This window comes from Gemmata obscuriglobus, from assembly GCF_008065095.1.
In the GTDB taxonomy this organism is placed as follows: domain Bacteria; phylum Planctomycetota; class Planctomycetia; order Gemmatales; family Gemmataceae; genus Gemmata; species Gemmata obscuriglobus.
This window is the reverse complement of sequence record NZ_CP042911.1, coordinates 4421508-4536850: the sequence shown is the minus strand read 5'-3', so window position 1 is coordinate 4536850 and position 115343 is coordinate 4421508. Positions and strand designations below refer to the sequence as shown.

At 66.5% G+C, this 115343-nt stretch carries 95 protein-coding genes (2 of these 95 cut by a window edge); 41 read left to right on the top strand and 54 right to left on the bottom strand.

Annotated features, from left to right (window positions below):
- A protein-coding gene (gene ilvC, locus GobsT_RS18895) for a ketol-acid reductoisomerase (protein WP_010053333.1) crosses the window boundary here: on the bottom strand, nucleotides 1–307 show its 5' portion. It extends 743 nt beyond the left edge of the window; 307 of the gene's 1050 nt are visible here — the first part of the coding sequence; it begins with the start codon at nucleotides 305–307; its stop codon lies off the left edge, out of view.
- A gap of 82 nt (nucleotides 308–389) precedes the next feature.
- Between ilvC and GobsT_RS18890 the strand changes: the two genes are divergently transcribed.
- Nucleotides 390–935, top strand: a complete 546-nt coding sequence (locus GobsT_RS18890) for a MarR family winged helix-turn-helix transcriptional regulator (RefSeq protein WP_063744552.1) — start codon at nucleotides 390–392, stop codon at nucleotides 933–935.
- 137 nt (nucleotides 936–1072) lie between these two features.
- Here the strand turns inward: GobsT_RS18890 and GobsT_RS18885 are convergent, their stop codons facing one another.
- Entirely contained in the window at nucleotides 1073–1336 is a 264-nt protein-coding gene (locus GobsT_RS18885; RefSeq protein WP_010033803.1) for a hypothetical protein, read from the bottom strand.
- Between the two features lie 204 nt (nucleotides 1337–1540).
- On the opposite strand from GobsT_RS18885, the gene GobsT_RS18880 reads away from it, so the two are divergent.
- Nucleotides 1541–2848, top strand: a complete 1308-nt coding sequence (locus GobsT_RS18880; RefSeq protein WP_010033800.1) for a ribonuclease D — start codon at nucleotides 1541–1543, stop codon at nucleotides 2846–2848.
- Between the two features lie 20 nt (nucleotides 2849–2868).
- Complete coding sequence (locus GobsT_RS18875; RefSeq protein WP_148087799.1) at nucleotides 2869–4275, top strand: BRcat domain-containing protein; 1407 nt, start codon at nucleotides 2869–2871, stop codon at nucleotides 4273–4275.
- Nucleotides 4276–4326: 51 nt separating this feature from the next.
- Here the strand turns inward: GobsT_RS18875 and GobsT_RS18870 are convergent, their stop codons facing one another.
- Nucleotides 4327–4845, bottom strand: coding sequence for a PEGA domain-containing protein (locus GobsT_RS18870; RefSeq protein ID WP_010033795.1), 519 nt, complete (start codon nucleotides 4843–4845; stop codon nucleotides 4327–4329).
- A gap of 169 nt (nucleotides 4846–5014) precedes the next feature.
- Here GobsT_RS18870 and GobsT_RS18865 point away from each other — a divergent pair, with 169 nt between their 5' ends.
- The 4 genes from GobsT_RS18865 to GobsT_RS18850 all read left to right on the top strand — a co-directional run bounded on the left by GobsT_RS18865 (nucleotide 5015) and on the right by GobsT_RS18850 (nucleotide 13534).
- Complete coding sequence (locus GobsT_RS18865; protein WP_010033785.1) at nucleotides 5015–6349, top strand: PP2C family protein-serine/threonine phosphatase; 1335 nt, start codon at nucleotides 5015–5017, stop codon at nucleotides 6347–6349.
- A gap of 160 nt (nucleotides 6350–6509) precedes the next feature.
- Entirely contained in the window at nucleotides 6510–8852 is a 2343-nt protein-coding gene (locus GobsT_RS18860) for a PSD1 and planctomycete cytochrome C domain-containing protein (RefSeq protein WP_010033781.1), read from the top strand.
- A gap of 42 nt (nucleotides 8853–8894) precedes the next feature.
- On the top strand, nucleotides 8895–10343 hold the full coding sequence (locus GobsT_RS18855) for a DUF1501 domain-containing protein (RefSeq protein ID WP_010033780.1): 1449 nt from the start codon (nucleotides 8895–8897) through the stop codon (nucleotides 10341–10343).
- Nucleotides 10344–10429: 86 nt separating this feature from the next.
- The gene (locus GobsT_RS18850; RefSeq protein WP_010033778.1) at nucleotides 10430–13534 is read left to right on the top strand and encodes a c-type cytochrome; all 3105 of its coding nucleotides are present in this window, start codon (nucleotides 10430–10432) and stop codon (nucleotides 13532–13534) included.
- 19 nt (nucleotides 13535–13553) lie between these two features.
- Here the strand turns inward: GobsT_RS18850 and GobsT_RS18845 are convergent, their stop codons facing one another.
- Nucleotides 13554–14102 (bottom strand): DUF1415 domain-containing protein, encoded by a 549-nt coding sequence (locus GobsT_RS18845; RefSeq protein ID WP_010033774.1) that lies wholly within the window; start codon nucleotides 14100–14102, stop codon nucleotides 13554–13556.
- A 314-nt stretch (nucleotides 14103–14416) separates the two neighbouring features.
- On the opposite strand from GobsT_RS18845, the gene GobsT_RS18840 reads away from it, so the two are divergent.
- From GobsT_RS18840 to GobsT_RS18800, 10 genes are all read left to right on the top strand, one after another.
- Nucleotides 14417–16288 (top strand): TIGR03960 family B12-binding radical SAM protein, encoded by a 1872-nt coding sequence (locus GobsT_RS18840; protein ID WP_010033771.1) that lies wholly within the window; start codon nucleotides 14417–14419, stop codon nucleotides 16286–16288.
- Between the two features lie 123 nt (nucleotides 16289–16411).
- Nucleotides 16412–16774, top strand: a complete 363-nt coding sequence (locus tag GobsT_RS18835) for a hypothetical protein (RefSeq protein WP_010033768.1) — start codon at nucleotides 16412–16414, stop codon at nucleotides 16772–16774.
- 114 nt (nucleotides 16775–16888) lie between these two features.
- The gene (locus tag GobsT_RS18830; protein ID WP_010033760.1) at nucleotides 16889–17161 is read left to right on the top strand and encodes a hypothetical protein; all 273 of its coding nucleotides are present in this window, start codon (nucleotides 16889–16891) and stop codon (nucleotides 17159–17161) included.
- A gap of 210 nt (nucleotides 17162–17371) precedes the next feature.
- Nucleotides 17372–18400 carry a UDP-3-O-(3-hydroxymyristoyl)glucosamine N-acyltransferase gene (gene lpxD / locus GobsT_RS38850; protein ID WP_010033758.1) on the top strand — a complete coding sequence of 343 codons (1029 nt, stop codon included), beginning with the start codon at nucleotides 17372–17374 and terminating at the stop codon, nucleotides 18398–18400.
- 1 nt (nucleotide 18401) lies between these two features.
- A complete protein-coding gene (locus GobsT_RS38845) occupies nucleotides 18402–19298 on the top strand; it encodes an LpxI family protein (RefSeq protein WP_174263816.1) in 897 nt (298 codons plus the stop codon).
- 187 nt (nucleotides 19299–19485) lie between these two features.
- Complete coding sequence (locus GobsT_RS18820) at nucleotides 19486–20973, top strand: glycoside hydrolase family protein (RefSeq protein ID WP_010033755.1); 1488 nt, start codon at nucleotides 19486–19488, stop codon at nucleotides 20971–20973.
- A gap of 539 nt (nucleotides 20974–21512) precedes the next feature.
- Nucleotides 21513–22697, top strand: a complete 1185-nt coding sequence (locus GobsT_RS18815) for a serine/threonine-protein kinase (protein WP_010033754.1) — start codon at nucleotides 21513–21515, stop codon at nucleotides 22695–22697.
- Between the two features lie 51 nt (nucleotides 22698–22748).
- Nucleotides 22749–23717, top strand: a complete 969-nt coding sequence (locus tag GobsT_RS18810; protein ID WP_081471416.1) for a DMT family transporter — start codon at nucleotides 22749–22751, stop codon at nucleotides 23715–23717.
- Nucleotides 23718–23764: 47 nt separating this feature from the next.
- Nucleotides 23765–25072 (top strand): hypothetical protein, encoded by a 1308-nt coding sequence (locus GobsT_RS18805; RefSeq protein ID WP_010033749.1) that lies wholly within the window; start codon nucleotides 23765–23767, stop codon nucleotides 25070–25072.
- Nucleotides 25069–29316: a neutral/alkaline non-lysosomal ceramidase N-terminal domain-containing protein gene (locus GobsT_RS18800; RefSeq protein ID WP_010033747.1), complete on the top strand. Its 4248-nt coding sequence runs from the start codon at nucleotides 25069–25071 to the stop codon at nucleotides 29314–29316. The genes GobsT_RS18805 and GobsT_RS18800 overlap by 4 nt, the downstream gene beginning before the upstream one ends.
- Before the next feature lie 87 nt (nucleotides 29317–29403).
- On the opposite strand, the gene GobsT_RS18795 is transcribed toward GobsT_RS18800, so the two are convergent.
- From GobsT_RS18795 to GobsT_RS18735, 13 genes are all read right to left on the bottom strand, one after another.
- Complete coding sequence (locus GobsT_RS18795; protein ID WP_010033746.1) at nucleotides 29404–30429, bottom strand: hypothetical protein; 1026 nt, start codon at nucleotides 30427–30429, stop codon at nucleotides 29404–29406.
- A 22-nt stretch (nucleotides 30430–30451) separates the two neighbouring features.
- Nucleotides 30452–31420 (bottom strand): permease, encoded by a 969-nt coding sequence (locus GobsT_RS18790; protein WP_010033744.1) that lies wholly within the window; start codon nucleotides 31418–31420, stop codon nucleotides 30452–30454.
- Nucleotides 31421–31507: 87 nt separating this feature from the next.
- A complete protein-coding gene (locus GobsT_RS18785; protein WP_010033743.1) occupies nucleotides 31508–32515 on the bottom strand; it encodes a metal ABC transporter permease in 1008 nt (335 codons plus the stop codon).
- A gap of 17 nt (nucleotides 32516–32532) precedes the next feature.
- Nucleotides 32533–33618 (bottom strand): aminotransferase class III-fold pyridoxal phosphate-dependent enzyme, encoded by a 1086-nt coding sequence (locus GobsT_RS18780; RefSeq protein WP_232068384.1) that lies wholly within the window; start codon nucleotides 33616–33618, stop codon nucleotides 32533–32535.
- Nucleotides 33619–33954: 336 nt separating this feature from the next.
- Nucleotides 33955–34497, bottom strand: coding sequence for an RNA 2'-phosphotransferase (locus GobsT_RS18775; protein ID WP_010033741.1), 543 nt, complete (start codon nucleotides 34495–34497; stop codon nucleotides 33955–33957).
- Between the two features lie 2 nt (nucleotides 34498–34499).
- Nucleotides 34500–35750, bottom strand: coding sequence for a Gfo/Idh/MocA family protein (locus GobsT_RS18770; RefSeq protein WP_050790200.1), 1251 nt, complete (start codon nucleotides 35748–35750; stop codon nucleotides 34500–34502).
- 242 nt (nucleotides 35751–35992) lie between these two features.
- Nucleotides 35993–36943, bottom strand: a complete 951-nt coding sequence (locus GobsT_RS18765) for an acetyl-CoA carboxylase carboxyltransferase subunit alpha (protein WP_010033737.1) — start codon at nucleotides 36941–36943, stop codon at nucleotides 35993–35995.
- 43 nt (nucleotides 36944–36986) lie between these two features.
- Entirely contained in the window at nucleotides 36987–37856 is an 870-nt protein-coding gene (locus GobsT_RS18760) for a serine/threonine protein kinase (RefSeq protein WP_010033736.1), read from the bottom strand.
- Nucleotides 37857–37865: 9 nt separating this feature from the next.
- A complete protein-coding gene (locus GobsT_RS18755) occupies nucleotides 37866–38795 on the bottom strand; it encodes a ferredoxin--NADP reductase (protein WP_010033735.1) in 930 nt (309 codons plus the stop codon).
- Between the two features lie 117 nt (nucleotides 38796–38912).
- Complete coding sequence (locus GobsT_RS18750; protein WP_033197726.1) at nucleotides 38913–39770, bottom strand: sugar phosphate isomerase/epimerase family protein; 858 nt, start codon at nucleotides 39768–39770, stop codon at nucleotides 38913–38915.
- Nucleotides 39771–40058: 288 nt separating this feature from the next.
- The gene (locus tag GobsT_RS18745; RefSeq protein ID WP_010033733.1) at nucleotides 40059–42524 is read right to left on the bottom strand and encodes a VIT and vWA domain-containing protein; all 2466 of its coding nucleotides are present in this window, start codon (nucleotides 42522–42524) and stop codon (nucleotides 40059–40061) included.
- Nucleotides 42525–42699: 175 nt separating this feature from the next.
- Entirely contained in the window at nucleotides 42700–43512 is an 813-nt protein-coding gene (locus tag GobsT_RS18740) for a hypothetical protein (RefSeq protein ID WP_148087798.1), read from the bottom strand.
- A gap of 576 nt (nucleotides 43513–44088) precedes the next feature.
- Nucleotides 44089–44826, bottom strand: coding sequence for an RNA polymerase sigma factor (locus GobsT_RS18735; protein ID WP_010033726.1), 738 nt, complete (start codon nucleotides 44824–44826; stop codon nucleotides 44089–44091).
- Between the two features lie 283 nt (nucleotides 44827–45109).
- Between GobsT_RS18735 and uvrA the strand changes: the two genes are divergently transcribed.
- Nucleotides 45110–52261, top strand: coding sequence for an excinuclease ABC subunit UvrA (gene uvrA / locus GobsT_RS18730; RefSeq protein ID WP_010033720.1), 7152 nt, complete (start codon nucleotides 45110–45112; stop codon nucleotides 52259–52261).
- Nucleotides 52262–52338: 77 nt separating this feature from the next.
- Here the strand turns inward: uvrA and GobsT_RS18725 are convergent, their stop codons facing one another.
- A complete protein-coding gene (locus GobsT_RS18725; protein ID WP_029600623.1) occupies nucleotides 52339–54858 on the bottom strand; it encodes a carboxylesterase family protein in 2520 nt (839 codons plus the stop codon).
- Between the two features lie 173 nt (nucleotides 54859–55031).
- Between GobsT_RS18725 and GobsT_RS38840 the strand changes: the two genes are divergently transcribed.
- The 8 genes from GobsT_RS38840 to GobsT_RS18680 all read left to right on the top strand — a co-directional run bounded on the left by GobsT_RS38840 (nucleotide 55032) and on the right by GobsT_RS18680 (nucleotide 65020).
- Nucleotides 55032–55571 carry a hypothetical protein gene (locus tag GobsT_RS38840; protein ID WP_010033714.1) on the top strand — a complete coding sequence of 180 codons (540 nt, stop codon included), beginning with the start codon at nucleotides 55032–55034 and terminating at the stop codon, nucleotides 55569–55571.
- 897 nt (nucleotides 55572–56468) lie between these two features.
- Complete coding sequence (locus tag GobsT_RS18715; RefSeq protein ID WP_010033710.1) at nucleotides 56469–57497, top strand: AAA family ATPase; 1029 nt, start codon at nucleotides 56469–56471, stop codon at nucleotides 57495–57497.
- 32 nt (nucleotides 57498–57529) lie between these two features.
- Nucleotides 57530–58387, top strand: coding sequence for a DUF58 domain-containing protein (locus GobsT_RS18710; protein WP_010033708.1), 858 nt, complete (start codon nucleotides 57530–57532; stop codon nucleotides 58385–58387).
- Nucleotides 58384–59208, top strand: a complete 825-nt coding sequence (locus tag GobsT_RS18705) for a hypothetical protein (protein ID WP_148087797.1) — start codon at nucleotides 58384–58386, stop codon at nucleotides 59206–59208. The genes GobsT_RS18710 and GobsT_RS18705 overlap by 4 nt, the downstream gene beginning before the upstream one ends.
- Nucleotides 59205–60140 carry a vWA domain-containing protein gene (locus tag GobsT_RS18700; protein WP_010033703.1) on the top strand — a complete coding sequence of 312 codons (936 nt, stop codon included), beginning with the start codon at nucleotides 59205–59207 and terminating at the stop codon, nucleotides 60138–60140. The genes GobsT_RS18705 and GobsT_RS18700 overlap by 4 nt, the downstream gene beginning before the upstream one ends.
- The gene (locus tag GobsT_RS18695) at nucleotides 60134–61156 is read left to right on the top strand and encodes a vWA domain-containing protein (protein ID WP_010033702.1); all 1023 of its coding nucleotides are present in this window, start codon (nucleotides 60134–60136) and stop codon (nucleotides 61154–61156) included. The genes GobsT_RS18700 and GobsT_RS18695 overlap by 7 nt, the downstream gene beginning before the upstream one ends.
- A 35-nt stretch (nucleotides 61157–61191) precedes the next feature.
- Nucleotides 61192–61953, top strand: coding sequence for a hypothetical protein (locus GobsT_RS38835; RefSeq protein WP_010033700.1), 762 nt, complete (start codon nucleotides 61192–61194; stop codon nucleotides 61951–61953).
- 55 nt (nucleotides 61954–62008) lie between these two features.
- The gene (locus GobsT_RS18680; protein WP_010033698.1) at nucleotides 62009–65020 is read left to right on the top strand and encodes a hypothetical protein; all 3012 of its coding nucleotides are present in this window, start codon (nucleotides 62009–62011) and stop codon (nucleotides 65018–65020) included.
- Between the two features lie 70 nt (nucleotides 65021–65090).
- On the opposite strand, the gene GobsT_RS40530 is transcribed toward GobsT_RS18680, so the two are convergent.
- Nucleotides 65091–65486 carry an ISAs1 family transposase gene (locus GobsT_RS40530; protein ID WP_232068475.1) on the bottom strand — a complete coding sequence of 132 codons (396 nt, stop codon included), beginning with the start codon at nucleotides 65484–65486 and terminating at the stop codon, nucleotides 65091–65093.
- 28 nt (nucleotides 65487–65514) lie between these two features.
- Nucleotides 65515–66237: an ISAs1 family transposase gene (locus tag GobsT_RS40525; protein WP_010033685.1), complete on the bottom strand. Its 723-nt coding sequence runs from the start codon at nucleotides 66235–66237 to the stop codon at nucleotides 65515–65517.
- A 179-nt stretch (nucleotides 66238–66416) separates the two neighbouring features.
- Between GobsT_RS40525 and GobsT_RS18665 the strand changes: the two genes are divergently transcribed.
- A complete protein-coding gene (locus GobsT_RS18665; protein ID WP_010033682.1) occupies nucleotides 66417–67805 on the top strand; it encodes a BBP7 family outer membrane beta-barrel protein in 1389 nt (462 codons plus the stop codon).
- An 87-nt stretch (nucleotides 67806–67892) separates the two neighbouring features.
- Here the strand turns inward: GobsT_RS18665 and GobsT_RS18660 are convergent, their stop codons facing one another.
- The 6 genes from GobsT_RS18660 to GobsT_RS18635 all read right to left on the bottom strand — a co-directional run bounded on the left by GobsT_RS18660 (nucleotide 67893) and on the right by GobsT_RS18635 (nucleotide 75922).
- Nucleotides 67893–69071, bottom strand: coding sequence for a pyridoxal-phosphate-dependent aminotransferase family protein (locus GobsT_RS18660; protein WP_029600621.1), 1179 nt, complete (start codon nucleotides 69069–69071; stop codon nucleotides 67893–67895).
- 106 nt (nucleotides 69072–69177) lie between these two features.
- On the bottom strand, nucleotides 69178–69738 hold the full coding sequence (locus GobsT_RS18655; protein WP_010033676.1) for an isochorismatase family protein: 561 nt from the start codon (nucleotides 69736–69738) through the stop codon (nucleotides 69178–69180).
- Nucleotides 69735–72023: a transglutaminase TgpA family protein gene (locus GobsT_RS18650; RefSeq protein WP_010033673.1), complete on the bottom strand. Its 2289-nt coding sequence runs from the start codon at nucleotides 72021–72023 to the stop codon at nucleotides 69735–69737. The genes GobsT_RS18655 and GobsT_RS18650 overlap by 4 nt, the downstream gene beginning before the upstream one ends.
- Nucleotides 72024–72076: 53 nt before the next feature.
- Nucleotides 72077–73213: a DUF58 domain-containing protein gene (locus GobsT_RS18645; RefSeq protein WP_010033671.1), complete on the bottom strand. Its 1137-nt coding sequence runs from the start codon at nucleotides 73211–73213 to the stop codon at nucleotides 72077–72079.
- Entirely contained in the window at nucleotides 73210–74184 is a 975-nt protein-coding gene (locus GobsT_RS18640; protein ID WP_010033668.1) for an AAA family ATPase, read from the bottom strand. Before GobsT_RS18640 ends, GobsT_RS18645 begins: the two co-directional genes overlap by 4 nt.
- A 97-nt stretch (nucleotides 74185–74281) precedes the next feature.
- Nucleotides 74282–75922, bottom strand: coding sequence for a 30S ribosomal protein S1 (locus tag GobsT_RS18635; protein WP_010033665.1), 1641 nt, complete (start codon nucleotides 75920–75922; stop codon nucleotides 74282–74284).
- Nucleotides 75923–76020: 98 nt separating this feature from the next.
- Here GobsT_RS18635 and GobsT_RS18630 point away from each other — a divergent pair, with 98 nt between their 5' ends.
- From GobsT_RS18630 to GobsT_RS18610, 5 genes are all read left to right on the top strand, one after another.
- Nucleotides 76021–77019: a lysylphosphatidylglycerol synthase domain-containing protein gene (locus GobsT_RS18630; RefSeq protein ID WP_010033662.1), complete on the top strand. Its 999-nt coding sequence runs from the start codon at nucleotides 76021–76023 to the stop codon at nucleotides 77017–77019.
- Nucleotides 77016–78068, top strand: coding sequence for a glycosyltransferase family 2 protein (locus tag GobsT_RS18625; protein WP_010033659.1), 1053 nt, complete (start codon nucleotides 77016–77018; stop codon nucleotides 78066–78068). The genes GobsT_RS18630 and GobsT_RS18625 overlap by 4 nt, the downstream gene beginning before the upstream one ends.
- A 48-nt stretch (nucleotides 78069–78116) precedes the next feature.
- Complete coding sequence (locus GobsT_RS18620; protein ID WP_010033655.1) at nucleotides 78117–79622, top strand: hypothetical protein; 1506 nt, start codon at nucleotides 78117–78119, stop codon at nucleotides 79620–79622.
- A gap of 34 nt (nucleotides 79623–79656) precedes the next feature.
- Nucleotides 79657–80790 carry a CPBP family intramembrane glutamic endopeptidase gene (locus GobsT_RS18615; RefSeq protein WP_010033644.1) on the top strand — a complete coding sequence of 378 codons (1134 nt, stop codon included), beginning with the start codon at nucleotides 79657–79659 and terminating at the stop codon, nucleotides 80788–80790.
- 161 nt (nucleotides 80791–80951) lie between these two features.
- Nucleotides 80952–82826 carry a sigma 54-interacting transcriptional regulator gene (locus GobsT_RS18610; protein WP_238323530.1) on the top strand — a complete coding sequence of 625 codons (1875 nt, stop codon included), beginning with the start codon at nucleotides 80952–80954 and terminating at the stop codon, nucleotides 82824–82826.
- Nucleotides 82827–82865: 39 nt separating this feature from the next.
- Here GobsT_RS18610 and GobsT_RS18605 read toward each other — a convergent pair whose 3' ends face one another.
- The 3 genes from GobsT_RS18605 to GobsT_RS18595 all read right to left on the bottom strand — a co-directional run bounded on the left by GobsT_RS18605 (nucleotide 82866) and on the right by GobsT_RS18595 (nucleotide 85309).
- Nucleotides 82866–83840, bottom strand: coding sequence for an RluA family pseudouridine synthase (locus GobsT_RS18605; protein ID WP_010033639.1), 975 nt, complete (start codon nucleotides 83838–83840; stop codon nucleotides 82866–82868).
- Complete coding sequence (locus GobsT_RS18600) at nucleotides 83840–84313, bottom strand: hypothetical protein (RefSeq protein ID WP_010033638.1); 474 nt, start codon at nucleotides 84311–84313, stop codon at nucleotides 83840–83842. Before GobsT_RS18600 ends, GobsT_RS18605 begins: the two co-directional genes overlap by 1 nt.
- A 318-nt stretch (nucleotides 84314–84631) precedes the next feature.
- On the bottom strand, nucleotides 84632–85309 hold the full coding sequence (locus tag GobsT_RS18595) for a hypothetical protein (protein WP_010033635.1): 678 nt from the start codon (nucleotides 85307–85309) through the stop codon (nucleotides 84632–84634).
- Between the two features lie 141 nt (nucleotides 85310–85450).
- Here GobsT_RS18595 and aspS point away from each other — a divergent pair, with 141 nt between their 5' ends.
- Nucleotides 85451–87343 carry an aspartate--tRNA ligase gene (gene aspS / locus GobsT_RS18590; RefSeq protein ID WP_010033633.1) on the top strand — a complete coding sequence of 631 codons (1893 nt, stop codon included), beginning with the start codon at nucleotides 85451–85453 and terminating at the stop codon, nucleotides 87341–87343.
- Nucleotides 87344–87706: 363 nt separating this feature from the next.
- Here aspS and GobsT_RS18585 read toward each other — a convergent pair whose 3' ends face one another.
- The 9 genes from GobsT_RS18585 to GobsT_RS18550 form a co-directional block, all read right to left on the bottom strand.
- Nucleotides 87707–88225: a hypothetical protein gene (locus tag GobsT_RS18585; protein ID WP_148087795.1), complete on the bottom strand. Its 519-nt coding sequence runs from the start codon at nucleotides 88223–88225 to the stop codon at nucleotides 87707–87709.
- A gap of 827 nt (nucleotides 88226–89052) precedes the next feature.
- Nucleotides 89053–91395: a methyl-accepting chemotaxis protein gene (locus tag GobsT_RS18580; protein WP_010033625.1), complete on the bottom strand. Its 2343-nt coding sequence runs from the start codon at nucleotides 91393–91395 to the stop codon at nucleotides 89053–89055.
- A gap of 343 nt (nucleotides 91396–91738) precedes the next feature.
- On the bottom strand, nucleotides 91739–91945 hold the full coding sequence (locus GobsT_RS18575) for a hypothetical protein (protein WP_010033623.1): 207 nt from the start codon (nucleotides 91943–91945) through the stop codon (nucleotides 91739–91741).
- A 64-nt stretch (nucleotides 91946–92009) separates the two neighbouring features.
- On the bottom strand, nucleotides 92010–92483 hold the full coding sequence (locus tag GobsT_RS18570; RefSeq protein WP_010033621.1) for a hypothetical protein: 474 nt from the start codon (nucleotides 92481–92483) through the stop codon (nucleotides 92010–92012).
- 139 nt (nucleotides 92484–92622) lie between these two features.
- Nucleotides 92623–92892 (bottom strand): hypothetical protein, encoded by a 270-nt coding sequence (locus tag GobsT_RS18565; RefSeq protein ID WP_010033612.1) that lies wholly within the window; start codon nucleotides 92890–92892, stop codon nucleotides 92623–92625.
- A 14-nt stretch (nucleotides 92893–92906) separates the two neighbouring features.
- Entirely contained in the window at nucleotides 92907–94079 is a 1173-nt protein-coding gene (locus tag GobsT_RS18560) for a S8 family peptidase (RefSeq protein WP_109571017.1), read from the bottom strand.
- Entirely contained in the window at nucleotides 94052–94198 is a 147-nt protein-coding gene (locus GobsT_RS37915) for a hypothetical protein (protein WP_168217261.1), read from the bottom strand. The genes GobsT_RS18560 and GobsT_RS37915 overlap by 28 nt, the downstream gene beginning before the upstream one ends.
- 23 nt (nucleotides 94199–94221) lie before the next feature.
- Nucleotides 94222–94728 (bottom strand): AP2/ERF family transcription factor, encoded by a 507-nt coding sequence (locus GobsT_RS18555; RefSeq protein ID WP_109571018.1) that lies wholly within the window; start codon nucleotides 94726–94728, stop codon nucleotides 94222–94224.
- A 234-nt stretch (nucleotides 94729–94962) separates the two neighbouring features.
- Nucleotides 94963–95232, bottom strand: a complete 270-nt coding sequence (locus GobsT_RS18550) for a hypothetical protein (RefSeq protein ID WP_010033602.1) — start codon at nucleotides 95230–95232, stop codon at nucleotides 94963–94965.
- A gap of 198 nt (nucleotides 95233–95430) precedes the next feature.
- On the opposite strand from GobsT_RS18550, the gene GobsT_RS18545 reads away from it, so the two are divergent.
- From GobsT_RS18545 to GobsT_RS18520, 6 genes are all read left to right on the top strand, one after another.
- Nucleotides 95431–95637, top strand: a complete 207-nt coding sequence (locus tag GobsT_RS18545) for a hypothetical protein (RefSeq protein WP_010033601.1) — start codon at nucleotides 95431–95433, stop codon at nucleotides 95635–95637.
- A gap of 106 nt (nucleotides 95638–95743) precedes the next feature.
- A complete protein-coding gene (locus GobsT_RS18540; RefSeq protein ID WP_109571019.1) occupies nucleotides 95744–95992 on the top strand; it encodes a hypothetical protein in 249 nt (82 codons plus the stop codon).
- Nucleotides 95993–96095: 103 nt separating this feature from the next.
- Nucleotides 96096–96332 (top strand): hypothetical protein, encoded by a 237-nt coding sequence (locus tag GobsT_RS18535; RefSeq protein WP_109571020.1) that lies wholly within the window; start codon nucleotides 96096–96098, stop codon nucleotides 96330–96332.
- Nucleotides 96333–96454: 122 nt separating this feature from the next.
- Complete coding sequence (locus GobsT_RS18530) at nucleotides 96455–97327, top strand: hypothetical protein (protein ID WP_010045039.1); 873 nt, start codon at nucleotides 96455–96457, stop codon at nucleotides 97325–97327.
- Nucleotides 97328–97451: 124 nt separating this feature from the next.
- Entirely contained in the window at nucleotides 97452–97784 is a 333-nt protein-coding gene (locus tag GobsT_RS18525; RefSeq protein WP_010045037.1) for a hypothetical protein, read from the top strand.
- Nucleotides 97785–97881: 97 nt separating this feature from the next.
- Nucleotides 97882–98121: a hypothetical protein gene (locus GobsT_RS18520; protein WP_010045034.1), complete on the top strand. Its 240-nt coding sequence runs from the start codon at nucleotides 97882–97884 to the stop codon at nucleotides 98119–98121.
- 90 nt (nucleotides 98122–98211) lie between these two features.
- Here the strand turns inward: GobsT_RS18520 and GobsT_RS18515 are convergent, their stop codons facing one another.
- From GobsT_RS18515 to GobsT_RS18495, 5 genes are read right to left on the bottom strand one after another with little or no spacing between them, the layout of a single operon-like run.
- Nucleotides 98212–100710, bottom strand: coding sequence for a glycosyltransferase (locus GobsT_RS18515; RefSeq protein WP_109571021.1), 2499 nt, complete (start codon nucleotides 100708–100710; stop codon nucleotides 98212–98214).
- Nucleotides 100711–100739: 29 nt separating this feature from the next.
- The gene (locus GobsT_RS37910; RefSeq protein ID WP_029601109.1) at nucleotides 100740–102413 is read right to left on the bottom strand and encodes a hypothetical protein; all 1674 of its coding nucleotides are present in this window, start codon (nucleotides 102411–102413) and stop codon (nucleotides 100740–100742) included.
- A complete protein-coding gene (locus GobsT_RS18505) occupies nucleotides 102410–104620 on the bottom strand; it encodes a hypothetical protein (protein ID WP_010045023.1) in 2211 nt (736 codons plus the stop codon). Before GobsT_RS18505 ends, GobsT_RS37910 begins: the two co-directional genes overlap by 4 nt.
- Before the next feature lies 1 nt (nucleotide 104621).
- On the bottom strand, nucleotides 104622–105854 hold the full coding sequence (locus tag GobsT_RS18500; protein WP_010045021.1) for a hypothetical protein: 1233 nt from the start codon (nucleotides 105852–105854) through the stop codon (nucleotides 104622–104624).
- A 9-nt stretch (nucleotides 105855–105863) separates the two neighbouring features.
- Nucleotides 105864–106595 (bottom strand): hypothetical protein, encoded by a 732-nt coding sequence (locus GobsT_RS18495; RefSeq protein WP_010045020.1) that lies wholly within the window; start codon nucleotides 106593–106595, stop codon nucleotides 105864–105866.
- 164 nt (nucleotides 106596–106759) lie between these two features.
- Here GobsT_RS18495 and GobsT_RS18490 point away from each other — a divergent pair, with 164 nt between their 5' ends.
- Nucleotides 106760–107668, top strand: a complete 909-nt coding sequence (locus GobsT_RS18490) for a hypothetical protein (protein WP_148087794.1) — start codon at nucleotides 106760–106762, stop codon at nucleotides 107666–107668.
- Here GobsT_RS18490 and GobsT_RS18485 read toward each other — a convergent pair.
- From GobsT_RS18485 to GobsT_RS18470, 4 genes are all read right to left on the bottom strand, one after another.
- Nucleotides 107665–109452: a hypothetical protein gene (locus tag GobsT_RS18485; protein WP_010045018.1), complete on the bottom strand. Its 1788-nt coding sequence runs from the start codon at nucleotides 109450–109452 to the stop codon at nucleotides 107665–107667. The two genes, GobsT_RS18490 and GobsT_RS18485, sit on opposite strands and share 4 nt — an antisense overlap.
- A complete protein-coding gene (locus GobsT_RS18480; RefSeq protein WP_010045016.1) occupies nucleotides 109449–109751 on the bottom strand; it encodes a hypothetical protein in 303 nt (100 codons plus the stop codon). The genes GobsT_RS18485 and GobsT_RS18480 overlap by 4 nt, the downstream gene beginning before the upstream one ends.
- Nucleotides 109752–109822: 71 nt before the next feature.
- A complete protein-coding gene (locus GobsT_RS18475) occupies nucleotides 109823–110176 on the bottom strand; it encodes a hypothetical protein (RefSeq protein WP_010045014.1) in 354 nt (117 codons plus the stop codon).
- Entirely contained in the window at nucleotides 110173–111048 is an 876-nt protein-coding gene (locus GobsT_RS18470; RefSeq protein ID WP_010045013.1) for a phage tail tube protein, read from the bottom strand. The genes GobsT_RS18475 and GobsT_RS18470 overlap by 4 nt, the downstream gene beginning before the upstream one ends.
- A 71-nt stretch (nucleotides 111049–111119) precedes the next feature.
- Here GobsT_RS18470 and GobsT_RS18465 point away from each other — a divergent pair, with 71 nt between their 5' ends.
- Nucleotides 111120–112151 carry a hypothetical protein gene (locus tag GobsT_RS18465; RefSeq protein ID WP_148087793.1) on the top strand — a complete coding sequence of 344 codons (1032 nt, stop codon included), beginning with the start codon at nucleotides 111120–111122 and terminating at the stop codon, nucleotides 112149–112151.
- Between the two features lie 95 nt (nucleotides 112152–112246).
- On the opposite strand, the gene GobsT_RS18460 is transcribed toward GobsT_RS18465, so the two are convergent.
- The 7 genes in view from GobsT_RS18460 to GobsT_RS37905 are tightly spaced (at most 37 nt apart) and all read right to left on the bottom strand, a layout consistent with a single transcriptional unit that may run on beyond the window.
- The gene (locus GobsT_RS18460; protein ID WP_010045012.1) at nucleotides 112247–112726 is read right to left on the bottom strand and encodes a hypothetical protein; all 480 of its coding nucleotides are present in this window, start codon (nucleotides 112724–112726) and stop codon (nucleotides 112247–112249) included.
- 37 nt (nucleotides 112727–112763) lie between these two features.
- A complete protein-coding gene (locus GobsT_RS18455) occupies nucleotides 112764–113108 on the bottom strand; it encodes a hypothetical protein (RefSeq protein ID WP_148087792.1) in 345 nt (114 codons plus the stop codon).
- 2 nt (nucleotides 113109–113110) lie between these two features.
- Nucleotides 113111–113908, bottom strand: coding sequence for a hypothetical protein (locus GobsT_RS18450; RefSeq protein ID WP_010042889.1), 798 nt, complete (start codon nucleotides 113906–113908; stop codon nucleotides 113111–113113).
- Nucleotides 113909–113920: 12 nt separating this feature from the next.
- Entirely contained in the window at nucleotides 113921–114205 is a 285-nt protein-coding gene (locus tag GobsT_RS18445) for a spike base protein, RCAP_Rcc01079 family (protein WP_010042887.1), read from the bottom strand.
- Nucleotides 114206–114213: 8 nt separating this feature from the next.
- On the bottom strand, nucleotides 114214–114822 hold the full coding sequence (locus GobsT_RS18440; RefSeq protein ID WP_010046316.1) for a phage virion morphogenesis family protein: 609 nt from the start codon (nucleotides 114820–114822) through the stop codon (nucleotides 114214–114216).
- Between the two features lie 2 nt (nucleotides 114823–114824).
- Nucleotides 114825–115301 carry a hypothetical protein gene (locus GobsT_RS18435; protein ID WP_010046314.1) on the bottom strand — a complete coding sequence of 159 codons (477 nt, stop codon included), beginning with the start codon at nucleotides 115299–115301 and terminating at the stop codon, nucleotides 114825–114827.
- 33 nt (nucleotides 115302–115334) lie between these two features.
- Nucleotides 115335–115343, bottom strand: the end of a protein-coding gene (locus tag GobsT_RS37905; protein ID WP_010046311.1) for a Mu-like prophage major head subunit gpT family protein. The gene runs 951 nt beyond the window's last position; 9 of the gene's 960 nt are visible here — the last part of the coding sequence; its start codon lies beyond the right edge, outside the window — the gene reads right to left on this strand; its stop codon occupies nucleotides 115335–115337.

The window sequence follows — 115343 nt, the reverse complement described above, 5'->3', positions numbered from 1 at the left end:
GCCCCGCGTCGGACAGCAGGTACTGCACGACGGTGCCCTTCGCGGCGGCCTCTTCCGGGTCGAACAGCGTCTTGCCCGGCTCCCACCCGTCTTCGAGGCACAGGTCGTAAGCCTTGCCACCCTTGCGCTGGCCGACGATCACCTTGACGCCGTTGTCGCGCATGTTGAGCGACTGACCGCGGCCCTGTACGCCGTAACCGACCACGGCAACGGTTTCGTCCTTGAGGATCGCGCGGACCCGGTCGAGCGGGTAGTCGGACCGCTCGATGGCCTGCTCCACGGTGTCGCCAATGCGAATCTCTTTCATGGTGTCTACTCGGAAGAAGAGGTTGGCCCTATGCTCTGCGGGAGAGCTTACGAAATATTATCTCGACGGCAAGAATTCAAATATGGACACGACTGACGCGCAGCCGCCCGCTGGCCCCGCGGGAGTGGCCCCTGCCGCAGTGCCGGACGTAGTCGACCGGCTGGTCGAACAGTGGCGGCAGGCGCGCCCGGACCTGGACCCGTCGGCGCTGGATGTGGTGGGCCGCGTGATCGTTCTGGCGCAGCACCTAGAGCGGAGCGTGGAGGGCGCGCTGGAGCGGCACAAACTCACGCTGGGCCAGTTCGACATACTCGCGACGTTGCGGCGGCACGGGAAGAAGGGCGGGCTCTCCCCCACCCGGCTCTTGGAGAGCGTGCTGCTGTCCAGTGGCGGGATGACCGCCCGCCTGGACGCGCTCGCGGAGGCCGGCTACATCTCGCGCAAGCCGAACCCGGATGACCGGCGGATGGTGGTGATTGAGCTGACCTCCAAGGGCCGCCGGGTGATCGACCACGCGACGAAGACGCGATTCGCTGAGGCAGAGCACTCACTCCCGCCGCTCAGTGCGACGGAAATGGGAACCCTCACGGCGCTGCTTCGGCGGTGGCTCGTTCAGGTCGCTGGGTGACTCGCGACCTCAGAAGGGCGCCGGGAGGTGAACCGGAGCGCTTGCGTGCCCGCGGCAGTATCGCCTTAACACCGCCGTAACGAGCTGGGCCGTTCTTGGGCATGTCGCTTTCGCACAAGGCATGCACGGAGCGATTTTCATTCGTCCACAACGTCTTCGAGCTTCGAGATCGCCACCACCTCACTGCGGCGCAGGAACACTCGCTTACGGTTTCGTTTGATGCCGGTCGCCACCGAGTCCGCAACGTACAGCTCGCGGGTCGTTTCGGTGTCACGCAAGTCGTGCAGGTCGGCGTTCTTCAGTTCAATGAAGTGCTCGTCATACCGGACGAGGCGACCGAGGCACACGTACGGGCTCACCAGGTCGATAACAACCTTCTGTTCGAGCAACTCGTCGATCATCGGATTTGATCTCCGCGCGGGTTATCGCGATTGTACCGGTTGGGAAGCCCCAGTGCCCGGAATATGCATGCGTCGCCCGTTCGGGGGCCGGGAAAGCCGCGGCGGACGTGTTGACCGGCCGGGGGGCCGTTCGCACCCTGAACGATAACGTTAGTTTCAGGTTCCGGTTTCCGAGTTCCATACCACGCATTCAGGCCCACCGACATGGCTCGCCGTCCCGGTAAGCGCCCCGCACTCCCGGAACAACTGGTCACGCACCCGGCGCAACTGGCCGCGTGCCTTAGCCACCTTGCGAAGGCGCCGCTCGTGGGGTTCGACACCGAGTTCGTGGGCGAGGATGCGTACCGCCCCGAACTGTGCTTGGTTCAGGTATCGACCGCGGAGCAACTGTTCGTGATCGACCCGTTCGAGTGCGGCTCGCTCGACGGGTTCTGGGACCTGTTGCTCGACCGAAAGCGCACGGTCGTCGTCCACGCCGGCCGCGAGGACGTGCGGATGTGCTACTTTCAAGCGGGAAGCGCTCCGCCGAACGTGTTCGACGTGCAGATTGCCGCCGGTCTGGTCGGGCTGACGTACCCCATCGGCTACGCGGGGCTCGTCCACGACCTGCTCCGCCAGCGGATGCAGAAGGGGGAAACGCTCACCGACTGGCGGCAACGCCCGCTGACCCCCGCTCAGGTGCGGTACGCGTACGACGACGTGCGGTATCTGCTTCCCGCACACCGCAAACTGACCGAGAGGCTCAAAAAGTATCGCCGATTGCCGTGGGCGGAAGAGGAGTTCGCGGCGGCGGTGAAGCGGGCCGTGGCTGACGACGCCACGATCGAGCGCTGGCGGAAAATCAAGGGAATCGGGGCGCTGGACCGGCGCGGGCTGGCGGTCGCGCGCGAGGTTTACGGGTGGCGCGACAAGTTCGCAGAGCGGCTGAACAAGCCCCCGCGGTTCTTGATGCGAGACGACCTCCTCATCGAGATCGCTCGCCGCGCGCCGACGCGGCCCGAAGAGTTGCACACGGTTCGCGGGCTGCCCCGCGGCCAAGAGGAGCCGATTTTAGAGGCTATCCGGCGCGCGAAGGCGCTCGAGCTTGGTGAGTGCCCCGAGCCCGAAACCCGCGACAACGACAGCGCCAACGTCGTGCTGCTCGGGAACCTCTTGAACGTGGTGCTCGCGGACTTCGCCGGGCGAAACCGCCTTGCCGCGAATCTGATCTCCTCAGGTGCGGATCTGAAGGCCGTTGTCCGCTCTCGCGTTGAGGGGACCGATTTACCGGACGTGCCACTGTGCCGCGGGTGGCGGGCAAAGGCTGTGTTGCCCGAACTTTTGGACATCTTGTCGGGCGAAACGGCGATCCGGGTTGCCAACCCGAAAGCCCTCGACCCACTCGAACTGGTGGAACTGGAGCCAGAGGAGTCCGATGGGGGTGCCGAGTTCCAGCACGAGGCGGGGTTGACGGTTGACGAGTGGGAAGAACCTGCTCCGCCCGCAGACGGTACACTGGAAGAGCCCGAATAAATCCACCGGAACGCGCACCGATGAGCAACCTGCTGAAGTGCCCCAACCCGAGCTGTCCGTACACGTTCGACTCGTCGCAGGTGCCGGTGGGGGTGGTGCTGAGTTGCCCGCGCTGTTCCATGCGGTTCACGCTCAGTTCGCCTCCACCTCCGGCTTCCGAACCGCCTCCAATGTCGTCAGAGTCGGTGTCGGTTGGGGTGCCTCCTACCGGACCCGCGGAGCGCGAAGAGCGTCGGCGCAAGCCCCGGCGCGAGCGCGAGGAGCCGGCCGCCGGAATGCCGGCGTATCAGATCGCCATCTTTGCGCTGCTGATGGCGGCGCTGGTCGCTGGGGCGGTGTTGGTAATCGGCTTCAAGGTGATCTCACGTCGCACTTCACGCGGCGGTGAAGCGGTCGTGGTGAAGGACACCGATGGCAATCTCGGCGTCGAGGGGCTGCCAAAGGGGTGGGCCCAGGACGACGGAATCCGGCTGAAGGTGTCCGCCCCGTTTGTGTATGGTTTTAAGCGTGAGAGCCCGGAAGGGTACGTGGTCCTCGGCCGCACCGAGTACGCCAAAGGGCGTGCCCCGCGCGGCACCGAGATGCGCCGCGACCTGGAGGTCCCGTTTCGCAAACTGTTCACTCGGCACGAGGAGGAACCCTCGCTCGACAATACCTGGCTGGGGCTCCCGGTCGGCCCTCGTCATGCGTTCAAGTTCCGTGCCCCCTCGGGTGACGGACTGATCTGGCAGGGCGAGGCCTATACGGTGGCCCATCAGGGGATCGCGTACTTCTGGCTCGGGTGGTGCGGTGAAGGCGATTTCGACACGTTGCAGCCCGAGTTCACGGACTTTCGGAGCCGGTGCAAACTGCTGGGGCTTCGCGATGACTGGCGCGAGACGGTTGCCCGCGAGATCGACTACAAAGGGGCGACGGTGCCGTACACGTTCACAGATGCCGAAGACGCTTGGAAGGAAGTTCCCGTCGACGGGGAGAAAAAAGAGCAACCGGAACTGGACCGGGGGCTCAGGATTAACCACACACTGCGCCGCGAGCGGAACGCGCTCCCGGATGTCGCCGAGTTGCGCGTTTACCTTCTCGACGGCGCCGGCGATCCTCTGCAACGCGCGCGCGAGTACGTTCAAAACGTGTGGACCAACCACCTGAAGGGCGCGAACGACCAGTTGCCAGCGCCAACGTTCACCGAGCGCACCGGAGACCCCGAAGGCGATCCACTTACCAAAGGTGGGACCTCGATCGTCCGGCTTGAAAGTGCGGTCCTTGACCCCGGCACGAAGAAGGTGATCGCCTCATCCGAGTCGCGGCTGATTGTGTTTTCTGCCGTCCGCGTGGGCGATAAAGTCGTAGTGCTTCACTGCTGGTGTGAGGCCGCGAAGCGGAACGTTTTCGAGTGGCGGTTCGTTCAGATCGCGTCGTCGCTGCGGTAAGTAACTTTGCTCCTCGGGTTGGGCACGCGGTGCGACTTCCTGGCGCGCGAGTTAGGGTAGCACGCTGGGAACGAGGCCCGGCTGCGGCGCGGACGGAGGGAGCGGGGCTGGCTGTGGCTTTTTCTTTGGTGGGCGGGGATCGGCCGGCCGCTCCGGCGCAGGCAGGTTCATACCGCGGAGCCGTAACGCGTCGGCGGCGTTCAGGATGTCGTCGGTACGGGTCTGAGTCGCCTCGTACAACGGGAAGTAGTAGCGGCGAGTGTCGCGAATGCGGAACGGCCACACCACTTCCGCAAGGAAGTCGATGGGAGGGTACGCGTACCACGGCGCGGTCACATGGACCCGCTCTTCACGCGTTTCGTAGCCCGGGTGAACGATTTTCACGGTGTAATAGCCATAATACTCGAACGCACTGTGTGCGGGCGCGGGGCCGATTGGTCGGTTATCGATGTACACCTGCGCGTTCGGCACGTTCGATTCGATTACGAACCGACGGTCCACGCAGCCGGTTGCGAGCAGCGCCGCAGCGCAGGCTATGGCCGGCATCAGCCGCACGGTTCGCGCCGTCATCGAGTCCCCTTCGTTCGCCCGTACCCGTTCGTGAGCCGTGATGAGTCGCCCGGCATAACGCTTCGCCCGTGAGCGGTCAACTCCACCCGCAGCGCGGATTTCTGCTGCGGGGGCAGCATTGTTACCGCCGATGGCGTAGGATGGGTGAAGAACCTTCGTGAGGTGAGTCGTGGCGGCGTTTGAACCTGTCCGATACGCGGCACTGACCGACGTGGGCGTCAAGCGCAGCCACAACCAGGACGCGTGCGCTGCGCAACCGGCCGTAGACGTGGCCGGGTTCGCAGCCCAGGGTCATGTGTTCGTAGTCGCCGACGGCATGGGCGGGCACGCGGTGGGGGAGAAGGCCAGCGCGAAAGCCGCCCGAGACATCCCGTTCCTATACGCCAAGCACGCCCGCGACGGGGGGGCGCTTCCCGCCTTGCGCCGCGCGTTCCAAGAAGCGAACTCGGGGATTCACGAGATCGGCCAGCAGAACCCCGAGTTCCGCGGGCTGGGAACGACCAGTACCGCCTTGGTGCTCCGGCCCGAGGGGGCCTGGATCGGCCACGTCGGCGACAGTAGGGCTTACCGCATCCGCGGGGGGCGGGCGGAGCAATTGACGTTCGATCACTCCTGGGTGTGGGAGATCGCTAAACGACAGGGTGTTGACCCCGACGAACTCGGCGATTTCAAAAAGAACGTGATCATCCGCTCGCTCGGCCCTGATCGCGAGGTGGAAGTCGACATCGAAGGGCCGTATCCGGTTGAGCCCGGGGACACCTTCCTGCTGTGCAGTGACGGCCTCACGGGGGTGGTGACGCCGCAGGAGGTTGGGGCGGTCGTCTCTGCGCTCCCGCCGGACGAGGCGGTGCGCTTCCTGGTTCACCTCGCGAACCTGCGTGGCGGCCCAGACAACATCACTGTTTTGATCGTTCAGGTGCCCGGCGGGGGTGGGGGCGGGGGGCGGTCCGCGCGCCCGAGCCTCCCGGCGCGGCTGTGGTCGGCTTGGAGCCGGCGGGTCCACTGGTCGTTTACGGTCTTGGGTGGCGGGGTAGGCCTGGCACTTCTGTCGCTGGCTCTGCAATTGGGTGCTGTTCCCGGCGCGGCAGTTCTCTTCGTCCTTGCCGCACTGCTGATCGTGGTCGGTCTCGTCGGGTTGGCGGTGCACATGCAGAAAGAAGAGCCTCCCGGCACCGGGGATATTGCCGCCGACCTGGCGCCTCGTGAACTGCACGTCTACAGGTCGCACGACTGCGACGTGACCCCCGATGTGCTGGAAAAGTTCACGCAACTGGAAAGCCAGCTCCTTGACGGGATGCGTGCCCATAACACCCCTGCGGATTACGACGCGCACGCGCAGCTCGCCAAACTGGTCGGATCGCCCGGTGCGAAGGGTGAAGCGGTCCTGCCGGCGTTCCGCGCGCGGTGCCGATCGATACTGTTTCTTGCTGAAGCGTTCCACAAATCCCGACACAAACAGGAACTGTTCCGTCCGAGCTGGACCCCGCCTCCGTATCCGCAGTAACTGCTTTCCTGTGCGGCTGTGCCCTCAGACCGTTCCGGCCGGGGTATTTTTTGTTTCCGCGCGGCCCGCGCCGCCGGGTACACTTCTCTGATTACTCGGACCGAGCCCACCTCCTCGACCAACCTGCGGTCGTTCTGTGTTTTTCTGCTGAGGGCAAACCGTGCGTTTCCTCACCGGTCGCTTCGGACTCGCTCTCGTGGCGGTTGCGCTCGTCGCCCACTCGGCCCAGGCGCAACCCATACCTGCTAAGATCGACTACAATCGCGACGTGCGGCCGATCCTGTCGAACAACTGCTTGCAGTGCCACGGGCCGGACGAAAAGACCCGCAAGGGCCGGTTACGCCTCGACACCAAGGACGGCGCGCATGAGACCTCCATCGTCGTCGGCAAACCGGATTCCAGCGAACTGATCGTGCGCGTGCTGGCAAGCCCCGACGACGCGAGCGTGATGCCACCCGTTAAAACGGGTAAGAAACTGAGCGATCGTGAAATTGGTGTGCTGAAGCAGTGGGTCAGAGAGGGAGCCAGCTACGCGACGCACTGGGCGTATGTACCTCCGGTGCGGCCCGAGGTGCCCAAAACCAAGTTCCCCACGGTCAACCCCGTGGACGCGTTTCTGTTCGCCCGGCTTGAAGCCGAGAAGCTCGAACCCGCGTTGCGGGCCGACAAGTACTCGCTCGCTCGTCGCGTCGCACTTGACCTGACGGGCCTGCCGCCCACCCCCGATGAACTCGACGCGTTTCTGAAAGACGACACCGCGGGGGCGTATGAGAGGCTGGTGGAGAAGCTGCTGGCCAAACCCGCGTTTGGCGAGCACTGGGCGCGGATGTGGCTCGACCTGGCGCGATACGCCGACAGCGCCGGGTACGCCGACGACCCGCTGCGCACGATCTGGAAGTACCGCGACTACGTCATCCAGAGCTTCAACGCGAACAAGCCGCTGGACCAGTTCACGGTTGAGCAGCTTGCAGGGGACCTGCTGCCGAATCCCACTCCTGAGCAACTCATCGCGACGGCGTTCCACCGCAACACGATGACCAACAGCGAGGGCGGAACCAACGACGAGGAGTTCCGCAACGTCGCGGTGGTGGACCGTGTCAACACCACGTACATGGTGTGGATGGGCACCTCGATGGGGTGCGCTCAATGCCACACGCACAAGTACGACCCGCTCAGCCAGACCGAGTATTTCCGCTCGTTCGCGTTCTTCAACAACACCGCCGACGCCGACCGGGCGGACGAAAGTCCGGTGCTGCCGTTCTGGGCCGATGGGGTGCTCGCGAAGAGGACTGCGGTGGAAAAGCAGGTCGCAGAGCTCGAGGCGGCGCTAAAGGGCAAAAAGCCGGAGGAGCTCAAGTCACAACGCGACGCGCTCGCCGCACTCAAGAAGGAACTTGCGACCCTCAGACCCGAAAGCACGGTGCCGGTACTCAAGGAACTGTCCGGTACCCAGAGGCGGAAAACGCGGCTCCAGTTTCGCGGCAACTTCCTGGACCTCGGCGACGAGGTGACCGAGGGCACGCCCGCGGCCCTGCACCCTTACCCGACAGGCGCTCCGAAGAACCGCCTGGGGTTCGCATATTGGCTCATCGGCGCTGAGAACCCGCTGACCGCGCGGGTGATGGCCAACCGCTTCTGGGAGCAGATTTTCGGTACGGGCATCGTCCGCACCACGGAAGAATTTGGGGCTCAGGGCGAGCTCCCGAGCCACCCCGAGCTGCTCGACTGGCTCGCCACCGAGTTGGTGGCACAGAAGTGGGATCTGAAGGCGTTTTTGAAACTGCTGGTGACATCTGCCGCGTATCAGCAATCCTCGAAGGTCACTGGGTGGCTGTACGAGCGCGACCCCGACAACCGGTTGCTCGCGCGCGGACCACGGGTCCGGCTGACGGCCGAGATGGTACGCGACCAGGCGCTGTCTGCCGCCGGGCTGCTCAGCTCGAAAATGCTGGGGCCGTCGGTCCGGCCGCAGCAGCCGAACCTGGGCCTGAGCGCCGCGTTCGGCGGGTCCATTGACTGGCAAACTAGCGCAGGCGAGGACAAGTACCGCCGCGGCGTTTACACCCAGTGGCGGCGGTCCAACCCGTACCCGTCGCTCTCCACGTTCGATGCCCCGAATCGCGACACTTGCGTCGTGCGCCGCGCGCGAACCAACACGCCGCTCCAGGCGCTCGTGACCATGAACGACCCGGTTTACGTCGAAGCGGCTCAGGCGCTCGCCCGCCGGGTGATGGAGAAGGGCGGGAAGACGGACGCGGAGAGGGCATCGTTCGCGTTTCGAGCATGTCTCGTGCGGCCGCCGTCCGACCCCGAGATCGTTCGGCTAGTGAAGTTGTACGATGAAGCAAAATTCAGGTTCGCGAAAGAGCCGGCAAAGGCGGTGCAGTTCGCGACCAACCCGCTCGGCCCGCTTCCGAAGGGCAGTGACCCGTGTGACGCGGCCGCGTGGACGGTGGTCGCGAACGTGATTTTGAACCTTGACGAGATGCTGCTGAAACGCTGATCCGTGCCGGCCGCCGCCGCAACACATTCCGAGGGTCGACTCTTGCACCCCCGCACCGAACGCCTGCTGCACCAGACGCGCCGCAACTTCCTTCACACCTCGTCTTTGGGGTTGGGTGCGCTCGCACTCTCTTCGCTCCTGAACGACGGCCGCGCGGAGGGGCCGAAAGTCGAGAACCCACTCGCGCCGAAGGATCCTCACTTTGCAGCTTCGGCGAAGCGGGTGATCTACCTGCACATGTCGGGCGCGCCGCCGCACCTGGATCTGTTCGATTACAAGCCTGCGTTGCAGAAGCACGACGGCCAAGAGTGTCCCGACGAGTACCTCAAGGGCAAGCGGTTCGCGTTCACCAGCGGCGTGCCCAAACTGCTCGGCACACGGCAGCCGTTCAAACAACACGGCAAATCCGGGATCTGGATGTCGGACGCGATCAAGCCTTTGCACGCGGTCGCGGACGACGTGACCGTGATCCGGTCGATGAAGACCGACGAGTTCAACCACGCGCCCGCTGAGCTGCTTCTGTACACGGGGTTCGCGCGGCAGGGGCGCCCCAGCCTGGGCGCCTGGACCTGCTACGGTCTGGGGAGCGAGAGCGCGAACCTGCCGGGGTTCGTGGTGCTGATCTCCAGCGGGGTGCAGCCGAGCGGCGGGCAGGGGTGCTGGGGTAGCGGGTTCCTGCCGAGCGTGTTCCAGGGGGTGCAGTGCCGCAGCAAGGGCGAACCGGTGCTGTACCTCAGCGACCCGCCCGGCCTCGACCGCGACATGCGCCGGCTCGGCCTCGACGCGATGAAAGATCTTAACGAACTCCAGGAGGCGGAACTCGGCCATCCGGAGACGCGAACCCGCATCTCGCAATACGAACTCGCGTTTCGAATGCAGCTCTCGGCCAGCGAGGTGATGGACATCTCGAAAGAGTCGCAAAAGGTGCTCGACGCCTACGGCGCCAAGCCCGGGGCCGGCAGTTTCGCGAACAACTGTCTGCTCGCCCGCCGGCTCGTCGAACAGGGTGTGCGCTACGTGCAGCTCTTCGACTGGGGGTGGGACTTTCACGGCACCAACCCGAACGAGGACATCCGGGACGGTTTGACCAAGAAGGGCACCGTGACGGCACAAGCCGTTGCCGCACTCATTTCCGACCTGAAGAGTCGGGACCTGCTTAAAGACACACTGGTGGTGTGGGGCGGTGAGTTCGGCCGCACGCCGTTCCGCGAGGGCCGGACCGCCGGCGGGAAGGTGCTCGGCCGCGACCACTACCCTGACGCGTTTTCGCTAATGCTTGCTGGGGGTGGTATCAAGGCCGGCCACACCCACGGTGAGAGTGACGAACTCGGGTTCAAGGTCGTGCGGGACGAGGTCCACATTCACGACCTGCAAGCCACCCTCATGCACTGCCTCGGGTTCGATCACACCCGGTTGACTTACCGGTTCCAGGGCCGCGATTACCGTCTCACCGACGTTCACGGCAACGTTGTGAAGGGCGTTCTCGCGTGACTGCCGGCGGTGTGAGCCGCTGAGCAGAGTCGCGAGCCGTGGAACCGCAAGACCCGGCTGTATTTCTTTTTTCCGAGATTCTTGTCATGCGAACAGTAACGCTCATCCTCCTCGCGTTCGGTGCTGCGGCGCTCGCCCGCGCCGAGGAGCCGTTTGTGCAGAAGCCCGTTGTCGCACGAGTAATCGAACGGGGCGAGGTGCCGAAGCCGCCGCCGATCGATGTGACGGCGACTGATTGGACCAAGGTGTTCGACGGCGGTCCGTCGCCGCTCTGGATTTGGGGCGCGACACCGACCAAGAACTACACGCTCCGCACCGAGTTTGCGGCGCCGAACGTGAAGGCCGCACGTGTGAAGGCCTCGGCCGATAATCACGTCGTCCTGTTCCTGAACGGGACGCAGGTCGCCGCCTCGGACGAGTGGCAGGAACCCGCCGAGGCCGATCTAACGAAACTCTTGAAAGAGAAGAACGAACTCGTAGCAGAGGTGCGCAACGCCGGTGGAGTGGCCGGGTTCGTTCTTAAGCTGGCAGTCACCGACGACAAGGGCAACACCAAGTACGTCGTCAGCGACGAAAGCTGGCTTGTAGCCGAGAAGAAGGGGGCCACGGGCGCGAAGGCCAAGAAGATCGGCACCTACGGGGATCAGCCGTGGGGTAAGGTGTTCGACAACGCGGTTACGCAATCCGCATCGAAGGTGCCCGCCAACACGTTCGTCGCGTTGCCCGGCTTCAAAGTCGAGAAACTGTTTACAGTCCCCGCGAAGCAACTCGGCTCGTGGGTCTGCCTTACTGCCGACGACAAGGGCCGGCTCATCGCCAGCGACCAAGGCGGGCTTGGGCTGGTTCGGATCACGCCCGGCAAGATCGGCACCGACGAAGAGACGAAGGTCGAGAAGATCCCCGCCAAGGTCACCGGGGCGCAGGGGCTCCTGTGGCACAAGAACATCCTGTACGTGGTCTGCAACGGCGGGCCGGGAAGTGGCCTGTACCGTGTGTCGTCGTCCAAAGGCGACGACACCCTCGATAAGGTCGAAAAGCTTAAAGCGCTCTCGGGCGGCGGTGAGCACGGACCGCATGGCATTCGGCTCGCGCCGGATCGTAACTCACTCTACGTCATTTGCGGGAACCACACGCAGCCGCCCGAGAAGTTCGATCACAGCCGCTTGCCCAAGAACTGGAGCGAGGACCACATCCTGCCGCGGCAGTGGGATGCGAACGGCCACGCCCGCGGTATTTTGGCCCCTGGCGGGTACGTCGCCAAAACCGATCTCGACGGCAAAAGCTGGGAGATCTTTACCGCCGGTTACCGTAACCCGTACGACTTCGCGTTCAACGCTGATGGTGAGATGCTCGTGTACGACGCGGATATGGAGTGGGACTTGGGGATGCCGTGGTATCGCCCAACGCGGGTGAACCACGCCACCAGCGGCAGCGAACTTGGCTGGCGCTCTGGTACCGGGAAGTGGCCCGCCTATTACGTCGATTCGCTCCCGGCGATGACCGATATCGGGCCGGGGTCGCCGGTCGGTGTCGAGTTCGGGTACCGGGCGAAGTTCCCGGCCAAATACCAGAAGGCACTGTTCATTTGTGACTGGACGTTTGGCACCATGTACGCAATCCACACCGAGCCGAACGGGGCGACCTACAAGGGCGTCAAGGAAGAGTTCCTGAGCCGCACGCCGCTGCCGCTGACCGACGTGGTCATTAACCAAGCCGACGGGGCGATGTACTTCACGATCGGCGGGCGCGGGACGCAGAGTGAGTTGTTCCGGGTCACGTACACCGGTTCCGAGCCGACCGCACCGGTCGAGGCCAAGACGACTGAAACGCCAGAACGTAAGCTACTGAAGCAGGCTGAAGAATATCACAAGCCGGCTGCGGACCCGGCGAAGGCGGCCGAGTTCCTGATCCCGCTGCTCGGTCACAAGGACCGGTTCGTCCGGTACGCGGCGCGGGTCGGGCTCGAGCACCAACCGGTCAAGGAGTGGCAGGACCTGGCGCTCGCTCTCAGCCCGCCGGACGCCGTGACCGCGGCCGTCGTCGCTTTGGCCCACCAGGGTGACAAGTCGCTTCAGCCGAGGTTGCTGGCCGGTTTGGACGCGCTTTGGGCGCAGAAGTTGAACGAGCCGCAGGTGCTCGACGCGCTCCGGGCGTATCAACTCGTGTTCCTGCGCACCGGTGCGCCGAGCGACGCCGTCGCGAACGCGGTCGGGCAGAAGCTCGAAGGGCTGTTCCCCGGCCCAACGGACGCCGTCAACCGCGAACTGGCCCAACTGCTCGTGTACCTCAAGCACCCCAAGATTGTCGAGTGGCTGTGCGCGGAACTCAAGAAACCGTCGAAGCCGCTGACCCAGGAAGGGCTGGACGAACTGCTCCTTCGCAACCGCGGGTACGGCGGCACCGTGGCCAACCTGATAAAGAACTCAGCCGACCAGCAGAAGCTGTGGTACTTGTTCACCCTCCGTAACGCGACCGTTGGTTGGAGCATCGACCGCTGGAAGACGTACTACGGGTTCCTAGCCGAGGCGCGCACCAAGAACGGCGGGGCGAGCTACCAGGGGTTCTTAACCAACATCGAAAAGGATGCGTTCGCCAACGCCGGCGACGCCAACCGGCTGGCGATCGAAGCCGCGAACCTGCGTCCGGCGTACAAGGTGCCGGTTCTGCCCAAGCCCGTCGGCCCGGGCCGGGCATGGACCACTGCCGAACTCGTCGGGCTGGAACAGAAGCTCAAGAGTGGACGCAACTTCAAGAACGGCGAGCGCTCGTTCGCGGCGGCCCGGTGTGTGGTGTGTCACCGGTTCGGCGGCGACGGCGGGGCTACCGGGCCGGACCTGTCCCAGGCGGCGGGGCGGTTCGGGCTGAAGGACATGGCGGAGGCGATCGTCGAGCCGAGTAAGGTGATTTCGGACCAGTACAAGGCGTCGGTGATTCGCACCGGCGACGAGCAGACCATCACAGGTAAGATCGTCAGCGAGGTGGGCGGGAAACTCGTGATCGTCACCAATCCGGAGGATTCCAGCAAGGTCATCGAGCTGAAGCGCGAGGACGTCGCAGAGGTGCGGCCGTCTAACGTTTCGCTGATGCCCGAAAAGCTACTCAACGACCTGAACGAAAACGAGGTGCTGGACCTGCTCGCATACATGCTCAGTCGTGGCGACCCGGGCCACACGATGTTTAAGAAGAAGTAGCTCGTCTAGCGACCGCGCCTCAACCAGGGCCGCGGTTCACGAGCGCGAGCAACTTCGTGCGCCCCAGCTTGCGAAGCGTCTCGATGTTGCGCTTCGGAATGTCGAGTAGCTTTTCGGGGTCGTCGTTCACGCGGCTGATGCTCTCCTCGCGCAGCAAGTGCAGCATCGGGAACGGCGACCGGTTCGTATAGTTTTCCACGTCGTCGGGGCGGGTACCCGCGAACTGATAAAGTGGGTGGAAGCTGGCGATCTGGATGACCCCTTCGAGCCCCAACTCGGCGATCAGCTCGTCCGCTCCGGCGACGAAGTCGTTGTAATCGAAAAAGTCGGCGAGTGCGTTCGGGTGGATGAGGAACGCGGTCTCGACCTCTTCTGCGGGAGCGGCCGCGAGTGCTCGGAGCTGTTCCGTCAGCGCCACGGTCAGGGCGGCTGTATCCGTCGCGTCGGTGACCGCGTAGCGGATCAGTCCACCGTCGAACACCCGGCGCGCGAACGGGCACAAGTTCAGCTCGATCACGGCGTTCTGAATCCACCGCCGAGTGGCGGCAATCGCGGCTTCCGGATCCATCTCGTTCCTCGTTCGTTGCACCGGCGACTGTGTCCCGTTAGCGTAGCGGTGCCGAGCCAAGCCGGAGCGGGTTTAGTTTGGTGCCCTTCGCCCACGAACACGATGTTGCGTCGTCCGGGCTCACGCCGTTCGTCGCCGCGCGGGCCGATTGCTCTGCACCGCAGAGTGGTTCGGCCGCCGCAGACTGGAAGGACAGCACGTCGTTTGTTTAGGCACCCGACAACCGAAAGCCTCGTGCGTTGTCCAGGGCTTTCGTGCTCCTCGCTGCTATAATCGCAAGGCCCACTGCCGACGACCGTTCGAGAGACGTTGCCATGACGAACACCGCCCTCCGCGATGCCGTGATGCGGGTGCTGCCGCGCGTGAAGACGCCGGCCCAGTATACCGGCGGCGAACTCCACTCGGTGCCGAAGGACCACCGACAGGTACGCGGCAAACTGTGCCTGTGCTTCCCGGACGCGTATACGCTCGGGATGAGCCACCACGGTTTGCAGGTGCTCTACACGATCATGAACAATGATCCGCAGTGGGCGTGCGAGCGCGCGTTCGCCCCGTGGATGGACTTCGAGGCCGAACTGCGCCGCAACCGGCTCCCCCTTTACGGCCTGGAGACCTTCACCCCGCTGTCCGGGTTCGACGTGGTCGGTTTCAGCCTCCAGTACGAGGTGTGCTACTCCAACCTGCTAAACATGATCGACCTCGGCGGCATCCCGCACTTCGCGACCGAGCGGTTCGTGAGCGACCCGCTCGTGATCGCCGGCGGTCCCGGCGCGCAGAACCCGGAACTGCTCGCCCCGTTCGTAGACCTGTTCGTCATCGGCGACGGCGAGGAATCGTTGCCGTGGGTGATGGAAAAGTGGATGGCATTGAAAGAGGTCGCGGTCCGCGAGGGCGACCTCTCGCACAAGCGCCGGCTCGACATGCTGGCGGAACTCGTGGGCAGCACGAAGTGGGCCTACGCCCCGTGCTTCTACGAGTTCGATTACCACGCCGACGGCACCATCGCCGCCGTGAACCGCACCCGCTCGGATGTGCCGGTCCAGATCGAAAGTTGCACCATCGCGCAAGACCTGGACGACATTCCGCTGCCGACGAAGCCGGTCGTGTCGTTCGTTCAGACCCCGCACGACCGCATCGCGATCGAGATCATGCGCGGGTGCCCGTGGCAGTGCCGGTTCTGCCAGTCCACCGTCATCAAGCGGCCCCTCCGGGTGCGCTCGGTCGAGACCATCGTGCAGGCGGCGCTGGAGAGCTACCGCAACACGGGGATGAACGAGGTCAGCCTACTGTCGCTTTCGTCGAGCGACTACCCGCACTTCGAAGAGCTGGTGAAGCGGATGCACGAGGTGTTCGCGCCGCTGGGCGTGAACGTGTCGCTGCCGAGCCTGCGCGTGAACCACCAACTCCGGTCGGTCCCGAAACTCATGAAGGGCTGGCGGCGCGCGGGCATGACGCTGGCGCCCGAGGTGGCCCGTGACGACATGCGCACCCAGATCCGCAAGCCCATCAAGAACGACGACCTTATTGAAGGCTGCCGTGAGGCGTTCAAGGAGGGCATGTCGCACGTGAAGCTCTACTTCCTGTGCGGCCTGCCCGGTGAGCGCGCCGCGGACCTGGACGGGATCGTGGACCTGGCCGAGGCGATCAGCGAAGTCGGCAAGCAGGCGACCGGTCGGTACAAGGAGGTCACCGCGAGCGTTTCGAACTTCATCCCGAAGCCGCACACGCCGTACCAGTGGAACGGGATGCAGGCCCGCGATTACTTCATCCGGGCGGGCGATTACATGCACCGCCGCAAGCGGAACAAGTTCGTGCGCATCAAACAGCACGACATCGAAACGAGCTTGCTTGAGGGCATCCTCACCCGCGGCGACCGGCGCGTGTCGATGGGGCTGTACGAGGCGTGGAAGCGCGGCGCCCGATTCGACGGCTGGAAGGAGTGCTTCCAGCCGGAGCTATGGTGGAGTTCGTTCCGCGACCTCGGCATTGATGTGGACTTCTATCGCTCGCGGCAGCGGCAGGTTACCGAGAAGCTGCCGTGGGACCACGTTAACGTGAAAAAGGGGCGTGCGTACCTGGAAAAGGAGCAGGAGCGCAGCGTCATCCAGCTTCGGGTGATGGCCGAGGCCGTGAGCGGCACCGACGGGGCGGGCGAGGCGTGCGGTCCGACCGGGTGCGGGGGATGAGTGTGAAGTTGGTTTGAATTCCCAGTTGGCGTGCGCTTTTTACTTGCGTGCGGGGGTTCGACTTCTTCATATTGATGCTGCGTCGGCTGTATCACCTGTTCCGTGTTCCCGCCCGAGGTACACATGCTTCGCGCCCGTTTGTTCGCCCTATTCACTGTGCTCGTTGTTCTGTCCGGTAATGGACTCATTGGACAAGACGCCAAGAAGGACGAGAAGAAGACCGAGGCCCCGAAGAAGCTCGACAAAGCGGACGAGCCGGCCGCGAAGGCAAAAGGCGTCCTGCCGGCAAATTGGAAGCGGCTGGGACTGAGTGATTCTCAAGTGCAAGATGTTTACAAGGTTCAAGGTAAATACAACAGCGAGATCGATAAGCTGGAATCGAAGATTAAGGAAATTAAGGCGGCGCGCGACAAAGATCTTAAGGCCCTTTTGACCCCCGAGCAAAAGAAGCGGCTCGAAGACATCCAGACGGGTAAGGACAAATAAGCAGGTTGCACGATGGGTATGGATCGCACCGTTCGGTTCCACGCCGGTCAAGTTCCGGTGTGGGACGCTGTAAAATCTCAACTCCATCGAGTCGGTGAGCCGGGAACGATCCGCATGATCGACGGCCTGCCAGCGTTTCCCGATGAAACCCCCGAACCCGACTGGAAGGAGCTGCGCGTCGCCGCCGGTGGGGCAATGGTTACCCTCCGCCGTATGGGCGATTCGCTGACCTGCGTCGTTTGGGGGAACGCGGACGACGCCCTCGTTGCTTCGTGGGGCCGGTTCGTCTGGGCTTGCGCTGCCGCGGGAGAGGGCGTTGTCGTTGTGGAGACTGGTGCAGTTTCGGCCTCCGACTTTGCACAACTCTCAGATATCCGTCCCGCATAACCGGTACACCCGGGCGCGCCCCGCGCCGATTTCCCCCCCCGGAAATCGCTTCCGTCTGTCGCATGGCGGGTCAGGGCGTCGATAGTGAGTGGCAAGCTCAGTTCCGAGACGCGCAGACGGTTGGGCTTGTCCCGACCGTCCCGGTTCGCTAACTTCCGCGAACTCCGGGCGGCTGCACCCCTCGCCTAGCCGGAAGAAGGGATTCCCACCGTGAACGTCACCGTCAGACAGCTCGCCGAGTGGGTCCGAGGAGAAGTTCTCGGCGACCCCGAACTGGCCATTACGAACGCCCGGACATTGTCCGAGGCCGAGCCCGGGGATATTACGTTCGTCGAGAGCGAGAGGAACCTGCACGCCTGGCACAACAGTCGGGCGTCCGCCGCCGTCGTGCCCGCGTCCGTGCCGGTTAACGGGCGCCCGGTGATCCGGGTCGCCGACCCGCTGATGGCGTTCGCAGACATCGTCCGTCACCTCCGGGCGCGACCCGATGAAACGCCCCGCGACATCTCGCCTGGGGCGCACGTTCACCCGACGGCGAAACTCGCGCCCGGCGTCTCGGTCGGGCCGCTGGCCGTGATCGGAGAAGGGACCGAACTGGGCGAGAACTGCACGGTCCACGCTGGCGCCATAATCGGTCGGTTTTGCAAGATCGGGCGCGACGCCATCATCTATCCGCACGTTGTGCTCTACGACGACTGTGTGCTGGGCGACCGGGTCATTCTGCACGCCGGTGCGGTGATCGGGGCGGATGGGTTCGGGTATCGCACCGCGAACGGGAAGCACCACAAGGTCCCACAACTCGGCTGGGTCGAACTCGAAGACGACGTGGAGATCGGGGCGAACTCGACTGTCGACCGTGGTACATTCGCGCCGACGCGGATCGGGGCCGGCACCAAGATCGACAACCTCGTGATGGTCGGCCACAACTGCCAGATCGGAAAGCACAACCTGTATTGCAGCCAGTCTGGGGTCGCCGGGTCGTGCGTCACCGGCGATTATGTGGTCCTTGCGGGGCAGGCCGGTATTGCGGACCACGTGACCATCGGCGATCGGGCCATGGTGGGCGCGCAGGCGGGTGTACCGGCGGATCTGCCGGGCGACCTGCACTACCTCGGCACGCCAGCGATGCCCGTGAAAGAAATGGCGCGGGTGTTCGCGAGCCTGCGGCGGTTGCCCGAACTGCGTGAGGAGCTGAGGCAGCTCAAGAAGCGTCTCGACGCCGCAGAGGGGGCCGGTTGAGATGACCTCTGGGATCGTTCCGTTCGGTGCCGGATTGGCTGCTCCTTTCGACCCTCGTGAGCCGGTCGGTTTGCTCGCGTGTGCCGGAAGGTTCCCGGTGGTGTTCGCGGAAAAAGCTCGCGAATGCAACATCCCGGTGGTGTGTGTCGGCGCGGTCGGGCTTGCCGATCCCGTTCTACGGGACTTGTGTACCGAATTCGTGTGGCTCCACCGCATGTCCATCGGCAGCGTGTGTCGCGCTTTCCGGCGCGGCGGCGCGCGGCGCTGGACCATGGCCGGCAAGTTCGAGAAGAAAATCCTCTTTCGGCCGTGGCGCTGGCTCCACTATATCCCGGACTGGAAGATGCTCCGGTTCTGGTTCCTGCGCCGGCGCAAAGCGAACAACGACGACTCGCTCCTGCTCGGGTTGATCGACGAGTTCCGGGCCGAAGGGTTGGAGTGCGTCTCGGCTTTGGACCTGTGCCCGGAGTTGCTCGTGCCCGAAGGCGTTCTCACCAAGCGGCATCCGACCAAGAGCGAGCAGCGCGACATCGCGTTCGGCTGGGAGCTCGCACGCGAGATGGGCCGGCTCGATGTCGGACAGAGCGTGATGATCCGGGAACGTGCCGTACTGGCTGTCGAAGCGATCGAGGGCACGGACATGGCCATTCGCCGCGCCGGCGAACTGTGTTCGCGCGGCGGGTTTGTGGTCATCAAGCTCGCCAAACCCGAGCAGGACAAGCGGTTCGACGTGCCTACCGTCGGCACCCAGACCATCGAAACGATGCACCGGGCCGGTGCGACGGCACTCGCCATTGAAGCCGGCCGGACCATTGTCATTGATCAGGCGGCGACCGTCGCGCTGGCCGAAAAGTACGGTATCACGATCACAAGCCTCGTGGCGCCGGTGAACGAGTGAGTTCACATCGGGAGGGCGGGCACACGAATATTCCGGCTGCTCCCACGTGAACGCAGTTCCCTTTCGCCCGCCCTTGCGGCTATAAATGAAGTGCGCCCGTTGAGCCGCGGTACCGCGTTCGCGCGTCCGGCCCGAGGCGGGCGCTTGCCGCGGCATCTGGGGACGGGTCGGTACGCGCATGGGTTCCATGTCCTTTTTGCTGCCGGGTTCGCTATCGGCTGCCGCCGCGGCGGGTCTCGGGGAGGCGTGCGTCGCCGGTGCCGGCTTTCACGACCGGACACCCGGCCCCACAGTCGTTTCGATCGCCGACGGGGTCCTCACGCTCTCGCGGGACGAGGACGAAAGCGGATATCTCATCGTGCCCTGGCCGGTGGCCCCGTTCGGCTCCCTGGCGATCATCAGCAGCACCCTGCGGGAGCGGGCCGAGCCGTACCGGCTGCTCGTCGAACTGGCCCGCGGCAAAGTGAACCAGGTGCGGACGCAGGCCGCCGAGTGGCACGACATCGGGCTCCATACAACTCCCGAATTCGATCGTGGGGTCGTTGAGGTCGGCCGGCAGTTCGGCCGCGCCCTGCTCGCGCCGACACCCGAAGAGTCCGACTCACTTTCCACGCACGTGTTGGAGCACGCGCATTCGCTGGCGGATCGGCTGACGCGGGACTACACCCGCCAGATGCTCGCGACGCGCGAGAAGGCCGAAGGGCGTCTGGACACGCGCCTCGCCGCCCGGCACCTGTGCGCCCCGCAACGGGCGGCGGCGGCCGAGTACGGTCGCGCGTTCAACGCCGCTGCGGTCGGGCTCCGCTGGCGTGACATTGAGGCCGCTGAGGCGCAGTACGACTGGACCGAAACCGATTCCGCCATCGCCAGCGCGCAGGCCATGGGCCTACCGGTCACCCTCGGTCCGGTCATCGATCTCGCGCCGGGCATGATGCCGCCCTGGGCCGCAGGGTGGGCCGCGGACCTGCCCACGCTCGCGGCGTGTATGTGTGACTTTTTGGAAACCGCGCTCAACCGGTACAAAGGTGATGTTCGCCGTTGGGTCGTCTGTGCCGGTTTTAACCAGGGTGAAGGGCTCGGGCTCAGTGACGACGACCGGTTGCGGCTCGCGTACCGACTGTTTGAGGCCGCGGCTCAAGTCGACTCCGGGCTGGAACTCGTTCTCAGCGTAGCCCAGCCTTGGGGCGAGTATCGGGCGGGGGGGGCGCAAACCATTTCGCCGCTCGCGTTCCCCGACGACCTGCTCCGCGCTGGTGTGCGACTGTCCGGGGTGGAACTCGAGATTCGCCCCGGAGTGCGGCCACGTGGTGGTCAGCCCCGCGACCTGCTGGACACCGCGCGCTTGCTCGACGTGTTCGGGATGCTCGGGCTACCTCTGGAGGTGGTCCTCAGTGCCCCGGCGTGCGAGGGAACGGATCGGCGGGCGGCGGACCAGCATCAGACTGCGTGGGCCTCGACCGTACCAACCCCGGAAGGTCAGGCGGAGTGGGGCGCGTCGTTCGCGGCCCTGTCGCTCTGTTGGCCGCAGGTCCGAAGCGTCACGTGGGATCATTGGATCGACGCGGAACCGCACCTCGTCCCGCACGGCGGTCTGCTCGATGCGACCGGGCGCCCGCGCCCCTTGTTGGCCCGGCTCCGGGCGCTCCGGAACGCGCATCTCGCACCCGAGGTGTAACGGCGCCGTTGCTTGTATATATTCTGCCCCATAGGCACCGTCGCATTGCGCATTCACGGGGAACTCATCCCACTCAAGTGCCGAATTCGACTATAACGAGTGACACGGGAACACCGCCCGTCGCAACCAAATATCACTCGCTCGATCCGACTGCAGAAATTTGTTGTGCTGCCAAACCGAACGCCGCTCTGATGCGGTGTTGCCCTGGCTGAGCTAGGGGAACCCTTGCCGCCTTGTGGTCGTACAGGTTGCAGGGCCACAATTCGGTTCTCACGGAAGTAAAGTCGAGAAAGCGCGACGATTAGGGCCGGTTCGGGGCAAATAACTTGCGGACGACTCGCGAACCAACGCCGACGGTTCCAAATCCGTTAGCGGTGAAAGCGAAAGACATCGAAGACGTGTAAGTGACTGCGGACATTGACCGCTCGGCTGCTTCATGGGATGAGTGGTTCGCAGCGGGTTCGGTCGTGCGCAACAAATTCTACCAGGCGCCGTCCGGTCTCAAGGTACGGTCGCTTCGGGTACCAGGAGGTGCGCCGATGACGGAGGGCGACGCGAACGTGCCGGCGGCACTGCGGGCCGTAGCCGGATACCGGTTGCTCCGCCAGATCGGTCAGGGTGGCATGAGCGCCGTGTACCACAGTTACGACGTCGTCACCGACAGACCGGTGGCGGTCAAACTCTTGGCCGATCACCTGGCGGGGCAACCCGAGTTCGTCGGCCGGTTTTACCGTGAGGCTCGGTTGAGTCGCGTTCTCGAACACCCCGCCGTCGTGCAAGGGTACGCTTCGGGGTTCGACCCCGAGGTCAGCAAGCACTATCTGGTTCTGGAATACATCGACGGTCCCACCGCACACGGCGCTTTGGTCCGCCTCGGCCGGCTCCCGGTAGGTATGGTTGTGCGCATCGGCATCGACATCGCGCAGGCGCTGGCCTTCCTGCACGAGCGCCAGTACATCCACCGGGACGTAAAGCCGGACAACATCTTGCTCCATCCGAGCGGCGGGGCGAAACTCGCTGACTTGGGGCTGGCAAAGCGGCTCAACGACGATTCGCAACTCACGGCTGTCAATCAGGGCGTCGGTACTACGTATTACATGCCCTACGAGCAGGCGGTGAACGCGAACCTGGTGGACGGGCGGAGCGACATTTTTGCGCTCGGCGCCACGCTCTACCACCTGCTGACAGGTGAAGTGCCGTTTTCTGGCGCGACCCACGACGAGGTCATCCGCGAGAAAGCGCACGGCTCGTTTCGTCCGGTCCGAGCTCTGGTGCCGGGGGTGCCGGCCGCCGTTGCGAATCTGGTCGACTCGATGCTGGCGTGTGATCCGCGGGCGCGGGTGCAGCGCGCCGACGAACTCGTTCGCGCGCTCGATGCGACAGGTTTGGCCACGACGCTGCCATCGTTTACGCACGGGGATCTCCAACCGGTCGGTGACGCTCCGCCGTTAGAGATGCAAACGCGGGCAGATCACCCGCCGATGTCCCGCCGACCCTCGGGTGCTGACGAGGGCGATGCTCCTGATCCGCCCCTAACCGCTGTTCCGCGGCCGCAACTGAGTCTTTGGCCGTGGGTGATCGGAGGCGGGGCGGTGGTGCTCACGATGCTAACCGGCCACGCGCGGCTCGGGTTGGGGATGACGGTTGGCACGCCACCTCCGTACCGCGTTGTGCAGACCGATTCTGTGCCCGTGCATGGCCGTTCCGACGTGTCTGGCCAATAATCTCTTTCTCGACCGCGTCACTCTGTTGCGGCCGTTTTGGACGCGCCCGGAATGACAGCCGAATCTCACTCTCACGCACGCGGGTTGCTGATTATCGCTGCCGTGCTTTGGAGCACTGGGAGCGTGTTCATGCGCCTGTTGCGCGAGCCGCTCGGACTGGGACTGGACGCACCACTTCTCACGCCGCTCCAGGTCGCGTTCTACCGCGGGCTGTTCGGGGGCCTGCTTGTGTTGGCGCTGGTCGCCCGTTCTGAAATGACCTTCCGGCCGCGCATGGCCGTGATGATGGTTGTGTTCACGGTCATGAGTGGTCTGTACCTTTCGGCATTAGATCTGGGGCCGGCCGCGAACGCGATTCTCCTGCAAAACACCGCCCCATTGTGGGTGTACGTGTTTGCGGTCCTTTTCCTGCACGAATCCGCCAGCCGGCGTGGCTGGGAAACGGTGCTGTTCGGGGCCGCTGGTGCGGTGGTAATTGTGGCCGGGAACTGGCCCCGAGACCTTCCTCCAGCGGAACAGCAAACGCAAGCGGTCATTTTGATGATGGGGGTTGGCAGCGGGATCACTTACGCGGTTGTGGTACTGTTCCTGCGCACGCTGCGTGCGTACTCGTCCGCCTGGCTGGTCGCACTCAATTTGCTTGGCACCGCAGCCACCTTGGGAGCGTTCGTACTCCTGAGCGACGGGCCGGCGGCCTTCGGAACGTGGGTGACGGCTCCGACGGCTCGTCAGGTGGGGGTGCTTGTTGTGTTCGGCGCGGTCCAGATGGCGATTCCGTACTGGCTGTTCACACGCAGTTTGCGTGCGGTTCCTCCGCAAGAAGCGGCGATCATCACACTTCTCGAACCGTTACTGAACCCCGTGTGGGCGTACCTGATCACGCCCGAAAAAGACACCCCGAACGTGTGGATGTTCTGCGGCGGCGGTCTGATCCTGCTCGCACTGGTGTGGCAGTACTTGCCACGCCGAACGCCTGCAACTGAGAGCGCCAAGATGGTGGCAGACAAGCCGCTCGACTGATGGCATAATGCGGGTCCGTTTTCACCCGCCCCGCCACCCGGTGCTCCATGCCGGCACTCCACCTTGCGACGTTCTCCTGCGATGTCACCCCTTCGGAAGGCCACCCGCTGTGCGGCGGTTGGATCGAACCGGTCCGTGGCGTCGACGACCCTCTGAAAACGCTCGGCATTGTGTTGCTCGGCGCGGGTAAACCGGTGGTTCTGTGCGCGGTCGATTGGACCGGCCTTCGCAACGAAGCCTTCCGAACGTGGCGCAAGGCGCTCGCCGACGCCGCGCACACCACGCCGGAGTACGTTTCGCTCCACTGCGTTCACCCGCATAACGCTCCGTTCGCCGACACCGGGGCAGAAAAGCTGATCGCTGCGGCGAAGGCCCCCACATCACTTGACCTGAAGTTCTTCGACCGGTGCGTGACTGCGTCAGCAGAAGCGCTGAGCACGTCGCTCATGAAGGCCGTCCGGTTTACACACGTCGGGACCGGCCTCGCGGAGGTAAAAGAGGTCGCGTCGAATCGCCGCGTTCTGGGCGACGACGGCAAAGTCAGGTTTACCCGTACCAGCGCGACGAAGAGTAAGGAGGCGCGCGAGGCGGCGGAGGGGATGATCGATCCGAAACTGCGAACGCTCAGCTTTTGGGACGGGGAGAAGCCACTCGCGGGACTGCATTTTTACGCCTGTCACCCCATGAGTTACTACGGCGATGGGCGGGTGAGTGCGGACTTTTGTGGCCTCGCGCGGCAGAAGCTTCAGGACGAAACTAAGGTGTTCCAGATGTACTTTAACGGGTGCGGCGGAAACGTGACGGCCGGGAAGTACAACGACGGCTCCAAAGAAAACCGGGTCGTTCTTCGTGACCGCGTACACACCGCAATGGCGTCGGCCTGGAAGGCGACCCGTACCACGCCCGTAACGGATTGGCGCTGGCGGTTCGAGTCCGTGATACTGCCGCCGCGCAAAGAGGCTGCGTTCGGTGAAGCGGAGAGCACCAAGGTGCTGAACGACCCAAAGGCGACGGCCGCCAAGCGTAACAACGCAGCATTTCAACTCGCATGGCTCGCACGCCAGGATGTGCCTGTTGAAGTCAGTTGCCTGAGTTTTGGCGGGGCGATCCAGACGCTATTTCTGCCCGGCGAGGCATTCGTCGAGTATCAACTCGCCGCGCAGAAACTCCGCCCCGACGCGGTGGTGAATGTCGCGGCCTACGGGGACGACGGGCCGGGTTACATCCCCACTGCAAAAGCTTACCTCGAAGGCGGATACGAGCCGACCGTCGCTCTGTCCGGCCCAGGTTCTGAAGAACTGCTCCTGGCTGCCATCCGGAAGCTGTTGAAGCCCGAAGGAAAGGGGAAGGAATGAAGGCGCTGCTGACACTCATACTCACGTTCACCCTCGCGGTACCGCTGGCGGCGGACGACAAGTCGCAATTTAAGGCCGGCGTGGCGGCAACAGACATTACGCCGCGCGAGCCGATTTGGATGGCCGGCTACGCTGCCCGTACCAAGCCGGCTGAGGGCCAAGTACACGCCCTCCACGCGAAAGCACTGTGCCTTGAAGATGCTAGCGGTAAGCGGCTCGTGCTCGTTACCACGGATCTGATCGGCATCCCGCGCTTGTTGGGGGCCGCAGTAGCCGCAGAGGCCGAGAAACGGTTCGGGGTCAGGCGCGAGGAACTCGTCCTCAGCGCGTCGCACACCCACTGTGGGCCTGTGGTTCGTGAGAACCTAATCGACATGTACCCGCTCACGAAAGAAGAGAGCAGAAAGATCGAGGCATACACCGATGAGCTGAAACTCCGATTAGTCGATCTCATCGGTTCGGCGATCGAGAAGCGCCGGCCCGCGGTGCTCAAGTACGGCGCGGGCAAGGCGACTTTCGCGGCGAACCGACGTGAGCCGACGGAGAAGGGCGTCGTCAACGGGCGCAACCCTGCCGGGCCGGTCGACCACACGGTTCCGGTGCTGGTCGCCGAGGGGACGGACGGTGCGCCGCTAGCGGTGGTGTTCGGGTACGCCTGTCACAACACCACACTGAGCTTCAACAAGTGGTGCGGCGACTACGCCGGGTTCGCACAACTTGCGGTCGAGAAGGCGTTCCCCGGTGCCAACGGGATGTTCTGGGCCGGGTGCGGTGCCGACGCCAACCCGCTCCCGCGCGGGAAGATCGAGCAATGCGAGCAGTACGGCAAAGAGCTTGCCGACGCGGTCACCGCGGCCGTTAAGGGTGCGAAGCCCATCCAAGGGAAGTTTTCTGCGAAATACGAGCAGATCACGCTCAAGTTCGACTCCGTACCCACAAAAGCCCAGTTGGGAGCGGACGTTCTGAGCAAAACGCTCGCCGTTCAGAAACGCGCCGAGCGGTTAATCAAAGAGCTCGAAGCGAACGGGAAGATCGCCGACATCTACCCGCACTACCCGGTGCAGGCGTGGGCGCTCGGCGATCAGGTGCTCTGGGTGGCGCTCGGTGGCGAGGTCGTGGTGGACTACTTACTGCGACTCAAAAAGGATGTCCCCACGAGCCGCGCGCTGTGGGTCATGGGCTACGCGAACGACGTGATGTCGTACATCCCCAGCGCTCGTGTGCTCAAGGAAGGTGGATACGAGGCGGATTCGTCACAGATTTACTACGGGATGCCCGGAAAGTGGAGCCCGGCCATTGAAGACGCCATTGTCGGCAAGGTCAAGAGTCTGGCGGCCGCGGTCGGGGAACTTCCGAAGCCGCCCGGCCCTCTCGACCCCAAGGAAGAACTCGCGACTTTCAAACTGCCCGATGGGATCAAGGCCGAATTAGTTGCAGCGGAGCCCGCGATCGTGGACCCGGTCGCGATGGCGTTCGACGAGAAGGGACGGCTCTTCGTTTGCGAGATGCGCGGTTATCCGAACGGCGGCGTTGGAACGGGGAGCGAAACACGGGGCAAAATCAAATGCCTTGTCGATAAGGACGGGGACGGGATTTTCGAGACGGTCACGACGTTCGCGGAGGACTTGCGGTTCCCTATGGGCGTGCAGCCCTACAAGCGCGGCCTACTCGTGGCCGTCGCTCCGGACCTGTTGTACCTCGAAGACACCGACGGTGACGGCAAGGCCGACAAAACGACCGTGCTCTACACCGGCTTTTACCTTGCGAACATTCAGCAGATGTTGAACAGCCTTCAGTGGGGGCTCGACAACTGGGTGTACGGTATTTGTGGCAGCGACGGCGGCATCGTGAAGTCCGGGCAGATGCCGGACGCCCCGGCGGTCAATCTCCGCAACCGCGGCCTGCGGTTCAAGCCCGACTTGCCGGCGAGCCTCGAACCGACCAGTTCCGGCGGTCAGTACGGGCTGAGCGCGGACGACTACCAGCGCTGGTTCACCGCGACCAACAGCCAGCACTTGCGACAAATCGTGCTCCCCGATCATTACCTGAAGCGCAACCCGGCCCTGGCGGTCTCCGCGGTGACGCTCGACATCCCCGAGCACGGGGCCGCCGCGAAGGTGTTCCGCATCAGCCCGTTCGAACCGTGGCGGGTCGAACGTACCACCCGACGCGCGGGAGGCGCGGACGCGAAACGCTTCCCTTCGACGGAACTGGTCCCCGGGGGCTATATCACCTCCGGCTGTAGTCCCCTCATTTACACCGCCGACCTGCTGCCGAACGAGTATCGCGGCAACAACTTCGTCTGTGACCCGGCGAACAACCTTGTTCACCGTGAGTTGCTGAGGGAGAACGGCGCGGCGTTCAAGGCCGTGCGCGCCTACGAGGATCGCGAGTTCTTGGCGTCCACGGACAACTGGTTCCGCCCGGTGCAGTTGAGCGTCGGGCCGGACGGCGCGATGTACGTACTCGACTTCTACCGCGAGGCCATCGAAACGCCGCTCTCGCTGCCGGACGACATCAAGAAACAATTGAACCTGGAAAGTCGCGGCCGGGGCCGGATCTGGCGCATCGCACCGAAGGACTTTACGGCTGCGAAGTTACCCGATCTCGGTGCGATGGCCCCCAAGCAACTGGCCGAGGAACTGACCGCCACCAACCCGTGGCACCGGCTCACCGCGCAACGGCTTCTGGTGGAACGGCAGGACAAGCAGGCCGTCGCGCGCGTCCGCGAACTGCTGCCGAAGGCGGTCGGTACTCCCGGTCGTGCGAACCTGCTCTGGGTTCTCGACGGGCTGGGGGCGCTGGAAGCTACCGACCTGTACGATCCGCTCGCCGATCCGGAGCCCGGCGTTCGTGAGCAGGCGCTCCGTCTCGCGGAGCAATTCCTCCGGACTTCGCCGACCCTTTGCCTTCGCGTGACCCCCTTGCGTACCGATCCGTCTCCGCGGGTTCGGTTCCAACTCGCTCTGACGGCAGGCGCGTTGCCCACAACGGACGCGGTGCGAGTGCTCGAGGAGATTCTCAGCAAAGATGCTCGTGATCCGTGGACGGTAACGGCCGTGCTGAGTTCGGCTCGTGAGTACGGCTTCCACCTTCTGCAGGTGCTGACGCGGCCCGACCGCCAGCCCGACCTCGCGCTGACGACCCGAGTCGCCGCAATGATCGGCGCTCGGGGTGATGCGCAGGAGGTCGGGTTGGTGCTCGAATTGGTTGCCGAACGACCGCTCGCGCGCGGGTGCGAGGTTGCGGTCCTCGACGGGCTGGGGCAGGGGATGCGGGCCTCCGCCGCGCCGCTCCCCACGTGGTGGCAGAAGCCGCCTGCGGGAGCCGCAGACGCCCTCAAGAAGCTCCGCAAGCGGTTCGAGGCCGCTGCGAGTGCGTTGCGCGACGAGAACGCCACATCGGCCAACCGAATCGCCGGTGCCGCGCTGCTCGCGTATGGGCCGTTCGATGCGGCCGGAGATGCTCTGATCGCCGCGCTGGCGCCTGCAACGCCGGGCGACGTGCAAGCGGCGGCGGTTCGCGCGCTGGCGGCCCACACCGATCCTAAAGTCGCTGATTTGTTGCTCAAGAACTGGGCGAGCTACGGCCCGGCCCTGCGCCGCGAGGCGCTTGATGCGCTGCTCGGCCGTCCGGATCGGATTGCAAAACTACTGGACGCTGTTGAGGCTAAGACCGTTACCCATTCCGAGTTCGCACTGGAGCAAGTTCAGCAACTGAAGGCGCACCCCAATGCCGGCGTCCGCGCGCGGGCGTTAACAGTTTTCAAACTCGCCGCAAGTGCCGATCGGGCCAAGGTGATTAAGGAGTACGCGACCGCGCTCGAACTGAAGGGCGACGCGCTGAAGGGCAGGGGGGTGTTCAAGAAGTCGTGCGCCGCGTGCCACAAGCTCGATGGCGTCGGCTTCGACGTCGGGGCCAACTTGCTCGCCGCTCTGCCGAACAAGTCGGGCGAAGACCTGCTCGCCGCCGTTCTGGACCCGAACCGCGAGGTGGACCCGCGTTATGTGTCCTACAACGTCGTGACCGCCGATGACCGTGTGCTGAATGGTGTGGTCGCGTCGGAGTCGCCGACGAGCATCACGATACGACGAGCCGACGGAAAGGAAGATGTGATCCTCCGCTCCAACATCGCGACGTTGCGTTCGACCGGTCTCTCACTCATGCCGACGGGACTGGAGAAGGAGTTAATGCCTCAGGACATGGCCGATCTGTTCGCGTACCTCCGAAGCGTCGGGAAGTGAACACGCCGCGCTACTTTGTCTGTAACCAGAAGGGGCTGTGACGGAGGTGGTCATCGCAGCCCTTCTGATCACTGTGAATTGGTGAGGTCAGAACTCATACTCGTTCTTGATCTGGTCCTTCGGGATGAGCGTGACATCCGTTACGTCTTGCAGTCGAAGTACCGGAACGTAACGTTCTTCGGCGCCAGGCGCTTTAACGAAGTCGATCACTCCCTTGACGCGAACCCAGTCGAAGTAGTTACGGCTCACGACTTGCGGCGAGATGATCCGCACCTTCAGCATCACCGAGTCCTGACCGCAGCACGTCATCTTCTGTCGAAACAGCGTAAACTGCTTGTCGCTGAGGGGGTTGAAGCGCCCTTCGAGAATCGCGGTGCTGCCGGCGTAGGAGCGGCGCTTGTCCTCGCTGAACGCCGCCTCGGTCAAGTCGTTGAACCGCATCTCGATCCCGGCCTGAGCAACGACCGAATAGACCGGCGGCTTGTTCTTTTCCGTCACTTCGCGGATCTGGAACCCCTTGTCCGTCTGCAATACGCGCACGAGTGTCCCGTCCGGTTTTTCTTCGACGCTCTTAACCGTGGCCGTCGGCGCGAGCTGCGCGAGATCGGCGCTGCTTTGCAGTTCGACCTCGTTCCCGAGTGCGGCCCGCTGAGCGTCGGCGCTGAGCCCCGTGTTCGGAATCCCCAGGAAGTACAGGGTGATCGGGAACACGAGGATCAGCATCCGGGCGAACACCCAGGACATGTCGTGACTGTGCCCGTGGTCGTCCACGAGGTTCTCATCGGTGTTGGGCGCGCCGGGCAGGCCCGGGAGATGGTTGCACGACGCGGTGTGAACATGGTTCTCACGACACGTCGGGTCGTTCGAGTCGACCGGGACCAATTCGCCGGCCTCGCGCCACACGGTGATGGCACGAAGAAGCACCAGCACGAACACCACGATCCCGCCAATGAGTACCGGGAGGTGGAACTGCGGCGCGAGGATGTGTCGCAGCATGTCGCTGCGGTAGAGCTGAATCGCGACGAATCCGAGTCCCCCGCACACGAAGATCGTGAGCAACTGCTCGGTGAAGTAGTCGCGCGGCGACTGACACCCGGCGTGGCTGTGGGGCATGCTATTCCTCCTAAACCGGCTGCTAACCGGCGGCGCCGGGCGGGAGCCCGGTCCAGTTGTTCGCATCGTACACGAGGTGAACACCGACACACAGGATGAGTGTCAGCACGATAACGCTGATGGTGATTGTCACGATCAGCCGCGTGCGGAACACGCGGGTGAACATGAGCACCAGTTTCAGGTCGAGCATCGGCCCGAGCACCAGGAACGCGAGCTTTCCCGAGACGTGCAGTTTGGTGAAACTCGCCGCGACGAACGCGTCCGCCTCGCTGCACAGGCACATGAGCACGGCCAGGAACATCATCGCGGGGATCGCCAAAAACGGCTGGTCCGTTGAGATGCTCTGGATCTGGGTGTCTGTAATGTAGATACGGGCGATCGCCGCAAGCACGCACCCGAGGATCAGGAACACCATGATATCGACGAAGTCGTGCAGTGCTGTGGCCGAGATGTTCCCGAGCCGGCGCATGAGCGGCTCACGCGGCTTCGGTGCGGCCTGGGCTTCGGCCTCCGTGGGCTTGACCGGGGGGATCGCGCTCGTCGTCAGCAGCGCGTTGCCGTACTTCCGGAATTGTAGCTGGACGATCAGGCCCGTGACGCACGCCACAATGAACGCCAGTCCGACCCGCAGTCCGACCATCTCGGGACCGATCTTGTGGTCCTTGAAAGCCACCCAGGTGCTGAAGATCACGACCCCGTTAATGACTGGCCCGGCGAGCATGTAGGCGATGCAGCACGACAGCGGGAGCCCTTTTCGCAGCAACCGCCGCATGACGACGACGATACCGCACTCACACATCGGGAACAGCAGCCCGAGCACAGCGCCGATCATCACCGACGGGAGCACGGCCTTGGGTAAAAACTTCGTGAGTGCCTCTTGCGGGAGGAACTCTTCCAGGATGCCCGCAACGACCGCGCCCAAGACGACGAACGGCATCGCCTCCCATAGCACGGAACTGAACCGGAACAGGAAGTCGAGGATACCTGACACAGGCGGTTACTCGTCGCGTGGAAGGTGAACCCGATACGGGTAGTACGCCGACCCGTGCGCGGGTGTTCACGGGCCGTTGGCGGGTATTTAGGGGCATTGTCCGAACGGGTGATCGTCGCCGCAAGGGTCGTCCGGTCCGTGCCGGTGGAACTGCTGGAACTGCCGCCCCCCGAAGATCGGCGCGAACCGGTTCCACGCGGCGACCGCCGCCATCGACAGGAAGAAGCCGGCGACGCTTACGACCACGATTGTGCCGCTCGGGCTGAAATCCACTCTCTGATTGCCGACGGAAATCGTGAACTGCGAACTGAGCCAGTACCCGAGGCCGCCCGCCCCCAGACAGAAGGCGATCGTGAGCCAAAACATCTGGCGCAGGGTGCGGGACACGTTCGCGGCGGCGGCGGCGGGGACGATCAGGAGGGCGTTGATCAGGAGCGCCCCGACGGCTTTAATCGACAGGTTCACGACCAGCGCGAGCAAAATGATGAAGAGGTAGTTGTTGAGAGTAACGCTCATGCGCCGGGTTCGGGCGAGGCTCGGGTTGAAGCTCGCGAACATGAGCTGGTTGTACCGCCAGAGGAAGAGGGCGCACATGAGCGCCAGAACCACGCAGAGGTAAACCAGATCCAGCTCGTCGACGAGTACGAGGCTTCCGAACAGGAAGGTTTCGAGGTTCACGCTGCTGACGTTCTGAACCATTTTGGTCAGCATGGCGCCGAACCCCAGCGCGAGCGCGAAGAACACGCCGATGACCGTATCGTGCGCGAGCCCCGTGCGCTCGCGCACGAGTATCATCCCGACCCCGACCAAAACACCGAACGCAACCATTACCAACGGAACAAGCCACGCGGCCGTGGCCTTGTTGTCGGTGCCGAGGACCAGGACGCTCAAGAACCCCAGAGCGACGCCCGCGAACGCGCAGTGAGCCATCGCGTCGCTGAAAAACGCCATCCGGTTGCCGACCACCATTGCACCGACGGAACCGCACAGTGAGCAGACCACCAAAAGGGCGAGAATGCCTTTGACGACGAACAAGTGCGTTCCGGCCGCGTGGGCCACCCAGCCGAGGGCGTCGGCAATGCACGCTTCGGGCATGTCAGACTCCCAGGGAGCTATGCGGTCATGCGCCGCGCGGAGCGGAGCATGAGTGTGACGGCGGTGTGGGCCTCGTCGGGGGTAATCACCAGCGGAGGTGACACGCGAACCACCTTCTTTGCGAGGGGGCCGAGCAGGTGTATGCCGTCGGACTCGGAGCCGTCACCCTGGTAGCAGGCCAGAACGAGAGCATTCGCCCATTCGGCGGCCGTGCGCTCGGCAAAATCGCGCATCTCGACGCCCCAAACCATACCGCCGTCTTCGCCGCGAACGTTGGCAACGAAGGGCAGTTCTTTCAATGCGACGAGGCCGCGCTCGATGATCGCGGAACTCGGCTTCATTTGCCCGAGAACGTCCGCGCGCTCAAAAGCGTCCAACGTAGCCTGTACGGCGGCGCAACAGAGCGGGTTCGCGCTCCAAGTGTCCGAGGCTTCCCCGTAGCCGAGAGAATCAAAAATATCGGTTTTGCCGACCGCTGCCGCAACCGGAATACCGTTCCCGAGCCCTTTCCCTAACACCACAATGTCGGGCTCAAGCCCGTAAGTCTCGAACGCGAACATCGCCCCGGTGCGACCGAAGTTTGCCTGCACTTCGTCGATAATAAAAACTATGTCATGTTCCCGGCAGAACCGCTCCAACCCCTGGAGGTACTCCTTCGGCGGGTGATACGAACCGCCGCCCCCGAGGTAGGGTTCGGTGATGAGTGTGCCCAGCTTCATACCGTACTGATGGCGAAGAGCGTCCAGTTCCTTCTGATACGGCGTAAAGTCGAAGGGTTGGCCGCGGAGGCTGATGTCGCGGCACTCGGCCATCGGGAACGAGATGAACTTGACCCTCGGGTCGCGCTCGGCGTCGGTCTCACTCCCGGTAACGGCGTTGGAAAGTCCCTTCTTGCCGTGGAAGCCGTGCCGGGTGGCAATGATCATTGGGCGGCTTCGGTCGCGTGCGAGTGCGGCCCAGAGCGCCTTCTGAATCGCTTCCGACCCAGACGCCGCCCACAGCACCTGTTCCATTCGATTTCCGCCGGGGGCGGAACGCATGAGCTCGATCAGCCGCGCGCTCGCTTGCACCTCTACTGGGGTGACAGCGTTGTAAGCGGTCATTGGGACCGCGGGGAAGTAGCCAGCCGGGGCCGGGTGGGGCAGGGGGGTAGTTGAACCGTTGAGAGCGGGCCAGCCCATGTAGCGGAAGTACGCCCGCGTCCAGGCGCTGGGGTTGTGCCCCAAGTTCGAAACGAGCACGCCGGAGGTGAAGTCGTACAGGCGCCGCCCTTCCGGCGTCCAGTGGTAGATGCCGGCACTGGCGCTCAGCACCGCCTGTGTTGGCGTGAACGTTCGGAGCGAGTGCGGCTCAACGCGCGCCAGTTCAGTTCGTCCCGCGTTGGAATCCGGCTCGCGCGGGTGTTGAATGGGTGGGACCATCGTGTCTCTCCGGTGTGACTACAGCCGAAGGTACTGAGGCGGGACGTGATCCACAAGCCACACCCCGTTTGCGGAGCGGTAAAAGATGTAGCCGTCGGCACTCATCTGTGCCGCGTGAACAGTGATAACCACTGGCTTGCCGTGGCGTCCGCCCACCTTTCGCGCGGTGGTGCCATCTGCCGAGAGGTGAACGTGGTGCCGCGCCATTTTCAACAACCCATCACGAAGAACTGATGAGATGTTCGTTTCGGTGGTGCCGTCGTACAACTCCGTCGGCGGTTCGACGGGTTCAAATTGAAGCTCGACCTCGGCTGAGTGCCCCTGGTTTGCCCGGATCTTGGTGCCGGTATCGTCGATCGCGAAGCGCTGCTTCTCGCATTCCGAAACGACGACATCGAGATCCTCGCGCGAAATGCGCGTGCCTGATCGCGCGAGTCCAGAGAGTAGGTCGACAATCGGCACCCACCCCCCGCGTTCCAGGGTGAGTCCGGCCGATTCGGGTTCGTGTCGGAGCACTTTCGATAAAAACTTACTGATTCCGGTGCGTTGCTTCTCATCCACGGTTAGACTCGGTTGTGGTAAATGACGAGCGGCGTGGCGTTTCCCGGTTCGTACAGCACCAACCCGCCGAGGGGTTCATTCACCTTGACCACGCAACCCGGAGTGCCGCTGGCCGCGCGCCCGAGAACAGCTTCAAGGGCTTGGACGATCGCGACGCAGTTTCGGTCGGCAGAAAGGTCGTTGTAATCGAGGGCGCGCATCGCGCTTAAACGATGCGCCCGTTCGTTTGGAGAGCCGCCGAACTCGACGAACGCCACTTCTTGGAAAAACCGCTCGATGACCTCGATCCCGTAACCGCGCTGCGACCGTTCGCCCCACGGTTCAAGGAACGTTCCGTTATAGTGATAGTTCGGAGTGTACTTGAGTTCGCCAGGGGTGCGATTTTCGACGGTGAGTTCAACACCGCGCTTCCGCTGATGGGCATTCCAAACGCCGTTGTCGAACCGGAATTGCACCTCCTGATCAACGTAACCCGGAAAATTATCTGGCGCGACCCAACTCGTGTGGATGTCGAAGGCCGCTTCGCGCTGGTCTGGATGCCGGTACACGATTTGAAGTTGCACAGAGTCCCAGGTGGTGCCGGTTGCTGCCCCAACGAGTCCTCGCTGACCGGTAGCCGACACGCGGCAGAGCGACCACTCGGGACCGAAGGTGAAGTCAATGAGTTTCAGGTAGTGGACCGCGACGTAAGTTGCGGGGTTTCGGCCGGCGATCCACTCTGCGAACTGGCCGCCGCTGATGGACTTGGGCTCGAGGAGGGTGCAGTAGCCGTTGTTAACGTGCCGCAGAACGCCGTCCTGGTACAGGGTCCTGAGTTTCTTGTGGTCCGGGTCGGCGAGTTTGTGGTACACGACTTTGGCCAAGACACCATTTTTGGCTGCCAATTGCGTTAATTCGTCGAGCTCACGAAGGGACAGAACGGACGGCTTCTCGATCAATACGTGCTTTTTTGCGATCAGTGCGGCACGTGCCGCCTCGAAGTGCCTGTCGTCCGGAGTGGCAACGCACACTGTGTGGCAATCTGTGGCGAGTAAATCCGCGATCGCCGCGGCACCCGTGAAACTCTGAATCCCCTGAAAAGGCGCAATCGGAGTTGATGCAACGAATCGTGACACACGCTCGCCTGTGCGAGAGGCAACTGCACTGAGGCGAAGGTAAACCGGACCGCTTTCAACCGCGTAGAGCGGATCGTGACAACGTCTCTCGAAAACGGGGCGGTACGTTTCGTCGAAGATCATTCCGAACCCGACCATTGCGCAGCGCAACTCGGCCGGGAGCATCGTTGAATTGCTTTCCATTCTCGCGGTTGTAGCGAGCTCGAGAGATTCGGCGAGTATGCTATTCAAAGTTAAGAATACATAAGAATCATTATCGGACTCACTACCACACAGCTGGTTGCCGAGTCATCACGTCTGATAATTGATATTATGTAATGTCGATGTCGCTCGTTTCCAGCACGCGTCGAGACTCCGAAACTGGAAACGAGCTTTAAATGCTACGAGAAGAAGCCCATTCGCCGAAATTTGCCATAGCGTTCTTCCAGAAGCGCGCTATCCGATAACGTCGAAAGCCGCCGCAGTTCCCGTGACAGGTGTGATTTGAGGATGCCGCCCATGCCACGTGGGTCACGGTGTGCGCCGCCTAGCGGCTCCTCGACCACTGTGTCGATAACACCCACGCGGCTCAAGTCTTTCGCCGTTAGGCGCAGAGCTTCTGCTGCTTTCGGTTTGGTTTCGTCGGTCGCCACCTTCCACAAAATCCCGGCGCATCCCTCTGGGCTGATGACTGAATAGTAGGCGTGCTGGAGCATCCCGATCGAATCTCCAACGCCGATCCCAAGTGCCCCGCCTGAGCCCCCCTCACCGATCACAACACAAACGATCGGCGTTGCCAATTTGGTCATCTCGATAATACTTGTTGCGATCAACTGCGACTGCCCGCGCTCTTCCGCACCAATCCCAGGGAACGCTCCCGGAGTGTCGATCAGGCAGACGATTGGCAGACGATACTTTGACGCGAGGTGCATCTTTGCTAGCGCCTTGCGATAGCCCTCCGGGTGCGCGCAGCCGTAGTAACACTGCTGGCGCTCGGCCAAGGTTTTGCCTTTCTGATGACCGATGAGCATGACCTTATGGCCGTCCACACGCGCGAAGCCGGCCCGAATCGCACGGTCGTCCCCGATCGCGCGGTCGCCGTGCAACTCGGCGAACTCGTCGAAGATCATGTCAACGTAGTCGAGGAACTGTGGTCGGTTTCGGTGCCGTGACACGAGCACCGTTTCCCACGCCGACAAGTTCGAGTAGCGTGTCTTTTTTAAGGCTGCGAGGTCTCGCCTCAGTTTCCGTAGCGTTTCTCCGGAGTCGGCATCTGGTGCCGACTCCAGGCGCATCAGCTCGAGTTCCAGTTCGTGGATATCTTGTTCGAACGGTAACGGGTCAGCGATCATATGGGTCTCTTCTGGAAATCCTTGATCAGCGAGTACTCAGCGGCTACATGTCCTCGGTATCTTTTTCCACCACGGACTTGTATATCTGCTTAACCTTCCGAAGTTCCATCAGCACTTCGTGGAAGTGTTCCGGCCGGTCCGTCCGTTTCTTCGCAAGCATTTTCAACACGAACGCGGAAAACTCGTCGGTCAGATCCGGGTTGTACATCGACGGAGGCGCGGGCTTTTCTGTGAAGTGGCGGCCGAGAAGGTCGTTCATCGACGTGCCACGAAACGGCGGCCGACCAGTTGTCAACTCGTAGAGCGTACAACCGTAGCTGTAGATGTCGGCCCGGCCGTCTAATTTCTCGTCCTTGATCTGTTCAGGGCTCATGAAACTTGGCGTTCCCTGAGGTTTGCCGGGGCGGTAAAACCACTTCGCAAAGCCAGTGGGAATTTTCTTGGTAATAGCAAAGTCAATGATCTTTGTGTCGCCCAAAGCGTTCACGAGCATGTTGTCGGGCTTGACGTCCCGGTGAACGAATCCGGACGCGTTCATGTAGGCGAGTCCGGTTGCAGCGCCCTTGAAGATCTTGCGGGCGTGCTCCTTGACGAAACTGAAATCTTTGGCCTGAAGTTTGATCCGCAAGCTTCCCGACGGAAAAAACTCCATAATAAAGTGAGGGCTTTCCTTCGACCGGTTCACTTTGGTAATGCGGATGACGTTCGGGTGCGTGAGTTGAGTCCCGACCTCGGCCTCGTTGAAGAGGATGCGGCGCTGCTCGGGATTGTCTGCGGCTTCCGGCAGCAGGATCTTCATCGCGAAGTGTCGGTTGCTCTGCAGCTCGACTACTTCAAACACCTGCGACGTTTGTCCGGTTTGTAGCAGTGTCCGCAACCGGTAGCCGGCAAGCGTCGTGTTGATTTCCGCCATCCCGTATCCTCACCAGTATTCTTCAAAGTGGACGTTGCCTTTGAGTTTCCGGGCCGCGACATCGGCCGTGAAACCCCGCGCTTCCAGAATTTCGACGGTCCCGACCGGTGACGGATACCTCACCTCACCGCTGTCCCGGTCATGCACGGGAACCCCGATCATCCTCGGGTTACCGCACAAGAAGACGTGAGTTGTTGCCGGATCGAGTTCGGTTCCGAGGTGACGTTCGAGTTCTCCGCTCTGAACCAGATCCTGAATGTACAACTTTCGCGTGTTACCCAGTTCGCGCGTCGTCAAAGGTATGTACGAATAGTTCGGAAACTTCTGGGCCAGCAATTGGTGGGTATTGTGGTAGCCCAAATCCCGTGCGTATCGTACACAACAGACGTTAACAATCTTTCCAGTGTGTCTTCGGCTAAGTAGTTCCCACGTCATGTAGTTATGTGGCGCTTCACCGGTCCCTGTACCGAGAAACAGCACGGTGTCGCAGGGCCTCACTGGGTCGAGTGTGTAATGGCCGGTCACTCGATCACCGAGGTAAATGCGGTCCCCTTCGCTGAGCGCGAACAGCCGCGGCGTTAACGCCGGAACCCGCCCGTCCGGGTTTTCTCGAACAAGTACGATGTAGAACTCGAGCCAGTCGCTGTCCTCGAGTCGCAGGAGGTCGCCGTCGTCGTCCAGAATGCCGCAACTCAGGGAATACGCTCGACGCACAACTTTCGTGAAATCTCCTTCGCTGAGTGATTCCGCTTGGCACCCTTCGGTGCGCCGTTCCCAATATCCGAGCCCCAGAGTGCAGTACTGCCCGGGCCGGTGTTCGGGCCGCGGGGCGTCCGGTTTCACGCGAAGAATCATCAGATCCGGGTTGACCAGCCGGAGCGAAACGACAGTCGCGTTGTAGCGTCTCTGGCGTAAGCTCGCGATATCCTCGGCCGTCATACGCGCGTGCCCAAGGAGAGTGGAAGAGGTAAGCACGCGCACTCGCCAATAGGTCTGGCGGGGCGCAACGCTTACCCTTAATTGTACGGCGCAGCGGGTGACACGCGCAGTGGGCAGTCAACCCAGCTTCTCGGCAGCGTTTTTCAGGTGCGCGATGCACTTCTTGACATCCGGAGCCGGGTCGTCTGGGTTGGCCTCGTACTCGATCGCAATATGTCCAGTGAACTTTGCGGACTTGAGAGCCTTTAGAACTGCCTGAACGTCCAACTGCCCCGCGGGATCACCGAAGGGCACGTCTTCCCGTTTTTTGTTGTCGTAGTCCTTGAGGTGCAAGGCGAAGTTGCGTTCCCCCATCAGCTTGATCTGTTCCGCCGGGTCCAGTTTCTCGCCGAGCTGCTCCATCCGCAACAGGTGCCCGGTATCGAGGCAGGTTCCGATAAGCTTGTGGTGGTCCTTAACAGCTCTCAGGATCACTTCCGCCGAACACCACTGGTGGCGTCCCTTCCCCACCGGACCATGCGGATGAATCGCGATCGCGATTTTGTACTCCTCACAGAGCTTGTCGAGGCTGTCGAAGCTGTCCATTGAAGGATCGGCGCTGAGGTAATTTGCACCAATGGCCTTTCCGAACTCGAACAGCTTCCTGTTGGCGTCGTGGTTCTTGCTGAACCCTGATACGCCGAAACCAATCGGGGTGACTTCGTACTCTTTGCAGAGTTTGAGAATTGCGGTCAGTTTCTCGGGCGTGGAGTCGGTTGGGATGTGCTTCGAGAAAAACTCTGCGTGTTTGAGGCCGAGCTGTTTCGTGCGTTTTAGCATGCCTTCCAGGTCGAAGTTACGAAAGGTATAGCTCTGCACGCCGACAGTAAATCCACCAAAGTCCGGCGCCGCTTGAAGCGACCGTGAAGTCATCAAACAACTCGTGCTGGCGGCGGCAGCGAGAAACGAGCGGCGGGAGAGGTGCCCTGCTTGCATTTTCTTTGGCTCCAGGTACAGATGAACCGTTTAGGATTCTGCCACTTTGCAACGTGAAATGCCATGAGAAAGCGCGCCCTTTCCCCTTGTAAGGCCGTTCTGGGCTTTGGTCTGGGTCGTCGGAGCAAGCCTCCCTCCTCTAAGGGAAACGGAGGCTAAATGCAACTTCCCGTCTCGGTTAATTATTGGGCGAAAACATTACATAACTTTTATTATCGGTCTTGAATGCACTACAATCGGCACCCGCGGCAAAAAAGCGGCGGGCGCCGATTTTACCGATTGCACCAGTCAAGACTTCCCGACAAATAAAGCGTCAATCTCGTTGTCTTCGATCTTTTCCTGGCCTTCGCTCAGATCGACAACGAGTGCCGTCCCGCTCGGCGTCACCCACACGAGGTGATTCCCCAGCAGGAACACGTCTTTCATCTGCGGTTGCTTCTCCAGGACGCGGAAATACGCGTCGCTATGGGCCTTCACGGTTACAACCTTCGTGTTTGGCTGAAATCCGTCGTCGATCCACACGCCACCGATCTCGAGACAGTTGCGGCCCTGCACCTGTCGGTTCGCGGTCAAACTCACGCGATGCTGGTTGCGGAGGTTGTTGGCGGCGCACGACAAATCGACGCCGAGTTGTCCCGACTGGTAGGCCCCCCTTTCACGCCCCCTGAGGGCTGAGCTGGAGTCGTCCCAGGTCTTTTTCTGGACGGCCAATTTCTTGATCTCATCTGCCAACCGAGCCCGCTGAGCAGGATCTGCGTTCGCGTTCAGGCTCTTCAGCGCGTCCTTCACCTGGCGCTCGGTTTCCAGTCCGCGATTCGCTGCCAGCGCCTTCCCATCGCCCTTTTCGCCCTTCGCTTGCTCTTTTGCGAAATCCTCAACACGTCCTGGCTTGCCTATCGAACCGGTAGCAAGACCCGGAGCAAATCCGCCGGCCGCGGCGACCGGCGCTGCAAGCGGCGCCGGCTCGTTGGCGACACCGCCCCTCACCGGCACAGGGGAAACCACCGGCATCGCGCTGTCGGGCACCACCAAGTGCGATGTGTACGGTGTCGCGATCCCGTACCTCTTCGCAAGCATAACGACTTCGTCAACCAGCTCCTTCTTTTCCCCGTTCACGCGGATCTGATCGAGGATGTATCCCACCTTGCGCCGCGCCCACAGCGGCTCCACGAAGTCCTTTCCGACGTCGCTCTCGGTTTTCCCGGGGAAATTGAACTCGTAAACGAGTTCCTGTCGCTCCTTCCCGACGAGACCCGTCAGTCGAATGACCGACGGGCCCTCCCCCGTGTAACGCCCGATCACGACGAGCTGCGTTCCCTGGAACAGGTCCGGCAGTTTGGGCGGATAGATCTCGTGGAGCTGCACGTTCTCGCTAGTTGCCAGTTGCACGTCCGTGAGTACGGGGTTGCTGATCTTCGCGTACAGGCCCGACACCTTCACCTCAATGTCCTCGGCCTCGCGAACGTAAGTGCTGACGGCCCGGGTCGAATCGGCCAGTTGATCGAGCATTGCGGCGTTGACATCATCCCCCACGCCAAACGTGAAGATGCGAGTGTTACCGGTGTTTTTGGCGAGGACGTTTTTTACGATCTTGTCGGCGTTCGTTTCGTCCACGGTCGGTTGCCCGTCCGTGAAAAACACCATCGTGAACGGGCGGGACGGGTCGCTGGACCGCATTGCAAGGGCGTCGTTGAGCGCGGGCCAGATCGCGGTACCGCCGCTGGTCTTCAGTCCGTCTATCCACTTGGTTGCGAGATCGAGGTAATCCGTGTTGGCCGCCACCAGCTCGGACCGAAACTTGGTTACCGTGGTCGAGAACCGGACCACGCCGAACCGGTCCTCGGGCTGGAGTTGCGACAGGCAGAACTTCACCGCCTTCTTCGCCTGCTGCATCTTGATGTCCGACATGCTGCTCGAGGTGTCGAGCACGAGCACGAGATCGCGGGCCACGCGCTTCTTTTCCGCTTCTACTTGCGGCGAGATCAGGAACATGAAGTAGCCGTCCTCGGTCTGAATCGGCTTGTAAACGAGGGGACTGAGGCCGATGTCCTTGTCACCGTGGCCGTAGAAGAGCTGAAAATCCTTGTCGAGGAGCGCCTGCTTTCGCTCGAACGTGACGCTCACCTCTTTGTCGCTCTTTCGGACGGTGTTGACGGCGTGTGTCGGGCTGTACACGTTCTGCACGGCGTGTCTCGACTTGATGGTGAGGCTCACCGAAAACTCTTCCAAAGTGCGGGTGGCCTTCCCGTCCGTCTTCAGCGGGTACACGTACTCGACGACGCTGCCGTCTTTCGGAGCAACGAACTTGTACGCGAGCTTGATCTTCTGGTCGCCCTTCGGGGGAATCGGGAACACGCTCAGTTTCATCAGGCTGTTACCCAGGTATTCCAGCAGTCCTGGGTCCTGGGTGCGGCGCACCACATCGGTGTACACCTTGTGCGCGTGCTTGGCGTCGAGTAACTCGCCGCCGAGTTCCTTACCGTTCACCCACATCGTAAACCGGTCCACGCTGGCGCCCTTCGGCACCGGGAACAGGTAAGTGGCTTCTAGATTGCGGTCGGTGTGGTTACGGAACGTCTGCTCAACCGTGGTCAGTGCCACCTGCTCGTCGATGACGACAGTAACCTTGTGTTTCACCATCGCGAGCGGCGGCAACTTCTTGTCTTCAGGGATCAAGATGCCGGCCGCACCTGCGGGCGTCGCGCCGAGAAGCGCGATCGCGAGCACCGAGAGAGGGATTCGCAGGAACCGCATGTGAAACACCTCCGAACGAAAGACGGTCCGGCCGCAGCGGAACCGCTTTCGTTATGACGAGGTGGCGATGGAAGGCGTTTTGAGGAACGGCCAGACGTTACAAAGGGGTTACGGCACGAAAAGTAAGTCGGTGTGTGGGCAGTACCGTGCCGCCCACACACCGAGGACTTATTGGTCACCCGGCCGGACGGATGATAATGAGTGCCGGAACGGCTGCGGACTTGCGTATCCCGCGTTTCTGGAGGTACTGCTTGAGTTCCACAGACTGTAGCGGGTTCGTGCGCGGAATACCGGGGTGAGTCGTTTGCCACGTCAGCAGCACCATCGGCCTCTCCTGCGCTTTAGGGGCTGGCGGTGTGCTCCCTCCCGACACCGATTGAACCACCTGATCGAGCGTGTTGGCGCTGACTGCTTTACCTGGAGGAACGACACGATCGGCCCCGCCGCTGCCGTGTGAACTGTTGCCCGCCGGACGTTTGTAAAGCCCGACATCCACACCCAAAACCGTCTTCAGTTCGAGTTCGTCGGATCGCACGACGGCGGCAGCGTGCAGCGAATCACCGACACGTGGCGAGTATTTGGCATCCTCAACCGCGACCTTGGCAAACAGCGCGGCAAGCTCTTTTGCAGTAAGACATTCGGTGTACACCACCGCTGAGTGTACCTGTTTCTTCTTGAGCCGATCGAGCGTTGTGGCATCTGCGTGAACCGTCACGCCGCTCGCGCGGGCCGCGTGCTGCAACATCTCGACGCCGCGAGCGGGGTCACGCACGAACAGGTCGAACCGCACAGGTGAAGCGTCCGAGGTCTCTCGCCCGATTGCGTCGAGCAGTTCGTTGCTCACGTCCTCGCGACCAAGGTCCGCGACCGGACGGAGGAACGGTACTCTCACTTCGATCCGCTCGAACGGCGGAAGCTTCGGCAGGACCGGGAACCCGATCAGATCCGTTCTGACGGTCCGTGGAGGTGGCGCCGTGGCGAACGCCACGGGGGGAACTTCGTGCGGGGTCGGAGCCGGCGGCACAGGCGACTCACCTCCTCGAACAACCACGCCACGATCCGTGTGCCGGCCCGCATCAGGGGCCGGCGACGGCACGGCTGAGCGGACATCGTTCGGTGCGGGCAGTGTGTTCGACCACTGGGGCTGAGCGAACTGCTGCGAAGGGGTATTGTTTCGAAAGAAGGCGAACGATCCGAGTGCGACGCCGAGTAACAGCCCGGCCGCAACAGCCGCCGGCACCCAGGTGCGGCGACGTGCCGGGTACACCCGGCTGAGCGGAACGATCACCGATGCCGGGACTAACGCCGGCCGGGCACGCTTGACGTGTGGCGCCGGGGTGGCCGCGGCGATCTGCCCCATGATGCGTGTGTGCAGGTCGAAGGGCGGGGCAACCGGTGTCAGGGCGAGAACGCGAGCGCGATCGGCCTCCAACTTCGCGAACAAGCTCTGGGCCTCGGTGGAAGAGGCGAGCAAGGTGCGGAAGGCGCGGGCCTCGTCCGCGGACAGTTCCCCGTCCACGGCAGCGGTAATGAGTTGAAGTTGGGAAGCAGTCATAATCGGGCCTCAGTCCCTCCGACCGCCGTTCAGCCGGGGTTGGGCTTGTACGTCCTTCGCTCTCGGGGTCTCGGGTTTTCCAGCCGCTCCACTCGCACGCAGCGGTGCCACATCCTCACTTGTGTCCTGCTTACGGTCGCTACCGACCTCTTCTTGAGCCCCGGGGCCGGCACCGCCCCACAACTCGCGCTCGTCTGGGGCGGCCAGCAAGTCACGGAGTTCGAGACGAGCCCGGTGCAGCCGACTGCGGATCGTTCCGATCGGTACGCCGAGCGCCTCGGCGATGTCCTCGTACTTCAAGCCGTCGATGTCCTTCAGGAGCAGCACCTCACGGTGCTCGGACGACAGTCGCGCGATCGCGCCGTGCAACTGCCGCTCGTCTTCGGTACGCTCAAGAGCCGCGCTCGGCTTGACGTACTCCGAAGGGTCGTCAGGATCGAGACCGGTTTGCTGCGAGTAGTTCTCCAGGCTGACCGACGGCCGGCGCTTCCGTTTCAAACTCACCGCGATGTTGAACGCGATCCGATACAGCCAGGTAAAAAACTCCGCATCCCCCTTGAACGACGACAAAGCCTGATACGCGCTCAGGAACGCGTCCTGAACGACATCGGCGGCGTCTTCAGGGCTGTTAACCAGGCGCAACGCGGAGTTGTATAACCTTGTCTGGTAACGGGATACCAACGTACCGAAGGCATCCCGCTGGCCGCCCAGACACTCCGCAATGAGCCTGCGATCGTCGTCGCTCACGGCCTCACTTCTATGCCTTCGACGTTGTAGCCCGAGCCGAAGTTCCCGGAACAGCCGAAAACGGGTCGCGAGCCGGTGTGAAAAACTATATCACGCTGACGGTTACAGCGCTTGGGAATGAAACCTGCGGATTCCGCCGGGCGAGGCGCCACAAGCGGACGGATCTCAACCGGGTCCGCCTATTCTCGCCCAGTTGCCGCGCGTATACTAACCATCTGTACCCTTCTCCGCCGGCCGCGGTCGCCAAACGGTTACACACTCCCTCACGGAGGAGCCTCGACTCATGCAGGACAGCAAGAGCATTGTCGTGCGCGGCGCCCGGGAGCACAACCTGCGCGGGGTGGACCTCGAACTGCCGCGGAACAAGCTGATCGTGTTCACCGGCGTCAGCGGGTCGGGGAAGTCGTCGCTGGCGTTCGACACGATCTACGCCGAGGGCCAGCGCCGCTACGTCGAGTCGCTCTCCAGCTACGCCCGACAGTTCTTGGGCCAGCTCCCGAAGCCGGACGTGGACTACATCGGCGGGCTGTCGCCGTCGGTCAGCATCCAGCAAAAAACCGCGGGGCGGAACCCGCGCAGCACGGTCGGGACGATCACCGAGGTGAGCGACTTCCTCCGGGTGTTGTACGCCCGGCTGGGGCAAGGGCACTGCCCGAAGTGCCAGCGCCCCATCACCGCGCAGACCCGCGAACAGATCATCGGCCGCATCCTCGCGCTGCCGGAGGGCACACGGTTCCAGTTGCTCGCGCCGGTGGTGCGAGGGCAAAAGGGCGAGTTCAAGGACTTCTTCGCGGACATGGTGAAGCGCGGGTACGTTCGCGCCCGCGTGGACGGCCAGGTCGTCAAGCTGACCGACGACCTCAAACTCGACAAGCGCATCAAGCACACCATCGAAATCGTGGTGGACCGCCTCAAGGCGGACGCCCGGAACCGCGTCCGCGTCGCCGAGGCGGTCGAGCAGGCACTCGGGCTCGCCGAAGGGAACCTGATTATCGCCGTCGAGCCCGAGACGGCGCCGCGCGAGGGAGAAGACGCAGAGGAAGCAGCGGGGGACGTGCCGCCGCCCGCACGGGGTGCGGACATCCTGCTTTCGGCGCATTACGCCTGCACGCACTGCAACATCAGTTATGAGCCGCCGACGCCGCAGCTCTTCAGCTTCAACAACCCGCACGGGATGTGCCCCGCGTGCGACGGGCTCGGGACGCAGTACACGTTCGCACCCGAACTCCTCGTTCCGGACCCGTCCCTCAGCCTGTACCAGGGGGCGATCCCTCTCGTCGGCGCGCTCAAAGGCATGGGGCGCTGGCGCAAGCACATTTACGACGGGGTCGCGAAGTCACTCGGGGTGGACCTGAAGACCCCGTGGAACAAGCTGAGCGCCGAACACCAGGACCAGCTCCTCAACGGCAGCGGCGACGCGCACATCGTGTGGGAGTGGAAGCAGCGCGGCGGGAAGGTGTGGAAGCACGGCGGGAAGTGGGAGGGGATCGTACCGCAGCTCGTGGCGCAGTTCAAAAAGACGGCCGCCGGGCCGCGGCGCGCGCAGCTCGAAAAGTACATGAGCCGGGTCCACTGCCCCGCGTGCGACGGCCAGCGCCTGAACCCACAAGCCCGCGCGGTGCGCGTCGGCGGTAAGACACTGGTCGAAGTGGGGCGCACTCCCATCGGCGACCTCGTGCCGTGGTTCAACGAGTACGAAAAGAACATCCCGCCGGTCTCGAAAGTGGTCGCGGGAGAGTTACTCAAGGAGATCCGCGCCCGGCTCGGGTTCCTCCTCAACGTCGGCCTGCACTACCTCACCCTCGACCGTTCCGCCCCCACCCTCTCCGGCGGCGAGGCCCAGCGCATCCGGCTGGCGTCGCAGATCGGCAGCGGGCTGGTCGGCGTGCTGTACGTGCTCGACGAACCGAGCATCGGGCTGCACCCGCGCGACAACGCCCGCCTGCTGGCGAGCATCGAGCGGCTCCGGGATATGGGCAACACCGTGCTCGTTGTCGAACACGACGAGGACACGATGCGGGCCGCCGATTACCTCGTGGACTTCGGCCCCGGTCCTGGCGTCCGCGGGGGCGAAGTGGTCGCCGCCGGCACGCCCGCGGAGGTGTTCGCCGAGCCGCGCAGCCTCACGGCGCAATACCTGACGGGCAAGAAGCAAATCGCCATCCCGGAAAAGCGCCGGGAGCCGAGCGGGAAGGTGCTGCGCATCGTCGGCGCGACCCACAACAACCTCAAGGACGTGACGGCGGAGGTGCCGCTCGGGCTGTTCGTGTGCATCACCGGCGTGAGCGGGTCCGGGAAGTCGTCACTCATCAACGACGTTCTGCGCACCGGGCTGTCGAGCGCCCTGACCGGAAGCGGCGACGCCGAGGAAGAGACCGAAGAGGAAGCGGGCGAGGTCGTCGAGCGCGCGGCGCGGGGCCGGATCGAGGGCGCCGAGCAGCTCGATAAGGTGATCGACATCGACCAGACGCCGATCGGCCGCACCCCGCGCTCGAACCCCGCAACGTACATCAAGCTCTGGGACGAGATCCGCGCGCTCTACGCCGAGATGCCCGACGCCAAGGTGCGCGGCTACACGCCGTCGCGGTTCAGCTTCAACCGCCCCGGCGGGCGGTGCGAGGCGTGCGAGGGGAACGGCGCCAACAAGCTCGAGATGGACTTCCTCGCGGACGTGTGGGTGCAGTGCCCCGTCTGCGAGGGCCGCCGGTTCAACCGCGAAACGCTCCAAGTGAAGTACCGCGGGAAGACGATTCAGGACGTGCTCGAAATGGAGGTGGCCGAGGCGCTCGCGCACTTCGAGCACGTGCCGAAGGTCCACCAGATGGTGAAAACGCTCCACGACGTGGGGCTCGACTACATTAAGCTCGGCCAGCCCTCCCCGACCCTCTCCGGCGGCGAGGCGCAGCGGATCAAGCTGGCGAAAGAACTCGTCCGGCGAAGCACGGGCAAGACGCTCTACATCCTCGACGAGCCGACCACGGGGCTGCACTTCGAGGACGTGCGCAAGCTGCTGGAGGTGCTCCACGGCTTCGCGGACCAAGGCAACACGGTGCTCGTGATCGAACACGACCTCGACGTGGTGAAGACCGCCGACTGGGTCATCGACATGGGGCCGGAGGGCGGCAGCGGCGGCGGCCGGGTGGTCGTCGCGGGCACGCCCGAGCAGGTCGCCAAACACAAGGGCTCGTTCACCGGCCAGGCGCTCGCGCCGATCCTCACCCCCAACGCACGCCGCACCGCGACCGCCCGCTCCACGGCACGCGGACAACTGAAGAAGGCAAAGGCGGAACAACCGGAACCGGCGCAGTTCATCACGCACCTCTGCGTCGAAGGCGCGTGCCAGCACAACCTGAAAAACGTGTCGGCCAAGCTGCCGCGCGAGAAGATGTCGGTGTTCTGCGGGCCGAGCGGGTCCGGGAAGTCGTCGCTCGCGCTGGACACGATCTACGCCGAGGGCCAACGCCGCTACGTCGAGTCGCTCTCCAGCTACGCCCGGCAGTTCCTGGGGCAGGTGCAGAAGCCCCGAGTCGAACAGGTGACGGGGCTCTCCCCGGCCATCAGCATCGAACAGAAGACCACGAGCAAGAGCCCGCGCAGCACCGTCGGCACGGTCACCGAAATCTACGACTACCTCCGCATCCTGTACGCGCGCCTGGGTCAGCGGCACTGCCCGAGTTGCGCGCGGCCGGTCGGCACCCAGACCGCCGACGAGATCGTTGACAAGGTGCTGTCGCTGCCCGAGGGGACCAAGCTCTACATCATGGCGCCGCTTGAGCGCAAGGGGCAGGAGAAGTACGACGCCCTGTTCGAGGAGATCCGCCGGGCCGGCTTCACGCGGATGCGCGTGAACGGGAAGAGCTACACGATCGACGAGCCGCCGCAGATCGACCACCGCCGCAAGCACAACGTCGAAGTGGTCGTGGACCGGAACGTCGTGAAGCCCGGCACCCGCACCCGCATCGCGGAGGCCGTGGAGCAGTCGCTCGACCTGGGCCGCGGGGTGATGCACATCGCCTATGTCGAGGCCGACGCCGACGAAACGAAGTGGCGGGTGGAGAAGTACTCGCAGCACCTCGCGTGCGAGCATTGCAACCTGAGCTTCGAGCACCTGAACCCGCACAACTACTCGTTCAACAGCCCGCTCGGCTGGTGCCCGACGTGCGAGGGGCTCGGGTTCCAGCGCGGCGCCAACGCCAACCTGCTCCTCGGCGACACGCGACTCTCGCTGCGCGGGGGGGCGGTCACCGCGTGGCCGGAACTTGGGAAAGGCTCGGCGTGGCTGCCGTTCGCGGAGGCGCTGGCGAAGCACGTCGGGTTCTCGCTGGACACACCCTTCGCGAAACTCGACCCCGCGCACCAGCGCGCCGTGCTGCACGGTACCGGCGACGACTGGGTCAGTCTCAGCACAGAAACCGGGGCGAGGGGCGCGGAACCGAAAACCAAGAAGAAGAGCACCGCCGCGGCCGTTCCGAATTCCCCCCTTCCCGCCCCGCGGTTCCAGTACAAGGGCCTGTTCCCGGCGGTGGACGAGGCGTCGCGGGTGTCCTGGGTGTACCGACAGCGCCTCGATCACTTGGTGGATGAGGTGCCCTGCTCCGCCTGTCGCGGTGCGCGCATCCGGGCCGACGCCGCGGCGACCCGGTTCGCGAACCTCACCATCGGCGAGATGTGCGCGAAGCCGCTCGGCGACACGCTCGCGCTCTTCGACTCGCTCACGCTCTCGAAGACCGACCGCAAGGTCGCGGGCGAGGTGCTCCGCGAGGTCAGCTCGCGCCTCAAGTTCATGGTGGACGTGGGCCTGGACTACCTTACGCTCGGCCGGCAGGGGCCGACGCTCTCTGGCGGCGAGGCCCAGCGCATCCGGCTGGCGTCGCAGATCGGCAGCGGGCTGACGGGCGTTCTGTACGTCCTCGACGAGCCGACCATCGGGCTGCACCCGCGCGACAACGAGCGGCTCCTTCAGGCACTGCACCGGCTGCGCGACCTCGGGAACACCCTCGTCGTGGTCGAGCACGACCGCGAGGTGATCGCGGCGGCCGATCACTTGCTCGATTTCGGCCCCGGGGCCGGAGACCACGGCGGCGAGATCACCGCCAGTGGCGCACCGAAGCAGGTTGCAAAGGCCGCAGAATCGCTCACGGGGAAGTACCTGAGCGGAAAGCTCGCCATACCGGTTCCGACGAACCGGCGCACGGCGGGGGAAGGCAACCTACCCCCCAGCCCCCTCCCTGCAAGGAGGGGGAGCAAAGGCACGTCGGAATCGAATCGCGAATCCGGCGCGCAGGGTGCGGTTGTGGATCTGCTCCCCTCCCTGCAGCGAGGGGTTGGGAGTGGGTCGGAGACCGTCGCCGCGCGGTCGCCGCACGGGGTCACGCTTAGCATCCTGGGCGCCCGCCAGCACAACCTCCAGAACGTGGACGTACACATCCCGCTCGGGGCGCTCGTCGCGGTGACCGGGGTGAGCGGGTCCGGGAAGTCGTCGCTGGTGAACGAGGTGCTCTACAACACCCTCGCGCGCAAGCTGCACCGCGCCCGCACCGCCGGGGCCGCGCACGACGACATCGTTGGCCTCGAACACATCGACAAGATCATCAACGTCGACCAGGACCCCATCGGCAACTCGCCGTCGAGCAACCCGGCGACTTACACCGGCGTGTTCGACCTGATCCGCGAGCTGTTCGCCCGGCTCCCCGAGTCGAAGGTCCGCGGGTACCACCCGCGGCGGTTCTCCTTCAACCAGAAGGGAGGCCGGTGCGAGGCGTGCGAAGGGATGGGGCAGAAGGTGATCGAGATGCACTTCCTCCCCGACGTGTGGGTGGAGTGCGACACCTGTAACGGCACCCGTTACAACCCGGAAACGCTCGCGGTGCGGTACCACGGCAAGAGCATCGCCGACGTGCTCGCCATGCGCGTCAGCGAGGCCCTGGCCCTGTTCCACAACATCCCGAAGATCCGCGTCGTGCTGCAAACGCTCGAAGACGTCGGCCTCGGGTACATGTCACTCGGCCAGTCGGCGCCGACCATGTCCGGGGGCGAAGCGCAGCGCGTGAAACTCGCCGCGGAACTGGCCCGCCCCAGCACCGGCAAAACGCTGTACCTGCTCGACGAGCCGACCACCGGGCTGCACTTCGACGACGTGCGGAAGCTGCTCGAAGTGCTTCAGCGCCTGGTCGATCTGGGGAACACCGTCATCACGGTGGAACACAACGTCGATGTCATCAAGTCCGCGGACTGGGTCATCGACATGGGGCCGGAGGCCGGCGGCGGCGGCGGGCACGTCGTCGCCGCCGGCACCCCGGAAGAGGTGGTGGCCCAGTTCGCCGCCGGCGCCCCGACGCACACCGGGCGCATCCTCAAGGACGTGATCGCCGCAGGGCCGTTCGCGGCGCGCCCGAAGTTCGATCCGCACGCGGCCCTCGCGGAGCGTGCCGGCGATCTCGACATCTCGGACGTGGGCAAAGAGCAGAAGCTCCCCTGGGAGGCCGATGGCCCCGGGTGGCACACCCGCGACCGCGTCACCACCACCGGAAAGCCCGTCAAGTGGGAGGGCGCCGCGCTCGCCTGGGTCATCGACCTGATCCACGAGTCCGGCACGTTCCCCGAAACGAAGTGGAACCACCGCAGCGTCGTGGAGATCCCCGCGCCGCGGAAGGCCGACGGCTGGTTCCTCCACGCAATGACCGGGCACGAGGCGTACATGAAGCTCGTGTTCCCGCTACCGGGGCGCCCGTTCAAACAGGATCAGCTCGCGGCAAAACTCGCGATCCCGCCCCTGTCTGACACCCCGGGGCTCGAAGGGTACTCCCGCGACGCCAACCGCGTCGAGGTGCAGAACACGACCGGCTGGCAGACGGTCACGATCACCGTTCACAAGAAGGCGGAGATCGATACGCCCGCGTTCCGCGAGTTCCTGAAGAAGGCAGTGGAACTTGTTCAGGGTTTGAACGACTCCGGAGCCGGTGGCGTGGAAGCCAACATGCCCTGGAAGAAGGACGGGGAGAAGTGGCACCTTGGTGATAAAGGGTTCCCGCCCGGCCGGGGCGCGAAGTGGGACCGCGCCGTGCTACCGAAGCTCTTGGATCTGCTCCGGGAACTCGACCCGGCGCTGGAGTTCAAGTGGGACACCCGCGACGCCGTGACGGTGCGGCCGGCCGGCGCGTCTCGATTCTGGGCGCGGCTCAAGACAAAGGAAACCGACGCCCTGGAGGTGTGGTTCACCGGCCGTCGCGGGACGGCGAAACCGGCCCAGTTCGAGAACGTGGGCCGCGAGGCCCTTGTCGAGGGCGATCGCGCCGACGGGAGCGAGGTGCTGAAGGTGTGGTTCGCTACCGCGAACCAATTCGCTCCCGCAAAGCTCAAGCCGCTCCTCAAGCAGCACTTGAAGGCGTTTAAGTCCGCGTTCGGCGACACGGAAAACGAGAAGGAAGCCGGGTAGCCCGGAAGCGCCGAGACCACGCCCGCCGGCCGAAGCCGGCGGGTGGCACGTCAGCATCGGAACGGCCGGAACCCGGGCTACCGCGTTCCGGAGAGTTCGATCTTGTTCAGAAACAGCATCCGCCGGTCCCCGCGCTGGAAGTAGTCTTCGAGCAGCACCTCCACGTCCGGCTCGATCGCCTTCGGCTTGTTCCAGCCCTCCGGGGTCCGCCCGTTGAGCTGAACCCGCACCGGCTTCGCCCAGTCGATCATGTCCGCGCCGAGCCAGACCGACAGGCGCTGCACCCGGAACGTCTTGAGATCGAGCAGGTTGTTGCCGCGGATGTCCCCCTGAATCGTTGCCGCCACGACCGCGCCGCCGGAGTGCCCCGGGTTCGCCTTGTCCGCCTGGAGCCAGTAGAACCGGCTGTCGCTCTCGCGGAGCATCACCCACGGCTGCCGGTAGGTGCCGAGGGCGAGGGTGGCCGCACCGTTGATCCGCTTCTTGCGGCTCATCCAGTCGAACATGACCGGCGCTTCGGCCGAGTACCACTCCACCGCCCGCCCCTTGTACACGCTCATCACCGCCGGGAACCCGTGGCGCGTCCAGGGCTCGAAGATGTTCCGCATGGCGGTGACGGACTGGCCCGCCATCTCGCCGGTGACCACGTAGAACGGCAGCTTCTGGGCGTTGCGCCACGACTCGATGAACTGCCCCTGCCACTTCGGAATCGGGGCGATCGGGATCACACCGGCGAAGAGGTCCGGGTGCGACGTGCCGATGTCCATCGCCATGTTCCCCCCGTCCCCGACGCCGAGCATGAACACCCGGTCGTTATCGACGGTGAAGTGCCGGACCGCGTCGCGCAGGGTCGCGGTCACCAGGACGTGGTCCTCGCCGCGCCACTGCCAGCCGGTCTTCTCAAAGTGGCTCACCCACTCCGGGGCGATCACGATGTACCCGTTTTTGTCGGCCTCGGTCATGAGCGGCGCGAGCACCTGCTCCGCGTCGATGCCCGGCGCCGTCAGCGCGATGATGATCGGGTACGCGCGGCCGTGGTGGTACTCGGGCGGCAGCTTGACGAGGTAATCGATTCCGGTGGGGTACCCGCTCACCGGGGCCGACTTGCGGCGGTACACGCCGGCCGGCCCGCCCTTCCCGAGTTCGACCGCCTTACCGGACCGGTTCGCCAGATCCTCGGGATCGACCGGGGGGAGCAGCGAGATGATCTGTGCAAGCTGCTGCGGCTCCAGAACCATGTTCTTCTTGAACTGCTTCAACAGCTCGTTCCGGCCGGCGATGGTGTCGCTGCGCTGGTGCGCGAGGATCAGGTCACGCGCCGCCCAGATTTTCAGAGCGATTTCGGTGTTGGGGTTGGCGCCGTTGCGCCCGGTGACCCACCCGCTGATGGCGGTCGCGAGCAGTTCGTTCGGCTTCTTGGTCGGCTCCTTGTCGGCGGCCCGCTCGCGCTCGGCCTGCGCGGCGAGTGTCACGAACGTCTCGATCCGAAGGGCCGAATCGGGGTGCAGTTCCGCGAACACGTACCGGGCGGCCTCCACCAGCGCGAGCGACTCCGCCGACACCTCCTTGGGCGGTGCCCACGCCGCCATCGCCCCGCCCCCGCCCGCGGCAACGAATGGTAGCGCGCCGCGGGCACCGGAAACGGTCTCGATCAGCGCTCCAAGCAACCGGCGGGCGGCGTTGTACCGCTCCTGACCGATCTTGAGGTCCGCCCCCACCTTCGCCGCCCGCGCCACCTGTTTCGGGTCGGCGTTCTTCTCGGGAAAGACCGCGAGAACCTCGGCCGTGTACTTGTAACGGCCCGCCGCCAGTGCGAGTTCCGCCTCGCGCGCCACCAGTTCGGCGACCGCCTGATCGATCTCCTTGAGCAGTTTCTCGTGCGCGGCCTTCGCCTCCTTATTCATTTCGCCTTTGAAGTCCTTTCGGAGCCGGTCCATCTCATCTTTGGCGGACTGGAGCCAGCCCGCGTCCAGCATGAATTTCCCGATCGCGACGCGCTTGAGCGGGTCGCACTTCCCGTCCGGCTCGGCGAGTTCGGGGTGCATCCCGAGCAGCTTGCGAACGGTCTTCGGGTCCCATTCGGTGGTCCGGTATGTACCCCGCCAGGCGTGTGTGGCAGACACGATGTAGATGTAGTACGGGTCCATGTGCGTGATCTGGTGGTCGACCACGTTAGCCCCCCCCGTCGTCTCCTTCACGTTGATCGTGCGGACCCACTTGGCGTTAAACTCGCCGGTCTTGACGATCGAGGCAATGCTGCTGATCGGCTGGTCCGACTTACGGCCCGGGAACTGGGTGGTATACGCCTTGTAATCCGGCCGGATCTTGATGTCCGGGCTGATTTCGCCGAGTTGCTTGGTGTGCGAGCTGAAAATCGTGATCTTCGGCCCCTCGTCGATCATGTCCAGACCGTTCGCCTTGACGATCCGAACGGTTGTGCCGGAAGCCTTGTCAAAAACGGGTTCCGACTCCTTGCGGACGGTTCCCTGGATAATGAACCCGTCTTTGAGGATGACGACCTCTGCCGCGGACCCGAGCCCACAGGCCCCCACAAGCAGGACCGCCGAGAGAACGAAGCGTATGGTGCGTGCAATCATTAAATTCACCCAACAGGGGGCGTGGGGCGGGTGTTTCATTGTCGCCCGTGACGGGCCGCCGATCAAGTTTCCGCCTGTAACGGGACGACGGAAGTCAGGAGCAGCGGTTCGATCCTCCGGGTATACTGTGTTTCAACTCACCCACCCCGCCGCCGTTGGTCGGAGACGCACGAATGCCTATTCGGTTCCGCTGTGGCTACTGTAACTGCCTCCTCGGCATCGCAACCCGCAAAGCCGGAACCGAAACGACCTGCCCGCACTGCAGCGCCGTCGTCATGGTTCCCGAACCGATCCCGCGAGGCGGAAAAACCGAGCGACTCGACCTTGATGACGTAGACCAGTTGCTCGGTAACGTGACAGAGCGGCTAACGGAGCCGGCCGCGCAGGTTCAGGTACTGGAACCGCCCCGCGTCGAAGCGCCCCGTGCGGCCCCTGCCCTGCCCCGGGCGGCAAAACCTGCACCCGTCGCGCCTGCCGCGCCTGCGGCCGAGCAGCCGCTGTTTGAGAACGATTTTGAGCAACTGTTCGGGAACAGTTCGGCATCACAGGAAGATGACGAGAGCTTACCAGCGGTTTCGGACCGAACCGCCACAAGCCACAGAACAGGCCCGCGGGTGATCGTGCTGAGTCCGCAGCAAGCGACCCTGCTGACCTGCGCAGCAGTCGTACTGATGGCACTCGCGTTCGGCGCCGGATTCTTCGTGGCGCGATAGCACCCTTCACTTCGGACCAACCCTCATCAATGAAGTCCACGATACGTTCGTGGACTTCCCCTTCATCGCCGCACGCCTTCCGACCGCGGTCGCTGACCGACCGCTCACCTCAGGTCAAGCGACACCGGATTTGTCGCGCGCTGACATCAGTTCTGTAGGGCGTGCGCTGATGCGCACCGCACCGACATCGGGCGCACTGTTTTGGTTGCGCGCCGCTGGAGCGCCAGCACGGCCCGGAACCACCGCGTCCGTGCCGCCCAGCAGTAGTTTCTCGGCTGCGCGGAGCAGTCACGGGTTGCGATGAACGCGGCTCAAAATGGCATCGGACTGGCCGGCGACTGGTCAGCGACTGGACATTCGCTGCCGCCGAGCGGGTCGCTGGCTGGTACATCGCTACCCACGAGTCACACGGCGTAGCCAAGGTAAACGGCTTCCCGACAAGTAGAAAGGGCGGGCCGCGGCATACCGGTAACGTGACACAACCGCTTTCGGAGATGCCACTTGTACCCGAATCGTTCATTGACAACGAGCCACACCGCAAACGAAAGGCCGATCACGTGTCCGCAAATTTGGCGTGACGTTGTCCGTCGCAACTGACGCGTGGAATCTGCTGAGGAAAAAACCGCCGCCCCAGAACCCGCCATCCGGGTCCCCGAAAACGGCACCAGCCAGCCGATCAGCAAGCCCCGCATCCCGAGCGGAACCACAGCAGTAAAGGGCGGTGGCATCTGTTAGGGAGGCCCGTTTGGCTCGTCCCGTATGCGGGCGATCGTCGCAGATTGTTCGCAGCACAGAGTTTACGATCGACGAGTGGCTAAATTGTGTCCTCGATTGCGCACGAAGCGACCACCCCAACTTCGCCCCGTGTGATTCGTTCGAGGCTCCCCATTACGCTAGGTGTTTGACGTGACTGACAGCCAGAAGCCGCAATCGTCCGCGTTCCAGGATTCCGCACAGTTCGTGCACAAGGTGCGTGAGCGCATCGCCAACGTCGTCGTCGGACAGGACGTCGTGGTGGAGCGGATGCTGATCGCGCTGTTCACGGGCGGCCACCTGCTCTTACAGGGCGTACCCGGTCTGGCGAAAACGCTACTCGTTTCCGCGATGTCGCGCGCGATCGCGCTGGACTTCGCCCGCGTGCAGTTCACCATCGACTTGCTCCCGTCCGACATCCTCGGCTCGGAAATCCTGGACGCCCGCGCCGGCGAGTTCCGCACGGTTAAAGGGCCGATCTTCACCAACCTGCTGCTCGCGGACGAGATCAACCGCGCCGCCCCGAAGGTCCAGTCGGCACTGCTCGAGGCGATGCAAGAGCGCAAAGTGACCATCGGCAAGGAAACGCACCGGCTGCCCACGCCGTTCCTGGTGATCGCGACCCAGAACCCCGTCGAGCAGGCGGGCACGTTCGAGCTGCCCGAGGCGCAACTCGATCGGTTCATGCTGTGCCACCGGCTCGAGTACCCGACCCCGGATCAAGAGTTCGAGGTGCTACGCCGCAACCTCGCGCTCGGCGTCCAGCGCGAGGACCGCGGCGCCACCGCCCGCACCGAGTTCGATGCCATCGGGGGCGGCGCGGTCGGCACGGTCGAGGACCTCGTGCGGTGCATGGAGGCGGTTCCGACCGTCCACACCAGCGAGGCGGTCCTGCGGCACGTGGTGGAGGTCGTGAACCTGACCCGGCGGCACCCCGCCATCGAGTTCGGCGCCAGCCCGCGGGCCGGCATCGCGCTGGTCAAGTCGTCCCGCGCGCGGGCGCTGGTCCGCGGGCGCGGGTACGTGGTGCCTGAAGACCTGTTCGCCCTGGCCCAGGACGTTCTCTTGCACCGCATCCGCCTCAGCTACGAGGCGCTGGCCGACGGCCGAACTGCCGCCGGCGTGCTCAACGAGATCCTCACCGACCTCGGCGCACCGGCCGCCGCGGCGTGAGCACCTTCCTCTGAGCACGACAGGAGCCACCGATGACGGGAACGCTTGAACCCGCCACGCTCGACGCACGCCAGTTTCAGATCGCGGTTCGGAAACTGGCGGACAGCCTCGGCTACGGGACCGACCGGTCCCCGTACCTGGGGTCGGGAACCGAATACGTGCAGTCGCGCCTGTACCAGCCGGGCGATCCCGTGCGGTCCATCGACTGGCGCATCACCGCCCGCACCGGCCGGGCGTTCGTCAAGGAGTACGAGACCCCGAAGCGGATGCCGTGCTTCTTGGTGGTGGACACGTCGGCCTCAATGGCGGTGTCCTCGATCCGGCGCAGCAAGTACGAGGTCGCGGTCCACCTCGCCGGCGGGCTCGCACTTGCGTCCCTGGACCGGGCCTCGCCGGTCGGACTGGTCGGGGGCGGGGGGCGCGACCTCCAGATCGCACCGAGCCTTGCGCCAGATAAGGTGTGGGTGTGGCTGCATCAGTTGCGCAAGGTGCGGTACGACGAGCCGACGGCCGTCGGGCGCCGGCTCCGCGAGTTGGCACCGCGGCTGAACGAGCGCGCACTTTTGGTCGTACTGAGCGACTTTCACGACCCGGAAGCGATCCCGGCGCTGCGCCTGCTCGGGCAACGGCACGAGTGCGTGGCGCTGCACCTGACGGACCCGGCCGAAGTCGGCTTACGGGGCACCGGGCTGGTTCGGGCGCACGAGGCGGAAACGGGTCGCCGGCTGGTGAGCCACGGCCGGCGGGTCTGGTCCGACCCGGCTTCTGTCGCGACGCAGTTGCGCCGCGCCGGCGTTGACCACTTGTCCGTGCCGACAGATCAACCGTTTGTGGCCGAAGTTCGGCAGTTCTTTGCCACCCGCGGCCGGCTCGGGCGGGGGGCACGATGACCACACGACACACCGCTACTGCAACCGTGGCACTGGCACTCTGCTGGCTCGCAACTGGTACAGCCCACGCCTCCGATACGCCCACGGTGGGGCTGCCGCAAGCGCTCGACGTGTGGCTTCCAGGTGCGGAGCTGTTCGCCGCCAAGGTGGACGACCGCCGAACGCCGGTGATCGTCCGGATCGACCGCGCGACACCCGAGCGCGACGGCTTCCGCTACGCGCTCGTCTACACCGGCTTTGAGGCCGGTCGGTTCGACCTCCGGACCGCCCTCCGGCGGGCGGACGGCGCCCCCCTGCCGCAAACCGTTCCGCCGGTCCCGGTCGAGATCCGGGGCCTGCGCCCCCCGGGCGACATCCGGCTGAACGGCGTGGGCGACAGCCCGGAGCCGCGCCTCGGCGGCTACCGACTCGCGCTTGGGACCGTAGGAGCGCTGTGGCTGGTGGGGTTGATCGGACTCGTGACCGTCCGGCGGCGCGGGCCGCAGGTGCTCGCGCAACCGGCTCCAGACACGGAAGCGACCATCGAGGACCGGCTCAGAACCCTCCTGACTTCCGCAGCAAGGGGGACCGCAAACCCGGCCGACCACGCCGAACTCGAACGGACCGTACTCGTCTACTGGGTCCGGCGCTTGGGACTGCGCACGCAGGACCCGGCGGTGCTTTGCGCCACCCTGCGCGGTCACCCCGAGGCCGGGCCGATGGTCACCCGGCTGGAAGCGTGGCTCCACGCCCCTCCGTCCGACGCACCCGTCAACGTTTCGGAGCTGCTGACCGTGTTCCGGCCGCTGTTGAGTGCCCCCGAGCAGGAGGGCCAGTTGTGACTTTTGAGTACCCATACGCCTTATTTCTGTTGGCGGTCCCGGTACTGCTGCTCGCGTGGGTCTGGCTGCGCGAGGGGCGGCGCGTGGCGCTGCCGGTTGACCACGGGCCGCCCGGCCGCGGGACCGGCTGGTGGGTGGCGGTGTCGTGCGCGGAATCGCTACTCCCGCTGGCGCTGGCCGTGGCCGTACTCCTGTGTGCCGGCCCCCGGCGGCTCGGCGAGCCGATCGACAAGCGGAAGCTGACCAACATCGAGATCTGTGTCGATGTGTCCGGTAGCATGAACAACCCGTTCGGCCGGGCCACCCGGTACGACGGCGCGATGGAGGCCGTGACCGCGTTCACCAGCTACCGCCAGGGGGACGCGTTCGGACTGACGTTCTTCGGGAACGAAGTGCTTCACTGGTGCCCGCTCACCACGGACGTGTCCGCGATCAACTGCGCCACCCCGTTCATGCGCCCCGGCCAGCTCCCGCCGTGGTTCGGCGGGACGCTGATCGCCAAGGCGCTGCGGGCGTGCAAGGCCGAGCTGATCAAGCGCCCCGAAGGAGACCGGATGATCGTCCTGATCACCGACGGGGACAGCCAGGACTTTGCGAACGGGGCCGACGCCGAGGTCGCCGAGGAGCTGAAGGCGGAGGGGATCACGGTCTTCGCTGTCGTCATCGGCAACGACCGACAGTTCCAAAACCCGATTATTCGCAACGGGTCGGTTCAAACGGTCACCGCCCGAACTGGCGGGGAATCGTTCGAAGCCGGCGACCCGAACGCGCTGGCAACCGTCTTCAAGCGGATCGATGAGATGCGCCGGGCCGAAACGGACAAGCAGATCGCCAGCACGCTCGACGACTTCCGCCCGTTCTGCATCGCCGGCCTCGTACTGACCGGGCTGGCCGGTTTCGCGTCCTTCGGACTGAGGTACACGCCGTGGTAGCCGAAGCGGAAGCCGTCGCTAGTGCGTTGCTCGTGCTGGCACTGATCGCAGAACTGATCCACGCCCGGCGAGTGCGCCGGGTAGGCGTCCTCGCCTTCGGCCCGACCGGCCGCCCCGCGCTGTGGACCCGGGTCACCCCCGTTATCCGGGCGGTGAGTGCGGCCGTGTTCGTATGGGGGCTGACGACCCTGTTGTTGCTCCCGCCGAAGGTCCACGACCGGACCGAGCAAGTTCCCAAGACCGAGGCCCGTGACATCATTCTGGTGCTCGACGTCTCCCCGAGCATGCGGCTCCAGGACGCCGGCCCCGGGGGCTCGGTGAGCCGCAGCGCGCGAGCCGCGGAGCTGATGAAGTCATTTTATTCCCGCATCCAGTCGTCCCGGTTCCGGACCAGCGTCGTCGCCTGCTACACCGGCGCGCGACCGGTCGTCGAGCGCACGACCGACCCGGAGGTGGTGCGGAACATTTTAACGGACCTGCCAATGCACTTTGCGTTCCGGGCCGGGCCGACGGACCTGCTCTCCGGCATTGAAGAAGCGGCCCGGATGGCCACGCCGTGGCGCGCCGACACCGCGACCCTCGTCGTCGTAAGCGACGGCGACACCATCGCGGCGACCGGGATGCCGCCGCTGCCGCCATCGGTCTCGCGGGTGCTGGTGGTCGGGGTCGGCGACACCGCAAACGGGAAATTCATCGACGGACACAACTCGCGCCAGGACGTGTCGTCGCTGCGTCAGCTCGCGACCCGGCTCGGCGGCGAGTACCACGACGGGAACGTTCAGCACGTGTCCACGGAACTCCTGCAACAGTCGATGCGATCCGACGACAAGGGGCGATCGGAAACGGACGGCCCGAACCGGCGTGAGGCCGCGCTCGCGGCGGTCGCGATCGGAGCGTTGACACTCGCACTGCTGCCGATCCTGCTTCACATCGCTGGAACGCACTGGCGGCCCGGGGTGAAGGTGCGCCGGCGGATGGCGGTCGCCCGGCCTCAGCGAGAGCCGGCCGCCCGCTGACCGCTCTGTACCGAATCAAACCGTGGGAGGTATTCATGCGCAAATGGTTCATCTGCGCCTGGTTCTTGGTGCTCGCGGCGATTGTAACCTGGCACTTCGGACCGGGACAGAAGCGGCTGCGGGCCGATGACGCCGCGTCCGAACTCCGGACCGCCCGGCGCGCCGCGGCGGCGGGCGACTGGGAAACGGCCATCGCGGCCTATGACGCAGCCATCGCTCTACTGCCGGAAGACCGCGTGGACGAACTCCGCCGGGTGCGCGTAGCTCGGGCGGCGGCCAAGCTCCGGGGACAAACGCTCGCCCGCGGACGAGAAGAACTGGCCGAACTCGTAACGGAGCTGGAGCGCGAACCGGGGCGCGACCCGGAAGCCCTGTCGGCCGCGCAGGCCGCACTCGCCTACGGCCGGTACCACACCGCCTGGCTCATGCGGCTCGAAGGGCGCCCGACTACGGAGTGGGAGCCGGAGGTGGAAGAAGCGCGGCAGTGGTTCCGCGTTACCGCAGCGCAGGCGGTGGCTCGGGGCGACGCTACCACGGCCCAGCGCCTCCGCGAGGACCTCGAAGCGACGGTCCGCCTGGCACGAATGGACCTGAACGACCTGCAAGCCCTCAACCTACCGGAAGAGCTTCAGGGGAGCGGCTCCGGCGAGGGGGAGGGTGAAGGCAAGGGCAAAGGTAAGGGTAAGGGCAAAGGCAAAGGTGAAGGTGAGGGAGAAGGCGAGGGAGAGGGAAAGAAGCTCGCGAAGGACGCCCGAGGTGCCAGCGCCGGTCCGCCCCCCGACACCGGCGGCCATTGACCCGACCGCCCCATCCCGACGAATCAAACTTTCCAACACCGGGCGAGGAGAACGGATGAAGTTGCGAGCTACGAGTGTGCTATGCGCGGCAATTCTCGCCGCATGGGTGACGCCCGATCTGGTTGCGGGCGGCGCGGATCTGCCGGTGGCCCCGACGCCGCGTGCCAAGGGTACTGCTCCCGGGACACCGGGGGACTTACACGCGAAACAACTCGCGGCCGCCCGCGAGTTGCTGGCCCGGAACGCGAAGGACGGTCAGGCCGCGCATTTGGAAGCGGCGTGGAAGCCCGTTGCAGCAGTGCTGGAAGCATCCGACACCGGCAGCACCACCGACGCGCTGCGGCTCGCGACGGACCTCATCCCGCGGCTCCGGATCGACATCGTCAAACCCTGGCTCGTTTCGCTGATGGCCGCCAACCCGGACCGCGGCTGGGCGGTCGTCGAGGCCCTCGGCGAACACCTGACCCGGGCGGAATCGGCGCTGGCATCCAACCCGGACCGGCGCGGAAAGCTCCTGAAACTCCAGTCGGCGGCCATCAACGCACACCTGGCGACTAAATCTGCAAATCCCCCGCAGAAGCTCATCGTGCGTTTCGCAACGAAATGGATGGAGGAGGCGGAAGCGGCCCGACGGGCGGTACCGCCTCCCCCGCCCCCGTTCCAACCTGGCCGCCCGGTGCAGCCCACCCGCCCGCCGGCCCGCACCGATCACTCGGTTTCCATCTACGACCTGATCGACTCTGCCCCGAACGAGCGATTCGTCGAGTCCCTCGCGGATCAGGAGTTCCGGGCACGGACACTTGAAAGTCTCGTCCGGACCTACCTGGTCGAGGGTGAGGAGGCTGCGGCATTCACCAACATCGAGATTCTGGCTGCTGCCAGGCACGCTTCCACCGGGGACCTGCTCGCCGAGTTCCTGCGCACCTGGGCCAAGAACCACAACCCGAACCCGAACCCCGCCTTCGCGCAGCAGCCGATCGTCTACGGCCCCAACGGCCAGATGATCTCGCGCGGCCAGCCACTGGTGCCGGTCACCCGCTCGCTCCAGGAACGTAACCTCGACGAGCTCACCCAACTGGTCGCCCGCATCAAGAAGCTCCCGGGCACCCCGCCGGACGAGTCACTGCTGATCCAGGCGTTCATGAGTTGCTACACTGCGAACGCCATTTACACCCGCCAGGCGCTGCAGGGCGTGTTCGGCCCGCCCCAGAATCTGAAGCCCGACTCACTCGCCCGGTTGACGGAACAGATGCGAATGAGCGTCACCGCGCTCCGCATGCAGCTCACGCAGCAAGGGCAGCCGGGACAGGCGAAGTCGACCCGCAAGCCCGAGGATCTTCAGGGCGACGTACTCGCCGGGTACGCCATGACGCGGTCCCTGCTCGACGACGCGCTGGTCAAGCAGGCCACCAACTGGCGCCTCGCTCTGACCCGCGCGGTCGTGATGTTCGACGAATTGGACTTCCAGCACGATATCCAGCCGAAGCCCGACTTTACGAGCCGCCGAACCGAGATCATGGCGGAGTTCGCACGGATCGCCGGACTGTACGCCGCGCAGGTGGATGAGCGGGACAGCTCGCCGAACCTGACCGTGTACGAGCAATGGTTCTCCGCCGCACTGGGCGCCAGCGACCTGCAAGGGCTGACCGAGGCCAAACTCCCGGACCCGCGCCAGCCGGCCAAGATTCGGGCCGCCATGCAGTCGCTACCGGGTGAGGCGGGGGAGCGGCACGTCGCCGAGTTCGCGGCCGCGCTGTACCCCAAACTCGCGACCGTCAAGCCGGCCATGAAGCCGCGGTTCCTCAAGATGGGCGCCGAGGTGGTCGACAACCACCCCCGGCTCGGCCCGGCGAAGAAGCTCCTCAACTATTACAAGGACCTGTCGAAAGAGGTGAAACTCGAAGTCGTCCTTGACGGCCCACCGGGCGTGGGCTCGATGGAGCCGTTCGGCGCGTTCGTGCTGCTCCGCCACACGCGGGAGATCGAACAGGGCTCGGGCGGGTTCGGCCGGTTCCTCCAGAACCAGGTCGGGAACCCGATGGCGTACAACTACGGGCGCCCCGCAACGAACTACCGGGACCGGTTCGAGAACACGATGAGCGCCGCGCTCGGCGAGCACTTCGAGGTGGTCTCCTGCACGTTCGAGTCGGACAAGGTGGTGTCGCGTCCGACTCCCGAAGAGGGCTGGCGCATCACCCCGTACGCGTACGTCCTCCTCAAGGCGCGCGGCCCGCAGGTGGACCGGTTGCCGCCGCTCCAGCTCGACCTCGACTTCATGGACGGCGCGGGGTTCGTGGTTCTCGGTATCGAGTCGGCGGCGGTCTCACTCGATGCGTCGCGCCGCGAGCGCCGGCCCGCGACCGGAGTGGAGGTGACCCAGACAGTGGACGAGCGGCACGCCTCAGAAGGCACACTCAAGTTTGAGATCAAGGCGACCGCACGTGGGCTGGTGCCGGAACTCGCCCAGCTCCTAACCGCGATCCCTGACGGCTTCGAGACGGTCAAGACGGACGCACACGCCCTGTCGGTGGTGAAATTCGACCCCGAGGCCCCGCAACCGGCGGTGCGCTCGGAGCGCACCTGGCTGCTGACCCTCAAAGCCAAGCCCGACCGGACCGACCCGAACTTCCGATTCCCGGTCGCCGCCGGGTCGGAGACTGTCGTGAAGCTCCAACGGTACCGGGACGCCGACATCGTTCCCGCCAGCGAAGAAATCGTGATCGGGAACTTCGGTTCCGCACCCGCAACGTACCGCCGTTACGCGGCTCTGGCCGTTCTGATCGGGGTCGTGTGTGTCGTGGCGGTAGTCGCATGGCGCCTGCTCCGCCGCCCGCGCCCGGCGCAACGGTGGCATGGACCGCAGGTCCCCAACCGTCTGACCCCGGTCACGGTTCTGGGGTACTTGCGGAGCGTGGCAACACAGGGCGGGCTGAGCACCTCGCAAAATGCCGAGCTCCAGAAGACGATCCAGCGCATCGAGCAGCACTACTTCTCCGAACTGCCCGATGAGGCGACTCCGCCCGAGCTAACGGCCGTTGTGAACAGGTGGAACGGCACGGCGACTTGAAGCGCCGGACACCCGTTCCGAACACCCAATCGTGATGAGTGGGTGTTCCAGGGCCTTTCCTTGATTCACTCTACGTAACTCCGATAAGTCCCTTGGCCATTGCCGGGTCCATCTGGAGCCGCTCGATCGCCTCCGGGCAACTCACCGCCTTGACCTCACGCCACAGGTGCACCACGGCGTTCCGCAGCGCCGCCAGCACCTGTGGTGCGTGCCCCATGCGCACACGACACGCGTCCTCGCCCAGTGTCACGTCACGCACGTAATGCAGTTCGTTCTCGATGCGCCAGTGCGTCCGCACATGGTTCAGGAGTGTGGCCGCATCCGCCTTCTCGGCCGACAGGCTCGTGATGCCGAAATGCACTTCGACCGTCGTTTGGCCTCGGACCGTCCGCTCACGCGTCAACTGGAAGCCCTGCTTCACCCCCGCCCACGTCGGCGAGCACGTCAGAATCGAGGTCGTTTGCAGCGTCCGCTTCTCGATGCGGCCGTGACCCTTATCGACGGTCGTGGCGATGCGGCTCGGGGCGGGCGGAGGCCGATCCCCAGGGGGAAGTGGCCGCCGCGATCGATCGGGCGGCGGTCTCGAAGGCGAACCCGGCTCGGATGTCGATCCCCAATCCGGGTTGGTTGTCCTTCACCGTGAGCACGTAGTCGCCGCCGGCCCCGACCACCTCCTCGGCCAGGTCTCGCTGGCAGAACATGGCGTCGCCGACCACGACCTTCCCTCGCAGCGGCAGAATGCCGAGGAGCGTCAAGGCGGCCTTGTGCCCGTTGGTGCTCGCATCGACCTTGACCTGGGCGAGTACGGCACCGACGGTGGGGGCGTATGCGGCCAGCAGGTGCTGACCGGGGATCGCGCCGTTGCGAGAGCCTCGAAGGGTCTTGCCGTCGATGGAGATGTGTGTGAAGGCGGCCGGGTCGACGCGGCTGGCGATCCAGTACGAGAGGACGTGCTCCAGTTGGTCGGCGTCGAAGCGTCGCAGGGTGCGGGAGAGCGTGGAAACGGCCGGGGTCTTGCCGCGTCGGAAGCCGAGGGCATGGGCGAGGGCGGGTCCGTGCTGTCGCCCGAAGCGAGCGATGCCATTGAGGCTGGTGCGCCCCATGAGCATGGCGAGGGCGACGAGTCCGAGGAAGGGGGCGAGTGGGTGGATAAGGCCGTGCTTGCTGCGGGGATCGGGAACCGCCGCCAGGGCATCGACCAGGGTGCAAGGAGACATGGGTACCTTCCTGGCTGCGAGAAGGCGCCCCATATAGCCACGTTCCCTCGTGTAAGCAAGGTGAAATAAGGAAAGGCCCTGGTGGGTGTTCGGACACTCCGGTCTCCGGTTCGGCTAGACACGCCGTTACCGCATCGGCATAGGAAGCTACCGGATCATCCCGTTTCGGAGTTCAGCGCATGCGCACGGTGCTGACCGTGATCGTCTTCGCTCTCGCGCCGGTTGCGGCGGTCGCGCAGCCGATCGCGCCCCCCGTGCCCCCGCCACTCGCACCGCAATCGCCGCCGCCGGCACCACTGCCCCCGGCGCCACCGGCCCCGGCTGCCGCTGAGCAGCCGTTTCTGAAGACCGGTACGGAGGTTTCACAGCCGCTCACTGCGGTCGGGCCGGTACCCACGGAGCTACCGACGCTCACGCCCCGCATTGAGGAAGCGAAATTCGAGCCCGCGCCGAAACTCGAAACGAACCCGATCGAGGCCCCTGTTGCGCGGGGTCCGCTCGGGCCGCAGTGGAGTGTCTATGAACTCCTTTACTGGTGGCCGATGCGCCAGCCGGTGCCGGCGCTCGCGGCGGGCACTCGATCTGGCTTCCCGCCCGTAGTGGGCGACCCGGCAACGTCCGTGCTGATCGGCGGGAACTCGGTCGGCTCGCAACCGCACGCCGGCGGACGGTTCACGACCGGATCGTCGCTCAACAACGCGGAAACCTTCGGGTACGAAGTCACCTACATGTTCCTCGGTACGCGGACGTACCGTGAGACGGTCACGGATTTCCCCGGCAGCCGGGTCCGTGGGTTCGGCCTGCCATACGTCAACAGCGTGACCGGTAGCAACGAGTTTCTGACGCTCGCGCTTCCCGGCATCAGTTCTTCTGCCATGAGTGTTTCAACCTCGACGCGGGTGCAAGGGTGGGAGGTTAACACGGTTGCGAACCTCGTGAACGAGAAGAACTTCAAGCTGAACGGACTCGCCGGGTGGCGTTACTTCCAACTTCATGAAGGGCTGCGCATCGAGCAGACGCAACTGCGATTCGTGGACCTTCCGGGCACGTGGCGCACCGCCGACCAGTTCGACGCACACAACCGGTTCCACGGGGGACAGCTCGGCCTGCACGCGGACGCGCGACGCGGGATCGTGTTCTGCGAACTAACAGCAAAAGTGGCGTTCGGACAGAACTACGAGGTGGTGAAAACGGAAGGGATGAACGTCATCCAGACGCCGGTGTTCGGTGGGATAGCGACCCGGGCGTTCGGTGGGAGCGGGATCTACGTTCAGCCGTCCAACTTCGGGCGCACCTCCAACGGAGTGTTCGCGGTTGTCCCGGAGGGGACCGTGAAGCTGGGGTTTCGGGTCGGCGACTCGGCCCGCCTTTACCTCGGCTACAGCTTTATCTACCTGAGCGATGCGGTGCGACCAGGAGACCAGATCGACCGGACAATAAACCCGGCAAACATTCCATTGATGAACGGAATCGGCCCAGTATTCACGGCCGACCGCCCGACCCGAGTAATTAACCGTTCGGACGCATGGGTACAGGGGCTCACGATCGGGCTCGAAACGCGCTATTGAGCCGAACCCAAGCCCGGCCCTTGCTGTTCACGACGCTTACGCGGCGCTCAGGCTGCGGCAACACCGCGCTACTCTGCGGCGCTGACTTCACGCGGCGTAAATGGCTTCGGCGGCAGCTACGCCGCTGCCCGGGGTAACCTTCGCCCCGAACGCGCGGAGCACGTGCTCCATCGCCGCCAGCACGGACAGCACGCAGATCGGGCGGCTGTTGTAGCCCATGATCCCGATGCGCCACGCCTTCCCTTTGAAGTCGCCCAGGCCGCCGCCGATCTCGATTCCGAACTCGGTCAGCAGCTTCTTCCGACCCGCGACATCGTCGATGCCGGCCGGAATCTTGACGGCGTTCAACTGCGGCAACCGGTGCGCTTCCGCGGCGATGTACTCTAGGCCGAGCGCTTCCAGCCCCGCCTTCAGCGCCTTGTGGTTGCGGACGTGCCGCGCCCACCGCGCCTCCAAACCCTCTTCCAGCACCAGCCGCAGGCCCTCGCGCAGCGCGTAAATCATCGTGATCGGTGCGGTGTGGTGGTACGCCCGGTCGCCGCCCCAATAGCTCTGAATCGAGGTGAGATCCAGGTACCAGCTCTGCACCTTGGTCTTGCGGCTCTTGAGCTTGTCTACCGCCCGCGGGCTGAAGCTGATCGGCGACATCCCCGGCGGGCAACTCAGGCCCTTTTGCGAGCAACTAAACGCGGCGTCCACCTCCCACGCGTCAAGTTCCACGGGGGTACAGCCCAGCGAGGTCACGCAGTCGGTCACCAGCAGCGCGTCGTACTCGTGGCACAGTTTGCCGACTTCGGATATGTCCTGTAAGGCGCCGGTCGAGGTCTCGGCGTGAACCAGAGCGAGCACCTTCGGACGGGTTTCTTTCAAGATGTCACGCAGCTCGTCGAGCGTGAACACGTCGCCCCAGGGCTTGTGCTTCACCGTAAGGTTGCAACCGGTGCGGCCGGCGACATCAATCATCCGCGTACCGAAATACCCGATGCAGCACACCGTCACCGGATCCCCGGGCTCGATGAGGTTCACGAGGCACGTTTCCATGCCCGCCATGCCGGTCGCGGACACCGGAAAGGTGAGCTGGTTCTTGGTCCGAAACACCTCGCGCAGCATCGTCTGCGTTTCGGTCATGATCTCAAGAAACTGCGGGTCCAGGTGCCCCAGCAGCGGGGTGGACATCACCGACAGCACGCGCGGGTGGGCGTCACTCGGCCCAGGGCCGAGCAGCAGGCGCGGCGTGGGAGAGAGCTGGCCGGGGAGAGTTGCCATGGGAGTTGCTCACAACAGCGGAAAAGATTGCTCCCCGTCATGAAATGGGACGAGGGCACCACGGTGAAGGGGACAACCGCACCGATCAGGCGACTTTTGCTCGCACTCACCCGCGTGCCTTGACCAGTTCACTGACAGCCTTGAACTGGGCGTGCGCGGCGTCGCGGAGCCATTCGAACGCGACCGCCTCGACGGTGGTCGGCACCGCGCCGGCCAGTTCCAGTCGCCGCACCGCGGTGTCATGATCCACCGCGTTCCGGGCCGCCAAGGCGTCCGTCGCTAGGAAAACGTGCAGCCCCGCATGGAGGAAGTCGAGAGCGGTTTGCAGCACACAGACGTGCGTTTCCATGCCCACCAGCACCACCTGGGGCCGGCGGAGCATTTCGAGCTCTTCCAAGAACGTACCTGCCCCGCAACAACTGAACGAGGTTTTTGCGGGAGGGGGCGACGGCAGTCGGCGGGCGATTTCGGCAGTCGTGGGGCCGAGCCCTTTGGGATACTGTTCGGCGGCGCGCACCGGAACGGCGAGTTTCGCAGCCACATCCAGCACGAAGCCGGCGTTGCGCACGAGCGAATCGCGGCCCGGCACCTTCGCGAGCAACCGATCCTGGATATCGACTACCACAACGGCAGAGGTTTCGGCATTCAAGCGTTTCACGGTACTCATGTGCGGGACGACTCCAGAGCGCGGCGCAGCGATTCCAGATCGGCGGCCCGTTCGGTGCGGCGTGCGTCGGACGGCGGGACGTTGCCGAACCGCTCTTGATAGTACGACTCGGCCCACGTCACGGGAATGTGTGCGACCGCCACACATCCGGGTCGAGAGCCGACCCCCGCGGCGGCCCGGGTCGCGTATTCGAGCAGCGTTTCGCCACGCTCCGGTACGAACCCGTGTGCGGACAAGACGGCCACCAGTTCGCCGAACCACCGAACACGTCCGTCGAGTTCCCGGAGTGGTGCGGGCCGCCGCGCCCGCCGGTACGCCACCGTCGCGCCCACAACCAGCACCACAATGATGACTAAGGCGACCAGAAACTCGGGACGGGTGGCGGTTTCCGCCAGCGCGGCGAGGTCCTTTCGCCGCTGCTCGGCCGTGTAGTTCACGACGTGGTGCCGGAACCACGCGCCGATGTGGTTGTTCGTCGCCCGCCACCACGGACCGCCGGCGTCACTGCCCGCAGCGCTTCCGTCCGGCGTGGGATCCAAACTCAGCCAGTGGGACCGGCGGACCGGACCGTCCACAACTTCCACCAGCGCCTCGGCCCAAGCATGCGCCTGCTCCTGTTTTACCGCGTACCGGCCGTCCCCGAGGTGCTCGCACCCCTTGAACCCCCGGACGTACACCGCCGGAATACCCTGGGAGCGGAGCATCAGCACGAGTGCCGTGGCGAACCGCTGGCAGTGCCCGGACTTCGAATGGAGCAGGAACTCCTCGACCGGGTCTAACTTCGGCTGCTCTCGCTTCAACTCCAGCGTGTAACGGAACTCAGGACTGGTGGCGAGGTGCGTGCACAATGCGCGAGCCAGGCGCTCGTGGTGCTCCTCGCGGGGCAGCAGAGTGCGACGGTTAAGTAACACCTGCGCGTCGCGCCACCCGGCGGGCAAGGTACCGTCCGCGACCATCCGCGCGATCAGGGCATCGGTGTACTCCTTGACCCGCTCCAGGGGGTTGATGCGAAGCTGGTCGCGAGCGTCGTTGTACAGGTGCGATTCCAACTGAAAGCCCGGGCCGAGGTCCGGGTCGGAACGTGGAGCGTACGCCTGAACGTACCGCAAGGGCCGCCGGCGCAGAGACTGGATCGGCTCCCAAAAGAACGTGCCGTCGTACCCCGGGGTCCAGGGTTGCGGATGGTCTTCGTTGTATCCCGCGAGCGGAGGCGGCTCATCCGGTACCCACAGCACAGGATCGGCGACGAAGTGCGCCTCCGGTCGCGGCGGGAGCGCGAACTCGAGTCGGTACTGACCCTGACCGAGGGCGGGCGGATTCCATTCGCCCGCCTCGCGCAGCGGGACCTTTGCCCGCGGGGCGATGGTGGGGAGCACCGCGGCGTCCCGGTTCCAGGCCCCCCCGCTGTACTGATGGTGCGTGCGACCGCGCCACCGCTGATCCGGTCGGATGTCGTTTTTCGGGGTCCCGTCGGGGTACGTGGCGACCACCTCGAACGCCGTTTCGTTGCTCGGCTTGAGTGTCCCGGTGGTCTTGAGGTCTACCATCTGGTCGGCCGAATAGCCGATTTCGGCGGATGCGGTGCCGAACTCCGCTTTGGCCGCAGTGGACCGCGGCGTGAGAAGGTACAGGGGCAGCGCAACAGCGCCAGCAACCGCCGCCGACAACAGCGCCGAGCGAAAGCCGGTGCGCGAACCGTGCGGGTCCCCGCTCGCGGCGGCGGTGCGGGGGGCCGGCGCGTCCGGCGAGGGGACCGGGCGCACGTGCCCGGCGGACCGGGCGAGGTGGAACAGAGTGAGGCTCCAAACGGCAGCCACGAGGTACAGGCCGAGCAGCACGAAGCACAGCGCCTCGTCAGCGAACGCGGCGGCCAGCCCGATCCCCGCCAGCGCGGTCCCGTGCAGGGTCCAGTAGTCGCCGGCGTGCTTCTCACCCCGAGCCGCCTTAGCCGCCAGCAGCATCAGCACCAGCGGACCGCACATCGCGACGAACAGCATGGGCCAGCCGAGGTGCGCAAACTCCCCGGTGTCGATCTCGCGTTTCACTCGGTATCCGACCCACGCCAGAAACGCGGCCCCGACGATCCCGCCGAGCCGGTTCGCCGCGGGGATTGAAAGCAGCGCGTACCGCGATTCGACGAAATAGAGTGCGACGAGCGCTCCGACCGCCAGCCCCGCAAACACGGCCGCCTCCGGCAGCATCGGCGCCTGTGCATACCCGACCGCGGCACACGCGAGCGCGAGCGTCAGGTAGGTGCTGAACCGGAACGTGGCTTCGGTCGGCATAGCGTCGGTTCTCCGGTCTGCTCAGCGGCTCCCGAAAGCTCCTGACCGCAGTTTCAGCTCTGGGCGGCCGGCGGTTGGTACCACGGGAGCCGGTCCTGCGGGCACACCGTCGCAAACGGCTTGCCCGTTTCGCGTGCCAGTGCGGCGGAGAACGGGCTGTTAGGCCGGCTGCTTACGACCACTCGGGCGCCCCGCGCAAGTCGCCCGGCGAATGCGGCGGCCGGGAGCGGTTCGTGGGCCGGCCCGCCCGGCGCGTCGGCTAGCGGCGTCAGGGCCTCGCGCAGGTCTTCCTCAGCGCTGGCCGACGCGACCGCGTGACCGGGTACGGCGACCATGATCGGGCTGTCGAACGCGCGGCGCCAGGTCGCCGCGACTGTAACCGCTAAGCTCAGCGCGGCCTCCAGTCGCTCACAGTCCTGCGGGGTCGGTTCGGCGGGTAGCCACGGCTCGACCACCAAGACCAGTTCCGGCGACGGTGCGGTGTCGTACTCGCGCACCATCGGCTCCCCGCGACGCGCGGTCGTGAGCCAATGGATGTCCCGGATCGGGTCCCCGGCACGGTACGTGCGGACCCCGCGCACTTCAGCGCGGTCCGTGGTGACGCGGCGCAGCAGTTTGCGAGCACGGCCCTCGCCGCCGGCTTGGCGCGCCACCCAGCGACGCAACCCGTCCGGGTCGGCCTGCCCCGGGCGCGGGAGCACGACGATCTCCCCGCCGCTGTCAGTCTGGCGCTGGTAGGAGACGAACCCGAACGGGAAGCTCGACACCAGTGTCAGCGGCCCGGCGAACCGACCACGGGTGGGAAACTCGCCCGACGCCTTGCAGTCGAGAGCGCCGCCCGGCGGCACGCGGTATCCCAGGAACGTTACGCTCCCCGCGGGCGTGCGGTCCTCGACCGTCACCGTCACAGGCGCGCGCCCCTCGTTGGTGATACGAACCCCGTGCTCGGATCGCTCCCCGGCGAACAATGGGGGTGCGGCCAGGCGGCGTGCCCTCACGCCGACCACATTGCGCCGCGCCAGCGCCCCGTTCAACACGACCAGCGCGAGCATCACGTACACCACGATCAGCACGAGGTTGATGCTCTTGAACCACGCAACCGCGCCGACCCCCAGCGACACGGCCAGCCAGGTGATCCCGGAGGGCGTGAACTGGAGCGCGAGCCCGCCGGCTCCGTCGGTCCGCTTCATGCCGGCACCTTGAGCTTGGTGAGGATCTCGCGCACCACCGGCCCGGCGTCGGGGTGCCCGCCGGCCGCCCAACTACGGGTCACGATCCGGTGCGCCAGAACCGGTTCGGCGAGCGCCTTCACGTCATCCGGAACGGCGTAGTCCCGCCCCGACGTGACCGCAAGGGCCTGAACCGCCCGATACATGGCCAGCGCGCCGCGGGTGCTCGCCCCGAGCGCCAGTTCGGGGTGCGTGCGGGTCGCGCCGATCAGGTCGAGGATGTAATCGGCAATGGCCGCGTCCACGCGGACCGTCCGAACGTGCGTTTGAAGCGCGATCACGTCCGCGGGCGTGAGCACGGGTTTGAGCGACTCGACCGGCTCACCGGCCCGGTGCTGTGTGAGGATCGCGCGTTCGGCCTCGCGGTCCGGGTACCCCACCTTGACCCGCAGGGTGAACCGGTCGAGTTGACTCTCGGGGAGCGGGTAGGTGCCCTCAAACTCGTGTGGGTTCTGCGTAGCCACGACGAGGAACGGCGGCCCGAGCGGGCGCGTGTTACCGTCCACCGTCACCTGACGCTCCTGCATCGCCTCGAGCAGTGCCGACTGCGTCCGCGGGGTGGCGCGGTTGATCTCGTCGGCCAGCACAACCTCGGCGAACACCGGACCAGGTTGGAACAGGAACTCGCCCGTTTGCGACCGGTAAATGGTTACCCCTAACAGGTCGCCGGGCAGCAAATCTGGGGTGAACTGGATGCGGTTGAACTTGCACGCGAGGCTGCGAGCGAGGGCCTTCGCGAGCAGCGTTTTACCGACGCCGGGCACGTCGTCAAGGAGCAGGTGTCCCTCGGCCAGGAGCGCGACACAGGCGAGGCGCACCACCTCGGGCTTGCCGAGGAACACGCGCCCGATGTTGGTCTGAAGGGTTTGAAGGAGGGCCGCCAGCTCGCGCGGCTCTCGGGGGGCGGAAGAGCCGTTACCTTCGGGGGGCATGCGCACGGTCTCGCAGCGGAGTGGATAACGGCGTTAGTATACGCTCAGTGAGCGAAGGGGAGTCGCCCTCCGCTCACCAAACCGTGTGGCGCGGTCGTTACTGCCCGTCGAACCGGATCGGCCCGCCGAGCCCGCCGCGCAGGTTCGGGTTCACCGGACGGCTCGCCATCGCTTGCTCAGCGGCTTTGAGTGCGGCCAGGTGTTCGGCCTCCTCGGCCTCCTCAGCGGCGACCTCCTCTTCGGTCGCGATCTTCTTGAGACTCAGTGCGATCCGTTTCGTTACCGGGTCCGTGCTCAAGATCTCGACGATCACATTTTGTCCTGGCTCGATCACGTCGCTCACCCGGCGCACCCGCTGGGTGGAGAGTTCCGACACGTGAATGAGCCCTTCCAGCCCGGGCGCCAGTTCCACGAACGCCCCGAAATCGGCGAGCCGCGACACCTTGCCCGTGACCCGCGCGCCGGCCTGCGTAGTCTTCGTGAACTCCTCGAACGGGCTGGTAGTCAGCGCCCGCATGCTCAGGCCGATCTTCCGCGCTTCGAAGTCGATCTTGCTGATCTTGACCTCGACCTCCTGCCCGATCTTCACAACCTCGTTGAGGTCGTTGACCCGCTGCCAGGAAAACTCGGACACCGGGATCAGCCCGTCGGCACCGCCGAGATCCACGAACGCACCGAACGGCTTGACACTCCGCACAATGCCCTTGCGCACCTGGTCCTTCTCGACGGTGCGCCAAAACTCCTCGGCTTTAACCTGCTTCTCGCGCTCCAGAACCGCGCGACGGCTCACGATAAGGTTACGCTCCTCCGGATTCACCTCCGAGACCATCACCTTCAGGCGCTGGCCCACGAACTGGTCGACGTTTTCGACCCGGTACAGGTCGAGTTGGCTCGCCGGCAGAAAGCCTTTGATCCCAGCCACCTCAATGGTGAGGCCGGTCTTGTTCTTGTTGGTGCCGGTCACCTTCGCTTCGACGACCATGCCGTAGGTGACCTGCGTCCAGTCGTGAACGACCTGCGCGGCCCCCTCGCGGGTGAGGATCAGGAGCCCGTTAGCGGAATCATAGTGGTCGATATCGAAGTCGACCGACTCGCCGACCGCCGGCCGCCGGCCCTCAAACTGCTGTAAAGGCAGCAGGCCCTGGCTGCGCCCTCCGGGCACCTCGACGAACACGTCGTTACCGTGGACCCCGACTACCACTCCGACCTTGCGCCCGCTGGCGCCGGCCGCACGCGGCTTCTGCACCTGCTCCACCGCGGCGACCGTCTTCGACACATCGAAGTCGCCCATCGCGGCGGCCAGTTCGTCCTCAATGAGCTTGTCGAGTTCGCGATTGTTGGGCTTCTCGGCCCCGACGTAGAGTTGCGGCGGCGCGCCGCCAGGGTTGAACGGCTTATCGAACCGGTTCGGCCGGTCGCCGCGGTTGGTGGACGGCCGGTTCCCACCGAAGTTACCTCCACCAGGGCGCGGAGCTCCGGGTCGCGGCCCGCCCGGGGGCACCGGCCCCTTGCCAGGGCCGGCGTTCAGCGGCGCTTGCGGTGCGGCGCCGTAGGGGGTCGGTGCGGCACCGGCCTCCGACGGGCCGGGCTGCGGCCCCTTGACCGGTCCCGCGTTTAGCGGCGCCTGCGGCGCCGCACCATAGGCGGCCGGACCACTGGGCTGCGCGGGCACCACCGGGCTTGGTTGGGCGGGTTGCGGCGGTTGCTCGGGCTTCGGGGACTCGTTCTCGGTACTCATCGGCGAATTCCTCACTTCTAACAGTCGAATTTATCGAGCAAGTTGTGCGGTGACAACACAACCTCCCCGGCTCGGCGGCGTCTCGTAGAATCCGAAAGATGTCAAAAGGCAAGCGCCGGAAGCTGTGGCTCGCGGTCGAAACGGTCGTCGCACTGGTCATCGTGACCGCAGTGGCGTGGAACTTTCACAACACGCTGAAGGGCATCGAGCCGGGAAGTCTGCCCGTGCGAGTGCGCGCCGAGTACCTGGTGCTCGCCGGGGTGCTGTACCTGCTGGCGCACCTGTGCTGGTCGTCGTTCTGGGTGCGGTTGCTGCACTTCGAGGGTGTGCAGGTGTCGTGGTGGGTGGGCCTCCGCACCTACTTCATCAGCCAGTTCGGGAAGTATGTGCCCGGCAAGGTGCTGGTGCCTCTGATGCGCATGGCGATGCTGCGGCCACACGGCGCGCACCCGGTACCGGTGGGCGTGACGGCGGTGTACGAGACGCTGGTGAGCATGTCCGCGGGGGCGCTGCTCGCGGTACTGTTCCTGCCGGCATTGGGTGTGCTGCCGGCCGAGGTATCGGGCAAGCGGACGATCCTGTTCGCGGTCGTCTCGCTGCCGCTTGGGCTCGCCGTGTTGAACAAGTTCGCGGCTCGTGTTGCAAATAAGCGGCGCGGTCCGGACGCACGGCCGCTACCCGCGCCGTCGTTGTTCCTCCTCGCGCAAGGGCTTGTTCATGGCGCCGCCGGGTACTGTTTGCTCGCGCTCAGTTTGGGGCTGACAGTTCACGGGCTGTTACCGGTCGCGCCAGAGTGGGATACCGTGGCGTTCACCCGCGATCTGGCAGCAGTATCGCTCTGCTACGTCGCGGGCTTCGTGTTCGTGATCGCACCGGGCGGACTCGGGGCGCGCGAGCTGGTGCTGAAGTGGGCGCTCGCGCCGCAGTTCGTTGCCGCGCTGGGCGAGGCCACCGCGGCCCAGGTGGCGGTGCTGATTGCACTGGCCCTACGGCTCGCCTGGACCGTTGGCGAGGCGGTTGTGGGTTTGCTGTTTTACGTGCTCAAGCCGTCCGTCCCGCCGCAGGCGCTCCGCGGCCCCGCCGAGGTGAGTTCATGACCCCGAACACGAGCCAGCCGTCACCCGCAGGGACCGCGGGCGCATCCCGCACGCCGGCCGGGTTCGTGGCGGTCGAACTGCTCTCGCTCGTGATCCCCGTTTACAACGAGGACGAGAGCCTCGTGGCCCTCCACGCTGAGATCGCGGAGGTGGCGCGAGATCTGCCCGCCCGTGTCGAGATGATATTTGTCGACGACGGCAGCAAGGACCACTCCTGGGCGGCCGTTCAGCACCTGGCTACGAAGGACGAGCGGGTCCGCGGTATCCGGTTCCGGCGCAACTTTGGAAAGGCCGCCGCACTGGCGGCGGGGTTCGGCGCTGCGCGGGGCCAGATCGTTCTGACAATGGACGCAGACCTCCAAGACGACCCCCACGAGATCCCCCGGTTTCTCGACGCACTGCGGGGCGGGCTGGACGTGGTGAGCGGGTGGAAGAAGGTGCGCCACGACCCGTGGCACAAGGTGTTCCCCAGCCGGGTGTTCAACAAATTCTTGAGCGTACTCACCGGCGTACACCTGCACGACCACAACTGCGGGATGAAGGCCTACCGCGCCGAGGCGCTCCGCGAGGTGTACCTGTACGGCGAGCTGCACAGGTTCGTGCCTGTACTGGCTACGGCCCGCGGGTTTAAGGTCGGCGAGCTGGTGATACAGCACCGGGCGCGCAAGTTCGGCAGTTCGAAGTACGGCTGGAAGCGTTTCATCAAAGGCGCACTCGACGTCGCCACCGTGCGGCTACTGACGGGCTTCGGCCGGCGGCCGAACCACCTGCTTGGGACGTGGGGGCTCGTGTTCGGAGCGGCGGGGGCGTTTGGCTTCTTCTTGCTGTTGGCGAACTGGTTCCTGCGCCTCATCGACGGCAGTTACGGCGCCGGGCCGCTGACCCAGATGATGGTCGCGATCCTCGCGGTGGGGTCTGCCCTTTTTGGCGGGCAGTGCTTCCTCGCCGGTCTGGTGTCCGAAATGACTGTCGCGCGCCAGTGGTTGGACAACGCCCCGTACACTGTCGCGGAGCGGACCCCCGCCGAGCCCGAACCGGCCCGGGGATGAACTTCCCGGATCGGTTCCGCCCCCCTGCCCTTCCACCAGAGCGGATCGATGGCAGCCGAACCGTCTGACCTCCGTCGCTCGGCGTTCCTACTTCTGACCGCAGCAGCGGTAGCGATCGCCGCCGCCAAGACCGTCGGCGCCGAGAACGTCGTAGAGCCGAGCCGCTACAAGGCGCCCGAGCAAGGTGGGTACGGGGCCGAACCGGACCGCTCTTGGCCCGCCAGCCGGCCGGACCCGCACCCCACGTTCAGTTCCAACGACAAGTCCCGCTGGGCGACCGTGCGCGCGCTGGTCCACGACCGCACCTTCGTCATCGGCAAGCGGACCGCCCCCGATCCGGGTTCCCCAACGAAGTACAAGGACGTGGGCATCGTTGCGGAGCCAGCATACAAGTCGCTCGACATCGTGATGAACCCCGAGACGAAGGAGTTTTACTCGAGCAAACCGCCGCTCATGGCGGTCCTCGTCGCGTCCGAATATTGGGTCCTCAACCGGGCGGTTGGGTGGGACATCGGGCGCGACCGGTGGCTCGTGATTCCCACTATTGTGCTGACGTGGAACGTGCTGCCGATGGCGGTGTACCTTGTGCTGCTCGGGCGGCTGATCGACACGACCGGCAAGACCGACTTCGGTAAGCTGCTCACCTTCGCCGCGGCTGCTCTGGGGACGTTCCTGCTTACGTTCTCGCACACGCTGAACAACCACATCCCGGCCGCGTACTGTGTACTGTTCGCTTCGTACCCGCTGCTGCGCGCGGTCGCCGAGAACCGCGACATGCCTCCCGTCGGATACGGATCGTGCGGGTTCTTCGCGGCGCTTGCTGCGACCTTTGAGCTACCCGCGCTGGCGTTCCTCGTCGCGCTGATGGTGCCGCTGCTCCTCGCCCGACCGCGGAACACGCTTCTGTATTTCGTGCCCTGTGCGCTGGTCCCGCTCGCGGCGCTCTTCTTGGCGAACTACGCGGCGATGGGCCGACTTCTCCCGGCGTACAGCGAGTTCGGCGGCCCGTGGTACAATTTTGAGGGGAGTCATTGGGCCAAGCTCGGCACGCCGGCCGCAAAAGGGATCGACTTCAATAACGAACCGACCAGCGTGTACGCGTTGCACCTGACTCTCGGCCACCACGGGTGGTTCAGCCTGACGCCAGTGTGGCTGCTCGCGTTCGCGGGGCTGATTGCGGCGGGCATCCGCAGCGCGCCGGACGTGCGGAAGTTGTTCGCGAAACAAAAAGCGACGGGCTGGACGCGCGAAATGTTCGCGGCGATGACCGTCGTCGTCTCTCTGACGGTTTTTTGCTTCTATTTACTCCGGACCAACAGCTACAACTACGGCGGAAACACGAGCGGGCCGCGGTGGCTGTTCTGGCTGATCCCGCTGTGGGTGCTCGCACTCCCAACCGCGGCCGACTGGCTGGCCCGGAGCGCCCTAGGGCGACTTTTGGGCGCCGTGTTGCTGGGGTTCGGGGTCCTCAGCGTGTTCTACCCCGCCTGTAACCCGTGGCGCAACCCGTGGCTGTTGCAGTTGATGGAATATACCGGATTGCTGCGGTACTAACCCCGGTGCTCGCCCCGCGGGCGAAGAATTGCTTATGAGCGAACCCACGAACGAGCCGCCGCTGGTGACCCGCACCGACCTGCCGTTGGTAGCGCCCGCGCCACCTGCCCGGACGCGCCCCGGTCTCTTAGAAGCGGTCATATGGTGCGGGCTGTTTGTCGCCACTCAGTTATTCAGTGCAATCATCGGAACGGGCGTGGTGTTCGGAGCGCTGATGTACTCCGCAGCCGACCCGCAAGCGTTCGCGGACGAGCAGCTCGGCGGGTTCGGGAAGGCCGTCGATCTGAAGGCCGAGGGTGAGCGCCCACCGATCCCGGACGGAATCGGCCGCTCGCTCGCGTCGGGAATGCTCGCGGCGCAATTTGCCTCACTCGGGCTGATCCTTCTTGTGCTTCCCCGGCGGATCGGCCCGGGTTGGGCGCGGCAGATCGGGCTGCGCCGGCCGCACCCGCTGCATGTGTTCCTCGCCCTGCTCCTCGTGCCGGCTTTTATGATCTGTGCGGACCTCATTCAAACGCTCTTCCTCTGGGCGACCGGTATGAAGCCGCCGCCCGTGGTGAGAGCACTGAACGGCGTGTTCGGGTCGTTCCCCTGGCCGCTCACCGCGTTGGCCGTGGCCGTCGGGCCGGGGGTGGTCGAGGAGTTATGGTGTCGCGGGTTCCTCGGACGCGGGCTGTGCGCCCGGTACGGCATCCCGGCCGGGGTGTTGTTCACAGCGGCGCTGTTCGCCGCCATGCACCTCGACCCGTCGCAGCTCGTTGTCATCGCCCTGATGGGGGTGTATCTGCACTTCGTGTACTTGGCGGCGCGGTCGATCTGGGTGCCGATTCTGCTTCACGCGACCAACAACGGACTGGCTATTTTGCTTGCACTGGTGTTGAAGGTGGGCGACGCGCAGGGGAACGTCGAAGTGCCGGTCGCCGTACACCTGCTCGCGTTTTCGCTGCTGCTGTTCGGAAGTGTCGCGCTGTGGACCAGTCGGGCCGAGGTCATCTCCGTTCGCGGGGCCGAGGGCGCGCCCTGGCGTCCCGAGTCGCCCGGCGTATCGGCCCCGCCCGACGGGGTGAAGATGCGGCTGGTGTACGCCGCGTTCAGTCCCGCCGCGGTACTGTGTGCGGTCGCGTCGTTCGGCGGCCTGGCGGTTCTGCTATACCAGCTTTCGCGGTGACTGAGACACCGGCGCGGGGCCGGGGTCGCGTTCCGGCTTGAACCCGCAAGCAGCCCGCCACTATCGTGGAAGTGTCCCGTCGCCCCGCTCCCGGCTCGGACCCAATGGCCCAACCGCCTGACGCTTTCCTGGTTGCCCGCCGCGATGACGGGTTCGGCGACGTGTTTCCTCTGCACGAGGGCACGCGGTACAAGCTGGGCCGCGCGCCAACCAACCGGGTCGTACTCCGTGACGACCTGTGCAGCCGCGAACACGCCGAGGTGTTCGCGGCGGAGGGCGGGTGGTTCGTCCGCGACCTCGGCAGTTTGAACGGCACACATTTGAACGGCGAGTTGCTCCGCTCCGACCGACCACTGCGGCCGCAAGACGAGTTGCGCCTCGGCCGCACCCGGTTCGTCTTCGTTGACGAGATGAGCCAGTTGCCCGATCCGCCCCAGGTTGCGCCGGCCCCGGCGGAGCATGTGGACGGGCTGGAAATCCGGAAGCGACTCGGGCAAACACGATATCAGCAGCAACCCTCCACAACACCGGACGCGGAAGCGACGCTCCCTGCCGCCCGGGTACCGCCGCCGCAGGCCGTCGGTGTACTGTACCGGCTCGCACTGGACATGGCGGCGGCAGCGGACAAGCCGGCGCTGTGCGTGCTCGCCGCGGACGCGGTGTTCCGGGCCACCCCTGCCGAGGTGGTCGCCGTGCTCGCACTCAAGGAGGGCCGCGAACTCGAGTTGGTCACGCACCGTGTGCGCAACGGCGGGCCGGCGACGTACCACAAGGTGTCACAGTTCGTCAGCAGCGAGGTACTGTCCGACCGGCAGGCGATCCTGGCCGAGAACGTGGCCACCGACCGGATGCTGAAAGACCGCGACAGCATTGCGGAACTGAAAGTCGCCAGCCTCATCTGCGCGCCGATCATGGCCGACGATAAGGTGCTCGGGCTGTTGCACCTGTACCGCACGATCGGGCACGCGCCCCTGAACGCCGACGACCTGGAGTTCACCCTCGCGGTGGCGCGGCACCTGGGGACCGTGTGGCACCGGTTCTCGCGCCAGGCCAGCTTGTCGGCCGAGAACCGGAGCCTGCGGTCGCAGTTGAAGATCGAGAGTGAGATCGTCGGCGAGAGCGCGGTGCTGCAACAGATCGAGTCGCAGGTGGTCCGGGTCGCCGAGACGCGTGCCACGGTACTGGTTCGGGGCGAGAGCGGGTCCGGCAAGGAGCTGGTGGCGCGGGCGATCCACCTGCACAGCCCCCGGCGCGAAGGCGCGTTCATCTGCCTCAACTGCGCGGCGCTGACGGAGACGCTGCTGGAGAGCGAACTGTTCGGACACGAGAAGGGAGCGTTCACCGGGGCGACGGAGCGGATGGTCGGGAAGTTCGAGGCCGCGGACAACGGCACCATCTTCCTCGACGAGATCGGCGAAATGGCGCTCAGCACCCAGGCCAAGTTTTTGCGCGTGCTGGAAGGGCACCCGTTCGAGCGGGTGGGCGGCAACACGGCCATCAAAGTGGATGTCCGTGTGGTTGCCGCGACCAACCGTCCCCTGGAAGAGGCGGTTCGGGCGGGCACGTTCCGGCGCGACCTGTTCTACCGACTCCAAGTGGTCCAGCTTGACGTGCCGCCGCTACGCGACCGGCTCGACGACGTGCCGCTGCTCGCGGAGCACTTCCTGAAGAGGTTCGCCCGCGAAACCGCGCGCAAGTTCAAGGGGTTCACGCCCGAGGCCCTGGACAAATTGCGTGCCTACCGGTGGCCCGGAAACGTCCGCGAGTTGCGGAACGTGATCGAACGGGCCGTCGCGCTCGGCAACGGCCCGCAGCTCGATGCCGCCGACATCTGGCTCTCAGGGCTGGACGTGGGGGCGCCGGTGGTGAGCGCGGCCCTCGTATACAAGCCCGAAACGATCGAAGAAGTGGAGAAGCGTCACATTCTTGAAACCTTAAAGCATACCGACTGGAACAAGTCACGGGCCGCAACGATTTTGGGCATCGAGCGCTCGACACTCGATCGCAAGATCGACCGTTACGGGCTCACGAAGTAGCGGCGGGCGGCATGAGACAGGGATCACGTGTACCGCGCGTCATGAGCCAAGACCGCGTAGGCGGTCGGCAAATTTCGCGAGGTCCAGCGGGAGCGGCATTGTCCAGTGGAGGTGCCCGCTGGTCGCCGGGTGCTCGAACCCGAGTTCGGTCGCGTGCAGGGCCAGACGCGGCGCGCCGCTGCGGTCGTCGAACACTTCACCGTTTGCCTTCTTGCAGTACACTTTGTCGCCACACACCGGGTGCCCGGCTTCCGAGAGGTGAATGCGGATCTGGTGCGTGCGGCCCGTTTCGAGCCGGCACGAGAGCAGTGTGTAACCCGGCAACCGCTCCTCGGGCGTGACGTGCGTGACGGCCTCCTTCCCCACGCCGGGCAGTTTCGTACTCCCGCGCCGGCCGTCGCCGCGGTCCGGCACAAGGTTCGATTTGATGGTTTGCGTCCCGAGGATGCCCGGCACCACCGTCAGGTACCGCCGCACCACCGTGTGCTTGCGGAACTGCATCCCGAGTTCGCGCTCCGCGAGCGCCGACCGCGCGAACACCACCAGTCCGCTCGTTTCCTTGTCGAGCCGGTGAACGATCCGCAGCCGCGGGAGGTCGCGTGCGTCACGGTTCAACTGGCGTCCGACGGCCCACTGCGTCAGGTCTTGCAGTGTCGGGTCGAGTTCGCGGCGCTCCTCGGACCATTCCAGTTCCGCCGGGTGGCGAACGGTGTTGACGCCGGCGGGCTTCTCCACAACCACCACGTGCTCGTCGAGGTGCCGCACCACCAATCGCTCGGGGTGGGCCGCTCGCGGGAGCGGTTTCGGGTGCTCCAGCAGCACCACGACCTCGTCCTCCTTAAGTCGGCGGGCCTCGTCGGAGCAAACGGAATCACCGACCTTGACGCGCCGGGCGGCGATGAGCTTACGTACGTCGGTCCACGACGGCCCCCCTAGCCGCGCACGCAACACCTTCGCGAGCGTGAACCCGACCTCCTGCGGCGTGACGGTGAACGGTGCCAGCGTGAACGACATCACTCGGTCCCTTCTTCGGTTTCATCTTCAGGCTCGCCGAAATCGATTCCGGACCAGTCGTCGTCCGGATCGAGAATGTCCATGTAGCCGCCGCAGTGCGGGCACAGCTCCGTCGTGCCCTGGGCTTGTGCGGGCCAATCGGACGAGCGCCCGCAATCCTCGCACGTCGCGGAGACGGTTCCCGTGCGGTTCGCACGGCGGTCGCGGATCGCCTTGACCGCGTCCGCCGTTTGCTTGGTCGCCAACAGTTCGATGGCCTCTTTACGCTTCACCGGGTCGGTCACCACGACCGGATATTCGTAGGTTTCGGCCAGGCCGGTCGCGCCGGTTAGCGGGTCAGAGGTCGTTTTGGTGCCGCCCGCCGCGACCTCGGCCGAAATGTCGTTGGCCGCGAGCAACTTCACTACCGCTTCCGCAACGTACGAGCTTTCGGCGGTGAAAACGACAGACTCGTCGGCATCGGTTCCGGCCATGGCGTGATCTGTATTGTTGAAAGTTCGGACCACACGGGTCTGGCGAACGAGCCGCACCAATTCGGTGCGGGCTTGGCTCCCCCAATGATATCAGCCGACGAACCGAACGGGTGCCCGGTTCTGGTGCGGCACGTGACGTGTCTGCTGCTCTGCGGTGCGAAACCGTGTCTGGTCGTCGCGGGCCGTGCCCCTTAGCACGTCGGCAAGGTGGGCGTGGTGTTTTTGCCGGCCTCGTTTCACCCGTCCCAACAACGTCGCGACACAAAATCGTCGCGCCTTCAAGGCGCGACCTGAGCCGCACAAATCGGTCGGGGGCTACTAAACAAACTGGTCGTCGGGTTGTGCATGGCCTGCTTCCTTTGCCGCGGACCCAAACCGTGAGCTGGCGGCAAAGTCCAGCCCTTCACGGCCCAACCACTCAAGCACGAACTGTGACCATGTCTCGAACCCCTCAAGCTCGCGAAGCAGGTCGGCGAGTGGCGCGAAGCCGCTCTCGGCAAGCGCCTCTTCGCGCGCCCGGCTAACCGGCATGTCCAGCTCGAACACGTGAACGACGCCCAGGTGAACGCTCCCAACGGGCGTGCGGTCGTCGTTGATGAACCCGACGCACCGCTCACGGTATGAGCACCCCAACTCGACTTCTTCCGTTAGCTCGCGCAGCATTCCCGTTCGGTAAGAATCGATCCCACCGGCGGCGTCGGCTTCGCTGATGTGGCCACCGATCCCGATCGAGCGCAACGCCCCGAGTCGCTTTTCGGTTCCCGCGGCGCCGCGGCGGTAGTGGAACACGTGCTCCCCGCACTTGAGCACGATGTACGGGATCAACTGCTTGAACGAGGGGTCGGTTTCCACCTCGGCGCGAGCCCGGAAGCTGAACCGAGCGGGGTCGAGGATCGCAGACCGGTACGCGTCGTCCGCGGGGCGGAGCCCGTGGAAGTACCCGGCCTCCCGAAACCGCTCGGTCGGAATCACCAGCACCTTTTCGTCTAGCGGCATGACGCCCCGTTCCCACGCGCGGAAGGTTTGTAACGGCCGGATGATACCGCTATCTGGCCGGCCGGTGGAAGCCGAACCCCCGAGCCCGGACGGCGTCCGTATACTGACGCTCAACGTCGATACCATTGCCGGGAGAACGCCATGGCCGAGTGGCAGCGGACACACACCTGCGACCAGCTCCGCGAAGAACACGTCGGGAGCACCGCGACCCTTAACGGCTGGGTGCTGACCGCGCGCGACAACGGGCACCAAGTCTTCATCGACCTGCGTGACCGCTACGGCCTGACACAGGTGGTGTTCCGGAAGGCAGACGACGCCGAGCTGTTCGCGTGCGCGCAGCGGCTGAAAGCCGAATGGGTGCTGTCAGTAACCGGCACCGTGCAAAAGCGACTCGAAGGCGCCGCTCGCGCCGACATCGCCACCGGCGCCATCGAACTCGAAGCCAAGACGCTCCGCGTGCTCAACGAGTGCCCTCCCCTCCCGTTCCAGGTGGACGAGTTCGGCACCGAACTGGCTAACGAGGACCTGCGCCTCCAGTACCGCTACCTCGACCTGCGGCGCCGCACCCTCCAAAAGACGCTCGTTCTGCGGCACCGGCTGTGCAAAGTGATCCGCGACTACATGGACGCGAACCACTTCCTTGAAGTCGAAACCCCTCTGCTCGGGAAGAGTACGCCCGAAGGGGCGCGCGACTACCTGGTGCCCAGCCGCGTGTTCAACGGCGAGTTCTTCGCGCTGCCGCAATCGCCACAGTTGTACAAGCAACTGCTGATGATTTCGGGCTACGATCGCTACTTCCAGATCGCCCGCTGCCTCCGCGACGAGGACCTGCGCGCCGACCGGCAACCCGAGTTCACGCAACTCGACGTCGAAATGTCGTTCGTCGAGCGCGAGGACGTGCTTTCCGTCATGGAGAAGCTCGCCGCTGACATCTTCGATAAGTGTCTGGGCGTGAAACTCCCACTCCCCTTCCCTCGCCTGGGCTACGCGGAGGCGATGGCGAAGTACGGCTCCGACAAGCCCGACCTGCGGTTCGGTCTCGAGATCGTGGACATCACCGACATCGCCGGGGCCAGCGAGGCGCAGTTCCTTAAAGATGCCGTCGCCGGCGGCGGGGTGGTGCGGGCGATCAACGCCAAAGGCGGTGCCGCGGCGTTCAGCAACACCGCGCTGAAGCCCGGCGGCGAGTTGCCGAAGGTTGCGGAGACCTACAAGGCCAAGGGCCTCGCGTGGATGAAGGTCGAGGGCGGCAAGTTCACCGGCTCGACCGAGAAGTTCTTCTCCGACGAGCTGAAGGCCAAACTGAAGGAGCGCCTCAGCGCCGCCGACGGCGACCTGCTGCTATTCGTCGCGGACAAGGAAGCGGTCGTGTGCGACGCCCTCGGCGCGCTCCGGATTCACTTGGCGACCAAGCTCAAACTGTACAAGAACTGGTGGGACGAGAAGGCGGAGCACGAGAAGGCCGAGAAAGATAAGGCCGACGCGGCCAAGAAGAAGAAAGAGGTGTACGTCCCGGTTCCATTCCAGCCGCGGGCCGAGCATTTCAACTTCGCCTGGGTGCTCGACTTCCCGATGTTCACCTGGAACGAGGAAGAGAACCGCTGGGACGCGATGCACCACCCGTTCACCGCACCGATGGATGAGGACCTGCCGAACTTCTGGCAGAACGAGAGCCTTGGGAAGGTCCGCGCAAAAGCTTACGACATGGTGCTGAACGGGTACGAAGTGGGCGGCGGCTCGATCCGTATCCACCGCCAAGATGTCCAGAGCCGCGTGTTCGAGATTTTCGGCATGACGCCCGAAGACGCTCAAGGTCGCTTCGGGTTCTTGCTGGACGCGCTGAAGAGCGGTGCCCCGCCACACGGCGGCATCGCGCTCGGCCTCGACCGCTGGGCAATGGTGATCGCCGGCACGACGAACATCCGCGACGTGATCGCGTTCCCGAAGAACCAGAAAGCCCGCGACCTCATGACCGGAGCGCCGGCGGCGGTCGACGCCCGGCAGCTTAAAGAACTCGGCGTAAAGCTGTCGTAAGTTCAGAAGGTGAAGATGTTTGGCGGGATGAACGGATCAACCGGATCGAAGGTCGGCACATGCGTGTCTTCACCGCGGCCGATCCTGTGCATCCCGCCAAAAGCTCAGCCACCCTTCGCAAGTTCTATCTGTTCGCGCATTCCATCGTCTGAACGGAGCTCGGAGCGGATAACCGCTACGACTTCCGCTCACAGGCACCACTCTTCCCCAGAGTGAAATCCCGGCGGAAGGTCCGCCGGGATTTTTTTGTTTTCCCCAGTGATTTCGCGTCTTTCTACGCTGCAAAAGTGGACACGCGAATACATGAAACTTCGCGATTCTTCGCCATTCTTCGCGGCATAAGGTGGCGATAGAGTGGCCACCTTATGCCACCATTGAGAACAACGACTGGGTCTCCTTCCCCGCCTTCAACCGCTTCCGGCCCCTCTTCGGCTTCACCTCTTCCTTTGGCAACCGGGGCAGCTCTCGCCAGTGGTCCAGTTCGCGCGCCGAATTGATGAGCAGATCCGCGCGGGGGAGCCAAAGGTTCCACCGGCGGGCCGCCGGCGTCAGCACTTGGTACTGCTGATCTCCGGCCGTCAGAATGGTGTGAACGAGCGCCTTGATCGACCACAGGGTTTCTTCTGCGGTGAGTATCGCCCAGTCTTCGACCTGGTTGCTGAAACGTGTCGCCCACGACCGGCACTTGGGCATCTCGTCGAGCGGCATCGGGCGGGGTATTGTGCTGCGCAGCCAGCGGGCCGCAGAACTGATAATTGCGGCGGCGGCGTGGTAGCGGTCCGGAGCGGGCATTACTTCCATGTACCAGTCAATTGCGACGTAGGCGGGGGCACCGGAGCGTGCCAACATCACCCACGCGAGTGTTGCGCGGTGTCGAAACATACGGGCATGGTCTGGACTTACTGTTCATAAGAACACAGTGAACCATTGTGCGCATCATGAAAGTGTGAGGCAAGCCCTAAGCCGTGTTTAATCGACGGCGATAGCCGGCTGAAGAATCGCCCCCTTAAGGTTCGCTGCACAAACACCATCGCCACATCCACCCGTCTCCCCGGTCGCGACTCCCTGTTGAGATGTGCGGCCGCTGTCATGGGGGCAGGCGTGAGTACCCGGCGGGGGCCTCCCGCGACCGCGTCTGCCGGTGCGATGGCCCGCTACTTAGCGGGCGCGGTGCCGGCCTCTGCCCGACCGGCCGGGCACAAGGTGCGAACCAGCCGGCTTTCCTGACGCCTGTCTCCTTCATCCCCTCACAGCAGGTGCCGTCGGCGGCATTCGCGTGTTCTCCCGTCAGGCCCCGACACCCGCTCGGTACACGCATTGCGAGCTTAGATGGCCTCGCCCGTTCATGTAGAGAGGTCGGTTATGAATACGAGCAACCCTATCGGGAATCGATCCGAGCCGGAGGCAGCGGACGATGAGCCGGGGCAAGACGAGTCGGGTAGGACTGCCGCCCCGCTGAGTGAGCCGGGGCCGAAGACGAACCGGCGGGAGAGGCGCGCCAAGCGAGAGGATGACGCGAAGGCGCCCACGAAAAGTAACACCGCCGACGACGATGCCGACGAGGGCACATGAGCGCACGCGGTAGTCGCCTCTGTAACTGCGACTTGAGTCACCGGCTGCTGTCTTCAAGCCCCACAATAAGGCCCGCCCAGTTGCCCGGGAATCGCCACTGCCGGGCCGGAACTCGAGTCGCCGCCGAACACGCGCAACTAGAACTCGCTGAATCCGGCGCCGCCCATGGCGTCTAGCTCGTGTCCGCCTCCGTTCCCGTTGTTGCTCCGCTTGAGCGCCTTGGCCACCGCCGGCCGCGGCTTCGGCCCGGCCGCCCGCTTCGCCGGCCGGGCCGCCGGGGCGTGCCCGTCACTGCCCAGGTTGAACCGGCCGACCAGATCGCGGAGCTGTCTGGCCTGGTCCGTCAGGGCCTGCGCGGTGGCGTTCATCTCTTCGGTCTGGCCGGCGTTCCGCTGGGTGGCGCTGTCCATCTGGGCCACCGCCTTGTTCACCTGCTCGATGCCGATCGACTGCTCCTTGCTGGCGGCGGCGATTTCGGTGACCATGTCCGTCACCCGCTTGACGCTGGTCACGATCTCGGTCAGCGTGTCGCCGGACTTGTTCACCAGATCGGTGCCGGCGTCCACCTTCTTCACCGAGTCCTGGATCAGGCTCTTGATCTCCTTGGCGGCGGTGGCGGACCGCTGAGCCAGGTTGCGGACCTCGGTGGCCACCACCGCGAACCCGCGCCCCTGCTCGCCCGCACGGGCCGCCTCGACCGCCGCGTTCAGGGCCAAGAGGTTGGTCTGGAACGCGATCTCGTCGATCGTTGTGATGATCTCCGCGATCTTCTTCGACGACCCGTTGATCTCGCTCATCGCGCCGATGGCCCCGCTCACCACCTGGCCGCCCTTCTCGGCCACCTCCTTGGACCCGCCGGCCAGCTGACGCGCCTGCTGGGCACTGTCCGAACTCCGTCGGACGGTCGCGGTGATCTCCTCCAGCGCGGACGCCGTTTCCTCCAGGCTGCTGGCCTGCTCCTGGGCGCCCGACGAGATCTCCTCGCTCGCGGCGGACAGTTGACCGGACGCGTCGGCCAGCTGCTCGGAAACCGCCCGCACCCCCTCCATCGCGGTCCGCACGCTGAGCACCGCCTCGTTCAGGGACCGCGCCATCATCCCGACGTTGTCGGTGCCCAGGTCCGGCACCGTGGCGGTGAAGTCGCCCGCCGCCAGGGCCTGAATGGTCTTCTGGATGGCCTCCACCTTGTGCTGCAGTTCGGCCGCCGCGGCCCGCACGCGCTCCTCCATCGCCCGCTGCGCGGTGATGTCGGTTGCGAACTTGACGACCTTGTAAGGCTTGCCGGTGGCGGGGTCGAGGATCGGGTTGTACGAGGCCAGGAGCCACACCCTTTTGCCGCCCCTGCCGACCCGCTCGAAGTCGCTACAAACGGGCTCCCCGCGGTTCAGCTTCGCCCAGAACTCGCGGTACTCGCTGCCGCCCGCCTGGCCCGGGTCGACGAACATCCGGTGGTGCCGCCCTTGGATCTCGTCCAGCCGGTAGCCCGCGGTGGTCAGGAAGTTCTCGTTGGCCGTCCGGATCGTGCCGTCGAGGTTGAACTCGATCACCGCCTGCACCCGGCCGACCGCGACGAGTTGCCCCACGTAGTCATTGTTCTGCTCACGCTGCTTGCCCACCGCGGCCCAGTCCACGCGGTCCTGTCCGAGAGCGGTGCGGATGCCCCCGACGGTGGTGTTCAGGGCCGACGCCAGGCGCCCCACCTCGTCGCTCGAGTTCACCTCCACCCGCGTGTCCAACTCCCCGCGCGCGACGGACTCGAGCGCGGCGACCGTGCGCCCGAGCGGCCCGGTGATCATGCGCGCGAGCCCCAGCCCGATGAGCATGCTGAGTGCGGCGGCGCCCACGGTGCCCCCGACCAGTGTGCTCTGGGCCGCTTGGGCGCTCTCGTTGCCCGAGCTGTTGACGTCGCTGGCCACCTCGGTCACCGTCTTGACCAGCTCGTCGATGCTTGCCGCGGCCGGGTCGAACTTCAGCCCGGCTTGCTGCACCCTCCGGTCCACCTCGCGGCGGCACTCGGCCCGCTCGGCGTCGGTGCCCGCCCGGACCAGCGCCTGGGCCGCGCGGGTGGTCTCGTCGGCGGCCGCGAAGTACTCGCGTACCGCGGCGCGCACCTTCTCCAGGTCCTTCCGCTCGTCCCGCCCGCTCCGGGACACGCGTAGCACGGTCGCGGCGTACGCGTCGAGGCCGCCCGTAACTGACTCGCGGATCGCGGCCTGGGGCGCGAGCGCCTGGTCCAGCCGGGCCTCGTCCCTGGCGGCCGCAGCCGCGACCATGTTGTTTCGGTACCGGGCTAGGTTAACCGCCGCTTTGGCGAGGTCGGTGCCCGCGACCGTGTAGTCCGCGTACAGCACGCGCATCCCCTCCCGTGAACTCGCCAAGCCGCGGTAGGCGATCCCGCCGCTGGCCGCGACGGTCACACAGACGATAGCGAACCCCAAGAGCAACTTGGTTGTTAAGGCGCGGTCACGAAACCAGTTCATCGGAATCGAACCTCGATCGGCCGTTTGGGAGAGATGCACTCCCAGCAAATTCGTTGACGGGTGCGTGCGCACCCTCGCGGAACCCTCGTCGGGGAATTCCCCGACTCACATATCGAACGCCCGGCTCGCGTATTTGCCTCTGTGTCCTCAACCCCGGGCTCCTCCTGACACGGGCCAACTGTTTAGGGTTAGCTGCGGCACTCCGGCTGAAAGAGCCAGTGAGACGGGGCCCGAAAATGGAACCGCCACAGGAACAATTAAAGTGAACGGCCCCGGGGTAACCCCGGGGCCGTCTTCGTTTCGAGCGCACTCACCCGCCCGTTCGTCGCCATCTCCGCCGCGGTCACGGCGTCGGCGCGACGCCCTCGGCCGGGGCCGTCATCGGCAGCTTGATCAGGCCGAGCTGGATCAGCAGGGCGAGCAGCTTCGGGCCGACCTCGCCGATCAGCCGCAGCAGGGTGCCGTCGCCGATCGCCTGCGCGCCGATCAGCGCGTCCGCAGCCGGCGTTTGCGGGGCGGGCAGGTGAACGTGGATGTGGACCTGGGTCACGTCGAACTCCTCAAGGTTGGGCGAAGGGAACGGGGTGCGGGCGCCCGCACCTCCGGGGCGGGCGCTACTTGACCGGGATCACGAGCCGCTGCTGCGGGAGCGGGCACCGGCCGTTCGGGCAGCCCGGGGCGAGCGAGTAGCCCGGCAGCGCGATGGGCGGCGCAGCGCCTTGGTCGGCGTGCCGGTAGGTGCCGTCGCCGTTGGGCAACAGCACCCGCCCCGACACGGACACCAGCGCCCCGGCGGGGAGCGCGGCCGTGGGGTGCGGGGACGCGCTCACGTCCAGGCCGGGCGCCGGCGGCACCGGGCACACCCCACCGGGACACGAGCCGTCGGGGCACGAGCCACCGGGGCACGCGCCACACAGCGGGGCCGTCGCGGACAGCCGCGCCGGCGCGGCGGACGAACACGCGCCGCACCCGCCCTGGCGGGCCGCGCGGCGCTCGCGCAGGCGGTCGAGGATCGGGCCGGCGAGCACGTCGCCGGCGAACAGCCCCGCGACCACGGCGACCAGGGCGAAGCGAATCAGGTTGCGCATCTCAATCTCCTTGCGGAACAGGACAGAAAACGCCCGCCACGCCGGTGTGGCGGGCGGTGAACCGCGCCAACGCGGCGCACAGGTACCACGCCGCGGGAACGAGCACGGCGACGGTGAGCGGGAGCGCGACCACGGCGGTTCAGTCCTTCTTCGTGGGAACGGGCGGCGTGGAACTCGGGTCGAGCGGCGGCGCCGCGCCCGTCTCGCCGGCCAGCACCACCTCGACCTCGTGCTGGCTGTCGCGCACCGCCTTGGTGAGCTGCTCCTGCACCAGGTCCGCCTCGCGGTCCGCCAGCGCCGCGTTCGCGGTGTGCGCGGCGGCCCGGCACCGGTGGTAGGCGGCGCGGGTCGCCAGGTCCCGCAGCCGCTGCGACATCGCCCGGATCTCGGCGACCGTGTGGCCCGACATCGGCGCCCCTCCGCTCACGGCCGGGGGGCCAGTTCGAGGACGATCCGCTTCACCGGCCGGCCGTCGAGCGTGAGCCCGGGCAGGACCAGATCCACCTTGTCCCCGATCGGCACCGGGGTCGGGACCACCGGGTCCTTCGGATCGGGCACCGGGGCGTCGCCCGCGGGCAGCAGCTTGGCGGGCTGGATCAGCCCGAACCCGGTCGCCGTGTCGCGCCCGCTCGGCGGCAGGTCCTTCGCCGTCTCGCCGATCCGCTTGGCGAAGTCGTCCGGGGTGGGCTTCACCCCGAGCGCCTTGCACCGCGCGACGTACAGCGCCGCGCACCCGGCCACGTAGGGCGTCGCCATGCTGGTGCCCGACATCGTGGCGAACCGGTCGCCCGGGTAGCACGAGCGGATGTTCACCCCGGGCGCCGCGACGACCACCTGCCGCCCACGGCTGCTGAACGACGCGGTGGCGAGGGCCGAGTCGATCGCGGCGACGCAGATCACGCCCGGGGAGCCGCCCGGGTACCCGACGGTCCCCTCGCGCGGCCCCTCGTTGCCGGCCGCGGCGATCACCAGCACGCCCCGGGCGCGGGCCGCGGCGATCGCGGCCCGGATGCGCGCGTCCTCGGACGGGCTGCCGAGGCTCATGGAGATCACGTCCGCCCCCTGCTCGACCGCCCAGTCGATCCCGGCCGCGATGCCCGAGGACAGCCCGGACCCGGAGTCGCCGAGCACCTTGCCGACGAGCAGCTGGGCCTCGGGCGCGACCCCCACCATGCCGACCGCGTTCTCGGCGGCCAGCACGATGCCGGCGCAGTGGGACCCGTGCCCGTTCACGTCGGAGCTGCCCGAGCGCGAGCCGGTGAAGTCCCGGGCGGCGACGATCTGGGCCTTCAGGTCGCGGTGCCCGGAGTCGCACCCGGTGTCGAGCACGGCCACCCTCGCGCCCTTCCCCTTGGTCACCTTCCACGCGTCGGGCACCCCGATCGCGGCGTGCCCCCAGTCGGCCACGTCGCCGGCGTCGGTCAGCGCCTGCACCGCGCTCGGCGCGAGCTCGTTGGGCGGCAGCTTGTACTCGCGGTCCGGCTCGGCCGCGGCGGCCGGCGGGGGCGCGGGGAGCGGCCGCCCGGCCCGCGGGAACGCGAGGCCGGCGGCGCAGAACAGGGCCGCGGTCAGGACCGCGGCGGCGTAAAGTCGCATGGGTGCTCCGGGCGGGTCGGGATCGGGTCCCGCGACACGTCCGCCGGCGGCGTCGCCGGGGCGGTGTGCGGGAGCTCGGGGACGGCGGACAGGGCGGCGAACAGGACGAGCGCGAGCATGACGGCCTCCGGGGGAACGGGTGCTAGTACTTCCCGGCGCGCCGGGAGGTGTCCGCGCGGGACAGCATGGCCTTGGCCACCAGCCGCCCGTACGTGGCCTCCAGGAACGCGTCCCGGGCGGCCACCGCCTGGGCCTCGGTGGCGAACCAGTCGCCCACCCGCTGGTAGCTCCGCTTCCGGTCCCCGCCCGCGCCCGCGCCGGGCGCGGCGGTCGGGATCAGCACGAAGTACCGGACCGGGTCCCCGCGGCCGAAGCTGTACTGGTTGCGGCTCGCGCGCACGAACTTGGGCTTCGCCGCCAGCTCGCCCCACCAGTACTTCTGCACCGCGCCCCGGGCCTGCCCCGGGGTCCCGAACGTCCCCAGGTTCACGCGGGTGCGCGTCTCCGGGTCGTACGGCCGGGCCTGGTACCGCCCGCCCTTGACCCGGCGCACGTACCGGTCGGGGTCGGCACGCCAGGTGCGGATCACCCGGTCGTCCTGTGCGGGCGGGCCGGGCGGTGGTGCGGACGGTGCGGCTCCGACGGCCATTGACCTTCCCCGTGTGCGTGGGAGAATGACAACGGCCGGTCGGCTCGTCACGGGGCGCGACACCAGGGGCGGTGGGAGTTAGCGGCTCCCGCCGCCCGTCGCGTTTACGGGGTCATGGTGCCCGGGCGGGTTGCCCGGATGGAAGTGGGGCGCGCGCTCGCGCGCCCGCGGATGGGAAGTCGGCCACCTCACCCGGCTCTGAATTCCTCGGAACCAACTCGCGCCTCCACCGGCTCAATCGCTCTTCGGCTTCGGCGCGCGCCCGCGCGCCTTCGCCCCGCTCGCCGGGGGTGCGGGCGCCGGCACCGGCGGGAGCGGGGGCAGCACCGGCACCGGCGGCGGGTTGTCCATGTGCCGCCGCAGCGCCATCTCCAGGTGGCCGACGATCGTCTCCCCGCGGTCCCGGCAGAACTGCCGGAACCGGTCCGCGAGCGCCCCGTCGATCTCGTAGTTGAACTGCTTGGCCCCGGCCACGTTCTGCCGGGGCCGCGTCCGCTTCGCCATGTCCGCCCCTCGTCCGCGCCACCGCAGTGCCCCGCCCACTCTACGCGGCCCCGCCCCGGCGTCACTAGTGTCGGCCTAGAAATTCGCCAGCGATTTTTCTTCGCTCGTCACTAGTGATTCGCTAGTATTCGTCCCGTTGGGGCGTGCGACGGGCGGCCACTCGGGCCGCCCGCGTGCGTTCCCGGGGAGGGTCTGGCGATGTGCAAGGCCGAACTGCCGGGCGAGATCAAGGACCGGCTGGTGAACGCGGTGACCGCGTTCGACACCTGGGACGAGCTGAAGGCGGCGCTGGACGGCGGCTACGTGCCGACGCTCCGGGGGGAGACGGAGAACGAGCGCAAGCTCATCTGCCTGCTCCTGGCCGAGGGCTACCGGGCCTGGGGCAACAAGGGCCGGAACTGGTGACCCGCGGCGGGGGCCTCCGAGGCCCCCGCCCTCTTAATGCAGCCCGCGGCTAGAACCGCGGCCGGTCGCAAGCCCGGGTGAATGCAGAGCGCGGGAGGGGTTCGGAATGCAAGCGGTGAAGAACGTGGCGGGGTGGGCGCTGGGGGCGGCCCTGGTGTGGTTCCTGATCACCTCGCTCAAGGCGGTGGCGCCGGCGGCCGCGGTCGAGGCGGCCCCGGTCGGCGCGCGGGTCGGGCACCTGCTGCTCCACCTGGTGCTCGGGTTCGCTTACGGGCGGTGCCTGGTCGGGGTGGTGGCGGCGGCCCTGAAGCCGCTGTGGGACCGGTTCCTCGACGGGCCGGCCCGGACGACGTGACGATCGCGGCCCCGGGAAACCGGGGCCGCGGCCCTTAACCCGACCGCCCCACGGTGGGGCGCTGGTGACAAGTCCAGCAACGGGGAGTCAAGGGAGGCTGCTCATGCAAGCCGACGACGAGGCGCTTTGCGAGATGAAGCGGCGGATCCAGGGGAACCTGGACCGCGGGATCCTGTGCGAGGACGAGGACCACGAGGCCCTCTCCGAACGGCTCCGGGGGTGCGAGACGGTGGCGGACGTGGAGGCGCTGCAGCGGACCGCGCTGCGGTGGGACTACGCGACGCGCCCGCTCGACCCGTGGGACGACTGGCGGGCCACGCTCGACATGACGCGCAACTAGCCCGACGCGGCCCCCGAACCCGGGGGCCGCGGGCCGTAATGCAGCCGCCGCGGCACGCGCCGCGGCGCCGGTCCCAAGCCCGGAGCGAATGCAGAGGGGGGTGAACGAACGGAGGTTTTCAGATGGTGACAACGGAAGCAACGCCCCGGGAGCAGACGGCGGACGTGAACGGCGTGCACGTCCGCGTCGGCCCGTGGCGGGACGGCGGCCTCGCGGCGAGCGTGTACCCGCTCGCGGGCGGCCGCGGCCCGAGCTGGGTCAGCGACGACCCGGAGGCGGTCGCGCTGGCGCGGGCGGTGATTGCGGAGCAGCGGGGCGAGGAGGTGCTCGCCGACTACCTGGACGACAACCCGCAACCGGACACGTGCGGCGAACGGGCCGCCAGCTTGCTGCGACAGCACGTGACCCCGCCCCGCGTCCACACGCGGACGTGGCCGGGCAGCGGGACCGCGACGGTCACGGACATGGCCAACGCCGGGAAGCGCGGCAAGACCTGCCGCGTGCTCCGGTTCAACGGCTGGGGCGCCGGGGCCGCGCGCCCGGGCACGCCCGAGGACCGGTGCGGCGGGTTCTGCCAGGGCGTCTGCCACTGGCTCGACGGGATCAGCCTGCACACCGACTTCGACGCGCTCCGGGCCGAGCTGCTCGCCCGGCTCGCGGCGTACACCGCGGGCGACCCGGAGGCGGCGCGGGTGTACGGGATCGTGGTCCGCGACGAACAGATCCGGGGCGTCGACGCCCCGGCGGTGCCGCTGACGGCGGGGGTCCCCGGCGCGTGGTCCGCCGGCGCGGACGAGACGGGCGTGACGATCCGCGATCTCGACGACGTGAACGAGTGGATGGAGATCACCCCGAGCCGGCAGAGCGGCAGCGAGGCGTACCGCCGTGCGGCCAAGGTGTGGGCCCGGGTCCGGACGGCCAAGACCCGCCTCGAGGCCAGCGCCATCTTGCGGGCCGCGGGGTGCAAGCTCCACGGCTACTGCGGGCGCGACTGAGCGCCCGCCGCGGCCCCGGTTTCCCGGGGCCGCGGGGCCGTAATGCGGCTCCCCGGCGCGGGCCGGGGAACGGTGGCCAGCCCGTGCAACGCAGAGCCGGGTTCCTGTCGACGGAGGGCCGTTCGTGAGGAAGGCGCTTCAGCTGCTGTTGGGGTTGGTGTTCGCCGGCGGCACGTGCAGCTCGGCCCACGCCGGGCTCACCGGGCGGGCCGGGCCGGCGGGCGTGCACCTGGTGTTCGTGGGGCTCCACGCGGCGTGCGCGGTGCGCCTGCTGTGCGCGGCGCTGGCCGGCGACCGCGGGCTCCTGGGCGACGTGCCCCGGAGGGCCGCGCTCGAGGCCGCCCGCGAGGACCGGCGGCTCGCGCCGGAGGACCGGCCGGCGCGGGTCACGCACCCGTCCCACGCCCTGCGCGAGCGGGGCGCGGCGCCGCGGGTGCGGCGGCTCGCCGGCCCGTGACACCGCCGGGGCCTTGTGGCCCCGGCCCTTAACCCGACCGTTCCGCGGTGGAACGCTGGTGACAAGTCCAGCAACGGGGAGTCAAGGGAGGGACGGGATGGACACGTACCGCGAGTGGCAGCGGGAGCAGCGGGCGATGAGGGCCGCGCTCGCGCGCCTCAAAGCCGGCGGCCGGTACTGGCTGGACCGGCACGTCCGGGGGTGGGGCGAGGTGGAAGTTCTGCCGGCCCTGGATCCGGAATCGTGTCTGGCGCGGGTACGGGATCTGTCCGACGGCGGCGAGTACCCCGCGGACCCGCGGGGACTGCGTCCGAACAGGCCCGACCGGAAGAAGTGACTGACCGTTCCGCTTGACCGCCCCGGTTGTCCGGGGCGATTCCATACGAGAGCCCCCGGCGGGAGAGATCCCGCCGGGGGCTTTTTGCGTTTACGCGGCCGCGCCCGCGGGCCACGCCCCCCACTTCGGCGCCTGCCCCTTCTTCACCAGCCCGCACGATTCGGTTGCGAGGGGCAGCTTCGCCTCCAGCGGGCAGCCGCACGCGGCGCACGCGTCCAGCGCCCGCTCCTCGCACAGGGCGCACTCGGCCTGCCGCGCCTCCAGCACGTCCAGCGGCACCGTCCGGCGCCCGTCCGCCACGTGCCGCGCCATCGCCGCCGTGTAGTTCATCGCCTGGCGCCACAGCGCCGGCTTCGCCCTCACGTCCTCGGCGCACCGCGACAGAACTATCAGCCCGTGGTTGTTCCGGTCGCGGCGCTTCACCACCCAGCCCGGGTGGCGGTGGCAGAAGGTTCGCAGCGCGTGCAGCACGCCCGGGGCGTCGGGCCGGTCGCCGCTCTCCCCAAACGTCTCGGTGCAGTGGACCGCGATGTACTTCGCCACCCGCTCGCGGTGCCGCTCCAGCAGGGGCATGAGCGCGTCGGCGGTGTGCTCGGTGTCGATGAACAGCAGGTCCACCGGGGGCAGGTCCGCGGTCGCCGGGTCGGCCGTGCGGCCCTCGAACCGCGCCCCCAGCCAGCCCTTCATGCGCTCCCACTGCGGCTTCGCGCGTGGGCACACGCTCACGAACGTGCCGTCGGCCGGGAGGCCGGCGACGATCGCCGCGTCCGCCGGCTTCATCCACAGCGACAGCTCCGCAGCGCTCGAGCACTTCGCCGCCAGTTCCCGGAGAGTGCCCACGTGCTCGTGAAAGTCGGACGGCTTCGCCGCGGCGGCCCGCGCCCACGCCTCCGGGGTCGGGTGCGCGTTCGCCTCGCACGCCGAGCACCCGGCCGGCTTCTCGGGTTTGAACTGCGTCACGTCCACGTTCGACACCGTGACCATCGGGCCGGGCCACCAGTGCCGCGCCTCACCCCAGTGCGGGTGCCACAGGGACGCGCCGCGCGGCTCGTAGCACACGTCCCCGTGCGCCGTGAACCGGCCGGCATTGTGATTGACGTGAACACTCGGAGTGCCACTCATGCCCGCGGGGTCGGCGGGCTCCAGCCGCGCCCAGGCGGACCGATCGGCCTCATGGTCCGGCTCAAGCACCACCGCCGCGCCGCTCGCCGCCTCACGTTCGGCTCGCGCGAGGTTGCTCTGGATCGTGTCCCAGCGGAGGCAGAGCTGGTGCAGGGGCTCGTGTCGCTCACGCACCCGCTGCCAGCCGGTGCCGCTGAGGCCGATGTAATCGCGGTGCGACACCACCGGGGCCGACGGGTGCGCGGCGAGGGCGTCCCCGAGCCGGTCGAAGTACCCCGGGGGGTACAGCACGTCGTGCTCGCAGAACGCGACCGCGTCGTACTCCTCGCCCGAAGCGGTGGCATGGGCCACCGCCTGCCGGATCTGGGCCAGGATCGTGTTATAGCCCCGCTTCCGCGCCCCGATGAAGCTCCGGAGCATGATCCCGGGGGTGTTCACGCTCGGGAGAATGCCCAGGTTCCCGCCGATCTCCCAGGCGCACGCGCTGACGGTCACGTCGTGCCGGATGGTCTGCTCCCGGGCGTCAATCACGGACTGAAGCGAGCGCATGAGGAGGGGGTCCGGGGCGCTGTTATCGCTGTACCACAGGGCCAGTATGCGCTGCCGCGTTGGACCCGGACGGGGGCCGTCAAGGGGCTGAACGTGCGCCGCGGTCTTGACGAGTCTGTCCCAGGTGTCCGCCCCCAGGTTCTTCCCGAAGTGCTCGCGGATCTGCTGGTCCGCCTCAATGCCGAGTTCCCGGTGACCGACCAGCAGGTTCCACACGTGGTCCTCGGTGCGGAGCGGGTACGGGGGCGGCGGGTTGTTGTGCCAGCCGGACACGTCCCGGAACTTGTGCCGCCACCGCAGCCCGGGCACGCACAGCGCCCGGCCCCCGCGGCGCCGCACCACCTCGTGAACGTACCCCTCCTCGCCCCCGAACCCGTTGAACAGCGGGTGGAACCCGGGCCACGCCGCGGTCCGCATCAGCCACAGCCCGAGGCCCATCATGGGGATCTCGAACGGCTCGCCCGCCGGATCCGCGCCGCGCGGGTCCGTGTCCCACGTGCCCCACAACCCGCCGCCCGGGTTCGTCTTCCAGTGTGTGCTCAGCCCTCGGCCGTCGTCGTACACCAGCGGCCCGGACACGATGTCCCGCGAGTCCGGGTTCCGGGCCGCGAAGTCGAGGGCCGCCTGCACCGCGCCCGTTTCCAGAATCACGTGGCTGTCGAGGCACACGGCCCACGGGGTGCGGGCGAACCGGAACACGGCGTCCCGGGGCTTGGACGTACCGGTGAGGTCCGGGCGGTGCAGGTACCGGCCGCCGACGGCCCGGGTGATCGCCTCCACCCGCGGGTCCCGCTCCGGGGTGTTGTCCACCACCAGGTACTCGACCCGCGGGTGGTTCGCGGCCAGGGCCGAGAGCACGAACCACACGTGGTCCGGCTCGCCCCGGGTCGCCATGCCGATCGTCAGCGGGCTGCTCATGTCGCTCGTCTCGTGAAGCTGGGGTCCGGTCAAAACGGGCTGCTGGTGCTGAGCCCGGTGGTTACGGGCGGTGGCGGCGGCGGCGGCGGCGGCGGCGGTGTGGTGGTCGTTCCCGCGCCCGCGCAGGTGCCGTTGCACGACGCCAGGGACATCGGCCCCGTGACCGTACAGCCCGCGCACTGGTTAATCGGATCGAAGGAGCACCGCGCCACGCCCCCGGGGCACTGGCAGCAGTAGTAGTCCACCGCCGGGCCGCCCGTGGTGGTGGTCGGCGCGGGTGTGGTGGTGCTGGTGGTCGTGGTCGGCGCCGCCGTCGTGCCGCCGCCGGGGCCGCAACCGTTGGTGCACGCGACCTCGGACGGGAACTGCGACCGCAGGGTCGGGGTCTCGTAATTCTCGCACGGGTGGCCCGGTTCGCCCGTGCACACGAAGCGGACGAAACCCTGGTACCGGCACTGCCAGCAGGAGAACGGCTGCGCGGTGGTGGTGGTCGTTGTCGTGGTGGGCGGCCCGGCGGTGGTGGTCGGCGCGGCCGTCGTGGTGACGGGCAGCGGCACGCACGCCCCGGCCGCCTGGGCGCAGGTGCCGGACGGGGCGCCGGGCGGCACCTGGCACGAGCACCCGCCGGCGTTCCCGCACGGCCGCACCACCTTGTCCCAAGCGGTGCCGCTGTCCGAGCCCCAGATGCAGTCGCCGCACCCGGCGGGCGATGACGTGGTCACCGCCGCGCACGGGTCGGCGGCGCCGTGGACGTAGCAGCGGGTGGCGGCCTCGTGACCACAAGAGTTCCCGGGGGCGGCCGGCGCGTCGCAGGAGCAGTTGGGCACGCGCGAGCCGGCGCAGGTGTCGCCAATCTTCTCCCAGCGGTCGCTCTCGCCCGCCACCCCCGACACCCACACCCAGCGGCACCCACCGTTGCAGAACGACGGCGGCACCACGCACGGGGTGTGTGCCGGCGCACAGGACGAGCACGCCCCGGCCGGCGGCTGACAGCCGCAGTAGCCGGCGCACCCGTTGCGCGTCTGCACCCACCCGCGGACCGGGTGGCAGAACCAGTCGCACCCCTCGGCGCAGTCCGCCGGGGCCGGGCACGGGCCGCCCGTCGTGGTCGCGCCGGTGCAGTTCGGCGCCTTGGCGTCGGCGGCGAGGCGGCCGCACGCGGTGGTGGCGCAGGCGTCGGCGCCCGGGCACCACGTCGGGGCGAGGCAGGCGCAGCCGGCGGCGCAGGTGGAGGCGGTGCGGGTCCAGGCTTTCGATGAGGCGGAGTAGGTCCACTGGCACGCGCCGGCGCACGGGCCGGCGGTGGTGGTGGGCGCGGCGGTCGTTGTGGTCGTGGTCGTGCCGCAGCACGCCCGCACCGCGTTCACCAGCCCGCGCCCGGCCCCGCCCAGGATGCGCCACCCCGTCTTGCCCTTCCGCAGCTTCCAGGTGCCGGCGCCCGCACCCCACTCCTCGCCCGGTTGGGGCGTGCCGTCGGCCTCCTCGTACGCCAGGACGGCGCGCGGGTCGAACGTGCCCGTGCCCCGGCCGCCCGTGGGGACGAGCGAGAACCCGACGGCCACCAGGTGCGGGTCGCCGTCGGCGTCGGGCGTGTCGACCGTGAACAGCCCGTTCGCGACGCCCGTCACCCGCGCGAGGGCGCACGACGGCACCGGCCCGCCCGAGGCGTTCGACAGCGGGACCCAGTCGGTGCGGTCGCTCATCGCGGCGGCAGCAGGCGCCCGGCCCGCTCCTCCTCAAAGAAGTTGGCCAGCGCCGCCGACTTGTCCGGCGGCAGGTTCTCGGCGCGGCGCCGGGCCGCGTACGGGGGGACGCTGGCGCTGTGCTCGCTGTTGGTGCTGGCGACGGTGGACGCGCCGCCGGGGCCGACGCTCCAGCTCACCTGCTGCACGTGCCCGTCCAGGTTGATCAGGTGGATGCCTATGTACTGCCGGGTCTCGCCCCCGGTCACCCGGTACCGGTGGGCCATCCCGGCCAGGTAGTACGCGGCCCGGGCCTCGGCCTCCTTCTGGTCCACCCACTCGCGCCCCAGGTACTTGTTCTTCGGCCCGTACCGCCCGCGGACGCACAGCTGCACGTCCTCGCGGATCTGCCACTCCACGGGCGCCGCGCCGCCGAGCTTGGCCGTGTACTTCGCGCGGACCAGTTCCCCCGTGTCCGAGACCGACACGAGGACGGCGGTTTCGAGGGTCAGGGTCGGGAAGGCCTGCCGCACGTCGGTGCCGGCGACGATCGCGTACCGGTACACGTAATCGGTGAAGGTGACGACCTGGGAGATGGGGTCGATCTCCGCGATCGGCACGTACACCTTGTCCTCGGGGCCGGTGTTGTCCTCCCGCCGGTCCCCGTCCCAGACCACGTTACCGAGCAGCTTCCAGACGCTGCCGTACACGTCCGCGCCCTGGTCGCGACTGTAGCCGTCGTAAAACTCCGGCAGTCCGCCAAGCGGACCGCGGATCGCTTCGTCCACGTTCGGCACCCGGCGGATCACGCCCTTCTCGCGCGGCTCCGGGGCCACCTGGTCGACCTTCGTCGGCTGGAGGGTGAGCTGGTGCCGGCGGACCAGCCCGCCGTACCCGGGCACGCGGATCGGCGGGCGCCCCGTCTCCGCGTCGGCGTTCAGCACCCGGTAGCACTTGAACACGCTCCCCTGCGCCAGGAGCACCGCCTGATCGTAGCTGAGCCGGTCGGTGGCGCGGACGGCCGGGAAGTTGGGCAGCGGGCAGCTCTCCCAGTTGGGGCCGGGCCGCTCGGGGGGCTGCACCACCGCCGCCTCGAACCGGTCCGGGGGGCCGGGGCTGCTGGACTCGGCCTCGAGCTCGAACGGGAACCCCTGGGCCAGCCCCGTGACCGTCAGCACGTCGCCGGCGGCCTCGGCCTTCAGGACCGGCGCGCAGTCCGGGTGCCCGTTGATCGCCGCCGCCACGTCGGCCAGCTTGTCGGCAGCGCTGCCCGCCGCCGACGACCCGAACTGGGCGAACACCGCCTTGTCGGGCAGGGGTGCGGGCGCGGCCCAGTCCCGGTTGAACCGCAGGTAGACCTTGATCGACGGGTTGGGGCCGGCACCGTCGTACGCGGCGGTGGAGATCTGCACCTTTCCGCCGCCCTGCGGGGCGTAGCTCAGCTCGTTCACCGGGCGGTAGCTGCCGTCCCACTCCTTGCCCACGGGCTCCAGGAGGAGCCGCATCTGGACCCGCACCGGCGCGCCCGCCACGCCCACCGCGGACGGCGTCTCGGGGCCGTCCACGTTCGGGGCGATCGACTCGCACGGGAAGTCCGTGAGCGGCCCGCCGGCGCCCAGCGGGGCCACCACCACGCGGTCCGCGAACGGCTGATAAATCACCCGGCACCCGTACAGGTCGGCGAGCCGCGCGAGGGCCTCCGCCGGCGGGATCAGGTCCCACACCGTGGGCGGGTTCGTCAGGCTCTGCGGGAAGTCCTCGCCGGCCCGGAGGTACTGTTCCAGGTTCGCGCCCGCCGCCGCGGTGAGGCCCGCGGGGAGGTTGATCACGTAGTTCCGCTCGCCCATCGCCTTCAGGCACAGCTCGGCGAGCTCCTGCGGGCTGCGGATCGTCCACGGGACCAGCTTGCCGCGCTTGTCGAGCTGGTTGTACCGCCCGGAGATGGCCCCGTACCGCCACCGCCACCGCCGGTCGAGGATGGTGAGCGTGAACGTCTGCCCGTCCGGCCCGGCGCGCCCGCTGACCGCGTCCAGCTTGCACCCGCGAAACACCGCCGCCCGCACCCCGTCGGACAGCACCAGGTCGCCGAACGCGCGCGGGGCCGCGGTCTGCGGGTACGTCGACATGACGAACACGCCGGGCGTGATCCCGTGCGAGACCGTGCCCGTGCAGCTCTCCACGGCGGCGACGCCGGGCCAGCTCGCGCTCTGGCCGAGTTCGAGGGCCACGTCACGTCCTCTGGAGGCTGAAGCGGGAGCCCAGGTCGGAGGCCTTCAGCGACGTCCGGTCGAACGTGGCCGGGTTGGTGAACGTGACGCTCTTGTCGGGGTCCCGGAGGGCCGCCCCGCCGGTGAACGACGCGCTGGCGAAGGTCCGCGGGCGCGGGTCGTTGTCGCACACGCAGGTCGGGGACGCCTGCCCCTCGCCCTGGCCGCGGAAGGTGACCGTGGCCGCGGTGCCCGTGAACCGGCAGTCCAGCGTGCCGGCCCCGCCGTCGGCCGTCACCGTGGTCGGGGCCTTGTAGAGTGTCGCGTCGCCGCCGGCGAAGTTGTGGGTGACGACGGTGCCGAAGCCGATCAGCGTCCCCCCGGTCTGGTTCGCGGTCGTCACGGTGGCGCCCTTGCCGACCGTCAGCGCGGCCGCGCCGTCGACGGCGAGCGTGGTGACGGTGCAGCCCGTCGTGTCGTCGTCGGACGCGAGCCCCACGTCGCCGGCGGCGACCGCCAGCGTGCCGGACGAGGCCCCGACGAAGTTCACCGGCGGGGCGGTCGCGCCCGGCCGCTGCCCGGTCTTGTGGACGACCGCGGAAAGGGCGTTCGTCACCTGGATGTTGCACCGGGTCGGCCCCTGGCCGTCGCCCTCGCCGATCTCGACCGGCACCGCCGTCGCGATCACCCAGAACCGCTGCCGGTACTCGATGTACCCGGCCTCGTTCCGCCGCGGCAGCCCGAGTTGCGACTCGAACGCGGCCTTGATCCGGAGCGAGGCGAACGCCGCGGCGGCGACGTTTTCCCAGCCGTACAGCAGCGGCACGGGCACGTCCACCACCACGTCGTGGGTCGCGCCCGGGAGCACGCCGAGCGACCAGTTCCGGGGCTCGTCCGCGTGGCTCGGCCCGGTGGACGCGACCAGCTCGGTCTCGGTCAGGGTGGTGGTGCCGGTCCCCGATGCCGTGCCGGCGAACGGGACGCCCGCGGTCGCGGCGGCGCCGGACACGAACGCGTCCCCGTCGGCGTACGCCCAGGACACCTCGCGGAACCGCGGGTCCGCGGTGGCGGACAGCGCGTTGTACAGCTTCTGCGCGAGCGCGGGCTTGTCGTCCCCGGGCGCGGCGACCGCCGCGACCCGGACGCCGCCGATCGTGTACCCGACGGTGTCGCCGGCGCCCACGGTGCCGCCGACGGTCAGCCGGACCGCGCGGGCGCGGGCCGGGTAGTCGCCGAGCCAGGAGTTGGTCGCCATACTCGGACCTCACAGCGGGGGCAGGCCGGGCACGCCGACGAGCGGCCCGTCCGACTCGAACGGGTACGACCACGAGACGCCGAACTCGACGAGCCCGAGTCCGAGCCGCCGCGGGCTGTCCCGCACCACGTTGCCCTGGTCGCCCTGGTAGATCGGCCGGGGCCACAGCGGGGGCGGCACCGGCGGGTACTTCACGTGCCCGACCGCGCGGCCCGTCTGGACCGCCCGCACGGGGGTCCGCTCGCTCACCTTCTGGCGCACCAGCACGCGCGCGTTGATCGGCACCCGGAGCACGTAGCGGGGGCCGCCGTCGCCGGTGATCGACACCGTCTCCTGGTACGCGAGCACGGCGTTGGCCGCGTTCGCGATCAGGAACTCGGCCTCGACCTCGAACTCGAACCGGCGCACCGTCGCGTACTCGGCGCCGTCGGTCCCGGTGAAGTTCGGCCCGTCGACCACCCGCACCCCGCTGATCGACTGGCTGTTCAAGAGGGACAGCGGCGTGACGGCGCCCGCATCGGTGAGGAACCGGAAGTCGAGGTAGTTGGTGAGCAGGGCGGCCCGGAGCGACGCCTCGGCGACCGCGAGGGCGGCCTGCCCGTCGGCCTCCAGCCAGCCGGCGACCGACACCCGGGTCACGTACCGGATCGGGCGCCCGGTGTCGGACGTGATCAGCCGGGTGCGCGAGGTGACCTCGCACCCGTTCACGGGAAACAGGTAGTTGCCCCACGCGGCTCGCATGCGCTCAGCTTCGCGGGGCGGGTTGCCCGGATGAAAGTGCGCGGGGCGCCCACCCGCCACAACCCCTGACCCCGGAACCCCTTGGCGCAACGCAGCCGATCGGGTCCAATACCCCGGTGTGAGAGTGAGGGGCGGGACGGCGCGCGGGCCGCCGCCGCCGGTGCGTGCGCCCGCACCGGAGCGACCTGCGCATGCGCTGGCCCTTTGCCGTCATCGCCCTGTTCACTGTTCTCGGTTGCGACACTTCCCGACCAACGCAGCGCGGCGCCGCCACATCGCAGCCTTCTTCTAAAAAGCCGAACACGAACGAATCTAAAGCCCCAGAATGGGGGCCGGTGCTGGCCCTCGCGAAAAAACGGGTGGATATCGCCTCGGGGTACGGGGAGGCCGAACGGCTGAGCGTCCAGGCGGCCCTCAGCTCACGGTCGGCGCAAGCCCTTGGCGGGATGAGCCAGGGCGAACGATCGTCCTGCGTGGACGCTCTCCTGCGGGTGCAGAAAGTGGGAATCGAGCGATCGGATGAACTCAGCGTCCAACGGGCTGAGAGGGTCGCCCCGGTGACCGTCGGGCTGCTTCGTGTCGGCCCCGTGCCGTCGCGAGCGGATCGCGAAGCCGTCAAACGATCCGCGTCTCAATTTGCCGGCTTCTCGATCCGTGGCGATTCCGGCCGCACCGAGGCACAGCTGAGTCGGTTGCCCGAGCCCCAGCTCGTTGCGGTCGGGGTCAACATGGAGCTGTTCCAACGCGCGTCGTCCCCGCTCGCGAGTGACTACGTGCTTCTTCAGGATGTGGGGCTGAATCAGTTGGCGTTCGCGAGCGCCGCAAAAGCGGGCATGGCGGACGGGCCGGAGAAGCCGCCCCTGTGGCACCTCGCCCGCAAACAAGCAGGCTCGGCCTCCTCGGCCGAGCAGGAGGCCGAGCTGCTGGTCCGCGTGTGGGCCACCTCCGCCCTTCTGCCGGCCGAAGAGCGAAAGGCGTTCGCGCAGCGCGTGGCGAGCGCAGCGCCCAAGGCCGATTTCGGCCCACAAGATATTTCCGCCGCGGCCCTCGACTCGGCGGGCCGGGAGCGCTAGCTGCTGGCCCCCCGTCCGATCCGCTTGTCGCGGTCGATCCCTTTTTTGATCTCGTCGGCGATCTGGTCGATGATGTCGCCGATGTACTTGCCGAGGTCGCGCCCGGCCGCCGCGACCTTGGTCGCAAGGGTGCGATCGAGGTCGAGCTCCTTCTGGGCGGCCTCGTCGCGCTTCTCCTGCGCTTTGCGGCGCAGTTCTTCCGGGTCGCCGGCGTAGTCCGCGGGCGCGAGCGCGCGGAGGGCGTCGAACTGGGGCGTCTGCTTGCCCGCCTGCTCGAGGATCTTCGCCACCGTTTGTGGGGCGACCGCGCGCGCCTCGGCCAGCTCGCGGGGGCTCATCCGCTCCGGGCCGAACTGCTGCAGCAGCTGCAGCGAGCGCACGGCGTTCGCACGTGAGAAGCGATCCATTCCGCCGAGCGACTGCGCGCCCGAGGCCGCCTGGGAGGCGTCCCCATCAAGGATGTCGGCCTCGGCCTGGAGGCGCTGCACTCGGGCCTGTCCGGCAGATCGCCCGGTCTCGGCCTCCCGGCGGCGGGCCTCGACCACCGCGCGGCGGGCCTGCTTCTCGAGCTCGCCGAGCTGCTGCGCCTCGGCCCCCGCCGCCGCCTGCTCGTACAGGGTGCGCTGGCGGGACACGCCGGACTGGTTCGCGTCGTACGTCCCCCGGCCCCCCAAGAGCGCGTGCGTCACCGGCCCGAAGGCCAGTAACGAAACCGCGGTCGGCAGGAGCGGGCGGCCGTCGCCCCCCAGCTCCCGGCCCTTCTGCTGCTCGCGCCGCGCCGCCTCGGCCCGCTTGGCCTGGATGTCGCCCAGCGCCGCCTCGGCGCTGGCGCGTTGCGCGGTGGCGACGGCCGCCTCGCGCTGGAGCTTCGCCTCCTCGCGCTCGATCGGCAGCAGCCGCTGCCGGTCCCGGAACGCCTTCTCGCCGGCGGCGGTGGTGCGGTCGCTCGCCCCCTCCAGGATCGGTGTCGCGCGGGCGAGCAGCGTTTCGCGCGCCTCGTACCCGGCCTGTTCGGGGCGGTAGCCCAGGTCGAACGACGCCTTCTCGGCCCGCGCGCTCACCTCGGCCATCTGCTTCTGGTAGTCCACCTCGGCCCGCTCCATCCCGGCCTTGCGCCCGGTCAGCCCGTCGATCGAGCTCTGGATGGTCTCGCCGAAGGGGACGAACTTCCGCACCGCCGCCCGGCCCTTCTGCTCGCCGGTCGTGTACTCGTCGCTGAGGATCTCCCCGGCGTCGCCCGCCACCTGCAGCGCGCCCAGGGCGATCGCCGCCGGGCCGGCCAGGCGGCCGAGCAGCGCCCCGCCGGGGAGGCCGAGCTTGCCCGCGGCCTCGCCGAACCCCTTGATCTGTTCGTACCGTCCGACGGTTCCCCCGAGCTGGAGGTTCCGCAACGAGGTCAGCAGCGCCTCGTGCCGCTCCTTTTCTTTGTCGCCCGCGCTCTTGCCCCCGGCCCCGCCCCCGGGGCCGGCACCCGCGCCGCCCGTTCCGGTGACGTGCAGCGGCTTCGGCCCGACGATCACCACCGGGACCGGGCGGTCGAACGCCGGCACCGCCGAGGTGAACGGGCCGGGGCGCGGCACCGCGCCGCCCGCCGCCGGGGCCGGCGGTTGCCCCGGCGCCCCGAAGCCGGGCGGCGGAACGTAGCCGCCGAAGCCCTGGGGGCCGGCGGCCCGGCCGTGCGTCTGCTGGGCGGCGGTCGCGAGCTGCTGGAGGTTCCGCTGCGCGTCGGCCACGTCGGCCGTGACCTTGAGGCGCAGCTCGAGTTGCTTTTGGGCCGGGGTCACGTGTCACCTCGGAGCGCGGACAGGACCGCGAGCTGGGTCCGCTGGCTCGACACGCGCTCGCAGTGGTCCTCGGCGGACCGGATGACCGCGGCGGCCCAGCGGACGAGCGGGTCGTCGGGGAACCGGCCGACCGCCCGGCACTCGCGGTAGAACCGCACGGTCCGGCGGTGCTGGTCGGTGAGCTCGACGGCCTCCGCCGGCGACGGGCGCTCGGTCCCGGCCGGCACCTTGGGGCACTTGCCGCAGGGCGGGTGCGAGCCCCTGGGCCGGCGGAGCGGTTGGCCGCCGCGGGTGACCACCTCGCCCCGCTCGTCGTACCACCAGTGCCGGCAGTCGTCGCACGCGCGGGCGGCGATTCGGGGGTGCAGGCTCAGCAGCCGGACACCCCACCAGAGTTTCCCTCGGCCTCGATCCGCTTCGCGGGCGTGAAGCCGAGCACCAGGTTCAGGACCACCGCCCGCACCGTCGGGTGCATCTTCGGGAGCTTGGCCCGGAACGCGCCCGGGGCCTCGTCGTTGATCTCGCTCACGTGGCGGGCGATCAGGTCGCACTCGTGCCGCTCGACCGCGTCCGGGTCGCGGGCCGCGAGCTTCGCGTCGTACTTCTTGCGCTCGGCGTCGAGCGCCGGCCGGTAGACCACCCGGACCGCCGGGTGCAGGCCCGGGACGGCCGGCACGTCGTGCGTGAGCGTGTACCCGTCGTCGATGTAGAGCGCGTCGCTCATGGGGTGCTGTCCAGTGTGGTGGTGAGCTCCGGCGTGGCGCCGTCCTTGCGGGCGACGCCGCGCCAGGGCAGGTCCAGAATGCCCCGCTGGCCGAACGGGAGCGGCTGCTTCGGGGCCTGCACCTTGGTCATGGAGAAGGTCAGCGAGCAGCCCCCGTTGGTGAGCGTGAGCGTCGTGGCCACGCCCCCGACGGCCGAGCCGTACAGCGCCGCGTCGGTCCCGAGGCTCACCGGCAGGTCGACGGTCACGTTGCGGTCGGTGGCCTTGAGCTGGGTGATCGTCGCCGAGTTGCGGAACTTGGCCTCGACGACGTTGTCGATCGCGAGCGAGAAGCTCGCCACCTCGCGGTTCGAGCCGCCCACCGACACCACCGCGTCGTGCAGCACGAACGGCTGCGTGGTCAGGTCGATGGTCGCGGCGCCGGCGGAGCCGGACTGGGTCTCGTCCTTGCCGATGATCGTCAGCGACAGCTGCATCGGGCCGCCCTCGGACGCGCTGAACGTCGCGTTCGTGACGACGCAGTCCGAGTACGTGTACACGGTCCCGTCCCGCACGCCGAACAGGTTGAACAGCGGCAGGTTCTCGCCGAGCGGGTAGCTCGTGCCCGAGGGCGTGCCGCCCAGGATCAGCGGCAGCCAGACGGCGAGCTCGACCGGCGTCGGGGCCAGAATGATCTGGCCGTCGACCCGCCGGGTCCCGCGCCGCACCCGCTCGGAGCTGTGCGAGCGGGTACCCCGGATGCCGTTCGTGTCGATGAAGTTCTCAGAGAGGCCCAGCGTCGAGCCTTCGAGGAACTCGAACTCGTGCGTGGCCGTGGTAACGCCGGAGCCGGCGTACAGCAAGCGGTTGAACACGCCGACCTTGTCCGCCATCGTAGCGCCCTCACCCCCAAGCGGAACACGCGGCCCGGTGAGGCTTTAGTGTGCGGGGGCGGGTTGCCCGGATGAAAGTTGGGGAAACGGAGTTGGCGCAAGCCCGCGTGCGCGCGAAAGTGCTGACTCAATACGAGGGTTACCAAGTGGCTGAGACGAATCGCCCAACCGCGCACAATGCACCCCTGCTGTTTTTCTTTGCGACAGCATTCATCGTTGTGTTGGCCTGGGGGGTCTATTGGGCGTTGATCGTAAATGCCTTCAAGCCGGATGAATCACTAATCGTTACGGACCCGAATGCGACATCGGTCGAGAAAGAGCGTGTCTCTGCGAAGGCCCAAGCTATCGACAGAGCCCACGCCGCTCGCGGTCAGTTCGGGGACATGTTCGGCGCGATCAATGCGCTGTTTTCGGCGCTCGCTCTAGCTGTGCTGATTTACACGATGTGGTTGCAGAGAAAGTCATTGGCTGAAACACAAGAAGAAATGAGGCTCGCCCGAACCGAAGCCGCACGTCAAGCGGACACAGCGTCACGTACGGCCCTCATCGGCGCGCTCTCGGCCTTGTGGGAGCACTACAACTCAGTTGGGCAGGCTACCGGATCGAACCGGGGTATGGGGGACGGCGACCCGAAAGCGGTGAAGCAGGAATTGGCCTCGGCCATTTTTCTCCTTGCCCGCGAGGATATGGCCAAAAATTCGACCCTCTTTAGGCCAGAGCAGCAAATCAGGCTCGAAGCAAGCGAAATGGTCCAACACGTAGCCAGTATGATCAGCACAATCAGCGAAAGCCCACCAGGACAATGGGCGCATGCTACCCGCCTTGAGGAGACGCGAAAACGAGTTGAGGATTTCGTTTCAAAAATCAAATTGCATATCGACCCAAGTTCCGAAGCTAGCGAAGCCCGCGCGGAACTGCTGAGCATCCTGGAAGGCGCTCGACCCGGCCCATCTTACGCGCTAGCATCAGTTGGCGCCTCGTCAACAACCCAACCCAACAATTCTCAAGAACAGCGCAATAAAGCCTTAACACTTTTACGATCTGTTCAAGATTTATTGCACACGCTCATAAATTGCAATTATGCCGCACCAAGAAGACAATAAATCCAATAAATTATTATCAAATAAGTTCAACAAATGTGAATATTTTATAAGTATACAGATGGGATTCCTGAGCAGCCGCACAGAAGCCACTCCACTCACCCCCGCGGGAACCGACCCACGCAGCTCACCACCAGCGCCGTTGCGAGCACCTGGAACAGCGGCGCCTTCTCGTCCACGATCGGCCCGCTGTCGCCCACCTCGCACACCGCGACCTGGGCGACGCCGGCGAGCCGCTGGCGGTTGAGCGTCGTCGTCACCAATCTCCTGAACCCCGTGAGGTCCGTCGGCCCGGTGTGCTTCTCGCCGTGGCTCTTCCCGCTGCCGAGCAGCATCACCGCGACCGGGTAGCCGCGGCCGTCCTGGCGATTGGTGCCGAACTCCGGGCGCTCCTGCTCCGGGCCGACGCAACACACGACCCCGCACGGGCGGGTGAGCCGCGCGGCGTCGTCGAGCTCGTCCACCGCGTGCCACGGGAGCGGCTGCGCGGCGAGTTCGGTGGCGAGCGCGTCGGTGGCGGCCTGGAGCGCCGCTCGGACGGCGTCGCGGATCAGCACGTGGTAATCGGTGATGGGCATGGGTCCTTCCGGTGGGGCGAGGCGATGAGAGCGGCCGTCACACCGGCACCGGCTCCAGAACCTGCGGCTGATACCCACGGGCCGCGAGCCACGCGATCACGTGCGTCTCGCGGTCGTACACAGCGGGATCGACTGTATGCGCCGCGCTGCCCGGGATCGCGGCCGTGAGCCCGCCGAGCGCCGCCACCGTCTCCGGGCCGCACGGGGCGCAGCAGCCGTAGGCGGTGGGGGCCGCGCTTGCCGGGCCGGGGAATGGCACGAGGGGGGCCGCGAACGAATAGGCACCTGCGGCCGGTGGCGAGGTCAGGTAGGGCGATACGGCTGCTTCCGCGAGGTCGCGGGTGCCAGCGGGGACGATTGCGATAACGTAAACGGCTGGCACCGCTACAGCCCTCCGAGATAGGCTTCGAGGGCCGATTTGGTTCCGGCACTCAGGAGCGAACCGGACAGAAGAGAGAACCCGGAAGTCCTACCCAGGTAATTATTTAAACCCGCTTCCGCACCAATATTCAATTGATTGGAAGTCGGGAAGGGAGCGCCGACCCAGTTACCAACAACAGGCGTCCCGCCGTTGAATGAAATTCTAGTCTGCGACAACGCGTTGTCGTATTCCACTACGATCGTATTGGCGCCCGTTGTGTCTCCGGTGAGATAGGCTGTAGCTAACTGCGATCCACCCGCGCCGTAAATGTGCGACCCGCTACCGGTCGAGCCCGGTGGGCTACGGACGTGGTGCCCGCGCAAATCACCTCCGACCGCATTTGAGCCGTAGAGTATCGATGTACCGCCTGATTTGATTGATCGATTGCTACGCGCCCCAACGGTAACCGCCTGACCGGATGGGGTGGGAAGATTCGCGTTGGCGACAAGGCAATCGTCCACCCCGTCGAAGCTCAGCGACCACAACAACCCGCCCTCGAAGTACAGCAGCGGGCGCGCGGCGTCAGAAGGGGCCGTAAACACCACCTCACCGAGCGGGCCGAAGGGCCACACCGCCACCCGCACCGGGTCCAGGTGCGAGACGGCCGGGATCGTGCGGGCCAGGTCCTGCCACAGCAGCCCGTTGACGCGCATCCACGCGACCAACAGCGCGTAGCAGGCCGCGCCCAGGAACGCGAGCGGGTTGACCAGCCCGCTGCGCCGTCGGGTCGATGTCAGCGATAACCCCAGGCTCAGATTCACCGCCGCCCCCGCTCAGTAGATCGCGGTGATGTCGCCGCCCGTGGTGCCGGTCGCCAGGACGCGCCGCACCCGGTACGGGTACGGCATCCCGGCCGCCCGGTTCTTGAGCGTCACGGGCGTGCCGGTGCCGCCGTTGCTCGCGTCGGACGCGAAGATCACCCGCACGTCGCCCGCGGTGCCCACGTCGAACGCGCGGCACGGGCCGTTGGGCAGGTCCGTGGTGTCGCTCGGGACCACCGCGATGCCGATGTCCCCCGGGGCGTCGAGCCCGGTGTCCTTGTGCCGGTCGGCGGGCATGTGCTACCTCACGTTTGCAGCCACTTGCGGGCGGCGCTCTCGGCCAGGGCCGCGGCCGCCGCGGTCGCCCCCGGCTCGCTCACGCCCATGAACTCGCGCCGCGGCACCACGGCCTTCTTCACGAGCAGGAAGTGCCCCACCAGCCGGCCGTTCACCCGGCGGGCGAACAGCGGCTCGCGGGCCGTGCCGCGCAGGTTCCGCGGGGAGCCCGCGCGTCGCGCCGCGGCGGTCAGGGCGATCGCCAGGAACTTGCCCTTCCGGGGCACCACGGTCCCGCCGAAGTTGTGCAGCGCGGCCCCGGGGTGGTTGGTGCCGACGACGACCTCGTCGCCGGTGAACCGCCCGGTGAAGCTGGCCATCAGCGCCCCGGTGTCGCGGAGCGGCTGGGCGGTGCCGCCGCCCCGGAACGCCCGGCCGTACCGGAGCGGCCGCCAGGGCGTGCCGTCGGGGGCGGTGCCGGTGGCGAACCGCCGCTTCACGTCCGAGACGAGGATCTGCACCAGCTCGCGGCCCGTCGGCGCGTCGAGCGGCGCGACGGCCGGGAGCGCGAGCGGCCCCGCGGCGGGCTGTCGCGCCGCCCGGGCCAGGTCCGCGAAGCTCAGCACCAGCCCGGCCATCGCTACAGCCTCGTGCCGTCCCCGAAGGAGAACCGCCCGTCGTCCGGATCGTCCAGCCGGAACCGGTCGCCCGACGTGTCGGAGTCGCCGCACGAGATCCGCGCGGACCCGGGTGCGGGCGCCCACACGTCGTCGCCCAGCATCACGTCGGCCCCGGCGAGGTCCTCCGTGAGGTCGGCCAGCTCCTGGCGGAACGCGGCGACGGCCTCGGGGTCCGAGCGGCACGCCTCGAGGAAGGCGTGCACGACCGCGAACCGCAGGTTCCAGTCGTACCCCTCGGTGGTCGCGTCGGCCCCGAACAGGGCGAACTCGGCGCCGGTCATGCCGCGGCCGCGCATGATGCGGCGGACGTCGTTGTACCCGCGCTGGTTCGCCGTCGGCAGGAGCGCGTCCCAGTGGTCCGGGAGCGCCGCGTCCCGCATGGCGTTGGCCGCGGTGACCTGGGCGCGGAGCTGCTCGTCGCTGACGAAGGTGGGCACGGCGGCTCCTCGGGTGCGAAGGGCGGCCCCGGGTCAGGCGCC

Excerpts from the sequence above, each read along its gene's own strand:
- GobsT_RS18890 (WP_063744552.1), top strand. The coding sequence starts at position 390 with ATGGACACGACTGACGCGCAGCCGCCCGCTGGCCCCGCGGGAGTGGCC.
- GobsT_RS18885 (WP_010033803.1), bottom strand. The coding sequence starts at position 1,336 with ATGATCGACGAGTTGCTCGAACAGAAGGTTGTTATCGACCTGGTGAGC.
- GobsT_RS18880 (WP_010033800.1), top strand. The coding sequence starts at position 1,541 with ATGGCTCGCCGTCCCGGTAAGCGCCCCGCACTCCCGGAACAACTGGTC.
- GobsT_RS18875 (WP_148087799.1), top strand. The coding sequence starts at position 2,869 with ATGAGCAACCTGCTGAAGTGCCCCAACCCGAGCTGTCCGTACACGTTC.
- GobsT_RS18870 (WP_010033795.1), bottom strand. The coding sequence starts at position 4,845 with ATGACGGCGCGAACCGTGCGGCTGATGCCGGCCATAGCCTGCGCTGCG.
- GobsT_RS18850 (WP_010033778.1), top strand. The coding sequence starts at position 10,430 with ATGCGAACAGTAACGCTCATCCTCCTCGCGTTCGGTGCTGCGGCGCTC.
- GobsT_RS18845 (WP_010033774.1), bottom strand. The coding sequence starts at position 14,102 with ATGGATCCGGAAGCCGCGATTGCCGCCACTCGGCGGTGGATTCAGAAC.
- GobsT_RS18840 (WP_010033771.1), top strand. The coding sequence starts at position 14,417 with ATGACGAACACCGCCCTCCGCGATGCCGTGATGCGGGTGCTGCCGCGC.
- GobsT_RS18835 (WP_010033768.1), top strand. The coding sequence starts at position 16,412 with ATGCTTCGCGCCCGTTTGTTCGCCCTATTCACTGTGCTCGTTGTTCTG.
- GobsT_RS18830 (WP_010033760.1), top strand. The coding sequence starts at position 16,889 with ATGATCGACGGCCTGCCAGCGTTTCCCGATGAAACCCCCGAACCCGAC.
- GobsT_RS38845 (WP_174263816.1), top strand. The coding sequence starts at position 18,402 with ATGACCTCTGGGATCGTTCCGTTCGGTGCCGGATTGGCTGCTCCTTTC.
- GobsT_RS18820 (WP_010033755.1), top strand. The coding sequence starts at position 19,486 with ATGTCCTTTTTGCTGCCGGGTTCGCTATCGGCTGCCGCCGCGGCGGGT.
- GobsT_RS18815 (WP_010033754.1), top strand. The coding sequence starts at position 21,513 with ATGACGGAGGGCGACGCGAACGTGCCGGCGGCACTGCGGGCCGTAGCC.
- GobsT_RS18810 (WP_081471416.1), top strand. The coding sequence starts at position 22,749 with ATGACAGCCGAATCTCACTCTCACGCACGCGGGTTGCTGATTATCGCT.
- GobsT_RS18805 (WP_010033749.1), top strand. The coding sequence starts at position 23,765 with ATGCCGGCACTCCACCTTGCGACGTTCTCCTGCGATGTCACCCCTTCG.
- GobsT_RS18800 (WP_010033747.1), top strand. The coding sequence starts at position 25,069 with ATGAAGGCGCTGCTGACACTCATACTCACGTTCACCCTCGCGGTACCG.
- GobsT_RS18795 (WP_010033746.1), bottom strand. The coding sequence starts at position 30,429 with ATGCCCCACAGCCACGCCGGGTGTCAGTCGCCGCGCGACTACTTCACC.
- GobsT_RS18785 (WP_010033743.1), bottom strand. The coding sequence starts at position 32,515 with ATGCCCGAAGCGTGCATTGCCGACGCCCTCGGCTGGGTGGCCCACGCG.
- GobsT_RS18780 (WP_232068384.1), bottom strand. The coding sequence starts at position 33,618 with ATGACCGCTTACAACGCTGTCACCCCAGTAGAGGTGCAAGCGAGCGCG.
- GobsT_RS18770 (WP_050790200.1), bottom strand. The coding sequence starts at position 35,750 with ATGGTCGGGTTCGGAATGATCTTCGACGAAACGTACCGCCCCGTTTTC.
- GobsT_RS18765 (WP_010033737.1), bottom strand. The coding sequence starts at position 36,943 with ATGATCGCTGACCCGTTACCGTTCGAACAAGATATCCACGAACTGGAA.
- GobsT_RS18760 (WP_010033736.1), bottom strand. The coding sequence starts at position 37,856 with ATGGCGGAAATCAACACGACGCTTGCCGGCTACCGGTTGCGGACACTG.
- GobsT_RS18755 (WP_010033735.1), bottom strand. The coding sequence starts at position 38,795 with ATGACGGCCGAGGATATCGCGAGCTTACGCCAGAGACGCTACAACGCG.
- GobsT_RS18750 (WP_033197726.1), bottom strand. The coding sequence starts at position 39,770 with ATGCAAGCAGGGCACCTCTCCCGCCGCTCGTTTCTCGCTGCCGCCGCC.
- GobsT_RS18745 (WP_010033733.1), bottom strand. The coding sequence starts at position 42,524 with ATGCGGTTCCTGCGAATCCCTCTCTCGGTGCTCGCGATCGCGCTTCTC.
- uvrA (WP_010033720.1), top strand. The coding sequence starts at position 45,110 with ATGCAGGACAGCAAGAGCATTGTCGTGCGCGGCGCCCGGGAGCACAAC.
- GobsT_RS18725 (WP_029600623.1), bottom strand. The coding sequence starts at position 54,858 with ATGATTGCACGCACCATACGCTTCGTTCTCTCGGCGGTCCTGCTTGTG.
- GobsT_RS38840 (WP_010033714.1), top strand. The coding sequence starts at position 55,032 with ATGCCTATTCGGTTCCGCTGTGGCTACTGTAACTGCCTCCTCGGCATC.
- GobsT_RS18710 (WP_010033708.1), top strand. The coding sequence starts at position 57,530 with ATGACGGGAACGCTTGAACCCGCCACGCTCGACGCACGCCAGTTTCAG.
- GobsT_RS18705 (WP_148087797.1), top strand. The coding sequence starts at position 58,384 with ATGACCACACGACACACCGCTACTGCAACCGTGGCACTGGCACTCTGC.
- GobsT_RS38835 (WP_010033700.1), top strand. The coding sequence starts at position 61,192 with ATGCGCAAATGGTTCATCTGCGCCTGGTTCTTGGTGCTCGCGGCGATT.
- GobsT_RS18680 (WP_010033698.1), top strand. The coding sequence starts at position 62,009 with ATGAAGTTGCGAGCTACGAGTGTGCTATGCGCGGCAATTCTCGCCGCA.
- GobsT_RS40525 (WP_010033685.1), bottom strand. The coding sequence starts at position 66,237 with ATGTCTCCTTGCACCCTGGTCGATGCCCTGGCGGCGGTTCCCGATCCC.
- GobsT_RS18665 (WP_010033682.1), top strand. The coding sequence starts at position 66,417 with ATGCGCACGGTGCTGACCGTGATCGTCTTCGCTCTCGCGCCGGTTGCG.
- GobsT_RS18660 (WP_029600621.1), bottom strand. The coding sequence starts at position 69,071 with ATGGCAACTCTCCCCGGCCAGCTCTCTCCCACGCCGCGCCTGCTGCTC.
- GobsT_RS18655 (WP_010033676.1), bottom strand. The coding sequence starts at position 69,738 with ATGAGTACCGTGAAACGCTTGAATGCCGAAACCTCTGCCGTTGTGGTA.
- GobsT_RS18650 (WP_010033673.1), bottom strand. The coding sequence starts at position 72,023 with ATGCCGACCGAAGCCACGTTCCGGTTCAGCACCTACCTGACGCTCGCG.
- GobsT_RS18645 (WP_010033671.1), bottom strand. The coding sequence starts at position 73,213 with ATGAAGCGGACCGACGGAGCCGGCGGGCTCGCGCTCCAGTTCACGCCC.
- GobsT_RS18640 (WP_010033668.1), bottom strand. The coding sequence starts at position 74,184 with ATGCCCCCCGAAGGTAACGGCTCTTCCGCCCCCCGAGAGCCGCGCGAG.
- GobsT_RS18635 (WP_010033665.1), bottom strand. The coding sequence starts at position 75,922 with ATGAGTACCGAGAACGAGTCCCCGAAGCCCGAGCAACCGCCGCAACCC.
- GobsT_RS18630 (WP_010033662.1), top strand. The coding sequence starts at position 76,021 with ATGTCAAAAGGCAAGCGCCGGAAGCTGTGGCTCGCGGTCGAAACGGTC.
- GobsT_RS18625 (WP_010033659.1), top strand. The coding sequence starts at position 77,016 with ATGACCCCGAACACGAGCCAGCCGTCACCCGCAGGGACCGCGGGCGCA.
- GobsT_RS18620 (WP_010033655.1), top strand. The coding sequence starts at position 78,117 with ATGGCAGCCGAACCGTCTGACCTCCGTCGCTCGGCGTTCCTACTTCTG.
- GobsT_RS18615 (WP_010033644.1), top strand. The coding sequence starts at position 79,657 with ATGAGCGAACCCACGAACGAGCCGCCGCTGGTGACCCGCACCGACCTG.
- GobsT_RS18605 (WP_010033639.1), bottom strand. The coding sequence starts at position 83,840 with ATGTCGTTCACGCTGGCACCGTTCACCGTCACGCCGCAGGAGGTCGGG.
- GobsT_RS18600 (WP_010033638.1), bottom strand. The coding sequence starts at position 84,313 with ATGGCCGGAACCGATGCCGACGAGTCTGTCGTTTTCACCGCCGAAAGC.
- GobsT_RS18595 (WP_010033635.1), bottom strand. The coding sequence starts at position 85,309 with ATGCCGCTAGACGAAAAGGTGCTGGTGATTCCGACCGAGCGGTTTCGG.
- aspS (WP_010033633.1), top strand. The coding sequence starts at position 85,451 with ATGGCCGAGTGGCAGCGGACACACACCTGCGACCAGCTCCGCGAAGAA.
- GobsT_RS18585 (WP_148087795.1), bottom strand. The coding sequence starts at position 88,225 with ATGTTTCGACACCGCGCAACACTCGCGTGGGTGATGTTGGCACGCTCC.
- GobsT_RS18580 (WP_010033625.1), bottom strand. The coding sequence starts at position 91,395 with ATGAACTGGTTTCGTGACCGCGCCTTAACAACCAAGTTGCTCTTGGGG.
- GobsT_RS18570 (WP_010033621.1), bottom strand. The coding sequence starts at position 92,483 with ATGCGCAACCTGATTCGCTTCGCCCTGGTCGCCGTGGTCGCGGGGCTG.
- GobsT_RS18565 (WP_010033612.1), bottom strand. The coding sequence starts at position 92,892 with ATGTCGGGCCACACGGTCGCCGAGATCCGGGCGATGTCGCAGCGGCTG.
- GobsT_RS18560 (WP_109571017.1), bottom strand. The coding sequence starts at position 94,079 with ATGCGACTTTACGCCGCCGCGGTCCTGACCGCGGCCCTGTTCTGCGCC.
- GobsT_RS37915 (WP_168217261.1), bottom strand. The coding sequence starts at position 94,198 with ATGCTCGCGCTCGTCCTGTTCGCCGCCCTGTCCGCCGTCCCCGAGCTC.
- GobsT_RS18555 (WP_109571018.1), bottom strand. The coding sequence starts at position 94,728 with ATGGCCGTCGGAGCCGCACCGTCCGCACCACCGCCCGGCCCGCCCGCA.
- GobsT_RS18550 (WP_010033602.1), bottom strand. The coding sequence starts at position 95,232 with ATGGCGAAGCGGACGCGGCCCCGGCAGAACGTGGCCGGGGCCAAGCAG.
- GobsT_RS18545 (WP_010033601.1), top strand. The coding sequence starts at position 95,431 with ATGTGCAAGGCCGAACTGCCGGGCGAGATCAAGGACCGGCTGGTGAAC.
- GobsT_RS18540 (WP_109571019.1), top strand. The coding sequence starts at position 95,744 with ATGCAAGCGGTGAAGAACGTGGCGGGGTGGGCGCTGGGGGCGGCCCTG.
- GobsT_RS18535 (WP_109571020.1), top strand. The coding sequence starts at position 96,096 with ATGCAAGCCGACGACGAGGCGCTTTGCGAGATGAAGCGGCGGATCCAG.
- GobsT_RS18530 (WP_010045039.1), top strand. The coding sequence starts at position 96,455 with ATGGTGACAACGGAAGCAACGCCCCGGGAGCAGACGGCGGACGTGAAC.
- GobsT_RS18520 (WP_010045034.1), top strand. The coding sequence starts at position 97,882 with ATGGACACGTACCGCGAGTGGCAGCGGGAGCAGCGGGCGATGAGGGCC.
- GobsT_RS18515 (WP_109571021.1), bottom strand. The coding sequence starts at position 100,710 with ATGAGCAGCCCGCTGACGATCGGCATGGCGACCCGGGGCGAGCCGGAC.
- GobsT_RS37910 (WP_029601109.1), bottom strand. The coding sequence starts at position 102,413 with ATGAGCGACCGCACCGACTGGGTCCCGCTGTCGAACGCCTCGGGCGGG.
- GobsT_RS18500 (WP_010045021.1), bottom strand. The coding sequence starts at position 105,854 with ATGGCGACCAACTCCTGGCTCGGCGACTACCCGGCCCGCGCCCGCGCG.
- GobsT_RS18495 (WP_010045020.1), bottom strand. The coding sequence starts at position 106,595 with ATGCGAGCCGCGTGGGGCAACTACCTGTTTCCCGTGAACGGGTGCGAG.
- GobsT_RS18475 (WP_010045014.1), bottom strand. The coding sequence starts at position 110,176 with ATGAGCGACGCGCTCTACATCGACGACGGGTACACGCTCACGCACGAC.
- GobsT_RS18470 (WP_010045013.1), bottom strand. The coding sequence starts at position 111,048 with ATGGCGGACAAGGTCGGCGTGTTCAACCGCTTGCTGTACGCCGGCTCC.
- GobsT_RS18465 (WP_148087793.1), top strand. The coding sequence starts at position 111,120 with ATGAAAGTTGGGGAAACGGAGTTGGCGCAAGCCCGCGTGCGCGCGAAA.
- GobsT_RS18460 (WP_010045012.1), bottom strand. The coding sequence starts at position 112,726 with ATGCCCATCACCGATTACCACGTGCTGATCCGCGACGCCGTCCGAGCG.
- GobsT_RS18445 (WP_010042887.1), bottom strand. The coding sequence starts at position 114,205 with ATGCCCGCCGACCGGCACAAGGACACCGGGCTCGACGCCCCGGGGGAC.
- GobsT_RS18440 (WP_010046316.1), bottom strand. The coding sequence starts at position 114,822 with ATGGCCGGGCTGGTGCTGAGCTTCGCGGACCTGGCCCGGGCGGCGCGA.